This is a genomic window from Kitasatospora sp. NPDC093806 (genome assembly GCF_040683335.1).
GTDB lineage: Bacteria > Actinomycetota > Actinomycetes > Streptomycetales > Streptomycetaceae > Kitasatospora.
Window position 1 is genome coordinate 1 of record NZ_JBFBDO010000024.1, and the last position, 90,371, is coordinate 90,371.

Sequence of the window (90,371 nt, forward strand, 5' to 3'; positions counted from 1 at the left end):
GGCCCCGTGGGCCCCCGGAACGCCCAGCCCCGCCGGGCCCGCCGGGCCGTCAGAGCGCCGCCCGCACCACCGAGTCGACGTCCGGGTGCCGGAACCGGAAGCCCGCGTCCAGCAGCCGGCGCGGCACCACCCGGTGGCTGCCGACCACCTCGACCGCCAGCTCGCCCAGCACCGCGCCCAGCACGGCCTTCGGCACCGGGAACGGCGTCGGCCGGTGCAGCGCCCGCCCGAGCGCGGCCGTCAGCTCGGCGTTGGTCACCGGCTCGGGCGCGGTCAGGTTGACCGGTCCGCTGACGCCCTCCCGGTCGATCAGGAAGCGCAGCGCCGCGACCTCGTCGGCCAGCGAGATGTGGCTCCAGTACTGCCGGCCGTCGCCGAGCCGCCCGCCGAGGCCCAGCCGGAACAGCGGGAAGAGCCGCCCGCCCGCGCCGCCGGCGGCGGAGAGCACCAGGCCGGTGCGCGGGTGGACCACCCGGATCCCGGCCCGCTCGGCCGGCCGGGCGGCGGCCTCCCACTCGACGCACACCTCGGCCAGGAAGTCGTCCCCGGCCGGCGCTTCCTCGTCGATCACCCGGTCCCCGGTCTGGCCGTAGTAGCCGACGGCCGAGGCGCTGACCAGGACCCGCGGCGGCTCGGCCAGCCCGGCGAGGGCGGTGGCCAGGGTCTCGGTGCCGAGTACCCGGCTCTCCCGGATCTCCCGCTTGTAGGCGTCGGTCCACCGGTGGTCGCCGACCCCGGCGCCGGCCAGGTGCACCGCCGCCTCGACCCCGGCCAGTCCGGCCCGGTCGATCTCGCCCAGCAGCGGGTTCCAGCCGATGGCGGTGGTGCCGTCCGGCCGGGGACCGGTCTTCGAGCGGTGCCGGACCAGCCGCACCACCTCGTGGCCGTCCGCCAGCAGCGAGTCGACGAGCGCCGAGCCGATCAGTCCCGTGGATCCTGTGACCGCGATTCTCATGGGCCCATCCTCGCCCGTGGGACCGCGGATTCCGAACCGGGCCGAGCCCGAAATTCCGTGTACGCCCGGGCGGGGGATGGCTAGCATGCCGCGCATGCACCAAGCCGACGATCTGATCATCCGCCCCGCGCGGGCCGAGGACGAGCCGGAGCTCGCCGTCCTCAATCGCACCACCTGGACCCCGCTGGCCGACGTCGGCCCGCGTCCCGCCGAGGACGCCGGGGTGTTCGACGAGACCCACACCCCGGACCAGTTCCGCCTCGCCCTGCTCGACGGCCGGATCGTCGGCTACGTCCGGGTCGTCCCGGCCACCCCGCTCGCCAGCAACCGGCACGTGCGCCAGATCCAGGGCCTCGCCGTCGACACCTCGGTGCGCGGCCGGGGCCTCGGGGCCGCCCTGGTCGAGGCCGCCTGCGCGGCCGCCCGGGAGCAGGGCGCCCGCAAGCTGAGCCTGCGGGTGCTCGGCCACAACGCCCCGGCCCGCCGCCTCTACGAGCGCTGCGGCTTCGTCGTCGAGGGCTCGCTCGCCGAGGAGTTCCTGATCGACGGCCGGTACGTCGACGACATCTGGATGGCCCGGCCGCTCACCGACTGACCGCCCGGCACCCGGGCCCGGACCAGCTCCGGGCCCTCCCGGCACGCACCACCCGCGCACCGTCCACGCACCACCCACGGACCGTCCGCGAAGCATCCGCGGCCCGCCCGCCGAGCGTCCGCGAACCGTCCGCAGGTTACTGACGCGTCGTCAGATCCGGTGCACGGGTGGTGCAGAGTCGTGACAGACCCGCCCTGTCTGGACCATCACCCGGACGGGTACGGTACGGCCGTGAGCAACTCGACGCCTCCCGGGTGGTACCCGGTACCGGGTGCGGACGGCACGGCCGGCCATGAGCGCTGGTGGGACGGCACGGCCTGGACCAGCGACGTGCGGCCCGTCCAGGCCGGCGGCGGCCAGCTCGCCGACGCCCCGACGCAGGTCTCCTGGCAGAACCCGCCGCAGGCCGCCGCGCCCCCGCCACCGTCCTACGGCTACGGCGCCCCGCAGCAGGGGCAGCCCGGGTACGGCTACCCGGCGCCGGACCAGCCCGCCTACGGCTACCCGCCGGCCGCCTACCCGCCGCCGTCGCAGCCGAACCGGATCAAGACCGGCACCGCCGTCGGCATCGTGGTCGGGGTGCTGGCCGTGATCGGCGTGGCGGCCGCGATCGTGCTGAACAGCGGCGGCGACGGCCCGTCCGCCGACAAGACCCCGCCGGTGGCGACCGTGACGGTCACCGACACCCCGAGCCCCACCGCCACCACCCCGACCCCGACCCCGAGCAGGTCGACCCCGCCACCGCCGCCCACCACCCCCGCGCGCCCCAGCCCGGTGGTCAAGGACACCGTGGCCGACCCGCAGCACGCCATCACGGTGCCGGTCTTCGAGGGCTGGGAGGCGACCACCGGCGGCACCCGCTCCTCGGTCTTCCTCGGCAGCGGCCAGTACACCTGCTCCGGCGGCGGCAACTGCATCCGCGGCCAGTTCTCGGTCGAGAAGGAGACCATCTCGGGCACCACCGCCCGGGCGGCGGCCGAGGCGGCGATGCCGGGCTACGCGGCGGCGATCTTCACCAACATCACCTCGCACACCGACGCCGGCTCGTCCAGCACCACGGTCGCGGGCATCTCCGGCTACGCCGTGCGCTGGCACATCACCACCGGGGACGGCAGCAAGGGCTACATCCTGATGGTGGCCGTCCCGGCGAAGGGCGGCGGCTACGTGGCCTTCGAGGGCGGGGTGGACGACGCCGCGGGCGCGCCCGACCCCACCGTGCTGGACCAGATCCTCAAGGGCATCAAGCAGGACAACAGCTCGGGCTCCGGGACCGGCTCCACCACCTGAGCCCACGACCCGCCCACGACCCGCCCGGGGCCGTCCCGGGCGGGCGGGGGGTCAGTCCCCGTACCGCTCCCAGAGCTTGGGGAACCGTTTCGCCATGACGTCCGGGTCGTCGAAGTCGAAGGTCGCCCCGGCCGGCCGCGCGGGCTGCCGTCCGCCCACCTCGGGCAGCGGCAGCCCGGTCAGCTGCTCGTACGCCTCGTCGGCGGCGTAGCCGAGCTCCTCGGCCTCGCCGTCCTCCTCCTCGTCGAACCCGGGCAGCAGGTCCGCCAGGTCGTCCGGCTCGTGCAGCCCGCCCTCGAAGACGTCCCGGCCCTGGCCGATCAGCCAGCACCGGAAGTAGTCGAAGGAGTCCTCGGAGGCGCCGTCCAGCAGCAGGTACGCCGCCCCCCACAGGTCGTGGCGGTAGGCGCGCTGGAACCGGGCCTCGAAGAGCCGGGCGAAGTCGATGACATCGTCCGGGGCCAGTTGGACGAGCCGTTCCACCAGGCGGTCCGCCTGCTCGTCCGGGTCGCCGTCGGCGGCTTCCCGGGTCTCGTCGATGATCTGCCAGAAGTCGGTCTCGTCCATCACCGCTCCAGCATCCCTGTTCGGCCGCACCGGCGCATGCGAAGAGCACGTGAATCACCCGGAACGGGCGCGGAACGCGGAACCCCGCGCCGTCCGGGGACGACGCGGGGTTCCGGGTACTGCCGATGACCCTTGCAGCCTTACAGGCCGAGCTCGACCTCGAACTCGCCGGCCTCCAGGATCTCCTTGACGGCCACCAGGTAGCGGGCGGCGTCGGCGCCGTCCACCAGGCGGTGGTCGTAGGAGAGCGACAGGTAGGTCATGTCACGGATGCCGATGGCGGTGCCGCCGTCGGCCTCGATGACGACCGGGCGCTTGACCGTCGCGCCGATGCCCAGGATCGCGGCCTGGTTCGGCGGCACGATGACGGTGTCGAACAGCGCACCGCGCGAGCCGGTGTTGCTGATGGTGAAGGTGGCGCCGGACAGCTCGTCCGGGGTGATCTTGCTGTCGCGCACCTTGCCGGCCAGCTCCGCGGTCTTCTTCGAGATGCCGGCGATGTTGAGGTCGCCCGCACCCTTGATGACCGGGGTCATCAGACCCTTCTCGGAGTCCACCGCGATACCGATGTTCTCGGTGTCGAAGTAGGTGATGGTGCCCTCGGCGTCGTTGATCCGGGCGTTGACGACCGCGTGGGCCTTCAGCGCCTGGGCGGCGGCCTTGACGAAGAACGGCATCGGGGACAGCTTCACGCCCTCGCGGGCGAGGAAGGAGTCCTTGGCCTTGGCGCGCAGCGACATGATCTTGGTGACGTCCACCTCGACCACGCTGGTGAGCTGCGCCTGCTCGTGCAGGGCCTTCATCATGTTGTCGCCGATGACCTTGCGCATGCGGGTCATCTTGACCGTCTGGCCACGCAGCGCGGACGGCGCGGCGGCGGCCTTCGGGGCGGCGGCCGGGGCGGCAGCGGCGGCGACCGGAGCAGGCGCGGCCTTGGCGGCCTCGGCGGCGGCCAGGACGTCCTGCTTGCGGATGCGGCCACCGACACCGGTGCCGGTGACGGCGGACAGCGCGACACCGTGCTCGGCGGCGAGCTTGCGGACCAGCGGGGTGACGTAGGCGTCACCGGCGTCGGCGACCGGGGCGGCCGGAGCAGCCGGGGCGACCGGGGCCGGAGCGGCGACCGGGGCCGGGGCGGCAACGGGGGCGACCGGGGCAACGGGGGCCGGAGCGGCAACCGGAGCCGGGGCGGCCGGGGCCGGAGCGGCAACCGGGGCGGCGACCGGGGCAGCCGGGGCAACCGGAGCCGGAGCAGCCGGGGCGGCGACCGGGGCCGGGGCGGCCACGACGGCACCCGCGGCGCCGATCAGCGCGAGCTGGGCGCCGACCTCGGCGACCTCGTCCTCGCCGACCAGGATCTTCACCAGGGTGCCGGCGACCGGCGACGGGATCTCGGTGTCGACCTTGTCGGTGGAGACCTCGAGCAGCGGCTCGTCGACCTCGACGGTGTCACCCTCGGCCTTCAGCCAGCGGGTGACGGTGCCCTCGGCGACCGACTCGCCCAGCGCCGGCAGCAGCACCGGGGTGGCGTCGGCGGCGGGGGCGGCGGCGACCGGGGCGGCAACCGGAGCCGGCGCGGCGACCGGAGCGGCCGGAGCGGCGACCGGGGCCTCGACGACCGGGGCCGGAGCGGCAACCGGGGCCGGAGCGGCCTCGGCGACCGGCGCGGCGGCGGCGACCGGGGCGCCCGTGCCGTCGTCGATGATCGCCAGCTCGGCGCCGACCTCGACGGTCTCGTCCTCGGCGACCTTGATCGAGGCCAGGATGCCGGAGGCCGGGGCCGGGATCTCGGTGTCGACCTTGTCGGTCGAGACCTCGAGCAGCGGCTCGTCCATCTCTACCCGCTCACCCTCGGCCTTCAGCCAACGGGTGACGGTGCCCTCGGAAACGCTCTCGCCCAGCGCGGGCAGTGTTACTGAGACCGCCATGGTTTCAGCGACTCCTATCAAGTCTTGCGAACTGGAATTTGGGGTGTGGGGGCGCGATCAGTCGTGCGCGTGCAGCGGCTTGCCGGCCAGCGCCAGGTGCGCCTCGCCCAGGGCCTCGGACTGGGTCGGGTGCGCGTGGATGAGCTGCGCGACCTCGGCCGGCAGAGCCTCCCAGTTGTAGATCAGCTGGGCTTCGCCGACCTGCTCGCCCATGCGGGCGCCGACCATGTGGACGCCGACCACGGCGCCGTCCTTGACCTGGACGAGCTTGATCTCGCCGGCGGTCTTCAGGATCTTGCTCTTGCCGTTGCCGGCCAGGTTGTACTTGAGCGTGACGACCTTGTCCTTGCCGTACAGCTCGACGGCCTTGGCCTCGGAGATGCCGACGGAGGCCACCTCGGGGTTGGAGTACGTCACGCGCGGGACGCCGTCGTAGTCGATCGGCACCGGCTTGAGGCCGGCCAGGCGCTCGGCGACCAGGATGCCCTCGGCGAAGCCGACGTGGGCCAGCTGCAGGGTCGGGGCGAGGTCGCCGACGGCCGAGATGGTCGGCACGTTGGTGCGCATGTACTCGTCGACGAGGACGTAGCCGCGGTCCATCGCGACGCCGTTCTCCTCGTAGCCCAGGCCGGCCGAGACCGGGCCGCGGCCGATGGCGACGAGCAGCAGGTCGGCGTCGATCTGCTTGCCGTTCTCGGTGGAGACGCGCACACCGGTCTCGGTGTACTCGACGCCGGAGAAGCGGGCCTTCAGCTCGAACTTGATGCCGCGCTTGCGGAAGGCGCGCTCCAGCAGCTTGGAGGAGTTCTCGTCCTCCAGCGGGACCAGGTGCGGCAGGGCCTCGACGATGGTGACCTCGACGCCGAACGACTTCCACACCGAGGCGAACTCGACGCCGATCACGCCGCCGCCGAGGATGACGACCGACTTCGGGATCCGGTCGAGCTTCAGGGCGTGGTCGGAGGAGATGACGCGGTTGCCGTCGATCTCCAGGCCCGGGATCGAGCGCGGCACCGAACCGGTGGCGAGGACGATGTGGCGACCCTCGACGCGCTGGCCGTTGACGTCCACCGAGGTCTGCGAGGAGAGCTTGCCCTCGCCCTGGATGAAGGTGACCTTGCGGGACGCCACCAGGCCCTGGAGGCCCTTGTACAGGCCGGCGATGACGTCGTCCTTGTACTTGTGGACGCCGTTGATGTCGATGCCCTGGAAGGTGGCCAGCACGCCGAACTCGGCGGCCTCCTTCGTCTCGTCGGCGATCTCGGCGGCGTGCAGCAGCGCCTTGGTCGGGATGCAGCCGCGGTGCAGGCAGGTGCCGCCGAGCTCACCCTTCTCGATCAGGGCGACGCTCAGGCCCAGCTGGGCGGCGCGGAGCGCCGCGGCGTAACCGCCGCTTCCGCCTCCGAGAATGACTACGTCGAAAACGGTGCTGGCGTCGTTCGCCACGTCACGTCCTCCATGCATGGGGTGTGGATCGCCGGGCCGGTCACGGTCCGGTGGTTCGGAAGCCTTTGTGGGGCGCCCAGTCGTGCCGGAAATACATCTTCGCACTTGTTCGCGGCGACTGATGTCCGGGTCCGCCCCGGGGGCGTCCCCGGGGGTGGTCGCAGGGGTGGGAACACCCCGGACGGAGGGGCATCGGCGCAGTTCAGGGCGGGGTTGACAGGGCCCGGGCGGGGGTTTCCGGGGGCAGCGGAGCCCCGGGTTCCGCAGTGCGGAACAAAGTTTCGCCCGCAGCGAACAGGGGTGCGATCCGCGCCCGGCGCGCCCTACCCGCAGGTAACCCCGGCCCTGGTCCCGGCTCCCGTCCCGCCCGGGAAGCCGGACGGGGCCCGGCGCACCCGCGCCGGACCCCGTCCCGTCAGCCGTACCCGGCCGCTCAGGCCACTCAGGCCTTGCCGCCCGCCGCCTTCTGCTCGGCGAAGCGGACCAGGGTGCGCACCGCGCTCGCGGTGCCGCCCTTCGGGGTGTAGCCGAACGGCGCGCCCTCGTGGAACGCCGGACCGGCGATGTCCAGGTGCGCCCAGTCGATGCCCTCGGCCACGAACTCCTTCAGGAACAGGCCGGCCACCAGGCCGCCGCCCATCCGGTCGCCCATGTTCGCCAGGTCGGCGATGGTCGAGTCGGTCATGCCCTTGCGCAGGTCGGCCGGCAGCGGCATCGGCCAGGACTGCTCGCCCACCTCGCCGGCGGCCGCGTGCAGGGTGGCGCGCAGCTCGTCGTCGTTGGCCATCACGCCGAAGGTGCGGGCGCCCAGCGCCATCATCATCGCGCCGGTCAGGGTCGCGACGTCGATGATGACGTCCGGGTTCTCCTCGCCGGCCCGCACGATGGCGTCGGCCAGCACCAGCCGGCCCTCGGCGTCGGTGTTCAGCACCTCGACGGTCTTGCCGCCGTACATGCGCAGCACGTCACCCGGACGGGTGGCCGAGCCGGACGGCATGTTCTCGGCCAGCGCCAGCCAGGCGGTGACGTTGACCTGCAGGCCCAGGCGCTTGGCGGCGACCACGGCGGCGAACACGGCGGCGGCGCCGGCCATGTCGCACTTCATGGTCTCGTTGTGGCCGGCCGGCTTCAGCGAGATGCCGCCCGAGTCGTAGGTGATGCCCTTGCCGACGAACGCCAGGGTCGCCTTGGCCTTCGGGTGGGTGTAGGCCACCTTCACCAGGCGCGGCGGGTTGACCGAGCCGGTGCCGACGCCGAGCAGGCCGCCGAAGCCGCCCTTGACCAGCGCCTTCTCGTCCAGCACCTCGACCTTGAGGCCGTGCTCCTTGCCGGCCGCCTGGGCGATCGCGGCGAAGCCCTTCGGGTTCAGGTCGTTCGGCGCGGTGTTGACGAGGTCGCGGGCGCGGTTCATCTCCTCGCCGACGACGGCGGCGCGCTCGACGGCGGCCTTGACGTCCTTGCTGCCCTTGCGGGTCGCCAGCAGGATCAGCTCGCCGACCGGCTCCTTGCCGCCGTTGCCGTTGTTCTTGTAGGTGCCGAACGCGTAGGCGCCCAGCAGGCCGCCCAGCGCGACCGACTCGGCCTCGTCGGCCGACTCGGCCGGCAGCGCCAGCGCGACCTTCTTGGCACCCGCGAGGGTGCGGGCGGCGACACCGGCGGCGCGGCGCAGGGCCTCCAGCTCGTAGCCGCCCTCGGCGGCCTCGCCCAGGCCGACCGCGAGCACGAGCGCGGCCTTCAGACCGGCGGGGGAGGGCACCTTGACGGCCTCGCCCTCGGCGCCGGACGCGCCCAGCGTGCTGAGAACCTCGGCCAGCTTGCCCTCGAACGCCTCGGCCACGGCCTCGGCGCCCGGCGCCAGCACGATGCCCTTGGGGCCCTTCGCCACGCCGATCACCAGGGCGTCCGCGCGCAGCGAGGCGGCGGAGGAGGTGCTCACAGACAATGCAGTCACGTAATGCGTCCTGTTCTTTCGCGGTCCACGACCGGTCGCGGCGCGAGTGCCGCACCGGCGCAGCCCGGAACCGCCGGCCAGGCCGACCGGCCGGTGGACGCCGGACCCGGGGCCCCTGGCTGCGCGCGCCCACCGCCCGCGGCGGTCGCGCACACCAGAGGCCCCGGCGCCCCAACGTGCGCCGGCCGGGCAGGACCTGCGACGGTGCAGGGCTGCGGTGCTCCCCGCATGGTAGTCCGCATGGTGGGATCACGCTCCGCCTGGTGTACCGCCTTTCGGCGCACGGGCTTTGGCGCCGTCCTCAGCCCGCCAGCGCGAGCAGCAGCAGGGCGCCGGTCGCGGCGGTCTCCGCCATCGCGCCGAGCACGTCCCCGGTGATCCCGCCGAACCGCCGCACGCAGCGCCGCAGCAGCAGCCAGGCCGCGCCGACGCCGACCACAACTGCCGCGGGCAGAACCAGGGCTGAGTGGCCGTCAGGGAGTCCGGCGGCGGCCGTCAGCAGGGCCGCGCCGCCGGTCGACATGACCGCCGCGGCCGGGGACACGGTGCTCGCCACCATCGCGCCGAGCCCGCCCGGACGGGCCGCCGGCACCGACCGCAGGCATCCCCAGGAGAGCGCGCAGCGGGCGGCCACCGCCGCCGCGAGCACCGCCAGCGCACCGCGCAGCGGGGAGACGGCGAACTGCCCGGCGAGTGCGGCCACCTGGGCGAGCAGCACGAGGACGAGGGTGAGGACGCCGAACGGCCCGATGTCCGACTGCTTCATGATGCGCAGCGCGTCCTCGGCGGGCTTCCCGCTGCCCAGCCCGTCCGCGACGTCCGCGAGGCCGTCCAGGTGCAGGCCCCGGGTCAGCGCCGCGAGCACGCTGACCGCCGCCACCGCGCCGAGCAGTCCGCCCGCGCGCCACGCGACCAGCGCCCCGACCCCGGCCGCGAGCGCCCCCAGCACCACCCCGACCACCGGCGCGGCCACCATCGCCCGCCCCCCGGCGGCCCGGTCCCACCGCTCGACCCGCACCCGCAGCACCGACAACGTCCCGAACCCGAACCGCAGCCCGTCCCCCCACCCGGCGGACTCCCGCACCACAGCTCTCCCACTCCTCGAAACCAAGCCCCCGGCACACCCACCAGGGCCGCCGCGGTTGTGGGCCCACGCCCTCAGGCGCGCCGCAGTTGTGGGCCCACGCCCCTCAGGGGCGCGGGGAACTGCGCGCAGCGGAAGGCTCCGGACCCGTCACGACCCGACGCACCCCAGGCCCCGCACACCGCTGCCGTCCAGTACCCGCTCACCCTCAGGGGCGCGGGGAACTGCGCGCAGCGGAAGGCTCCGGGCCCGTCACGTTCCGACGCACCCCGGGCCCGGCACCCCGCTCTCGTCCAGTACCCGCTCACCCTCAGGGGCGCGGGGAACTGCGCGCGGCGGAAGGCTCCGGGCCCGTCACCATCCGACGCACCCTCCACCCTCCACCCACCGCGCAGCCGCTACAGCCGCCCGAGCAGCTCCGCCGCCGTCGGCAGCTTCGCCGGCTCCTTCGGCGCCGACGGCACGAACGCCACCGGCGCCTGCTCCGCCAGCGTGTCCGCCGCCGCCTGCAGCAGCGGCAGCGCCATCACCGCGCCGACGCCCTCGCCCATGGTGATCCCCTGCTCCGCCAGCGGCGTCAGCGTCAGCCGGTCGTACGCCTTGGCCTGCGCCGGCTCCCCGCTGGACTGCCCGGCCCGCCACCACTCCGGCGCCCGGAACGCGATCCGCTGCGCGACCAGCGCGCAGGCCGCCGAGACCACCCCGTCCAGCACGACCGGCAGCTTCCGCACCGCGGCCTGCAGCAGGAACCCGGTGATCGCCGCGAAGTCCGCCCCGCCGGTGGCGCCGAGCAGCGCCAGTTGGTCGCCCAGCACCGGCCGGGCCCGCCGCAGCGAGTCCCGAATGGTCGCGCACTTGACCATCCACACCCGGTCGTCGATGCCCGAGCCGCGCCCGGTGACGGCCGCCGCGTCGGTCCCGCAGAGCGCGCCGACCAGCACCGCCGCCACCGTGGTCGAGCCGACCCCGAGGTCGCCCAGCACCACCAGGTCGGTGCCGGCGTCGGCCTCCTCGTCGGCGACGGCCATCCCGGCCCGGAACGCCTTGACGGTCTCCTCGGCGCTGAGCGCGTCCTCGGTGTCGATCCGTCCGGAGCCGCGCCGCACCCGGTGGGCGGTCACCTCGTCCGGGAACTCGGAGACGTCGGCGTCCACCGCGACGTCCACCACCCGAACCGAGGCGCCGAAGCGGCGGGCGAGCAGCGCGACCGGCGCGGTGCCGTCGAGGACGGCCCGGACCCGTGCCGCGGTGCCGCCCTGGGCGGGGAGCCGGGAGACGCCGAGGCCGGCCACCCCGTGGTCGGCGGCGAACAGCACCACCTTGGGCGACGACAGCGGCCGCACCGGGGAGCGCCCCTGCACGGACGACAGCCAGGCGCCCAGCTCCTCCAGGTTGCCGAGGCCGTTGCGCGGCCGGTCCAGCTCCTGCCAGCGCTCCTCGGCGGCGCGCCGGGCGCTCTCGTCGGGGCGCTCGACGAGCGAGGAGAACGTATCGAGATCCACGGTGGTGTCCATCGTCCGGAAGGCTACACGCCGCAGGTGTTCAGCCAACGGCGGGCTTGACGGTGAGAACCTGCCCGGCGACCACCAGCAGCACACGCTCCGAGGCGTCCGCCACCGCCATGTTGAGCCGGCCCAGGGTGTCGCGGAACCGGCGGCCGGCCGCGGTGGCCGGGACGACGCCCATGCCGACCTCGTTGCTGACCGCCACGACCTGCCGCCGGGTGGCCGCCCAGGCCTCCGCCAGTGCCGTGCACCGCCGTTGGACCGCGGCCTCGCCGCCGTCCGCCCAGACCGCGTCGTCCCAGGCGCCGCACTCGTCCATCACCGCGGTGAGCCAGAGCGCCAGGCAGTCGATCAGCACCGGGGCCGGGTCGGCGGGGTCGGCGAGGACCTCCTCCAGCGCGCAGGTCTCGGCGGTGCGCCAGCTCGCCGGCCGGCGTTCCCGGTGCAGCGCGACCCGCTGGGCCCACTCGCCGTCGCCGTCCCGGGTGCCGCTGGTGGCCACGTACAGCACGTCCTCGTACCGGGCGAGCAGCTGCTCGGCCTTGGTGGACTTGCCGGACCGGGCGCCGCCGAGGACGAGGGTGCGGGGGAGCGGGGCGTGGGGTGTCATGCACCCATCCTCGCGCACCGCGCATACCGAAGATCGGGCCGGGCAACCTGAGGGCTTAGGGTGCGCAGCACAGCGCATCGTTGGTCGTCGGCGGGAGGAGCCGGGCATGGTCTGGACGTGGCGGTACGAGAAGGCGGACGGCGTCGTGGTGGCCCCGGGCAGCGGCCAGGCGGAGGAGTTCGCGGGCCAGGGCGACGCGGAGACCTGGATCGGGGAGAACTGGAAGCAGCTGGTCGAGGACGGCGTGGACCGCGCCGTGCTGCTGGACGACGACCGCGAGCACTACACGATGGGCCTGCACGAGGGCTGACCGGCCGCCGAGCCCCCGGGGTCCCCGGCAGTCGTCGGGGTCCCGGGGCTCACTTCATGCCGACGACGTGCAGCAGCGCGGCGACCTGCCGGTAGGGGTCGGTCCGGCCGGCCCGCTCCTCGGCCTCCAGCAGCTGGCCGAGCTGCCGGCCGTCCACCGGCGGCGCGGTGTCGTCGGGCGCGTTGTCGGTGAAGACCCGGACGCCGTACCAGTGCCGCAGCGGCACGGACACCTCGGAGAGGGTGACGGCGAGGTCGCCGATCCGGTCGGCGCGGGCCGCCAGCCCGAGCCGGTTGTAGTACCGGTCGCTCTCGAAGGCCTCCAGGGCGGCCCGCCAGTCGCCGGTGGCGGCGGGTCGCAGGGCGAGCGCGTCGCGGTTGCGGACCACCAGCGAGAGCAGTCCGCCGGGGGCGAGCAGCCGGGCCAGCGAGGCGATCATCGGATCGGGGTCGGGCAGGTACATCAGCACGCCGTGGCAGAGCACGACGTCGAAGCTGCGCGCCCCGAACCAGCGCCCGCACTGGTGGCCGTCGCCGATCAGCAGCTGGATCCGGTCGCGGACCTCCGCCGGCTCCTCGGCGAGGACCTCGTGGGCGGCGCCGAGCGCGACCGGGTCGGAGTCGATGCCGGTGACGTAGTGGCCGGCCCGGGCCAGCCGCAGCGCCTGGGTGCCCTGGCCGCAGCCGATGTCGAGGACGCGCTGCGCGGTCCGGCCGGTGAGCTGCTCGGCGAGCTGCCGGGCGATCATCTCCTGCCGGACGAGGTTGCGCAGGGTGCCGTGCCGCTCCAGCCAGTGGCCGGTGCCGGCGGCGTACGCGCCGCTGCGCGAGGGCAGTCGCCGCTCGTTCCCGGCCCGCTCGTGCCCGGTCCGGTCCGGGCCGATCCGGTCGTGGCCGCCTCCGCCCTGGCCGGGAAGCGCGTAGAGGCCGGGCCCGTCCCAGACGGGAGGGGCCCAGCCGGAGTCCGCCGGTTCGACGGTCAGGGCTTCTCCCCGCGCCGCACCTGCGGCTTGGGCAGACGCAGCCGGCGCATCTGCAGGATGCGCATCAGGCCGTAGGCGACCGCGCCGCGGGTGTTCTGCCCGGCGAACCGCTCGGCGAGCTGCTTGCGCAGACCGAAGCCGAGGCGGACGAAGTCCAGGATCACCAGGACGAAGAAGAGCAGGAACAGCACCGTGGAGAGCAGCTGGAGGGTCGGCACCTTGACGATGCTGAGCACCAGGATGAGCACCGCGGCGGGCAGGAAGAACTCGGCCAGCGACCAGCGGGCGTCCACGTAGTCGCGGGCGAACTTGCGGACCGGGCCCTTGTCGCGGGCCGGGAGGTGGCGCTCGTCGCCCTCGAGCAGCGCGGTGCGCTGCTTCTCGCGCTCGGAGCGCATCCGCTCGCGGGCCTGCCGGGCGGCCTCCTTGCGGTCCTTGGGCACGGTCACCCGGGTGCGCCGATTGGCCTCGGCGTCACTGCGCTTGGGCGTGGGGCGGCCCTTCTTCGCCTGCGGGTCGCGGGGCTGGGTCGTCTCGTCCTGCTTCTCCAGCACGGCGGCGGAGGCGGCGGCATCATCTGAACGGCGTCGGAACACACCACCAGCGTACGGGGTGCGGGACCGCTTGTTCCGGTGCCCTTGGACCCAAACCCGTATCGATCCGGCCGGTGGGGCCCAGGGCCCGGGTTTTTGGGGGTTTCCCGTAGGGGATCACTCCGCTGACCGGCGGGTGGAATGAGGGCGGGATCCACCCCGCGGATGAGGCCGCACGGACCCCACCTGTAGCAGTCTTGTTGCAGGCAGGTGCACTGCGGCGACGGGCTCGCTGCACATACACTCGTCGTGTCTGGTAACGAGATAGAGACCGCAGGCCGGAGAAGGGGGCACCCGAGGCCCATGAGCGACGGAATCATGAAGCGTATGGGGCTGATCTTCCGCTCCAAGGCGAACAAGGCCCTGGACCGGGCGGAAGACCCGCGCGAGACGCTGGATTATTCGTACCAGAAGCAGCTGGAGCTGCTGCAGAAGGTGCGTCGTGGCGTCGCGGACGTGGCCACCTCGCGCAAGCGCCTGGAGCTCCAGCTGACCCAGCTGCAGCAGCAGTCGGCGAAGTACGAGGACCAGGGCCGCAAGGCGCTCTCGCTCGGCCGGGAGGACCTCGCCCGCGAGGCGCTGACCCGCAAGGCGAACATGCAGTCCCAGATCAACGACCTGGAGGTGCAGTACCAGCAGCTCCAGGCCGAGGAGGAGAAGCTCACGCTCGCCTCCCAGCGGCTGCAGGCCAAGGTGGACGCCTTCCGCACCAAGAAGGAGACCATCAAGGCCACCTACACGGCCGCCCAGGCGCAGACCCGGATCGCCGAGTCCTTCTCCGGCATCTCGGAGGAGATGGGCGACGTCGGCCTGGCGATCCAGCGGGCCGAGGACAAGACCGCCCAGATGCAGGCCCGGGCCGGCGCGATCGACGAGCTGCTGGCCTCCGGCGCGCTCGACGACGCCAGCGGTCTCGGCCGCAAGGACGACATCGAGGCCGAGCTGGAGCGGGTGGCCGGCGGTTCCGACGTCGAGCTGGAGCTGGCCCGGATGAAGGCCGAGCTGACCGGTGGCCCCGCGGCCGCCCCGCAGGCGATCGAGCAGGGCCGTCCGCAGGACGTCACCCCGCAGCAGCAGGACACCCCGCGGATCAACTACAACAAGTGACCTGAGCTCCACCCCAGGAACAGGGAGACGCACGGCATGATCATGAGGGTCATGGGTGAGGGGCAGTTCGAGGTGGGCGAGACCCACCTGAACCGGCTCAACGAGCTCGACGAGGAGCTCCTCACCGCACTGGAGTCGGGGGACGAGGAACACTTCCGCCGGTCGCTCGGCGAACTGCTGGGCGCCGTGAAGGAGTACGGCACCCCCCTGCCGGACGACTCGCTGGAGCCGTCCGACCTGATCCTCCCGGATGCCGAGGCGACCATCGACCAGGTCCGGCAGCTGCTGCGGGCCGAGGGCGACGGCCTGATCCCGGGGATTCCCGAGTAGCCACCGTCAGTAGCCACGTCTCCGCGCCAGACACCAGAAGGGCGGGCCCCCTCCACCTCGGAGGGGGCCCGCCCTTCGGCTTGCCCCCGCTGCTCGCGGGGGCGGCGAATCGTTACGGCAGGGCCAGCATCCGGTCCAGCGCGGCCTTGGCGTACTTCTCGGTCTCCGGGTCGACCGTGATCACGTTCGGCACCCGGCCCTCGACCAGCGACTCCAGCGCCCAGACCAGGTGCGGCAGGTCGATCCGGTTCATGGTGGAGCAGAAGCAGACCGCCCGGTCCAGGAAGACGATCTCCTTGTCCGGGTGCGCCTTGGCGAGCCGGCGGACCAGGTTCAGCTCGGTGCCGATGGCCCACTTGGTGCCGGGCTCGGCGGCGTCCAGCGCCTTGATGATGTACTCGGTCGAGCCCACCATGTCGGCGGCCGCGACGACCTCGTGCTTGCACTCCGGGTGGACCAGGACGGTGACGCCCGGGATCCGCTCGCGCACGTCGTTCACCGAGTCCAGGCTGAACCGGCCGTGCACCGAGCAGTGGCCGCGCCAGAGGATCATCTTCGCCGCGCGCAGCTGCTCGGCGGTCAGCCCGCCGTTGGGCTTGTGCGGGTTGTAGACGACGCAGTCGTCCAGCGAGAAGCCCATGTCCCGGACGGCGGTGTTGCGGCCGAGGTGCTGGTCGGGCAGGAAGAGGACCTTCTCGCCCTGCTCGAAGGCCCACTCCAGGGCGCGCTTGGCGTTGGAGGAGGTGCAGATGGTGCCGCCGTGCCGGCCGGTGAAGGCCTTGATGTCGGCGGAGGAGTTCATGTACGAGACCGGGACGGTGACGTCGGCTATGCCGGCGTCGGTCAGCGCGTCCCAGCACTCGGCGACCTGCTCGGCGGTGGCCATGTCGGCCATCGAACAGCCGGCCGCGAGGTCCGGCAGGATGACCTGCTGGGCCGAGGTGGTCAGGATGTCCGCCGACTCGGCCATGAAGTGCACGCCGCAGAAGACGATGTACTCGGCCTCCGGGCGGGCGGCCGCGTCCCGGGCGAGCTTGAAGGAGTCGCCGGTGACGTCGGCGAACTCGATCACCTCGTCGCGCTGGTAGTGGTGGCCCAGGATGAAGACGCGGTCGCCGAGCGCGGCCTTGGCCGCGCGGGCGCGCTCGACGAGGTTCGGGTCGGAGGCCGGGGGGAGGTCGCCGGGGCACTCGACGCCGCGCTCGCTGTTCGGGTCGGCCTCGCGGCCGAGCAGCAGCAGAGCGAGCGGCGTCGGAGTGGGGTCGACGCCGTAGGTCTCGGTGATGGTGGTGGTCACGGGCGGGTGCCCTTCTGTGCGGCCGATCAAGCGGTGCAGCCTTTTCGTCTATCTGACGCAATCTATGATAACCGGTTAGCGTCAGAGTGACGATGGCCATCCTGTCGATGTGACGAGAACCGCTCTCCGGATTGGATGCTTCCCGCCCGGCCGGGTGTGGCCGAATCGCGTCCGGGGCCCGGCCGGGTTTGGCTGGGCGCATGAAGGCAATCGCGATCCGCCGCTACGGCGGCCCCGAGGTGGTCGAGTACACCGAGCTGCCGGACCCGAAGGTCGGCCCGGACTCGGTCCTGGTGGAGGTCAGGGCGGCCGGGGTGAACCCGGTCGACTGGAAGGTGCGGGAGGGCCACCTGGACGGGCTGCTCGACGCGCACTTCCCGCTGGTGATGGGCTGGGACGCGGCCGGGGTGGTCCGCGCGGTCGGCGGCGGCGTCACCGAGTTCGCCCCCGGTGACGAGGTCTACGGCTACGTCCGCAAGGACTGGGCCGAGCACGGCACCTACGCCGAGCTGGTCGCCGCCCCCGTCCGCACCCTGGCCCGCAAACCGGCCGCGCTGGACTGGGCGCAGGCCGGCGGCCTGCCGCTGGCCGGCCTGACCGCCCTCCAGGCGCTGCGGGCGGTGGGCGTGGCCGCCGGGGACACCGTCCTGGTGCACGCCGCGGCCGGCGGGGTCGGCCACCTCGCCGTCCAGCTCGCCCGGGCCTTCGGCGCCCGGGTGATCGGCACCGCCGGCGAGCGCAACCACGCCTATCTGCGCGGCCTCGGCGCCGAGCCGGTGCGCTACGGCGAGGGCCTGGCCGAGCGGGTCCGGGAGCTCGCCCCGGCGGGTGTGGACGCCGCGCTGGACCTGGTCGGCGGCGACGCCGTCGCGGTCTCGGCCGGACTGGTCGCCGACCCGGCGCGGATCGCCTCGGTCGCCGACTACGGGGTGAAGGCGCTCGGCGGCCGCTACGTCTGGGTCCGCCCGGACGCGGCCGGGCTGGCCGAGCTGGCCGCGCTCGCCGACGAGGGCCGGCTGACGGTGACCGTCGCCTCCGTGTTCCCGCTGGCCCAGGCCGCCTCCGCGCAGGCGCTCAGTGCCGAGGGCCGGACCAGGGGCAAGATCGTGCTGCTGGCCGACTGACGGCCGCCCCCGCCCGGACGCCCGCCCGTCCCCCCGCCCGTCCTCCCGCCGTCATCTGTCAGCGGTGGACTCGCACCTGTCATCCGCCAGAATGGGTGCCGAACCGTTTCGGCGGGCCACCGCCGCCCCGCCGCCCCCGTCCCCGAAGCCGCACGACCCGTGGAGCCCCGCACCGATGAGCAGCAGCCGAGCGCACGAGACGGTCGGGGCCTCCCTGGACGAGACCGACCGCCTCCTCCTCGCCCGGCTGGCCGGCGACGGCCGCGCCTCGTACGCGGAGATCGGGCTCCAGGTGAACCTCTCCGCCACCGCCGTCCGCCGCCGGATCGACCGGCTGCGGGCGCGCGGGGTGGTCCGCGGCTTCACGGTCGTGCTCGACCCCTCGGTGCTCGGCTGGCAGACCGAGGCCTTCGTCGAGGTCTACTGCCGCGAGCGGACGGCCCCCGAGGAGATCCTCGCCAGCCTGCGGCAGTTCCCCGAGGTGGTCGCCGCCTGGACGGTCACCGGCGACCCGGACGCGCTGGTCCACCTGCGGGCGGCCGACATGCGCCACCTGGAGGCGGTCATCGAGCGGATCCGCCGCGAGCCCGGCGTCCAGCGCAGCCGCTCCTCCGTGGTCCTCTCCCAGCTCATCGGCTAGACCCGGCCAGACCCCCTGGACGGCCGATTCCAGCGCCACGCAGGAATCCTGCGCGGGACCGGCCGAAGACGCTCGAAAGCTGCCTGACCAGCCGCGTTCCGACGCGCGGCGAGGGGCCGTCGCTGCCTACGCTGATCACGTCCGGCCGGCACGGCGCCAACCCCCCCTGTGCCGCCGGGCCCTCCCCGACACCCCACAGCCGAGAGGGACACCCGTGTCCGCAGCCCCCGACCGCATGCACCGGCCCGACAGCGACCTGGTCGACCTGGTTTTCGACTACATGCGCGACCGGCTGCAGTACGACCCCGTCCCGCTGGACCACCCCGGTGACGGCGAGCACCTGCGCGCCCAGCTGTCCGGCCTGCTCAACCAGCACGGCAACGACGCGGCCGACGTGCTCAAGCTCTACGACCACGAGCTGTCCCGCGCGGTGATCTCCGCCGACAGCCCGCGCTACCTGTCCTTCATCCCGTGCGCCCCCACCAAGGCCGCGCTGCTGTTCGACATGGTCGTCTCCTGCGCCTCGCTCCAGGGCATCTCCTGGCTGGAGGCGGCCGGCGCGATCGCCGCCGAGAACCAGGTGCTGCGCCTGATAGCGGACCGCGCGGGCCTGCCCGAGTCGGCCGGCGGCTGCTTCGTCTCCGGCGGCTCGGCCGGCAACCTCTCCGCCCTGGTGGTCGCCCGTGACACCGCCCGCCGCAAGCTCGGCGTCGGTCCGGAGGCCCGGCTGCGGATCGCCGTCGCCGACCAGGTCCACTCCTCGGTCAAGAACACCTTCAACATCATCGGTGTCGAGGCGTTCAAGGTGCCGACCGTGAACCGCCGCTTCACCGGCGAGGCGCTGCGCGCCGCGCTGGCCGCCGACCCCAACCCGGAGACGGTGATCGCCGTCGTCGGCACCGCCGGCACCACCAACGAGGGCATCGTCGACGACCTCCAGGGCCTGTCCGAGGTCGCCCGCGAGCGCGACCTGTGGTTCCACGTGGACGGCGCCTACGGCGGCGCGGGCCTGTTCGCCCCCTCCGTCCGCGAGCGCTACAACGGCATCGAGCACGCCGACTCCTTCGTCGTCGACCCGCACAAGTGGCTGTTCGCGCCGTTCGACTGCGCCGCGCTGATCTACCGCAACCCGCAGCTCGCCCGCGCCGTGCACACCCAGGACGCCTCCTACCTGGACGTCCTGCACACCGAGGGCGACGAGTGGAACCCCACCGACTACGCCTACCACCTGACCCGGCGCGCCCGCGGCCTGCCGCTCTGGTTCTCGATCGCCGTGCACGGCGTCCAGGCGTACACCGACGCCATCGAGACCGGCCTCACGCTGGCCCGGGACACCGCCCAGCTGATCCGCGACACCGAGCACCTGGAGCTGCTGTTCGACCCGCAGCTCTCCGCGGTCTGCTTCAAGCGCACCGGCTGGACCAACGACGACTACTACCGCTGGTCGCAGCAGCTGCTCGCGGACCAGATCGGCTTCGTCACCCCCACCGGCTGGGACGGCGAGACGGTCGCCCGCTTCGCCTTCCTGCACCCGGGCACCACCATGGAGATGGTCCGCGAGATCCTCGACACCATGGCGTGACGCGTCACGCGTGACCCCGCCACCCCCGTCGGCCCGGCCGACGGGGGCGGCGGCGTTCCCGGTCGGACCCGCCCTACAGCAGCCCCCCGTTCGGCACGTACGGCGCCGGCGGGCGCATCCCGCGCAGGCCCAGGTAGCCGCGGGTCTCCACGGTCAGACCCACCTCCAGCCCGACGTCCAGCGCCCACTCCTGCTCGGCGGTCAGGGCCTCCACCCGCGCCGTGACGCCCTCCGGCACCCGGGCCAGCGCCTCGCGCAGCAGCCGGACGGCGATCCGCTTCGAGGTGGCCGCCAGCAGCTTCACCTCGCCGCCGTCCCGGTAGCAGTAGCCGCTGCCCGCCAGCGCGTCCGCGACCAGCAGCTCCTCGCAGTGCGCCAGCAGCAGCCCGTGGTCCGGGCCGTGCGCCGCCCCGCGCAGCCGCCGGTCCACCGAGTCCAGCAGGTGCGCGTGGCCGGCGTTGCCCCGGTGCACCGGGATGTCGCCGGGATCGACCAGCCCGGCCCGGTCCACCCGCCCGGTCAGCTGCATCGCCGGGTACAGCGTGAACCCGGCCAGCCGGTACCGGCGGACGGCCGCCGGGGACGGCGAGGCGCACAGCATCCCGCGCAGACAGCCGCGCCCGTACGCGAGGGCCCGCTCCAGCAGCAGCCGGCCCACCCCCTTGCCCTGCGCCTGCGGGAGCACCACGAGCAGCGCCAGCACCCAGACCCCCTCGCGGCGCAGCGCGAGCACCGCGCCCACCGGCTCTCCGTCCAGCTCGGCCACCCAGCAGCCCTGCGGATCGGTGCGCGCCAGGTGCCTGGTCCGGGCCGCCTGGTAGACCGACGACGGCGGCGGCGGACCGGTGGGGGAGGGGGCGTCGGGGAGCGACGCGAACGCGGCGCGGGCGATGTGCTGGACGACCTCCGCGTCGGCGGCGGTGTCCTGGACCGGGCGCAGGATCATGCCGTCCATCCTGGCCGTCCGGGCCCCGCCGCGGGGCCGGTTCGCCCGGATCGGTCGGCTCGGGCGGTGACCGTGGTCCGCCGGTGTGCGAGCATGGGGAGCGTATGGGGAGCGGGTACACGCCCGGCCCACCGAAAGGCCGCCGCCACGAACCGCCGAAACACGCTCGCCGTCCGGGAAATGAAACCGGGCGGCCGTTGGTTGGCACTGGCGGCAGACCGTCGTCAAGACCGGGAGAAAGCAGATGACCGTCCAGGACGAGACCACCGTAGAGAGTGGCATCCTCCTCACCGATGCCGCTGCGGGCAAGGTCAAGGCCCTGCTGGAGCAGGAAGGCCGCGAGGACCTCGCGCTGCGCGTCGCCGTCCAGCCCGGTGGCTGCTCCGGCCTGCGTTACCAGCTGTTCTTCGACGAGCGCTCGCTCGACGGTGACGTGATCAAGGACTTCGACGGTGTGAAGGTCGTCACCGACCGGATGAGCGCCCCGTACCTGGGCGGCGCCACCGTCGACTTCGTCGACACCATCGAGAAGCAGGGCTTCACGATCGACAACCCGAACGCCACCGGCTCCTGCGCCTGCGGCGACTCGTTCAGCTAGTCGGTCCGACGCGAAGGCGGCCCCGGGAATCCCCGGGGCCGCCTTCGTCGTGTCCGGGCGCCGTCGGCCCGGCAGCCGTCACGGGGTGCCGGCGATCTCCGGGTCCGGGCCGACCTTCGGGTCCGCCTCCAGCGGCACCTGCTGGCCGGTCACCAGGTCGGTCACCGCCCGGCCGCCGAGCGCCTGCTTGAGGTCGGCCGTCACGGTCTGCCGCCGGGCCAGGTCGGCGCAGGCCTGACCGGCCGGGACCGGGGCCGCCACCGTCACCTTCACGTCCACCCGGCCCGGCTTCGACTCGTCCGCCTTCAGCGCGTACCGCTGGCAGACCCCGCCGTAGAACCAGACCGTCAACCGGTTGCCGTCCACCCGGTAGGTGATCGCCGGGTGCACCTGGGAGCCGTTGCCGGCCCCGGTCCCGGTCCCGTTCGGGGCCGGCTCGCCGACCGCGATCCCGTTGCCGCCCGAGCCCGGGGGAGTGGCCGCCGGAGTCGGCGTCTTCGCCGGCCCCGGCACGCTGGTGGCCGGCGCCGGGCTGGCCGGCCGGGGATCCGGGGTGGTCGCCGTCGGGTCCACCGGCGGGGTGGTCACCGGCGCCGGGACGGACGGGGAGGCCGGCGCCGCCGTGGCGGCCGACGGATCCGCCGCACCGGTCGGCGAACCGGGGGAGGCGGACGCGCTCGCCGGGGGCTGCCCCGTCCCGGAGGCCGCCGCGTCCGAACCGGCCGTGGTCCCGCCGCCGCACCCGGTCAGCACGGTCGCCGCCGCCAGCACCAGACCCGCCAGCGCCACCGCGCGCGCCCGGCCGGAACGCCGGGGCATCGTCTCCAGATCCATCTGAACATCCTCCCGAGGGCTCAGCGGCACGCCCGGGAGGCCGCACCGCGCGGATGTGACGTGGCCCGGACCAATCCGGTTCCGGCCAACTTTCCACCCCACCCCCGGGCGGCGCCTACGGGCCGTACTCGGGCATCGCCGCGACCAGCCGCTGCGCCCCGGAGGGCACCCGGAAACCGGGGCTGACCGGCGCGTTCTCCTGCGGCCCGGTGGCCAGCAGGGGCCAGAACCGCCGCAGCCGGCGCGAGGAGTCCACCAGCGCGTCCAGGGACTCGCCGTCCGCGTCGCCGCGCAGCGCGGGCGGGACCCGCAGCGGGTGGTGCGTGGGCATCATCGGCCATCACTCCGATCCACCGTGCCGTGGCAGCGGCGCCACGGGCCTGGGCGGGAGCCGGGAACGGCCCCCTCCCGGCCGACCCTAGGCGGGGGCGCCCGTACCCCACCAGAGCTACCCCGGGGTAGTACACGTTCGGGGACGACCGGTGTCAGCACCTGCGCTCTTGCTGGCTCCCCGGGCCCGCCGGGTACCGTTGCTGGGTTCCACCCTGCCGTTCCCCCATGGCCCCGCTGCCATCCTGAGGAGACCCCCGTGCGTATCGCCGTCGCCGGCTCGATCGCGACCGACCACCTGATGACCTTCCCGGGCCGGTTCGCCGACCAGCTCGTCGCCGAGCAGCTGCACACCGTGTCGCTGTCCTTCCTGGTCGACACCCTGGACATCCGCCGCGGCGGTGTCGCGCCGAACATCGCGTTCGGCATGGGCGTCCTCGGACTGCGCCCGATCCTGGTCGGCGCGGCCGGCGCGGACTTCTCCGAGTACCGCAGCTGGCTGGAGCGCAACAACGTGGACTGCCAGTCGGTCCACATCTCCGAGACCCGGCACACCGCGCGCTTCATGTGCACCACGGACGAGGACCACAACCAGATCGCCTCGTTCTACACCGGCGCGATGGCCGAGGCCCGCAACATCGAGCTCAAGCCGATCGCCGACCGCGTCGGCGGCCTGGACCTGGTGCTGATCGGCGCCGACGACCCGCAGGCGATGGTGCGGCACACCCAGGAGTGCCGCACCCGCGGCTTCGCCTTCGCCGCCGACCCGTCGCAGCAGCTGGCCCGCCTCGACGGCCACGACATCCGCCAGATCGTCGACGGCGCCGCGTACCTCTTCACCAACGAGTACGAGGCCGCGCTGATCGAGTCCAAGACCGGCTGGGACGCGGACGAGATCCTCACCCGGGTCGGCACCCGGGTCACCACCCTGGGCAGCAAGGGCGTCCGGATCGACCGCAAGGGCGAGGCCCCGATCGTGGTCGGCTGCGCCCCCGAGGCCACCAAGGCCGACCCGACCGGCGTCGGCGACGCCTTCCGCGCGGGCTTCCTGGCCGGCCTCTCCTGGGACCTGGAGCTGGAGCGCGCCGCCCAGCTCGGCTGCATGCTCGCCACCCTGGTGATCGAGACCGTCGGCACCCAGGAGTACGAGCTGCGCCCGCACGACTTCCTGCAGCGCTTCGTCGCCGCCTACGGCGCGGACGCCGGCGCCGACATCCGGGCCCGCCTGGTCAACTGACCGGCCCGCTCGGCGGTGCGCCCGGTCAGCCGACCCGGCGCACCAGGTAGGCCGCTCCCCGGTCGCCGCCGTACGCGGCGGCCGGGGCCTCGCCCAGGTACTCCTGCTCGCGCATCCCGCACCAGGCCGGCACGTCCAGCCGGGCCGCCTCGTCGTCGGCCAGCACCGCGATCGTCCCGCCCACCGGCACCTCACCGATCCGCTTCGCCAACTCGATCACCGGCAGCGGACACCGCTTGCCGAGCGCGTCGATGACGAGCGCTGTGACTCGCCCGCTCGCCTCCGGGCGCTCGGACCCGGCGCCTCGGGGCGGGGCCGCCCCCACCGGCTCCGGCGTCACCGCGAGGTCCAGCCCCAGCGGGGCGCGGACGCCGGCCACCAGGTCCGGGAGCACGGTCAGGAAGCGCTCGACGTCCGCCTCGGCGGTGCCGAACGGCAGCGAGACCCGGACGTTCCCCTCGGTGAGCACCCCCATCGCCGCCAGCACGTGGCTCGGGGTCAGCGTCGACGAGGTGCAGGAGGAGCCGGAGGAGACCGCGAAGCCGGCCCGGTCCAGCTCGGTCAGCAGCACCTCGCCGTCCACGTACAGGCAGGAGAAGGTGACGATGTGCGGCAGCCGCCGCACCGGGTCGCCGACCACCTCGACCTCCGGCACCAGCCGCGGCACCCGGGCCCGGATCCGTTCGACCAGCTCGTGCAGCCGGGCGTTCTCCCGCTCGGCCTCGGCCCGGACCGCCCGCAGCGAGGCGGCGGCCGCCACGATCGCCGGCACGTTGACGAAGCCCGGCACCCGGCCGCCCTCGCGCTCGTCGGCGGGCAGCGGCGAGGAGTACCGGACGCCCTTGCGGACCGCGAGCACCCCGACCCCGGCCGGCCCGCCCCACTTGTGCGCGCTCGCGGTCAGCAGCGACCAGCCGGCCGGCACGTCCACCCGGCCGGCGCTCTGCGCGGCGTCCACCAGCAGCGGCACGTCGGCGAGCGCGCCGGCCACCTCGGCGACCGGCTGCACCGTGCCCACCTCGTGGTTGGCGGACTGCAGGACGGCGAGCGCGGTGTCCGGCCGCAGCGCCGCCGCGAACGCCCCCGGGTCGACCCGGCCGTGCCGGTCCACCGGCACCGCGGTGACCTCCCCGCCGGCGGCCTCGTGCCGCTCGGCGGTGTGCAGCACGCTGGAGTGCTCGACGGCGGAGTGCACCAGGTGCCCCCCGCGCCGCCGGTTGCCGGCCAGCGCGCCCAGCACGCCGAGCTGGACGGCCTGGGTCCCGCTGGCGGTGAAGGCGATCTCGTCGGCCCGGCAGCCGAGCACGCCGGCGACGGTCTCGCGGGCGGCGTCGAGCAGCATCCGGGCCTGCCGGCCGGAGCGGTAGAGCCGGGCGGGGTCGGCCCAGCCCTCGTCGAGCGCGGCGGTCAGCGCCTGCCGCGCGACGGGGTGGAGCGGTGCGGTGGAGGCCACGTCGAAGTACACGGTCACATTTAACGACACTCCCGGGTGCTTTCCGGGGGATCCCCGGGGCTCACCACCCGTCAGTCGATCACCCCGAATGTCCGAATCGTCCACACCCGACGAGCCGTCACGTGCGTTGTTCGAGGTCATCCCCCGATCGGGCGTAAGGACCCCGAATGCCTAGGATGACCTGCGGCGCAGCCCCTGCCGGGCCTGATCGGGTGTCCGGGCGGCGCGTTACCGGGACCTGCCCGTCAGCAGCGCATAAGGCTGGAGTAGGGTTTGGCCCGCATAAGCATTCAAACCGTGCCCGTGGACGGGTCGCCGGGGAGGGAAAGCCTCCCCGGGGCGACGCGAAGGCGGGCGAGACTTCGGGAAGGCGCTACGTGAGTCCCAACGGCTCCGACCGCTCGCCGCGGCGCACGATGCGGCGGAAGCTGCCTCAGGCGCTGGCACTGGGCCTCGTCATCGCGACCGCCACCGGCTGCTCGGCCAACGACCTCCCCAGGCTTGGCCTCCCGAGCCCCGTCACCAAGGAAGGGCCCATGGTCCTCCAGATGTGGCAGGGCTCCTGGATCGCGGCGCTGGTGGTCGGCGTACTGATGTGGGGTCTGATCATCTGGAGCGTGATCTTCCACCGGCGCAGCCGCACCGGTGTGCAGGTCCCCCCGCAGACCCGGTACAACGTGCCCATCGAGGCGCTCTACACCGCGGTCCCGATCATCATCGTCTCGGTCCTCTTCTACTTCGTCGCCCGCGACGAGTCGAAGCTGATCGCCGTCTCCGAGAAGCCGCAGCACACCGTCAACGTGGTGGGCTTCCAGTGGAGCTGGGCGTTCAACTACGAGAACACTGAGAACCCGGACCCGGCCAACAAGGAGGCCGCGTACGAGGTCGGCACCCCCAAGGAGCTGCCGACGCTCTGGCTGCCGGTCAACGAGACGGTGCAGTTCCGCCTCACCTCTCGTGACGTCATCCACGACTTCTGGCCCATCAACTTCATGATGAAGATGGACGTCGTGCCGGGCGTGGTCAACAAGTTCGAGGTCACCCCGACCGTCAAGGGCGAGTACGACGGCAAGTGCGCCGAGCTCTGCGGCGTCGACCACTCGCGCATGCTGTTCAAGGTGAAGGTCGTCGACCGCGTCGACTACGACAAGCACCTGGCGGACCTGCGGGCCAAGGGCCAGACCGGCGCGGTGCCCTCCGGCATCACGACCATGGGAAGTGAAGAGAAGTGACCATCCTCAACGAGCCCGCCGCGGCCGGCGGGGGCGCCGGGGCCGTCACGGTCGGGGCGCAGCGGACCCGCAAGCCGGGTTCCACCATCATCAAGTGGCTGACCACCACTGACCACAAGACGATCGGCACGCTGTACCTGGGCACGTCGTTCGCGTTCTTCCTGATCGGCGGCATCCTGGCGCTGGTCATGCGCGCCGAGCTGGCTCGTCCCGGGACCCAGATCCTGTCGAACGAGCAGTTCAACCAGGCGTTCACGATGCACGGCACGATCATGCTGCTGATGTTCGCGACGCCACTGTTCGCCGGTTTCGCGAACTGGATCATGCCGCTGCAGATCGGCGCCCCGGACGTCGCGTTCCCGCGTCTGAACATGTTCGCCTACTGGCTGTACCTGTTCGGCTCGCTGATCGCGGTGGCCGGCTTCCTCACCCCGCAGGGCGCCGCCGACTTCGGCTGGTTCGCCTACGCGCCGCTGTCGGACGCGGTCCGCTCGCCGGGCATCGGCGCCGACATGTGGATCATGGGTCTGGCCTTCTCGGGCTTCGGCACCATCCTCGGTGCGGTCAACTTCATCACCACGATCATCTGCATGCGCGCGCCCGGCATGACGATGTTCCGGATGTCGATCTTCGTCTGGAACGTCCTGCTGACCGCCGTGCTGGTCCTGCTGGCCTTCCCGGTCCTGGCCGCCGCGCTGTTCGCCCTGGAGGCGGACCGCAAGTTCGGGGCGCACGTCTTCGACCCGGCCAACGGCGGGGCGCTGCTCTGGCAGCACCTGTTCTGGTTCTTCGGCCACCCCGAGGTGTACATCATCGCGCTGCCGTTCTTCGGCATCGTGTCGGAGATCATCCCGGTCTTCAGCCGCAAGCCGATGTTCGGCTACTCCGGCCTGATCGCGGCCACCATCGCGATCGCCGGTCTGTCCGTGACGGTGTGGGCGCACCACATGTACGTCACCGGACAAGTGCTGCTGCCGTTCTTCTCCTTCATGACCTTCCTGATCGCGGTCCCGACCGGTGTGAAGTTCTTCAACTGGGTCGGCACCATGTGGAAGGGCTCGCTGAGCTTCGAGACCCCGATGCTCTGGACCGTCGGCTTCCTGGTCACCTTCCTCTTCGGTGGTCTGACCGGTGTCCTGCTGGCCTCCCCGCCGATCGACTTCCACGTCTCGGACTCGTACTTCGTCGTCGCCCACTTCCACTACGTGGTCTTCGGCACCGTCGTCTTCGCGATGTTCGCCGGCTTCCACTTCTGGTGGCCGAAGATGACCGGCAAGATGCTGGACGAGCGCCTCGGCAAGATCACCTTCTGGACGCTGTTCATCGGCTTCCACGCGACCTTCCTGGTGCAGCACTGGCTCGGCGCGGAGGGCATGCCCCGCCGCTACGCCGACTACCTGGCCGCCGACGGTTTCACCACCCTGAACACCGTCTCGACCATCGGTTCGTTCCTGCTCGGCCTGTCGATCCTGCCGTTCCTCTACAACGTCTGGAAGACCGCCAAGTACGGGGAGAAGGTCGAGGTCGACGACCCGTGGGGCTACGGCCGTTCGCTGGAGTGGGCGACCTCCTGCCCGCCGCCGCGGCACAACTTCCTCACGCTGCCCCGGATCCGCTCCGAATCCCCGGCCTTCGACCTCCACTACCCGGAGATCGCCGCGCTGGACTACCTGGAGAACCACGGTGAGCCGGCCAAGCACCTCGCGGGTGTGACCCCGGCGAAGTACGACGCCCCGCAGCTCGGCAAGGGCAAGAAGGAAGGCGACGCCTGATGAAGGAACAGGGCAAGATCTTCCTGGGCCTTTCGGTCTTCGTGCTGGCCATGGCCATCACCTACGGCCTGTGGACCAACAGCTCCGAGCACGGCATCGAGGCCGCCGGTACCACCGCGCTGTTCCTCGCCTTCTCGCTGTGCGCCTTCATCGGGTACTACCTCGCCTTCACCGCCCGCCGGGTGGACAGCGGCGCGGGTGACAACCCCGAGGCCGAGGTCGCGGACGACTCCGGCGAGCTGGGCTTCTTCGCCCCGCACAGCTGGCAGCCGCTCTCGCTGGCGCTCGGTGGCGCGCTCGCGTTCCTGGGCGTGATCTTCGGCTGGTGGCTGATGTTCTGGTCGCTGCCGGTGATCCTGATCGGCCTCTTCGGCTGGGTCTTCGAGTTCTACCGGGGCGAGAACCAGAACCAGTAAGGGCTCTCTCCCACAGGGCCGGGCATCCCGCACGGGATGCCCGGCCCTGTTGCGTCCCCGGAGTGAGGCCCTCACCCCGGCGGCGCAACCGGGGCCCGTTCGGGTGTCGCCCCCGGCCGGCGGTTCCTACGATCTGAGCAATCGTGCGAAACCCTCGGAGGCGGTCATGGCCGACAGGCGCGGTATCGCGGGTCTCGGCGGCATCACGCTGGCCCTCGCAGTGCTGGCCCCGCTGGGCGGCTGCACGTCCGGGGCGGGGGAGGAGGTCGCCGAGGCCGTCCGGAAGGTCGACGCCGCGCGGCTGGTCCACCTCTCCGCCAGCGAACGGGTCGACCCCTCCCAGCCGGTCACGGTGACCGCCGAGCCGGGCAGCCTGCTCACCGACGTCACGGTGGTCGGCCCGGACGGGCGGGTGGTCGCCGGGAAGCTCGCCGACGACCAGCGCAGCTGGCAGACCACCGGGCGGCTCAAGGCCGCCACCGCGTACACCGTCCGGATCGCCGCCGACGACGGCAAGGGCGGCCGCGGCGAGACCACCGCGGGCTTCTCCACGCTCGCCGCCCAGCGGCTGCTGACCGCCAAGCTCGGCCCGGACTCCTCCGGCACCGGCCTCTACGGCGTGGGCCAGCCGCTCACCGTCCAGCTCTCCGAGGCGGTCAAGGACCCGCAGGCCCGCCAGGAGGTGGAGCGCGGACTGACCGTCACCTCGCAGCCCGCCGTGACCGGCGCCTGGTACTGGGTGGACGACAAGAACCTGCACTTCCGCCCGGAGGAGTACTGGCCCGCCGGGACCACCGTCGGCCTGGCCTTCGAGGCCACCGGCAGCCGGATCTCGGACGGCCTCTACGGCGGCGACCGGGCCGCCCTGGCGCTGCGGATCGGCGAGCGGGTCGAGACGGTGGTGGACGCCGCCGCGCACCAGCTGACCGTCAAGCGCGACGGCCGGGTGCTGCGGACCATCCCGGTCACCACCGGCCGGCCCGGCTTCGACACCCGCAACGGGGTCAAGGTGGTGCTGGGCCAGGAGCGCAAGGTCCGGATGAACGGCGAGACGATCGGCATAGCGGCCGGCACCGAGGACTCGTACGACCTGGACGTCGAGTGGGCCACCCGGGTCACCTGGAGCGGCGAGTACGTGCACGCCGCGCCCTGGTCGGTGGGCTCCCAGGGGATCGAGAACGTCAGCCACGGCTGTACCGGGATGAGCACCGAGAACGCCCACTGGTTCTACCAGAACACCAGGGTGGGGGACCTGGTGACGGTGGTGAACAGCCTCGGCAAGGGCATGGAGCCGTTCGGCAACGGCTTCGGGGACTGGAACGTCGGCTGGGGCGACTGGGTCAAGCACAGCGCCCTCGGACAGCCCGTCAGCACCACCGCCCCGGCCACCCGGGCCCCGGCCACCGGGATGATCGCCCCGCAGCTCTGACGGGCCCCCTGCGGCCCGCTCAGCCCTCCCGGCCGGGCTCCCGGTAGGCGACCCGCAGCGCGCCGTCCACGGCGGCCAGGGCGTCCGCGAGCGGCAGCCCGAGCCGACTGGCCCGCTCGGCGTACTCGGCGGCCGCCGCCGCGGCCAGCCGGTGGGCGGAGTCGCCGACCGCGGCGATCAGCGTGCCGCGCCGGCCGTGCGTCTCCACCACCCCGTCCGCCTCCAGCTCCCGGTAGGCGCGGGCGACGGTCCCGGCGGCCAGCCCGAGCTGCTCGGCCAGCGCCCGGACGGTGGGCAGCCGCAGGCCGGTGGCCAGCTCGCCGCTGCGGGCCCGGTCGGCGATCTGGGCGCGGATCTGCTCGTACGGGGGAGTGCTCGACGCCTGGTCGACGGACAGCTGCACGGCGGGCTCCTGCGGGTTCGGTGACGGGTGTTCGGTGCCGGGTGTTCGGTGCCGGGTGTTCGGTGGCGGGAAAGCCCGAGGGCCGCCGACCAGAAGAACTGGTCAGCGGCCCTCGGGTGGCGACGCGGGGGTCGTACGGGATCAGTGGTGGCCGTGGCCGCTGCTGATCTCGTGGTGCTCCTCGGAGGTCGGCTTGGGGATCTGGCTGCCCTCGCCGTAGAAGCCGCGGGAGAGCTTGGCCCGGGTGCGGGTGAGGACGCCGGCCTTGCGGGCCACGCCGTTCTCGTCCGTCTCGGCGGCCAGCTCGAACGGCTGGATCTGCTCGTGCGCGGTGAGCGTGTGCAGGTCCTTCTGCGGCAGCTGGGCGTGCACCTCGATGAACTCGCCGTGCGGCAGGCGCTTGATGACGCCGGTCTCGCGGCCGTGCAGCACCTTCTCCTTGTCACGGCGCTGGAGGCCGAGGCACCAGCGCTTGGTGATGATGAAGACGATGACCGGGACCACGAACATGCCCACGCGGACGAAGTAGGTGACCGCGTTCAGCGACAGGTGCAGGTGGGTGGCGAACAGGTCGTTGCCACCGGCCACCAGCAGGATCAGGTACAGGCTGATCCAGGCCGCGCCGAGCGCGGTGCGGACCGGGGCGTTGCGCGGGCGGTCCAGGATGTGGTGCTCGCGCTTGTCGCCGGTGATCCAGCCCTCGATGAAGGGGTAGAGGGCGATCGAGACCAGCACCAGCGGGAAGACGATCATCAGCGGGACGATCACACCCATGTTCAGGGTGTGGCCCCACATGCTGATCTCCCAGCCCGGCATGATGCGGACGAGCCCCTCGGAGAAGCCCATGTACCAGTCCGGCTGGGCGTCCGTGGACACCTGGTCGGGGCGGTACGGGCCGTACGCCCAGATCGGGTTGATGGTGGCGATCGCCGAGATGACGGCGATGAGGCCGAACACCAGGAAGAAGAAGCCACCGGCCTTGGCCATGTAGACCGGCATCAGCGGCATGCCGACGACGTTCTTCTCGGTCTTGCCCGGCCCGGCCCACTGGGTGTGCTTGTGGTAGAAGACCAGGATCAGGTGGGCGACCAGGAGGCCGACCATGATGCCCGGGATCAGCAGCACGTGGATGGTGAAGAACCGCGGCACGATCTCGTGGCCGGGGAACTCGCCGCCGAACAGGAACATCTGGACGTAGGTGCCGATCAGCGGGGCCGCCAGGATGGCGCCCTCCATGAACCGGATACCGGTGCCGGACAGCAGGTCGTCCGGCAGCGAGTAGCCGAAGAAGCCGTCGAACATGCCCAGGACCAGCAGCAGGAAGCCGAAGACCCAGTTGATCTCGCGCGGCTTGCGGAACGCGCCGGTGAAGAAGACGCGCAGCATGTGCACGAGCATCGCCGCGACGAAGACCAGGGCGGCCCAGTGGTGGATCTGGCGGACCAGCAGACCGCCGCGCACCTCGAAGCTGATGTCGACCGTCGACGCGTACGCCTCGGACATCGGGATGCCCTTGAGCGGGACGTACGACCCGTCGTAGATGACCTCGCCCATCGAGGGCTTGAAGAACAGCGTCAGGTAGACGCCGGTCAGGATGATGATGATGAAGGTGTAGAGGCAGATCTCACCGAGCATGAAGGACCAGTGGTCCGGGAAGATCTTGCGGAGGTTCGCCCGGGCGAGGGAGTAGATCCCCAGCCGGCCGTCCGTCCAGTCAGCTGCGGCTTCCCACTTGTTCGCGGGCTTGGCGCGCGTGCTGCTGGCGGGCTTGGCGGCACCGGAGGTGGTGCTGCTCGCGCTACTCATCGAGCACGCTCCCAGTAGCTCGGGCCGACGGGCTCGTCGAAGTCGCCGTGGGCGACCAGGAAGCCCTTCTCGTCAGTGGTGATCTTCAGCTGCGGCAGGGGGTGGCCGGCCGGGCCGAAGATGACGCGCGCGCCGTCCGCCAGGTCGAAGGTCGACTGGTGGCAGGGGCAGAGCGCGTGGTGGGTCTGCTGCTCGTAGAGGCTGATCGGGCAGCCGACGTGGGTGCAGATCTTGGAGTAGGCGAGGATGCCCTCGAAGCCCTTCTCCTTGGACCGCTCGTCCTTGATGTCCTCGGGCGCGATCCGCACGAGCATCAGGGCGTCCTTGGCGATCCGCTGCTGGAAGTCCTCGTCGTGCGTGTGCAGGCCCTCGGGCATCGCGAAGGTGAGCGAGCCCTGGATGATGTCCTCAGCCTTCATCGGCTGATTCGTGTTCATGTTGATCAGCTGCAGCGGCTTGGCGTCGGTGGCCTCGAGCCAGCCGGTGTGCTCCAGCTTGTCCTCGGGCAGCGGGCCCAGGTCGCGCAGCAGCACCACGCCGGAGAGCGGGACCAGCGCCATCGAACCGATGAGGGTGTTGCGGATCATCTTGCGACGGCCGAAGCCGGACTCCGCGGCACCGGTCTTGAACTGCTCGATGACGTCGTTGCGGACCTCGTCGTCGGCCTCGATCGGGTGACGCTCGGCCGGGATCTCGTGGTCCGACATCAGGGTGCGGGCCCAGTGGACCGCGCCCGCGCCGATCAGGAACAGCGCCACGCCGAGGGTCATGCCCAGGGCGAAGTTCAGCGCGCTGATGTGGCCCAGCGGGAAGACGTAGACGATCTTGTCCGGGTCGATGGCCACGTACGAGGCGATGAAGCCCACGGTGGCGATCATCGACACGACGAACATCAGCGACACCTGACGCTCGGCCCGCTTGGCGGCCTTCTCGTCGATGTCGGTGCGGCGCGGCTGGTGGGCCGGCAGGCCGGGGTCGGCGAAGGGGTCGTCGTGGACGGCCGCCTCGTGGTGCCCGGCGGAGCCGTGCGACTCCGGGAGCTTCTCTTCTGACATGTCCTGGCTCATGACTTCTTGGCCTTGGTGGTGTGGGCGGCGACCCAGATCGCGACCGCGATGAGCGCGCCGAGACCGAAGATCCAGCCGAACAGACCCTCGGTCACCGGACCGAGGCTGCCGAGCGTGAGACCACCGGGGTTCGGCTCATCGTTGGTGGTGTGGCGAACGAAGGCCACGATCTGCTTCTTCTGCTCCTCGGGCATGATGCTGTCCGGGAACGACGGCATGTTCTGCGGGCCGGTCTGCATGGCCTCGTAGATGTGCTTGGCGTCCACGCCCTCCAGCGACGGGGCGTACTTGCCCTGGGTCAGGGCACCGCCCTGGCCGGCGAAGTTGTGGCACTGGGCGCAGTTGGTGCGGAACAGCTCGCCACCCTTGGACAGGTCCTCGGGGTTGGTCGAGGTGTACTGCTCCTCGGTCGGCGTCACCGGACCGGGGCCGAGCGAGGCGACGAAGGCGGCGAGCTGGTCGATCTCCGCCTGCGAGTAGATGTTCTTCTTGCGCGGCACCTGGGCGCCGGGCTGCTGGGCCGGCATGCGGCCGGTGCCCACCTGGAAGTCCACCGCGGCGGCACCGACGCCGACGAGGCTCGGGCCGTCGCTGGAGCCCTGGCCGTTCAGGCCGTGGCAGGAGGAGCAGCCCACGGCGAAGAGCTTCTTGCCCTCATCGATCGCGAGCGACTGCGCGGCGACGTCGGCCTGCGCCTTGTCGGCGGGCGCGAACGCGGCGTACAGCCCCCCGGTTGCCGCCAGGGCGAGAAGTAGGACGACCAGCGCCGCCAGTGGGTGGCGCCGTCGTGCGGAGAGCTTTTTCACGGAATAACCCCGGTGTCAGGATCTGGTCGACTGGTGGGTGCACCCGGCGGCCGGTCTGGCCGGCACGAGGCTGCCTGTCTAGGGCTGCGCGCGCGGTCGGTCGGTGGGAGCGTCGCCACCGGCGAAATCGGGCCGTCGCCGGTGAGGGCGGGACCCGAGGCCGGTGGCCAGCGACCTGATCAGCTGGTTACTTGATCAGGTAGATGGTCGCGAACAGGCCGATCCACACGACATCGACGAAGTGCCAGTAGTACGACACCACGATCGCGGCGGTGGCCTGCTCGTGCGTGAAGCGCTTGGCTGCGTACGTCCGTCCGAGGACCAGCAGGAAGGCGATCAGACCACCCGTCACGTGCAGACCGTGGAAGCCGGTGGTCAGGTAGAACACCGTGCCGTACGGGTCGGAGGACAGCGAGAGGCCGTCCTTCTTGACCAGCTCGGTGTACTCGAAGATCTGGCCGCCGATGAAGATCGCGCCCATCACGAAGGTGATGACGAACCACGAGCGGAGCTTCTTCACGTCCCCGCGCTCGGCCGCGAACACGCCGAGCTGGCAGGTGAGCGAGGAGAGCACCAGGATCGTGGTGTTGACCGAGGAGAAGGGCACGTTCAGGGCGTGCGCCTTCTCGGTCCAGAACTCCGGCCCCTTGACGGAGCGGAGCGTGAAGTACATCGCGAAGAGGGCCGCGAAGAACATCAACTCGGAACTGAGCCAGACGATCGTTCCGACGCTGACCATGTTCGGCCGGTTGACCGATCCGTGCGCGTGCCCGGTTTCTACTGCTGTTGCTGTCGCCACGACGGACATTATGTCGGTCCCTTATTCCGTCTTCACGTCGGGGGGTCTCCCTCGGAGTGTCCGGTGCGTGCGGTATGCCCCCCTGACGGCCGACGAGCCGTCCGGACCGGTGCTGAGCAGCGGCGTGTCCCTTTTCTGACGGTTCCTCGAAGGCCCGTTCAGGGCCCTTTCCGGCGTGTCCTGTCACCCCTGCGGGGGCCGTCGGTAGTAAGGGGACGGGCCGTCCGTCCGCCGTACGGGTGGACCGTGCGGGCGGGGGTGACGCGCTGTCCTCCGCCCGGACCAGTCGCGGGCGCGGCGGCTTGAGAAGGATCACGCGGGATGGGGCTCGGCGGTGGGTGATCGGGAGTAGCATCCGGAGACAGGCGAACGTGGTCCGGATCACAGTTGAGGGAGCAGGGCCCATGGCGTACACGACCGACGAGACGCTGACCGTTCTCGTCTACAGCCACGACCGCACCACCCGGGAACAGGTGCTGACCGGGCTCGGGCGGCGGCCCGCGGAGGATCTGCCGGAGCTGACCTACCTGGAGTGCGCGACCACCCCCGCGGTGCTCAAGGCGCTGGAGAAGGGCGGCGTCGACCTCTGCGTGCTGGACGGCGAGGCGGTGCCGGCCGGCGGGCTCGGGCTCGCCCGGCAACTGAAGGACGAGATCTACGGCTGCCCGCCGGTGCTGGTGCTGATCGGCCGGCCGCAGGACTCCTGGCTGGCCGCCTGGAGCCGGGCCGACGCGGCGATCTCCCAGCCGGTGGACCCGGTGGCGCTGGCCGAGGCCGGTGCCACGCTGCTGCGGGGCCGGCTGGCCAAGCGGGCGCCGGTCGCCCGGTAGCCGGCCTACCGCAGCTGTCTCACCACAAGAGAAGAAGGACGAACGGCCGAGCCCCGGGGCCCCGCCGCTCGATAGGCTGACTCCGTCCCTACGGTCCATCCCCGCGCGCCGGGGAACGAGAGCTGGAGTCAGCCATGGTGAACGTGCACCCTGCGAACGGCGGTAGCGACCCCGCGCAGGTGGTCCGCACCTGGCCGGACATCCTGTCGGCGCTGCTGCGGGGGGAGGACCTGGACCGTTCGGCCACCGCCTGGGCGATGGACCGGATCATGAGCGGCGAGGCCTCCCCGGTGCAGGTGGCCGGCTTCATGGTGGCGCTGCGGGCCAAGGGCGAGACGGTCGACGAGATCTCCGGCCTGGTCGACTCGATGTACGCGCACGCCGAGCCGCTGGACATCCCCGGCCCGGCGGTGGACATCGTCGGCACCGGCGGCGACCGGGCCAAGACCGTCAACATCTCCACCATGTCGGCGATCGTCGCGGCGGCGGCCGGCGCCAAGGTGGTCAAGCACGGGAACCGGGCCGCCTCCTCGGCCAGCGGCTCCTCGGACGTGCTGGAGCGGCTGGGCATCCGGCTGGACCTCCGGCCGCGCCGGGTCGCCGAGGTCGCCGAGGAGGTCGGGCTCACCTTCTGCTTCGCGGCCACCTTCCACCCGTCGATGCGGCACGCCGCGCCGGCCCGGCGCGACCTCGGCGTGCCCACCGCGTTCAACATCCTCGGGCCGCTCACCAACCCGGCCCGGGTGACGGCGCACGCGATCGGCTGCTTCGACACCCGGCTCGCCGGGCTGATCGCCGGCGTGCTGGCCCGGCGCGGCGCCTCCGCGCTGGTCTTCCGGGGCGACGACGGGCTGGACGAGCTCACCATCACCACCACCTCGCGGGTGTGGATCGTCCGGGACGGCGCCGTCACCGAGGCCTCCTTCGACCCGCGCGAGGTCGGCATCGAGCCGGTCGGCATCGAGGCGCTGCGCGGCGGCGACCCGTCGTACAACGCGGAGGTCGCCCGCCGGGTGCTGGCCGGCGAGCAGGGGCCGGTCCGGGACGCGGTGCTGCTGAACTCGGCGGCGGCGCTGGTGGCGCTCGACCTGACCGACGCGCCGCTCGCCGAGCAGCTCGGATCGGCCATGCGGCGGACCGCCGCGGCGATCGACTCGGGCGCCGCGCGCGATCTGCTGAAGCACTGGTCGGAGGCCACCGCCCGGTAGCCGGGCGGCAGTTGGGGCCGGTACGGGAGGACTCCCGGCCGGCCCCTCGGCATGTCCCACGGGTGTCCGGGATGTGGACGGCTGTTTGACCACGGGGCGGACCCGACCTAGAGTCTTGGCCAGGTCATGAGTGACAGCGTCAAGCCCCAGCTTGCTGTCCGGCAACCCTCCGTCCGTGGCGGGGTGCCCTGGGTGAGGACCGGGTCATGCGGCAAACCGTCCGCGTGACAAGCGCGGACGCCGGACGACTACGCACTCCCGGGGTCCTGACCCGTAGAAGGAGTGCATCCTCATGTCTTCCGTCGCCACCGATCTCTGCACCCCGCTCCCCGTCCTCGGCCACGACGTGCAGGTCCCGCTCGCCAACGGCGACAAGGTCGGCTACGCGGCGCTCGACTACGCCGCCAGTTCCCCGGCGCTCCAGCGGGTCTGGGACGACGTCGCCGCCTACGCCCCCTACTACGGCAGCGTGCACCGCGGCGCCGGCTACCTGTCGCAGCTCTCCACCGACCTCTTCGAGCAGAGCCGCCGCACCGTCACCGACTTCCTCGACCTGCGCGAGGGCGACCAGGTGGTCTTCACCCGCGCCACCACCGACTCGCTGAACCTGCTGGCCGCCGCCGTCCCGGCCGGGACCCGGGTGTTCGCCTTCGAGACCGAGCACCACGCCTCGCTGCTGCCCTGGGCGCACGCCGGTCTCACCGTCAGCTACCTGCGCGCCCCCCGCTCGCACGCCGAGGCCGTCGCCGCCTTCGACGCCGCCCTCGCCGAGGCCCCCGAGGGCCCGAAGCTGCTCTGCGTCACCGGCGCCTCGAACGTCACCGGCGAGCTCTGGCCGGTCGCCGAGCTGACCCGGACCGCCCACCGGCACGGCGCCCGGGTGGTGCTGGACGCCGCGCAGCTGGCCCCGCACCACCGGGTCTCGGTGCGCGAGCTGGACGTGGACTGGATCGCCTTCTCCGGGCACAAGCTGTACGCGCCGTTCGGCGCCGGGGTGCTGGCCGGCCGGGCCGACTGGCTGGACGAGGCCGAGCCGTACCTGGCCGGCGGCGGCGCCACCCGCACGGTGGCCCGGGAGGCGGACGGCTCGGTGGCCGTGCAGTGGCACACCGGCCCGGCCCGGCACGAGGCCGGTTCGCCGAACGTCATCGGCGCGTACGCGATCGCCTCGGCCTGCCGGGCGCTGACCGAGGCCGGCTTCGACGCGCTGGAGGCGCGCGAGCGGGTGCTGGTCGACCGGCTGAAGACCGGTCTGGCGGAGATCCCGGAGGTCCGGGTGCTGAACCTGTTCGGCGACGACTCCGCCCGGGTGGGCGTGCTCTCCTTCGTCGTCCGCGGCTGGAACAGCTCGCACTTCTCGGCCGCGCTCTCCGCCGAGTACGGCATCGGGGTGCGCGACGGCCTGTTCTGCGCCCACCCGCTGGTGCGCACCCTGCTCGGCGACGAGGAGGCCGCGCCGTCCGAGTGCGGTGCGCCCGAGCCGTCGCTGCCGGGCGAGCGCAGCCTCAACGCGATCCGGGTGAGCTTCGGCGCGGGCACCCCGGACGAGCACGTGGACCGGTTCCTGACCGCCGTCCGCGAGCTGGTCACGGACGGCGCGGCCTGGAACTACCGGAACGAGGGCGGCCGCTGCGTCGCCGACACTCGCCGGGAGGGCTGAGGGCCCGGCGGTCCTACTCGTCGAGGCCGATCGCGAAGGCGGCCTCCAGGTCGTGCTGGGAGTAGGTGCGGAAGGCGATCTGGGTCTCGGTGTGGGCCACGCCCGGGACCTTGTTGAGCCGGCCGGGGATCACCTCGGCGAGGTCGTCGTGTCGGCGCACCCGCACCATCGCGACCAGGTCGTACCCGCCGGTCACCGAGTAGACCTCGCTGACGCCCTCGATGGCGGCGATCGCCTCGGCGATCTCCGGGATGCGGTCGACGCTGGTCTTGATCAGGACGATGGCGGTGATCACGGTGGGAGCTCCTTTGTGAGGTGCCGCCAGGGTATCGGGCGTCAGCCGGGCCGTCGCGGGGGGCGGGCGGCCCTCGGCCGGCGCTCGGCCAGTGTGCAGGCGTAGAGGAAACCGGCCGCGAAACCGATCACGTGCACCAGGTACGCCACCCCGGGACCGGCCGAGTGGACCGACCACCACTGGAGGGCGAACCAGAGCCCGAGCACCAGCCAGGCCGGGAACCGCAGCGGCAGGAAGAGCAGCAGCGGGACGAGGGTGGTCACCCGGGCGCGCGGGTGGAGGCGCAGATAGGCGCCGAGGATGCCGGAGATCGCCCCCGAGGCGCCGATCAGCACCCGGGTCGCGTCCGGCGAGTGGGCCTCGGCCAGCGCGAAGCCGTAGGTCGCCAGCGCGCCGGCCGCCAGATAGAAGAGGAGGAAGCGGGCGCGGCCGAGCCGGCGTTCCACGGTGGGGCCGAAGACGTGCAGGAAGAGCAGGTTGCCGAGCAGGTGCAGCCAGCCGCCGTGCAGGAAGAGCCCGGAGAGCGCGGAGAGCGTGGGGTGCTTGCCGGGGGTGGGCGCGGCCGGGCAGCCGGGCACCGGGTCGGGGGCCTCGGTCAGTTGGTCGGCGGTCAGCGGGCGGCCGGTCAGCAGCTCGGCGGGCACCGCGCCCCAGCGCTGCTCGTAGCGCTGCTCGGCGCAGACCCGGGGCTGGCCGCGCCCGTACAGCGGGTTGAGCCCGGCGGCCGGTCCGAGCAGGAAGACCGCGGTGTTGAGCGCGATCAGGGCGTAGCAGACCGCCGGGGCGGCGGGGTCCGTCCGACCGCCGCGCGCACCGGCGCGGTCGAGGACCGGGATCGCCATGGGGCCAGCATCGCCCGCCGCAGGGCCGGGCACCGGTGCGGTTACGGCAGGTGGACTACCGCCGGACCACCGCTCGGAGATGGCAAACCGGTGGCCCCGACAGTTGCCCCAGGCAATAGGCTTGGGGCGGGCAATCCCGCCTCCCGCCGCCGACGCCGGGGCTCCGGGGGGAGCGCCTGAGCCCACCAGGGACCACCCGAGAGGACCCCCGATGACCGTCCCCGCCCTGACCGCCGAGACGCGCTGGCGCTGCACGCTCTGCGGCAACCTGACCCGCTTCGACGTGACCCGCACCGCGCGGGTCACCGAGTTCCTCCACTTCGACCTGGCCGGCGAATCCAAGGTCGAGGAGACCCAGGTGCTCAGCGAGACCGTCGAGTCGGTGCGCTGCCGCTGGTGCAACGCCGTGGACCAGGTCGAGCTGGTGGCCCGCCCCGGCGCGGCGGACGCCGAGGCCGAGGCCGCCGAGCAGGGCTGAGCCCGGAGCCGGGAACCGTGTGGTGGGTGGTGTGCGGCGTGGCCGCCCACCGCACGGGACAATACGGAGAGAACGCGCGGAGTGTGACGGGGGTGGCGGCCGACGGCCGCGCCCCACTGGACCAGGATCGGAGCCGAGGACGTGGTGGACGCAGCGAAGGAGCCCGCCGGGCCGCAGGGGCGGCAGCCCGCTGTGGACGTGCGGGCGCCGGACGCGGCCGGGGCCGCCCCCTTCGGCACCGAGACCCCGGCCGGGGCGCCGGTCGGCGAGGAGTCCGGTGGCGGTGACGAGCCGGCGGCAGTCCGCGGGGCGGGGGAGCCGGCCGGGTCGGAACCCGTCGAGGAGTCGGCGGGCGAAGGTACGGCGGGCGGGCCGGGGAAGGCCGCCGAGAAGCTGGACCGGCCGCTGCCCGAGGGCGTGCGCCGGCGCGTGGTCGGCCTGGCCGCCGACGCGCTCGGCGGCCTGCCGCTCGCCGAACTGCCCCAGTCGCTGCGCCAGTACGCCAAGTTCACCCCGGCCCGGCGGGCCAAGTACGCGGCCACCGCGCTGGCGGCCGCGCTGGAGGCCGAGCCGGCCTTCCGGGCCCGGATAGCGGAGCGGCTGCGCCTCGGCCAGCCGGACCTGGTCCGGGCCCTGGAGTCGGGCACGGTGCCGGGCGCCGCCGATCCGATGGACGTGGCCGCGGCCGCCTACCTGGTGCGCTCGGCCGGGTGGAGCCGGCTGGTGGCCGAGGTCGGCGAGGAGGCCGAGCGGGCCGGCGCCGAGGGCGCGGCGGCCGAGGCGGCCCGGCTGGTGGAGAAGCTCCAAGCCGAGCTGGCCGAGCTGCGGACGACGGCCCGGTCCGACCTGGACCGGCAGCGGGCCGAGTCGGAGGACGTCCGCAAGGAGGCCGAGTCGCTGCGCCGGAAGCTGCGTTCGCTGGAGAGCGACACCCGCCGGGCGCAGGCGGAGACCCGGAAGGTGACCGCCGAGCTGGAGGCGGTCAAGGCGCAGGCGGCGGCCGAGCGGAGCGCCGCGGAGAACGAGGCGCGGCGGCTGAAGCACCGGGTGACGGAGCTGGAGACCGCCGCCGAGCAGGGCCGCCGGTCGGCCCGCGAGGGACGCAGCGTCGAGGACATGCGGCTGCGGCTGCTGCTGGACACGGTGCTCCAGTCGGCGCAGGGCCTGCAGCGCGAGCTGGCGCTGCCGGTCTCGCAGATCCGCCCGGCGGACCTGGTGGAGGCGGTGGTGCCGGGCGCGGCCTCGCCGCACGACGTGGCGCGGCGCGGTCTGGCGGAGGACGATCCGGCGCTGCTGGACCAGCTGCTGGCGATCCCGCAGGTCCATCTGGTGGTGGACGGCTACAACGTGACCAAGACCGGCTATCCGACGCTGCCGCTGGAGCAGCAGCGGATCCGGCTGCTGGGCGGTCTGGCGATGCTGGCGCAGCGCACCCAGGCGGAGGTCACCTGTGTGTTCGACGGCCAGGACCTGGACGTGCCGGTGATCATGGCGCCGCCGCGCGGGGTGCGGGTGCGGTTCAGCCGGACCGGGGAGACGGCGGACGAGCTGATCCGCCGGCTGGTCAGGGCCGAGCCGCAGGGGCGCCCGGTGGTGGTGGTCTCGGCGGACCGGGAGGTCGCGGAGGGCGTGCGGAAGGCGGGCGCGCGCCCCGTCGCCTCGGTGCTGCTGCTCAACCGGCTGGCCCGGCCGTAGTCCGGCCGGGGGACCGGGCCGATCGGAATGACGCCTGCTCAGCGCCTGGATGGCCGGGTTGTGCGGATCTCGTGAAGTCAGGGCGTGGGGGCCGCGTTCACGCGATCGTGGGAGTGGCGCAAAGCGTGGATCTTCACTAGGGTCTTGCGTCAAACCTATTTTCCGGATTCTCACCCGATTGGGTGAGGCCATAGGAAGAAGGAGCCGGTCTTTTGGCCTCCCACCGCCGTCCCAAGCAGCCGAGCCGCGCGCGGGTCTCCGTGCTCACGGCTGCCGCGGCGACCGCGGTCGCCCTCTCCGCCCAGGTCGCCGCGCACGCCGCGCCCACGCCGTCGCCCAAGAAGGAAGACGTCAAGGCGCAGATCGACCAGCTGCAGGAGGAGGCCGAGCAGGCCACCGAGAAGTACAACGGCGCCAAGGAGCGGGCCGACCAGCTGCGCAAGCAGGCCGACCAGGTCCAGGACCAGGTCGCCCGCGGCCAGGAGCAGATGACCCAGCTTCAGTCCGGGCTGGCCGAGGTGGCGGGCGAGCAGTACCGCACCGGCGGCATCGACCCGTCGGTCCAGCTGATGCTCTCCTCCGACCCGTCCGGCTACCTGGACAAGGCCTCCAGCGTCCAGCAGGCCAGCTCCAGCCAGGCCGAGGCGCTCAAGGGCCTGCAGGACCAGCAGCGTCGGCTCGACCAGCAGAAGGCCGAGGCGGCCGCCATCCTGGCCTCGCTGGACACCACGACCAAGGACCTGAACCAGTCCAAGGCCGAGGTCAACAAGAAGCTGAAGGAGGCCCAGGACCTGCTGAACTCGCTCAGCGCCGCCGACCGCGCGGCACTGAAGGCGCAGCAGCAGCAGGCCGACCGGGCCTCGCGCGGCACCGACCGCCCCGACCTCGGCACCCTGCCGCAGGCCAGCGGCATGGCGGGCGCGGCCGTCTCCAACGCGATGGGCAAGCAGGGCTCGCCGTACGTGTGGGGCGCCACCGGCCCGAGCACCTTCGACTGCTCCGGCCTGATGGTCTGGGCCTACGGGAAGGCCGGCATCTCGCTGCCGCGCACCTCGCAGGCGCAGGGCAACGTCGGGGCCAAGGTGTCCTCGCTCGCCGAGGCCCAGCCGGGCGACCTGATCATCTACCGCCCCGACCGCAGCCACGTCGGGATGTACATCGGCAACGGCATGGTGGTGCACGCGCCGCACACCGGTGACGTGGTGAAGGTGATGAAGGCCGACGCCATGCCGATCAACACCATCCGCCGGGTCTGACCGCCCGTCACGACACGCCCGCCGGACGTCCGGCGGGCCTGTGATCCGCGCCACCTCCGTCTCGGGGGTGGCGTCGGCGTTTCGGCAGCGGGTTCGACCGCATCGTGAGAAACGATCAGCTCCGCGTGGGAACGTGATCACACCCGGTCATATTCACAAGGGAACTTGGGTATTCTTCCGACTTTTTTCTGACAAGGATTTGAACGGATCACGGAACTGTTACTAGGGTCGTGACTCGAACCACCGCACAGTCGATCACCCAGCCCGGGTGGCGGCGGAGGTTTACCGTCGAGTTCGCGAAGCAGCGGGACGGGCCGGACGGCTCGTTCGCGTGAGGGCCCAGCACCACCGGGCGCTGTGGAACGGAGCCGGGGAACCACGTTCCTCCGGGGTGAATCGGCGCCAGGTCGGCCGCGCGAGCGGACGGTGAGGCGTCGTAGGGCACGCTTCCAGCCCGAACCCGTCAGCTCACCCGGTAGGCGGATGAGGAAGAAGGAGTCCGCCTTCGTGGCGTCCCATCGTCGTCCCAAGCCCGCCGGCCGCACCCGCGTCTCGATCATGACCGGTCTGGCCGCCGCAGCCGTCGCCCTCTCCGCGCAGTCCGGCGCGCACGCCGACCCGGCGCCGACCAAGGACCAGGTCAAGGAGCAGGTCGACCAGCTCAACGAGCAGGCCGAGGTCGCCACCGAGAAGTACAACGGCGCCCAGGCCAAGCAGCAGGAGCTGCAGAAGCAGGTCGCCGAGCTGCAGGACAAGGTGGCCCGTCAGCAGGCCACGGTCACCGAGGCCCAGGGCGGCCTCGCCGAGATCGCCGGCGAGCAGTACCGCACCGGCGGCATATCGCAGACCGTCCAGCTGATGCTCTCCTCCAGCCCGGACAACTTCCTCAGCCAGGCCGACGCCATCAACCAGGCCGGTTCGACCCAGTCCGGCGCGCTGAAGGAGCTCCAGGAGCAGCAGCGCAGGCTCGACCAGGACCGCACCGAGACCCAGAACAAGCTCGCCGAGCTGGAGTCCACCACCCAGCAGCTGAAGTCCTCCAAGGAGGACGTCCAGGGCAAGCTGGCGAAGGCCCAGGCGCTGCTCAACACGCTCACCGAGCAGGAGCGGCAGGCGATCCGCGCCGCCGAGGAGAAGGCCGCCGCCGAGGCCAAGGCGAAGGCGGACGCCGCCAAGGCCGAGGCCGCCAAGGCCGCCAAGGCGAAGGCCGACGCCGAGCGCGCCTCCCGCGACAACGCCCCCCGCACCGACCTGAGCGCCCCGGCTCCGGCGGCCTCGGCTCCGGCCCCGGCCGCCGCCGCCCCCAAGCCGGCCGCGCCCGCCGCCAACAGCTCGCGCGGCGCCGCCGCGATCGCCGCCGCGGAGAGCAAGCTCGGTGCCCCGTACGTCTACGGCGCCACCGGCCCGAACTCCTTCGACTGCTCCGGCCTGACCGGCTGGGCCTACGCCCAGGCGGGCGTGTCGCTGCCGCGCACCTCGCAGGAGCAGGCCAACGCCGGTACCCGGATCGGCTCGGACATCTCCCAGGCCCAGCCCGGCGACCTGGTCATCTTCTACGGCGACCGGCACCACGTGGGCATCTACGTCGGTGGCGGCCAGGTGATCCACGCCCCCAAGCCGGGTGCGTCGGTCCGCTACGAGTCGGCCTCCAACATGCCGGTCAACACCATCGTGCGCCTCTGATCCACGATCGGTCGGCCTCCGTCAGGCCCGGTCCCCCTCCACGGGGAGACCGGGCCTGCGGCTTTTCCCGGAGCTCGGTCTGATGTCCGATTAGTGGCCGAATATTCGGCTTCGGAGGGGTTTGGAATCGGTTGCCCGGACTCGCTAACGTCTGCCACCGGACGCCCGCTTCCAGAGCCGCCTGACCCGAGGCGGCGGCGGGTCCGGGCCGCAGGATCGGAGCCGACGTCGCATGGCCGTGCACCGCCGTTCCCCGCTGTCAGGTGCGCACACGCTCGCCCGGGCGCTCGTGCTCACCGCGGCGGCCACCACCGCGCTCGGCGTGGCGTCCGGCGGCACCGCCCAGGCCGCGCCCGGCGCACCGGACGCGCCGACCAGCCGCAAGGACGTCAAGGCGCAGGTGGAGCAGCTCTACGACGAGGCCGAGCAGGCCTCCGAGCGGTTCAACGCCGCCCAGGAGGCGCAGCAGCGGCTCCAGCACGAGACCGGCACGCTCCAGCAGCAGATCGCCGTCTCCCAGGACGAGCTCAACCAGCTGCGCGGCGACCTCGCCACGGTGGCCGGCGCCGAGTACCGGGGCGGCGGCATGGCGCAGACGGTCCAGCTGATGCTCTCCACCGACCCGGAGGGCTACCTGTCCCGGGCCCGCAGCATCGACCAGGCCGCCGAGCGGCAGAACGAGACGCTGCACGAGGTGCTCGCCCGTCAGCGGGTGCTCGACCAGCGCCGCTCGGAGACCTCCGGCAAGCTCGCCGAGCTGGAGGAGACCCGCAAGGCGCTGGCCGACGGCAAGCAGCAGATCCAGCAGCGGCTGGCGAAGGCGCAGAAGCTGCTCAACAGCCTCGGCGCGGCCGAGCGGGCCCGGCTGGCCGCCCAGGACGCCCGGGAGGCCGAGCAGCGCGCCACCCGCGGCACCGACCGGCTGGACCTCGGCACCACCCCGCCCGCCTCCGAGCGCGGCGCCGCCGCGCTGGCCGCCGCGGTGCGGATGATCGGCTCGCCCTACGTCTACGGATCCACCGGGCCCAAGGCCTTCGACTGTTCCGGTCTGATGTACTACAGCTGGCGGCAGGCCGGAGTGACCCTGCCGCGCACCTCGCAGGCCCAGGCGTACGCCGGCCAGCGGGTGGGCCTCTCCGAAGCACGGCCGGGAGACCTGGTGATCTTCTACCGCGACATGCACCACGTCGGGATGTACGCCGGCGGCGGGGTGATCGTGCACGCCCCCTACCCGGGCGCCAGGGTCCGCTACGAGAGCGTCACCGCGATGCCGGTCGCGGGGGTGATCCGGCTCTGAGCCGCCCCGATCCGTCGTCGGCCGCCGGTCCCGCCGGCGGCCGTCCGCCGTCCCGGCGCACCGCCCTGCTGCTCGCGGCCGGCGGCCTCGCCCAGCTGTCGCTGCCCGGGGCCGGTCCGGCCGGTCCCGCCGCCGCGGCCACCGACGAGCACGCCGAGGTCCTGGCGCTGCTGGCCGAGCGGGCCCGCGCACTGACCGCCGGGCCGCCCGCGCTGCCGGTCCGGGCCGGCTACCGGAACCTGCTGCTCGGCCCGGTGGACGCGGCCGGCCGGTGCACCGCCACCGCCGAACTGACCGTCACCGTGACCGGCTACGACGAGCAGCCGGTGGTGCACCCGCGCCGGCTGGCGCTGGCCCGTTCGGCCGCCGGCTGGCGGGTCGAGCGGGAGGAGGGGGCGGACGGCTCCCCGCCTCTGTGGGACCTCGGCCCGGTCCGGGCCGCCGCCGGCGCCCGCTGCCTGGTGCTCGCGGTGGACGGCGCGCCCGAGGCGGCCGAGCTGGCCGCCGTCGGCGACCGGGCGGTGCCCGCCGTGGAGGCCCTCTGGGGCACCGGCTGGGCCGGCCGGCTGCTGCTCGAACTGCCCGCCACCGGGGAGCAGTTCACCCGGCTGCTGGCGGACGGTTCGCCGGGCTGGTCCGGGATGGCGGCGGTCACCGTCGCGGCGCCCGGCGCGCCCCGGCAGGCCCCGGCGGACCGGGTGCTGGTCAATCCGGAGGCGTACGGGCGGCTGAGCGCCTTCGGCCGGCAGGTGGTCGTCACCCATGAGGCGGTGCACGTGGCGACCCGCGCCGACACCCGGTCCTGGACGCCGCTCTGGCTCTCCGAGGGGGCCGCCGACTGGACCGGCTACCGGGACTCCGGCCGGTCGGCCCGGCAGATCGCCCCCGAGCTGGCCCGGGACGTCGCCGCGGGCCGGCTGCCCGCCGCGCTGCCCGCGGACCGGGACTTCACGGCCGGCGCGGACGGCCTGGCGCAGGCCTACGAGCTGTCCTGGCTGGCCTGCGACCTGATCGCCCGCCGGTTCGGGACGCAGCGGCTGGTGGCGTTCTACCGCGCGGTCGGCGAGAGCGGCCCGGGGGCCGACCGGGAGGCCTGGCTGGACGGGCTGTTCCACGACCGGCTGGGGCTCGGCCTGGCCGAGTTCACCCGGCTCTGGCTCACCGAGGTCCGGGCGCTGGCCTGAGCCGCCGGAAGCGGCTCCGGCGGCGGCCTCAGCGCCGCTCGCCCGGCGCGGCGGCGGGGCGGTCGATGCCGTCCAGCAGATCCTGCTCGTAGGCGATGCCGGGCCGCACCGAGTACGCGGCGGCCGGCACCGGCTCCGCGCGGGGCAGCACCACGGTGGCCGGGAGCGGCTCGACCTTGCGGGTGGAGCGCCAGAGCCGGACGCAGGACAGCACCGTCGCGGCCAGCAGCAGCAGGTTGCGCGCGGTGAGGACGGCGATCGCGGTCGGCTTGCTGGCGACCACGTCGCCGAAGATCAGCGGGAACTCCACCAGGGTCAGCGGGGTCGCGGCCAGGATCAGCACCGCCACCGGCCGCTGGCTGGTGCCGCGCACGGTCAGGCAGACCGCCGCCACGCCGACCAGCCAGACCAGGTACTGCGGGCTGATCACCCGGCTGGTCACGGTGAAGATCAGCAGCGCGGCCAGCGCCGCGTCGTACATGGTGGCCGCGTTGCGCCGGCGGGCGGTGTACCGCCAGACCAGCAGCCAGGCGAAGCCGATCACCGAGCCGGCCAGCATCACCTTCGAAACCACCGGCACCCACGGCCCGAGCATCTCGACCGAGCCGTAGTTCATCATCACCTTGCCGTCCCAGGCCCCGGCGATCCGGGCGAAGTGGATCGGCAGCGCGCCGACCGACTCCACCTCGATGCCGCGGTCCTTCTGGAACGTGAGGAACTCGAACGCGCCGTTCATCCCGGCGGCCAGCAGGAAGCCGATCGAGGCGGTCGCCGCGGCGGCAGCCGTCCAGGAGCGGTGGGTGCGGCGGCCGGACGGGGTGCCGATCAGGCCGAGCAGCGGCCAGATCTTGACGATCCCGCCGAGGCCGAGCAGCAGCCCGCCGATCGCCGGGCGGCGGATCAGCGCCAGCAGGCCGGCCACCGCGATGGCGGTGACGATCACGTCGTAGCGGTTGTAGATCATCGGGCCGAGCAGCGGGACGCCGGCCACCCAGACCCAGGCGCCGGTCAGCGCCCGGCCCTTGCGCAGGCCGGTGCGGACCAGCAGGGCCATCGCGGCCGCGTCGGCGATGCCGCAGATCACCCAGAACGAGACCAGGTACGACCAGGGCAGCAGCCCCGGCAGCAGGATCACCAGGGCGGCGCCGGGCGGGTACTGCCAGGTGACGTCGTCCAGCGGGAAGGTGCCGGTCTGCAGCACGCCGTACCAGGCGTGGTAGATGATCCAGACGTCGGCGGTGATGTCCCCGCCGGGCATCCGCAGCACGCCGGTCGCCAGCAGCACCAGCAGCGCCCGGGTGGCCACCCAGCTCGCGCCGAGCGCGAGGAGCGCCCCGGAGCGGCCCGAGGGGCGCTCGGTGCGCTGCGCGGGCTCGCGGCGGACGGCGAGCGCCGTGCCGGGGCCGTCGGCGCCGCTGGACGTACCGGACTCGGTGGCCGGGGCCAACTCCACTGCGCTCCCTCGTTCGTCTCGGACGTCCCACCGGAGGCGCCGCGCGACGGACGCCCGGGCCTCGGTGCCGGGCCCTGGCCCCCGCGGGCCGGGCCGGTCGCACCGGCTGCCCAGGTACTAGGACAGACCCTGGGGTGGAACGGTTGCCGTACGAGGTTCCGTTCCCGGCGGGCCATGGTGTTGACCTATCGTACGGATCACCCAGCGGTACACCGCGCACCCCCCGACCGAGCGAGCCGTGGCCTGATGCACAAGACCTTGATCGTCACCAACGACTTCCCGCCGAGGCCCGGTGGCATCCAGGCCTTCGTGCACAACATGGCCGTCCGTCAGCCCGCAGGGAGCGTCGTGGTGTACGCCTCCACGTGGCGGGACGGCAGCGAGGTGGCGCGCTTCGACGCCGAGCAGCCGTTCCCGGTGATCCGCGACCGGACGAAGGTGATGGTTCCCACACCCCGGGTCACCCGGCGGGCCGCCGAGATCCTGAAGGCGGAGGGCTGCGACTCGGTCTGGTTCGGCGCCGCCGCCCCGCTCGGCCTGATGGCCCCCACCCTGCGTCGGGCCGGCGCCGGCCGGCTGCTCGGCATGACCCACGGGCACGAGGCCGCCTGGGCCCAGCTGCCGGTGGCCCGGCAGCTGCTGCGCCGGATCGGCGACGGCACCGACGTCCTCACCTACCTCGGCGAGTACACCCGTTCGCGGATCGCCGACGCGGTCGGGCCGGCCGCCGCCGCGCGGATGGTGCAGCTGCCGCCCGGCGTGGACGAGCGGAGCTTCCACCCGGACTCCGGCGGCGCCGCGGTGCGCGAGCGGCTCGGGCTGGCCGACCGGCCGGTGGTGGTCTGCGTCTCCCGGCTGGTGCCGCGCAAGGGCCAGGACACCCTGATCGAGGCGATGCCGCAGATCCTCGCCGAGGTGCCGGACGCCGTGCTGCTGATCGTCGGCGGCGGCCCGTACCGGGCGGAGCTGGAGAAGCTGGTGGACGCCCGGGGCGTGCGCCCGGCGGTCCGGTTCACCGGCTCGGTGCCGTGGGAGGAGCTGCCGGCCCACTACGGCGCCGGGGACGTCTTCGCCATGCCCTGCCGCACCCGGCGCGGCGGGCTGGACGTCGAGGGGCTCGGCATCGTCTACCTGGAGGCCTCGGCGACCGGCCTGCCGGTGGTGGCCGGGGACTCCGGCGGCGCGCCGGACGCGGTGCTGGAGGGGGAGACCGGCTACGTGGTGCCCGGCGGCACGCCCGCGGCGGCGGCCGAGCGGATCGTCCGGCTGCTCCGGGACGAGGAGCTGCGCCGGCGGATGGGCGAGGCCGGGCGGCGCTGGGTGGACCGCTCCTGGCGCTGGGACCTGCTGGCCGGGCGGCTGACCTCGCTGCTGGCCGGCTGATCGGGAAAGGCGGCAACGGCAAAGGCCGGTGCGGCCCGCCCCACCGTTCAGGGGGCGGGCCGCACCGGCGGCTCCAGGGGGCGGCTGCCGGGCGTCAGCGCTGGTAGATCGCCTCGACGTCGGCCGCGAAGTCCTTCAGCACGACGTTGCGCTTGAGCTTGAGCGAGGGCGTCAGGTGGCCGCTCTCCTCGGAGAAGACGGTGTCCAGCAGGCGGAACTTCTTCACCGCCTCGGCGTGCGAGACGGCCGCGTTGCCGTCGTCCACCGCGGACTGCAGGGCGGCCAGCAGGTCCGGGTCCTCGCGCAGGTCGGCGACCGTGGCGTCGGCCGGCTTGCCGTTCAGCTTCTTCCAGTTGACGAAGAAGTCCTCGTCCACGGTGATCAGGCAGCCGATGAACGGCTTGCGGTCGCCGACCACCATGACCTCGCCGACCAGGGCGTGCGCCCGGATCCGGTCCTCGATCACCGCCGGGGCGACGTTCTTGCCGCCCGCCGTGACGATGATCTCCTTCTTGCGGCCGGTGATGGTGAGGTAGCCCTCGCTGTCCAGCGTGCCGAGGTCGCCGGTGGCGATCCAGCCGTCCTTCAGCGTGTCGGCGGTGGCCTTCGGGTTGTTCCAGTAGCCGGTGAACACGTGCGGGCCCTTGAAGAAGACCTCGCCGTCCTCGGCGACCCGGACGGCGGAGCCGGGGACCGGCTGGCCGACCGTACCGATCTTCGGCTTGTCCCACGGGTTGAAGGTGGTGGCCGCGCAGGTCTCGGTCAGGCCGTAGCCCTCCAGCACGGTGAAGCCGATGCCCCGGTAGAAGTGGCCGAGCCGCTCGCCGAGCGGGGCGCCGCCGGAGATCGCGTGGGTGGCCCGGCCGCCGAGCGCCGCCCGCAGCTTGCTGTAGACCAGCTTGTCGAAGACCGCGTGCTTCAGCTTGAGCAGCAGCCCCGCGCCGCCCGCGTCCAGCGCCCGGCTGTAGGCGATCGCGGTGTCGGTGGCCTTGTCGAAGATCTTGCCCTTGCCGTCGGCCTGCGCCTTGGCCCGGGCGGTGTTGTACACCTTCTCGAAGACCCGCGGCACGCCCAGGATGAGGGTCGGCCGGAACGAGGCCAGCTCGGCGGTGACGTCCCGGATGTCGGAGACGTGGCCCAGCTTGATCGGGGCCATCGCCGGGGCGATCTCGGCGATCCGGGCGAGCACGTGGGCCAGCGGCAGGAAGAGCAGGACGGAGCTCTCGCCGGTGCGGAACAGCGGCGCCAGCCGCTCCACCACGTTGCCGCACTCGGCCAGGAAGTTGCCGTGGGTCAGCTGACAGCCCTTCGGGCGGCCGGTGGTGCCCGAGGTGTAGACGATGGTGGCGATCGAGTCGGCGGTCGCCACCGAACGGCGCTCGGTGACCGTGGTGTCGGCCACCTTCCGGCCGGACTCGGCCAGCGCGGCCAGCGCCGGGCCCTCGATCTGCCAGACGTGCGCCAGCCCCGGCAGCCGGTCGCGGACCTCCTCGACCACCGCGGTGTGGGTCGCGGTCTCGGTGAACACCGCGACCGCCCCGGAGTCACCGAGGATCCACTCGACCTGCTCGGCGGACGAGGTCTCGTACACCGGCACGGTGATCGCGCCGGCGGTCCAGATCGCGAAGTCCAGCAGCGTCCACTCGTACCGGGTGCGGGACATGACGCCCACCCGGTCGCCCGGCTCGACCCCGGCCGCGATCAGGCCCTTGGCGGCGGCCTGCACCTCCACCAGGAACTGGGCGGCGGTCAACTCCTGCCACCGGCCGTCCACCTTGCGGCTGAGCACGGCGACCTCGGGGTGCAGCTCGGCGTTGCGGTGCACGACATCGGCGAGGTTGCCGCCACTCGGTACCTGGTAGAGGGCCGGAAGGCTGAAGTCGAGCAAGACTGCTCCTCGTTCGCGACGCTGCGGGACGGCAGGACGTTACTGCCCGGTAGGCAGCTTCGACCAGGGGGGTCGGCTCCGGTGTTCGAAGTGTCACACCTTGACCCGTCCGACCAGGTCGGGGCCGGGTCGTTCGAATGGCACCCTACGGCAGCCCCGGGGTGACCGGCCGGTAGCCACCGGACGGGCGCCGCTCCGGCGGGCTCCGACCGCGTCCCGACCGCGTCCCGGCGGCGTCCCGTCGGCGTTCCGGCGCCGGCCGTACGGCGTCCGGGGCACACCGCGGGACGGAGCCGATCGCAGGTCGCGATAGCCTGCTCCGGGCGCACCCGGCCGAGCAGGAACTCGGCCGGACCGGCAGCACAGGGACGACGCGGAGGGCCATGCCATGGCGGAGCACACCAGGTCGAGCATCACCATCGACGCGACCCCGGCGGCGGTCATGGCCGTGATCGCCGACTTCGCCGCCTACCCGGCCTGGACCGGCGAGGTCCAGGAGGTCGAGGTCCTGGAGACCGGCGAGAACGGCCGCGCCGCCGAGGTCCGGCTGCTGCTCGACGCCGGCGCCATCCGCGACGAGCACGTCCTCGCCTACACCTGGGACGGCGACCGCGAGGTCGGCTGGACCCTGGTGCGCAGCCAGATGCTCCGCTCGCTGGAGGGCTCCTACACCCTGGCCCCGCTCGGCGCCGACCGCACCGAGGTCACCTACCAGCTGGCCGTCGACGTCAAGATCCCGATGCTCGGCATGATCAAGCGCAAGGCCGAGAAGGTCATCATCGACCGGGCCCTGGCCGGCCTGAAGAAGCGGGTCGAGGAGCTCGGCACCGCCAAGGCCCAGGGCTGACGGCGGAACCCGCGGCGGACGAACGGGGCGGCACGGCATGACGGCGACACGCACCATCCTGGTCAGCGGCGACCACGCGGCGCCCACGGTGGCCGCCGCCACCGCCCTGCACGCCGCCCGGCAGGGCGCGCGCACCCTGCTGCTCGCGGCCGACGACCCGCACCGCACCCTGGACGCCGCCCTCGACGTCCGGCTGGAAGCCGAACCGGCCGGGTACGCGCCCGGTCTGGCCGTCGCCCGGACCGACGAGCAGGCCGCCTTCCGGCACGCCCTCGGCGAGATCGGCGGCCGGCTCAAGCCCGCCCTCGACCTGCTCGGCGCCGACCCGCTCGACCCCGAGGAGCTCACCGCGCTCCCCGGCACCGCCCGGCTCGCCCTGCTCCGCGCGCTGCCCGCGATCGAGGCGGACGTCCTCGTGGTGCTCGCCCCGCCGCCCGCCGACCTCATCGCCACCCTCGCGCTGCCCGAACAGCTGGAGCGCTACCTGGCCCGGCTGGTCCCCGAGCAGCGCCAGGCCGCCCGGGCGCTGCGCCCGCTGCTGGCCGGCTTGGCCGGGGTGCCGATGCCCGCCGACTGGCTGTACGAGGCGCGCGGCAAGGCGGCCGGCGCACTCGCCGAGGCGCGCGCCGCGATCACCGCGCCCGGCACCAGCGTCCGCCTGGTCACCGCCGCCGACGCCCACCCCTTCGCCGAGCTGCGCCGGATCCGGGCCGGGCTGGCCCTGCACGGCCACCGCCCGGACGCCGTCGTGGTGCACGGCGCGCTGCCGGACGCCGCCCTCGACTCGCCCGACCCGTGGCTGGCCGAGCTGGCCCGCCGCCGCCGGGCGGAACTGGCCGGGCTGGCCGCCGCCGACGACGTCCCGGTGCTGGCCACCGGGCCCGCCGAGGCCACCCTGGAGGCCGTCGCCGACCGCCTCTACGGCGCGGGCCCCGGCCCGGAGCCGCGCCCGGCCGGGCCGTGGACCGTCGAGGACCGGCTGGCCGCCGAGGGACTGCTGCTCTGGCACCTGGCCCTGCCCGGCGCCGAGCGCGCCGACCTGGACCTGGTCCGGCGGGGCGACGAACTGGTGGTCGGCCTCGGCGCCCACCGCCGGGTGCTGGCCCTGCCGTCGGCGCTGCGCCGCTGCACCGTGGCCGGCGCGGGCCTCCAGGACGGCGTCCTCACCGTCCGCTTCACCCCGGACCCGGCCCTCTGGCCTGTTACTCGCCCGCTCGCCTCCGGGCCCTCCTGACCCGGCGCCGACGGTCGTCGCTCCCTCGCTCCTTCGTCGCTCCCTCGCCTCTCCCTTTCGGCACCGGCGGGCCCTTCGGCTCGGGGCGGGGGACTCGCCCGCTCGCCCGTGTGAGGCCCGGATGAGTGCCGCCGGGGCGCTCGGCCCGGTCCGGTAGCGTCGGGGCGGGTGGCCGCGGGTGCGGTCGCCGCTGCTGAGGAGGCGCCCGCGATGACCACCACCGACGACCGGACCGAGCCCACCGCCGAGCAGGACGGCGGGCCCGCGCACCCGTTCGGGCCGGAGCTGGGCCCGCTGGTGGACGAGGTGCGCCGGTTCGCCTCCGTCGTCGGCGAGAAGGCCCAGGAGGCGAGCGCCGAGACGCTGATCTCGCTGGCCGGGCTGGCCGACCGGCTGCGCGACAAGCAGCCCGAGGTGTACGGCCACCTCGCCGCCGCCGGTACCGGGCTCGCCGCCGCCGGGGCCGAGCTGCTGGCCGCCTACCGGGCCGCCGTGACCGGCCACGAGCGCCGCTGGACCGCCGGCGAGCCCGCCCGCACCGAGCGGGTCGACCTCGACGCCGACGCCACGGACGGCCCTGAGCGCCCTGAGGGGCCGTCCGTCAAGCAGTGAAGCCCTGATCTCGTTCGGGTCACGTCCTGGCTTCACCCTGTGACAGCACCGGTGAAAATGTACGACTTTTGAAGGAGCTCGGCCGGGTTGGGCCGGGAATGTCTTCGGTTAATGTAGGCGCGGGTGTGTACGGGGGCTGGGTTGGGCGGTACGGTTCCGTCCAGCGGGAACGAGTGAATAGCTGAGGGACACATGGCTCTGACCATCGGCGTCGACGTCGGCGGGACCAAGATCGCGGCAGGCGTGGTCGACGAGGCCGGCGAGATCCTGGCCCGGACCAGGGTGCCCACCCCGGCCGACCCGCAGTGGGCGGTCGACGCGATCGCGCAGGCCGTGCGCGAACTCAAGGAGCAGTACCCCGACGTGACCGCGGCCGGCATCGGCGCCCCCGGCTTCGTCGACCGCGACCGCTCGACGGTGATCTTCGCCCCCAACATCGACTGGGAGGACGAGCCGCTGCGCGGCCGGATCGAGGAGCTCACCGGCCTGCCCGCGGTCGTCGAGAACGACGCCAACTGCGCCGCCTGGGCCGAGTACCGCTACGGCGCGGCCGCCGGCCAGGCCGACATGGTCCTGATCACCGTCGGCACCGGCATCGGCGGCGGCCTCGTCCTGGACGGCCGGCTGCACCGCGGCCGGTTCGGCGTGGCCGGCGAGATCGGCCACCTCAACATGGTCCCGGACGGCCTGCCCTGCGGCTGCGGCGGCAAGGGCTGCTGGGAGCAGTACGGCTCCGGCCGGGCGCTGCGCCGCTACGGCCGGGAGAAGGCGGCCGCCGACCAGGTCGCCGGCAAGCGGATGCTGGAGCTCAACGACGGCGTCGCCGAGACCATCCGCGGCATCCACATCACCCAGGCGGCGGAGGAGGGCGACCCGCTCGCCCTGGAGTGCTACGCCGAGCTGGCCGACTGGCTGGGCCGGGGGATGGCGGACCTCGCCGCGCTCTTCGACCCGGGCGTCTTCGTGCTCGGCGGCGGCGTCTCCGACTCCGGGCTGCTGCTGCTCGACCCGGTCGCCAAGGCCTTCGAGCACTACCTGACCGGCGGGGTGCACCGCCCGCGCGCCGAGGTGGTGCTCGCCTCGATGGGTTCGGCGGCCGGCATCGCCGGCGCGGCCGACCTGGCCCGCACCGTCTGAGACCACACCCTCGGGGGATCACGGCGGCCGGCTCCGAGCAGTGGAGCCGGCCGCCGCCGCCGTTTCTCCCTCCCGGTGCCGGCCTCCTGCCGTACGGTCGTGGGCGACGACCAGGGGAGGACCGACATGACCACCGGACCGGCCGAACTGCCGCCGCCCGGGCCGCGCCGACTGCGGCTGCTCAGCTACAACGTCCGCTCGCTGCGCGACGACCGGCGCGCCCTGGTCCGGGTGATCCGGGCCTGCGCGCCGGACCTGGTCTGCGTCCAGGAGTCGCCGCGCTACTGGCGGCCGACCGGGCAGGCCGCCTGGCTGGCCCGGCGCACCGGCACCGTGATCCTCAGCGGCGGCGGCCGGATCGCGGCCGGCCCGCTGCTGCTCGGCCGCCCCGGCGTCCGGGTGCTGTCCGTCCACGACCGGCTGCTGCCGAAGACCCGCGGCCTGCACGCGCGCGGCTTCGCGACCGCGGTGGTCCGGGCGGCCGGGACGGCGCCGTTCACGGTCACCAGCTGCCACCTCAGCCTGGACGCGGACGAGCGGCTGCGGCAGTTCGAGCTGCTCGACGGGCAGCTGCGGCACGCCGAACTCGGCGTCATCGCCGGGGACTTCAACGAGCACCCGGACGGGCCGGGCTGGCGCGCGCTGGCCGGGCGGCTCCGGGACGGGCACGTGGTCGCGCCCTGGGGCGGCGAGATGACCTCCATCCCGGCCAACCCCTACCAGCGGCTCGACGCCGTCTTCGCGATGCCCGGCGTCGAGGTGCTCGCCTGCGGCGTCCCGCACGGACTGCCCGGGGTCGACGCGGCCGACCTGCTGGCCGCCACCGACCACCTGCCGGTGCTGGCCGTGCTGGAGCTCCCGGCAGGCTGAGGGCCAGGGCGCCCCCGGGCGCCCGTCAGACGACCGCGCCGCCGTGCGGGTCCTCGGGTTCGTCCTCGTCGCGGTCCTTCATCCGGACCACCAGCGTGGCGAAGCCGCCGAGGAAGGCGGCCACCCCGATCCAGGCCGGCCAGCCGGAGACCTCGCGCCAGACCACCGCGTCGAAGAGCAGCAGCGCGGGGCCGCCGAGCACGGCGAGCCAGGCGAACTTGGCGGTGGTGTCGGCCTCCGGCAGCGGCGGCGGCTCCGGCGGGACGAAGTGGCCCTCGTCCGGGTCCTCGGTGAGTTCGAAGTCGCGCGGGCCGGAGTCGGCGGCCGGCATCACCGGCCGGCCGGAGCGGGGGCGCGGCTGGGGCGCGAGGTCGGCGAGGTCGCCGGGCTCGCCGGGGCCGCGGTCGGTGCCGTCCTTGAAGCCGCCCTTGAGCTCGCCGCGCGCCCGGAGGTTCTCGATCTCCGGCCAGTTCGGGTTGTTGAGGTCGACCGGGTCGTCGAACTGGGCGACCAGCGCGGCGAAGATCTCGTCCTGCTCGGCCTGGCTGCGTTCGGGCGCGCGCCGACCCCGGGGCGGTTCGGCGGCCCCGCCGTCGCCCTTCTCCGGGACGTCGGCCTGCGCGCCGTCGGCCGTCGCGTCGCTCTTCGGGGTGTCGGTCTTCGGGGTGTCGGTCTTCGAGACGTCGGGCCTGGAGACGTCCGTCTTCGAGACGTCGGCCTTCGGGGCGTCCGCCCGCGCCGCGCCGCCCGCCGCCGCGCCACCCGCCGTGTTGCCGTCCTCGCGGGGCGCCTCGTCCTCGCCGCCCGCCCTGCTGATCTCGTGCACTTCCGGCCCTTCAGCCTTGGTGATCGTCGGATTCCACCCGGGTGACGCCCGCCGCGTGTGCGGGAGCCAGCCGTCGGATGAAGTCCTGGCTGGCCGCGAATATTTCCGCCGCGTCGTGGTCCAGCGTCGCGACGTGGTAGCTGCGCTGGCACAGCCGCTCCGTCACATCGGTCGAGGATATCCGGGCCAGCACCAGCTCGGAGTTGGCCGCGGAGACGACGTGGTCCTGCGGGCTGTGGAAGAGCAGGACCGGCTGGGTCACCTGCGGCAGCCGTTCCTGCACGTCCTTCCAGAGCCGGCTCAGCGACCAGGCGGCGTGCAGCGGCGTCCGGTCGTAGGCCAGCTCGACGCTGCCGGGCCGGGCGATGTCGCTGGCCACCCCGGGCAGGCTCGGCAGCAGGTGGCGCAGCACCGGCAGAAGCACACTCGCGGGGTTGTCCGAGCGCACCGACGGGTTGACCAGCACCAGCCCGGCGACCGCCGGCCCGTGCACCGCGGCCAGCCGCAGTGCCAGCCCGCCGCCCATCGACAGGCCGAGGACGAAGACCCGCTCGCACTCCGCGGCCAGCGCCAGCAGCTCCCGCTCGACCTCGGCGTACCAGTCCTCCCAGCGGGTCAGCTGCATGTCCTCCCAGCGGGTGCCGTGCCCGGGCAGCAGCGGCAGCGCGACGGTGTACCCGGCGGCGGCCAGCTCCTCGGCCCACGGGCGCAGCGACTGCGGCGAGCCGGTGAACCCGTGGCAGAGCAGGACGCCCACCGGCCCGCCCCGGTGGTGGTACGGTTCGGCGCCGGGCAGCAGCGGCATGGCGGGCTCCTTCGCGAGCGAGGACGCTGGAGGGGTGACGCCGGTGCGGGAGGCAGCGGAATCCGCATCGTCCCACGGGCCCGCCCGCCCCGTACACCCCCGCCCGGCGCCGGTCCCGGACACCCCGTCGGGGCGGGGCGCGGCACGGGCGGGCGCCGGGGGGCATTAGGATCGACCGGTCCGCAATACAGGAGGCCCGGGTTGTTCTACCGACTGATGAAGATGATCGTCGCGCCACTGCTTCGGATCTTCTTCCGGCCGTGGATCGAGGGTGAGGAGAACATCCCCGCCGAAGGTGCCGCGATCATCGCGAGCAACCACCTCTCCTTCTCGGACTCCTTCTTCTTCCCCGCGCTGATCAAGCGCCGGGTGACCTTCATCGCGAAGGCGGAGTACTTCACCACGCCGGGCATCAAGGGCCGGCTGACCGCGGCCTTCTTCAAGGGCGTCGGCCAGCTCCCGGTGGACCGCTCGGGCGTGCGCGGCGCCGGCGAGGCGGCGATCCGCTCGGCGATCGCCGTGCTGGACCAGGGCGAGCTGTTCGGCGTCTACCCCGAGGGCACCCGGTCGCCCGACGGCAAGCTCTACCGGGGCAAGGTCGGCGGCCTGGCCCGGGTCGCGCTGGCCACCGGCGCGCCGGTCATCCCGGTCGCGATGATCGACACCGAGAAGGTGCAGCCGCCCGGCCAGGTGATCCCGAACTTCGGCATCCGCCCCGGCATCCGGATCGGCCGTCCGCTGGACTTCTCCCGCTACCACGGCATGGAGAACGACCGCTTCATCCTCCGTTCGGTGACGGACGAGGTGATGTACGAGATCATGCGGCTCTCCGGCCAGGAGTACGTGGACATCTACGCGACCGCCGCCAAGCGGCAGATCGCCGACGACAAGAAGAAGGCCGACGCCGAGCGCAAGGCCGTGCAGAAGGCCGAGCAGGCCGCCGCCAAGGCCGAGAAGGCCGAGGCCGAGAAGCTGGAGAAGGCGGAGAAGGCCGAGGCCGAGAAGGCCGCCGAGCAGGGCGACGAGCAGCAGAAGTGACCGGGCCGGCCTGAACCGGGGCCGGCCGGGCACCGGGGGAGGGGCGGCACGGATGACGGACGGCGGCAGAGCCGGGGTGGTACCCGGCGCGGTGGCGGCGGGCGGCATGTCCGTCGAACTGCCGCTCTGGCGGGCGATATCCGCGTTCCGGGTGCTGGCGCTCTGCTACGCGCTGCTCCGGTACTTCGACTCCTACCTGGAGTTCCGCCACCCGGTCGCCGGCTGGATCTACTTCGGCGCGCTGATCCTCTGGACGCTCGCCTCCACCCGGGCCTTCTCCGGCCCGGACCGCTGCACCTGGTACGTGCTCGGCACCGACCTCACGCTGGTCGTCACCGGCATCGTGATGAGCGGGATGATCGACGACCCGGCCCGGGTGGGCCACGGCGCGCCGACCCTGCCGACCATCTGGGCGGCCGGCACCGTGCTCGGCTTCGCCGGCCGGGGCGGCTGGCGCTGGGCGGCGGCCGCCGGTTCGGTGATCGGGGTGGCCAACATCCTCGGCCACGGCGGCCCGACCGGCGACAACATCCACAACATCGTGCTGCTGATGGTGGCCGGCTGCGCGATCGGCTACGTCATCGAACTGGCCCGGGCCAGCGAGGCGACGCTCACCCGGGCGCTCCAGGTCGAGGCAGCCACCCGGGAGCGCGAGCGGCTCTCCCGGGACATCCACGACGGCGTGCTCCAGGTGCTCGCCCTGGTCCAGCGCCGGGGCGCCGAGGCGCCGGCCGGCGGCGCGGACTTCGCCGAGCTGGGCCGGCTGGCCGGTGAGCAGGAGCGCGCCCTGCGCGCGCTGATGAGCGGCGGCCCGCTGCCCGGCCAGCGCGAGCCGGAGCAGCCGCAGGACCTGCGCGCGCTGCTCGCCCCGTACGCGGACGAGCGGATCACCGTCTCCGCGCCCGGGACCCCGGTGCCGCTGCCCGGCCGGGCGGCCGGTGAGCTGGCCGCCGCGGTCGGCGCCGCGGTTGACAATGTCCGCCGGCACGCCGGGCCCGCCGCGCACGCCTGGATCCTGGTCGAGGACGAGCCGGACGCCGTCACCGTCTCGATCCGCGACGACGGCCCGGGCTTCGCGCCGGGGCGGCTCGGCGAGGCGGAACGGGCCGGGCGGCTCGGCGTCTCCCAGTCGATCCGCGGCCGGCTGCTGGACCTCGGCGGCACGGCCGAGCTGTACTCGGCGCCCGGGGAGGGCGTCGAGGTGGAGCTCCGGGTCCCGCGCGGCGGCCCGGACCCGACCTTCCCCCACGACCTCCCGCGAAAGGGTGCCGACCATGACTGACCAGCCGACCGCCCCGCCCGTGCGGGTGATGGTGGTGGACGACCACCCGATGTGGCGCGACGCCGTCTCCCGCGACCTCGCCGAGGCCGGCCTGGACGTGGTGGCCACCGCCGGGGACGGCGAGGAGGCCGTCCGCCGGGCCCGCGCCTGCTCCCCGCAGGTCGTGGTGCTCGACCTCAACCTGCCCGGCCTGTCCGGCGCCGAGGTGTGCCGCGAGGTGGTCGCCCAGGACCCGTCGGTGCGGGTGCTGGTGCTCTCCGCGAGCGGCGAGCACGCGGACGTGCTGGAGGCGGTGAAGTCCGGGGCGACCGGCTACCTGGTCAAGTCGGCCGGGCGGGAGGAGCTGCTGGACGCGGTGCGCCGCACCGCCGTCGGCGACGCGGTCTTCACCCCGGGCCTGGCCGGGCTGGTGCTGGGCGAGTTCCGCCGGCTGGCCGCCGAGCCGCCCGCCCCGGCCGCGCCCGCCGTCCCGCAGCTGACCGCCCGGGAGACCGAGGTGCTGCGGATGGTGGCCAAGGGCCTGTCGTACCGGCAGATCGCCGACCGGCTGGTGCTCTCCCACCGCACCGTGCAGAACCACGTCCAGAACACCCTGGGCAAGCTCCAGCTGCACAACCGGGTCGAGCTGGTCCGGTACGCGATCGAGCAGGGGCTGGACGACGAGATCTGAGCGCCGGGGGCGGGCGGCGTCCGCCCCCGGCGCCCGCCCTCCGGCGTCCGTCCTCAGCGCCGGGCGGCGGCCGTCTCGCGGAGCAGCCCGGCGACGATCTCCACGCCCTCCCGGGTGAGCACCGACTCCGGGTGGAACTGGAGCCCGGCGAAGCCCGGCCCGCGCAGCGCGTGCACGTCGCCGGTCAGCGGGTCGCGGGCCACCTCGACGCCCTCGGCGGCCAGCCGGGCGGCGTCCCGGTCCGAGCAGCGGGCGGTGAAGGCGTTGTAGAAGCCGACCGTCCGCCTGGTCCCGAACAGGTCGACGGCCTCCTGCGCGCCCTGGTAGGGGACGGCCTTGCGGGCCAGCGGCAGGCCGAGCGCGGTGGACAGCAGCTGGTGGCCGAGGCAGACGGCGAGCAGCGGGGCGGTCCGCCGGCCGGCGCGGACGTCGGCCAGCGCGTCGGCGGCGATCGGGCGCAGCACCGCCATCTTGGGGTCGTCGGCGGCGGCCGGGTCGCCCGGGCCGGGGCCGAGCACCAGCGGGCCGCGGTGGGCGGCGACCCGCGCGCGCAGGCCCGGCTCGTCGTAGCGGAGCACGGTGACCCGGTGGCCGAGCGAGGTCAGCAGGTGGGCGAGCATCGAGGTGAAGGTGTCCTCGCCGTCGACCACCAGGGTCTCCAGCCCCTCGACGGGCGTGGCCGGTTGCTGCATCCGCAGCCAGAACGGGGCCAGGCCGGTGCGCCGGGCGTCCAGCGCGGCCTGCACCCGGTGGTCGTCGGCGAGCCGGGGGCCGGTCGGGCCGGAGAGCCGGGCCGGGGCGGGGCGGGCGCCGATCGCGGTGAGCACCCCGGCCGCCTTGGCGTGCGTCTCGGCGACCTCGGAGTCCGGGTCGGAGTGCCGGACGAGGGTGGCGCCGACCCGGACGGCGAGCCGGCCGGTGGCCGGGTCGATGTCGGCGGTGCGGATGCAGATGGGGGAGTCGAGCAGCTGGCCGCCGCTGGCGGCGCGGCCGATCAGGGCGAGCGCGCCGGAGTAGTAGCCGCGGCCGCTCCGCTCGTACCGCTTGATCACCCGGGTGGCGTTCTGCACCGGGCTGCCGGTGACGGTGGCGGCGAACATGGTCTCCTTGAGCACCTCGCGGACGTCCAGCGAGGTGCGGCCGCGCAGCTCGTACTCGGTGTGCGCGAGGTGGGACATCTCCTTGAGCCGGGGGCCGAGCACCTGGCCGCCGAGGTCGCCGACGGTGCACATCATCTTGAGCTCCTCGTCGACCACCATGGTCAGCTCCTCCAGCTCCTTGGGGTCGTGGAGGAAGGAGAGCAGCGAGTCGAGGTCGGCGCCGGCGGCCGGATAGCGGTAGGTGCCGGAGATCGGGTTCATCACGACGGTGCCGCCGCTCTGCCGCACGTGCACCTCGGGGGAGGCGCCGACCAGGACGCGGTCCCCGGTGTGGACCAGGAAGGTCCAGTAGGCGCCGCGCTCCTGCTCCAGCAGCCGGCGGAACAGGGTCAGCGCCAGGGCGGGCGAGAAGTCCTCCAGGGTGGCGGTGAAGTCGCGGCGGATGACGAAGTTGGCGCCCTCGCCGCGGCCGATCTCGTCCTCGATCACCCGGCGGACGATCCCGGCGTACTCGGCGTCGTCGATGTCGAAGCCGCCGCCGGTCAGCGCGACCGGGACCCGCGGGAGCGCGGCGGTGAGCTCGGCCAGCGGCAGGGCGTACTGCTCGGTGACCGAGAGGGCCCGCAGCGGGGTGGCGTCGTCGTGCGCCTCGAAGCCGCGCTCGCGGATCTGCCGGTAGGGGACGAGCGCGAGCAGGTCGTGCCGGGGGCCGTCGGCGGGGACGCCGTGCCGGACCGGCAGGTCGGCCAGCCGGTCGTAGTCGTCGACGGTGCCGAGCAGGACCTCGACGGTGTCCGGGGCGGTGCGCGGGGTGCGGCGGTGCAGCAGGGCGAAGGCCGGGGCGTCGGCGGCGGTGAGGCGGGCGAGCAGGTCGGCGGCGCGGGTCACGGTAACGGCGTCCTTCCGGGTGGCTGGGCGGGGCTGGGTTCCGCTCCCGGGAGGGCCTCGTCCGGCTGGAGAACGCCGACGGCCGCCCCGAGGGGCGGCCGTCGTGTGCGTCTTAGGAACGCGCGGGCTGTGGGCCACCCGAGGGGTCGGCCCACCACCAGGAGAAGGTGTGCGGCGTGTTCACGGGGTCGAGCGTAGCGGATCCCCGGGGCGGGGCGAGGTGCGTCACCCGAATGTCCGCAAGGTGTCTCACCCATCGGGCGGTGGTCACAAAACGGTTGCCGCACCCCGTAGCCTTGACTGCGTGACCGTGACGAATCTCCACACCTGGCAGTCCCTGCCCGCGGCGCAGCAGCCTGAATGGCCGGACCAAGAGGCTCTGCGCAAGACCCTTGCCGAGCTCGCCTCGTATCCGCCGCTCGTCTTCGCCGGCGAGTGTGACCAGCTGCGCGCCCGGCTCGGTGCCGTGGCCCGTGGTGAGGCGTTCCTGCTGCAGGGCGGTGACTGTGCCGAGGCCTTCGACGGCGTCTCCGCCGACCACATCCGCAACAAGCTGAAGACCCTGCTCCAGATGGCGGCCGTGCTGACCTACGCGGCCTCCGTGCCGGTGGTGAAGGTCGGCCGGATCGCCGGCCAGTACTCCAAGCCGCGCTCGAAGTCGACCGAGACCCGGGACGGCGTGACCCTGCCGGTCTACCGCGGCGACTCGGTGAACGGCTTCGATTTCACCCCCGAGTCCCGGATCCCGGACCCGGAGCGCCTGAAGCGGATGTACAACGCGTCCGCCGCGACGCTCAACCTGGTGCGCGCCTTCACCACCGGTGGTTACGCGGACCTGCGCCAGGTGCACGCCTGGAACCAGGACTTCGTGCGCAACTCGCCGGCCGGTCAGCGCTACGAGCAGCTGGCCCGCGAGATCGACAACGCGCTGGCCTTCATGAACGCCTGCGGCGTGGCGCCGGAGGAGTTCAAGACGGTCGAGTTCTTCAGCTCCCACGAAGCGCTGGTGCTCGACTACGAGACCGCGCTGACCCGCGTGGACTCGCGCACCGGCGAGCTGTACGACGTCTCCGGCCACATGGTGTGGATCGGCGAGCGCACCCGTCAGCTGGACCACGCGCACATCGAGTTCGCCTCGAAGATCCGCAACCCGATCGGGGTCAAGCTCGGCCCGACCACCACGGTCGACGAGGCGCTCACCCTGATCGAGAAGCTCGACCCGGAGCGCGAGCCCGGCCGGCTCACCTTCATCACCCGGATGGGCGCGGGCAAGGTCCGCGACCACCTGCCCACCCTGGTGGAGAAGGTCACCGCCTCCGGCGCCCAGCCGGTCTGGATCTGCGACCCGATGCACGGCAACACCTTCGAGGCGTCCAGCGGGCACAAGACCCGCCGCTTCGACGACGTGCTCGACGAGGTCAAGGGCTTCTTCGAGGTGCACCGCGCGCTCGGCACCCACCCGGGCGGCATCCACGTGGAGCTGACCGGCGACGACGTCACCGAGTGCGTCGGCGGCGGCGACGAGGTGCTGGTCGACGACCTGCACCAGCGCTACGAGACGGCCTGCGACCCGCGCCTCAACCGCAGCCAGTCGCTGGACCTGGCGTTCCTGGTGGCGGAGATGTACCGCGGCACCAACTGAGGATCGTCGCGGATGTGACGAAGGCCCCTCCGGATTCGGGATTCCCGAGCCCGGAGGGGCTTTTTGGTACCCGGAACGCCGGGTAAGGTGAGGCTTAGTGAACTAAGGCATGCCTTAGTCAAGATCCACTTTCGCTCCACCCCGGGAGAGACCGCGATGTACGTGTGCATGTGCCATGCGGTCACCGAGGCCCAGGTGAAGAAGGCGATCGACGCGGGCGCCAACACGCCGCGCCAGATAGCCAAGGGCTGCAAGGCCGGCACCGACTGCGGGTCCTGCGTCCGCCGGATCCAGGCCCTGCTCGGTGAGCACGGCGCCCGCCCCTGCCCGACCGCCCGGCTCGCCGCCAAGCTGGGCCTGGCCGACCCGGAGGACCCTTCGGTCCAGGCGCCCGCCGCGGCCGCCGCCCCGGTGACCCCGCTGCGCGCCGCCTGAACCCCGGGCCGCCTGAACCCGCCGAACCCCGCCGGGTGAGGGCTCAGGACTCCGGCTGCTCGATCAGCTGCGCGAGGTAGAGCGCCTCCCCGAGCTTCTCCAGCAGTTCGAGCTGGGTGTCGAGGTAGTCGATGTGGTGCTCCTCGTCCGCCAGGATCGATTCGAAGATGTTGGCCGAGGTGACGTCGTTCTTGGCCCGCATCACCACGATCCCGCGCTTCAGCCGGTCGATCGCCTCGACCTCGACCTGCCGGTCGGCCTCGAACATCTCCTTGACCGTCTGCCCGATCCGGACGTGGAAGAGTCGCTGGTAGTTGGGCAGCCCGTCCAGGAAGAGGATCCGGTCGGTGAGCGTCTCGGCGTGCTTCATCTCGTCGAACGACTCGTGCCGGGTGTACTTGGCGAGCTTCGTCCAGCCGAAGTTCTCCTGCATCTTGGCGTGCAGGAAGTACTGGTTGATTGCGGTCAGCTCGGCGGTGAGCTGCTCGTTGAGGAATTCGATGACCTCTGCGTCGCCCTTCATGGCGCTGCCTTCCTGCTGTGCGTCCGGGAATCTCGGCCGTACCCCCCGGCTGCACGCATCCTGGCACCGCTATGGGAGGAAATTCCAGTAAGTTCACACTCACTAGGACATGTGTCGGAATATCCGATTTGCCGGTCCGATGGGTGGATCGTTGACCCGTACGAGCGGGGCGTGCGAGGTGGGAAAGGGGCGCGCGCCGGGCGCCGTCCGCCGTCTGTCACCATGGATCCATGGGTCAGTCCGAACAAGAACCACCGCCGCCGTCTGACCCGAGGCTCCCGCCGGGCCAGCGCGTGCAACGCGGCTGGCCCGCGCTGCACTACGGGCCGGTGCCCCGCTTCAAGCCGCTGAGCTGGGACCTCCAGGTGTTCGGGGCGACCGCCTCGGCGGAGAAGGCCAGCTGGGACTTCGCCGCCTTCAACGCCCTGCCCCGCACCACCGTCCGGGCCGACCTGCACTGCGTCACCAAGTTCTCGGTGCTCGACAGCGACTGGACGGGCGTGTCGACCGCCGTCCTGCTCGACCTGGTGCCGCCCGCCGAGGACGTCACCCATGTGATGGTCTGGGCGGAGTACGGCTACAGCGCCAATCTGGGGCTCGCCGAGTTCGCCGACCCGACCACGCTGCTCGCCACCCACCGCAACGGCGAGACGCTCACCGCCGAGCACGGCTTCCCGGTCCGGCTGGTCGTCCCGAAGCTGTACGCCTGGAAGGGCCCCAAGTGGGTCCGCGCGGTCGAGTACATGCGGGCCGACCGGCGCGGCTTCTGGGAGGAGCGCGGCTACCACAACCTCGCCGACCCCTGGCGCGAGCAGCGCTACTCCCACCAGGAGGAGCCCGGCGACGGCCCGCTCCGGTAGGGCCCGGGCGGCCCAGGGCCTGTCTCTTGGATCCTTGCCGGGGTCGCGACGCCAGGGCACGCACCTCGCCGCGTTGTCGTCGGTCACCAATGCTCCGCAGTGGCTTCCTCCTCCGCCTTGCGATGCACGCACCCTGACGCCGCGACCTGATCCGACAAAATCCAAGAGACAGGCCCTAGAGGAACGGGAAGCTGACCGTCACCACGGTGCGCTGCGGGCGGCGCTCGCCGGCCGCGGGGGACTGGCTGGTCACCTTCCCGGTGCCGAACAGGTTGATCCCGCTGCTCTGCATGGAGAACCCGGCCGCCTGGAGCGCCTTCTCGGCCGCCTCCTTGGTCATCCCGGTGACGTCCGGGACCGCCACCATGCCCTTGCTGACCACCAGCGTGACCGGGGTGTTCTCCGGCACCTGCTGCCCGGCCGCCGGCGAACTGCTGATCACCGACCCCTCCGGGACGGTGTCGCTGAAGGTCTCGGTCACCGTGCCGGCCGCCAGCTGCGCCCCGGCCAGGGTCGAGGCGGCCTGCGCGGACGGGCGGCCGACCAGGTCCGGCACGGCGATCCGCTTCGGCCCGCGCGAGACGGTCAGCGTGACCGGGTCGCTCTTCCTGGTCCGGGCGCCCACCCCCGGGTCGGCCGCGATCACCTGGCCGGCCGGGACGGACTCGCTGTACACCTCGGCGACCCGCCCGTGCAGGCCCGCGCCGTCCAGGATCCGCTGCGCCTCCACCCGGTCCTTGCCGAGCACGCCCGGCACCGTGCCGTACAGCGCGCCGGAGAGCGCGTACGTCGCGCCGCCGACCAGCAGCACCAGGGCGGCCAGCACGGCCGCCCAGACCAGCGGCTTGCGCGGCAGCCGGCGGGCGAGGGCGGACCGCTCGCGGCGGCGGGTTCGCTCGGGCGGCGGCTCGTCGTACGGGCGCGGCTCGGTGAGCAGCTGCTCCATGAGGTCCGGCGGCACGTCCAGCACGCTGGTCCGCTCGACCCCCGGCGCGGGGGTGATCACCGAGGTGGGCTCGCTGGTCGGGTACCGCGGGCTGGTCCGGGTGGAGGCGGGCGGTTCGGCGTCCAGCTGGGCCGGGGTGAGCAGCCGGCGGACCCGCTGGAGCGCGGCGAGCAGCTCGACCGCGTCGTAGGGGCGGGCGGCGCGGTCGCGGGCACAGGCGGCCGCCACTATCGCGTCCAGCTCGGCGACGACGCCGGGGACGGCGGCGGACGGGGCCGGGACGTCCTCGTGCAGGTGGCGGTACATCACCTGGACCGGGTTCTCGCCGGTGTGCGGACGGGAGCCGGTGAGCATCTCGTACAGCAGGATGCCGGCCGCGTAGACGTCCACCCGCTGGTCGGTCTCGTCGCCCGGGCGGATCTGCTCCGGGGCCAGGTAGGAGACGGTGCCGAGCACGGTGTCGGTGGTCGAGGTGGTGGAGGTGGCCGCGCCGTCGGCCGCGTTCAGCACCCGGACCAGGCCGAAGTCGGCGACCTTGACCAGGCCGTCGTCGGTGATCAGCACGTTCTCGGGCTTGACGTCGCGGTGGACCAGGCCGGCCCGGTGGGCGGCGCCGAGCGCGGCGAGCACCGGTTCCAGGATGTCCAGCGCGGCCCGCACGGACAGCGCGCCCCGGTCGCGCAGCAGGTCGCGCAGGGTGCGGCCGGGTACGTACTCCATGGCGAGGAAAACGTTTCCGCCGTCCGCGCCCTGGTCGAAGACGTTGACCACGTTCGGGTGGGCGAGCCGGGCGACGGCCTTGGCCTCGCGGATGAAGCGGGTGGTGAACGCGGTGTCGCCGGCCAGCGAGGGGTGCATCACCTTGAGCGCCACCACCCGGTCGAGCCGGGTGTCGGTGCCCTGGTAGACGGTGGACATCCCACCGGCGGCGATCCGCCGCTCGACCCGGTACCGGCCGTCGAGCAGGGTACCGATCAGGGGGTCGCGCAGGGTCATGTCCACCCCGCGATTTTAGGGGGCGGCGGGCGGGCGGCCCCGGGGGACACCGCCCCCGGGGCCGCTCTGTGCCCGGTTTGTGACACCGGGCCGATGATCGGCCCGCCCCGAGCCAAAGGGCCGCGCCGGTGCCGTGCCCGCCGACCGTCGGCGCCGGGTCGGAGCGGTCCGGAGGCGAGTGGGCGAGTCTCAGAAGGCGGGGCGCTCGCGGGTGTCCAGTTCGGCGCGGCCGGCCATCGCCGAGGAGGCCTCGGCGTGGAAGCGGCGCGGTATCCGGCCCGCCCGGTGGGCCAGCCGGCCCGCCTCGGCGGCGTGCCGCATCGCCTCCGCCATCAGCACCGGGTCCTGCGCCCTGGTCACCGCGGAGGCCAGCATCACCGCGGCGCAGCCCAGCTCCATCGCCAGCGCGACGTCCGAGGCGGTGCCCGCGCCGGCGTCCAGGATCACCGGGACGTTCGCGGCCTCCACGATCAGCTGGAAGTTGTGCGGGTTGCGGATGCCGAGACCGGAGCCGATCGGCGAGCCCAGCGGCATGATCGCCGCGCAGCCGACGTCCTCCAGCTTGCGGGCCAGCACCGGGTCGTCGTTGGTGTAGGGCAGCACGGTGAAGCCGTCGTCCACCAGCGTCTCGGCGGCGTCCAGCAGCTCGATCGGGTCCGGCAGCAGGGTCCGCTCGTCGGCGATCACCTCCAGCTTCACCCAGTCGGTGCCGAGCGCCTCGCGGGCCAGCCGGGCGGTCAGCACGGCCTCCCCGGCGGTGAAGCAGCCCGCCGTGTTGGGCAGCACCCGGATGCCGTTGCGGGTCAGCACGTCGAGCACCGAGCCCTGGGTGCTGGCGTTCACCCGGCGCATCGCCACCGTGGTCAGCTCGGTGCCGGAGACCCGCAGCGCCTGCTCCAGGACGTCCAGGCTGGGGGCGCCGCCGGTGCCCATGATCAGCCGCGAGCCGAAGGCGGTGCCGGCGATGGTCAGAAGGTCGTCGGCCATCGGTCAGCCTCCCTGGACAGCGGTGAGGATCTCGATCCGGTCGCCCGCGGCCAGCGGCGTGCGCGACCACGCGGTGCGCGGCACCACGGCCTCGTTCAGCGCGGCGGCGACGCCGGAGTGGGCCTGGCTGAGGGTGGCCACCACCTCGGCGAGGGTGGTCGTGGCGGGCACCGCGCGGGGCTCGCCGTTGACGCTCAGGGTGATGTCGCTCATACGGGGACCTTCGTGAAGCGGGTGGGGGAGAACGGCTCGGCGAGCTCCGGCAGGGTGCCGGTGGCCAGGTACTCGGCGAGCAGGTCGCCGGTGACCGGGGTGAGCAGGACGCCGTTGCGGTAGTGGCCGGTGGCGGCGACCAGGCCGGGCAGGGCGGTCGGGCCGAGCAGCGGCGCGTTGTCCGGCGAGCCCGGGCGCAGCCCGGCGGCGGTCTCCACCAGCGGCAGCTCGGTGATGCCGGGCACCAGCTCGTGCGCGTCGCGCAGCAGCTCGTAGACGCCGCCGGCGGTGACCGTGGTGTCGTGGCCCTGCTCCTCGGTGGTGGCGCCGATCACCAGCTCGCCGTCGGCGCGCGGCACCAGGTAGAGGTGGCCGCCGCGGACCACGGCGCGCACGTTCCGGGACAGGAACGGCCGGTACGCCGCGGGCACCCGCAGCCGCAGGATCTGGCCCTTGACCGGGCGGATCGGGGGCAGCACGCCCGGCGGCAGGCCGGGCAGCAGGTGGCTGCGGGAGCCGGCCGCGAGCACCACCCGGTCGGCGTCGACGCGCTCGCCGGTGGTGGTGCGGGCGCCGGTCGCGCGGTCGCCCTCGACCAGCAGCTCGGCGGCCTCGGCGCGGTGCAGCACGACGCCCGCCCGCTCGCAGGCCAGGACCAGCGCGCGGGACAGCCGGCGGCCGTCCACCTGGTGGTCGTCGGTGACGTGCAGGCCGCCCCGGACGCCCGGGGCGAGCATCGGCTCCAGCCGGCGGGCCTCGCGGCCGGTGAGCCACCGCGAGTCCAGGCCGAGCCGGAGGTGGAAGGCGTGCAGCTCGCGCAGCTCTTCGCGGTCGTCCGCGTCCAGGGCGACGGCGATCGTGCCGCACTGCCGGTAGCCGGTGTCCTGGCCGCCCGCGGCCTCGGCGAGTTCGGCGGCGAAGGCCGCGTACCGCTCGTTGGAGGCCATCCCGAGCCGCAGCAACGGCTCCTCGCCGTACTGGAGTTCGGTGACCGGGGCGAGCATGCCGGCCGCGACCTGCGCGGCGCCGCCGCCGGGGGCCGGGTCGAGCACGGTGACGCGCAGTCCGCGCTGGGCCGCCCGCCAGGCGACCACCAGTCCGATGACGCCGCCGCCGACCACCAGCACGTCGGCGTGGGCGCCGCCCGGTGCCAAGCGTGTCAAAGTCGCTGCTCTCCCTTCGCCGGTATGACCCGGATCAGGTTCGGACGGTCGCAGGCCGTGTCAGCCCGCCTCTCAGCCCGGTACGCCGGGCTCCCGTGATGGTGCCCCCACCTTAACTCCGGGGAGCGGGGCCGCTGAAGGCACCTGTTACGGAGGTCCCGGCCTAGGCCGGAGGGCCCGGGACCTGGCTGAGTACAGTGGCGGGCGTGGCAGAGCTGAGCGGAACAGAGCAGGTCGGACGGACGGACCGGGTGGTCGTGGTGGGCGCCGGACTGGCCGGGGCGCACTGCGCCGCGGCGCTGCGGCGGGACGGCTGGCAGGGGCCGGTCACCCTGCTCGGCGAGGAGCCGCACGCGCCGTACGACCGGCCGCCGCTCTCCAAGGACGTCCTGCTCGGCAAGGCCGACGCCACCCCCCTCGACCTCGACCTCGGAGCGCTCGGCGTCGAGCTGCTCACCGGCCGCCGGGCCACCGGCCTCACCCCGGCAACGGCCGGCACCCCCGGCGTGCTGCACACCGACGCCGGGGACCTCCCGTACGGCGCGCTGGTGATCGCCACCGGCGCCGAGCCGCGCGCCCTGCCCGGCGCCGAGCGGGCCCACCTGCTGCACACCCTGGACGACGCGCTCGCGCTGCGCGCCCTGCTCCGCCCCGGCCTGCGCCTGGTGCTGGTCGGCGCGGGCTGGATCGGCGCCGAGGTGGCCACCGCCGCCCGGGCGGCCGGCTGCGAGGTCACCGTGGTCGAGGCCGGCCCGGCGCCCGTCCCCGGCGCGCTGCCCGCCGAGGTCGGCCGGGCGATGGCCGCCTGGTACGCCGCCGCCGGGGTCGACCTGCGCTGCGGCACCGGCGTCACCGCCGTCGAACCGGGGGCGGTGCTGCTCGCGGACGGCTCGCACCTGCCGGCCGACGAGGTGCTGGTCGGCGTCGGCGCCCGCCCGGCCACCGGCTGGCTGGCCGGCTCCGGGGTCGGGCTGGACGCGGCCGGCGCCGTCCTGGTGGACGAGCGGCTGCGCACCACGCTGCCGGGCGTGTACGCGGCCGGCGACTGCGTCAGCTACCTCTCGGCGCGCTCCGGCGCCCGGCTGACCGTCCAGCACTGGGACCACGCGCTGCAGTCCGGCGCGGCCGCCGCCGCCTCGGTGCTGGGCGCGGACGCGCCGCCGTACGACCCGGTGCAGTACTTCTGGTCCGAGCAGTTCGGGCGGATGGTGCAGTACGCCGGGCGGCACGGCGCGGACGACGAGCTGCTGTGGCGCGGCTCGCCGGACGACCCGGACTGGTCGGTGCTCTGGCTGCGCGACGGCGTCCTGCGCGCCCTGCTCACGGTGGACCGCCCGCGCGACCTCACCCAGGGCCGGCGGCTGATCGAGCGCGGCACCGCCCTGGACCCGGCCCGCGCGGCCGACCCGGCGGTGCCGCTGAAGTCGGCCGCCGCCTAGCGCGTGGTGCGCGGCGGGCCGCGGAAGTGGCAGGCTGGTGCCGTGAGTGAGAACGAAAGCAAGATCGAAGCCCTGATCACCGAGTGGACGTACCTCCCCGACATCTCGGAGAAGTGGGGTGTGGTGGTCACCGAGGTCCGCGACATGGTCAGGAAGCGTGACCTGATCGCCATCCGCCGCGGCCCCAACAAGTCGCTGCAGGTCCCGGCGGCGTTCATCGACGAGGACGGCCCGGTCAAGCACCTGATCGGCACCCTGACCGTGCTGCGCGACTGCGGGTACAACGACGTGGAGATCCTGGAGTGGCTCTTCACCGAGGACCCGTCGCTGCCCGGCAGCCCGATCCAGGCGCTGCGGGAGAACCGCGGCACCGAGGTCAAGCGCCGCGCCCAGGCGATGCTGATCTGATGGCGGCGGACTCGCCGCGCCGCGCGCTCGCCGACGCCCGGCTCTACCTGTGCACCGACGCCCGGCGCGAGCAGGGCGACCTCGCCGAGTTCCTGGACGCCGCGCTGGCCGGCGGCGTGGACATCGTCCAGCTCCGGGACAAGGGGCTGGAGGCGAAGCAGGAGCTCGCCGCGCTGGAGGTGTTCGCCGACGCCTGCCGGCGGCACGGCCGGCTGCTGGCCGTCAACGACCGCGCCGACGTCGCCCACGCGGCCGGTCCGGACGTGCTGCACCTCGGGCAGGACGACCTGCCGGTGCCGGCCGCCCGCGCGATCCTCGGCGACGAGGTGCTGATCGGGCGGTCCTGCCACGCGGAGTCCGAGGTGGACGCGGCGATCGCCGAGCCCGGCGTCGACTACTTCTGCACCGGGCCGGTCTGGCCGACCCCGACCAAGCCGGGCCGCCACGCGCCGGGCCTCGGCCTGGTCGAGTACGCGGCGAAGCAGTCCACCGACCGGCCGTGGTTCGCCATCGGCGGCATCGACCTCGGCAACCTGGACGAGGTGCTGGCGGCCGGCGCCCGCCGGGTCGTGGTGGTCCGGGCGATCACCGGCGCGGACGACCCGGGGGCCGCGGCCGCCGAGTTCGCCCGGCGGCTGCGCGCGCTCTGACGCGACGGCCGCCGCCGTCCGCGTGCTGCTCTCAGTACTTGCGGACGGTGGCGGCCTCGGCCAGCGCCAGCAGCGTCTCGCGGGCCCGCTCGTCCGCCAGCGGCGCCGCCGCCAGCGCGGCCAGCGACTGCCGCATCAGCTCCTCGATCCGCCGCTCGACCAGCTCCGGCGCGCCGCTGCGGGCCACCAGCCCGCGCAGCTCGGCGACCTCGGCCGCGGTCAGGTCCGGCGCGCCCAGCCGCTCGTCCAGGTGCCGGGCGTCGGCGGCCGGCAGCCCGCGCATCGCGTGCGCGACCAGCAGGGTCCGCTTGCCCTCGCGCAGGTCGTCGCCGGCCGGCTTGCCGGTGACCGCCGGGTCGCCGAAGACGCCGAGCAGGTCGTCCCGCAGCTGGAACGCCTCGCCCAGCGGCAGGCCGAACGCCCCGTACGCCGCCACCAGGGCCGGCTCGGCGCCCGCGAGCAGCGCGCCGACCTGGAGGGGTCGCTCGATCGTGTACTTGGCGGACTTGTAGTGCAGTACGGTCTGCGCCCGCTCCAGCGCCCCGGGGTCGGTGGAGTCCCCGGCCACCGGCTCCAGCACGTCCAGGTACTGGCCGACCATGACCTCGGTGCGCATCAGGTCGAACATCGGCTTGGCGGCCTGCACCGCCGCCGGGTCCAGGCCGCAGCGCTGGAACAGCTCGTCGCACCAGATCAGCAGCAGGTCGCCGAGCAGCACCGCCGCCGAGGCGCCGTACTGCTCGCGGTCCCCGCGCCAGCCGTGGGTGCGGTGCAGCGCCTCGAACCGGCGGTGCACCGACGGCAGGCCGCGCCGGGTGTCGCTGCGGTCCATCAGGTCGTCGTGGACCAGCGCGCTGGCCTGCAGCAGTTCCAGGGCGGCCGCCGCGCGGGCGATCCCGTCCCCGTCCGCCGAGCCGCCGGCGCCGCGCCAGCCCCAGTAGCAGAACGCCGGCCGGAGCCGCTTGCCGCCGTCCAGCAGGAAGTCGCGCAGCGCCTCGGAGACCGGCTCCAGCTGCGGGGAGACCTTGCCGAGCAGGGCCGACTGGCCGTCCATGAAGCCGGTGAGGGCGGCGTTGACGCGCTCGCGCACGTCCTCCACGTCAATGGGATTGGCCGGCCGCTGGCTGGACGAGGTCACGATGGGGCTCCGGAGGTAGCTGGGGTGCAGCAAGGGTATCCGGGGCGGAGGGGAACATCCGTACGGGCGAGTTTCGGTCGAGTTGCCGGACGGCGACCGCGCGGATGACGTGCTCGGCCCGCGACGGCGTCCAACCGCTGTCTCAAAAGCTGGGACCGAGTTGTCCGAGCCCTTCGTCCGGCGGCTAATCTGCCAGCATGGCACTCGGTATCGCTTCGACCAGACCGGACCGCGCACAGACGGTTCGTGAACTGCTGGCAGCCGGAAAGCGGTCCTTCTCCTTCGAGTTCATGCCGCCGCGCACCGAGGTCGGCGAGCAGAAGCTCTGGGACGCCATCCGGCGGCTCGAACCGCTCGACCCCAACTTCGTCTGCATGACCTACGGGGCCGGCGGCTCCTCGCGCGAGCGCACCGTCAACATGGTCGGGCGGATCGCCACCGAGACCACGCTCACCCCGGTCGCCCACCTGACCGCCGTCGACCACTCGATCGCCGAGCTGCGCAACATCATCGGCCAGTACGCCGACCAGGGCGTACGGAACGTCCTCGCGGTGCGCGGCGACCCGCCCGGCGACCCGCTGGGCGAGTGGGTCCGCCACCCGCAGGGCGTCACCTACGCGTACGAGCTGGTCGAGCTGATCAAGGGCATCGGGGACTTCTGCGTCGGCGTGGCCGCCTCTCCGAACATGCACCCGAGGTCGACGAACTGGGACGACGACATCCGGCACTTCGTCGCGAAGATCCGCTCCGGCGCCGACTACGCCATCACCCAGATGTTCTTCGAGGTCGACGACTACCTGCGGCTGCGCGACCGGGTGACCGCCGCCGGCTGCGACGCGCCGATCATCCCGGAGATCATGCCGGTCACCAACGCCAAGCAGCTGGAGCGGTTCCCGCAGCTGAGCGGTTCGGCCTTCCCGCCGGACCTGGAGGCCCGGCTGCGCGCGGTCACCGACGATCCGGCGGCGCTGCGCGAGATCGGCATGGAGCACGCCACCGCGATGTCCGAGCGGCTGCTCGCGGAGGGCGCCCCCGGCCTGCACTTCATCACGCTGAACCACTCGACGGCGACCCTGGAGATCTACCAGAACCTCGGTCTGCACCGCCGCTGAGCTGCGGCGCGTCCCCGTCCGCCGACACCGCTCGGATCCTGCCCGGCGGACGGGAACGCGATGCGGTACCCGGGCCGTTGAACCGGTACAGTCGCGGCACACGCGCGGCGGGCGCGGGCACGCGACTGGAGGTAGCGGGCGGGATGGGCATCGGATACCTGCTGCTGTACGTCGCGTTGGCGGTGGTGGCGCTCTGGCTGGTCGCCGAGCTGCTGCTGCAGAACCGGGCCCCGCTGCACTGGCGCGGACTCGCCCTGGTCGGCTTCCTCGCGGTGGCCGGCGGCATGGCGATCGGCTCGGTCCCGGTGATCGGGGTCGGCGCGGCGATGTTCGCGGTCGGCCAGACCTTCGTCACCCTCTCCGTGAAGCGCGGCTACGCGGGCGGCTGGTCGCTGCGCAAGGCCGACGGCGGTCTGCCCGGACCGCTCGCCAAGGTGCCGCTGCTCGGCGCGCTCACCGGCGGCGGCGCGGTGGCCGTGGCGACCGCGGTCGCGGTGGAGCGGGTCGGCGAGGTCGGCGCCGTCGAGGAGGCCCCGGAGCCGGTCCCGGCGGTGGAGGACACCCCGGCCGTCGAGCAGACCGCGGCCTTCGAGATGCAGGAACTGGCCGCCGACGGCGTCTACGCGCCCGCCTACTACGAGCAGCAGCAGACCGAGCTGCTCCAGGCCGTCCCGCAGCAGGACGCCTACCCGGAGGCCTACCAGGCCGGCTACGACCCCGCGCAGCAGCAGGGCCAGTACGGCTACGAGCAGCAGCAGTGGCAGTCCCCGCAGCAGCCGGCCTTCGCCTACGACCAGGGCTACGGCGGCTACCAGCAGCAGCCCGACCCGTACGGCGGCTACCAGCAGCAGCCGGACCCCTACGGCTACCAGCAGCAGGCCCAGCCGCAGTCCCCGGACCAGCTCCAGGGCCAGCAGGGCCAGTACGGCTACGAGCAGCAGCAGTGGCAGACCCCGCAGCAGCCCGACCCGCACACCGGCATCCCCCAGCAGCCCCAGTACGACCAGTACGGCTACCAGCAGCAGCACCCCACCTGGCAGCAGCAGGCCTGACCCCGGACGGCGGCCCGGCTCAGGCGGGGCCGATGAGGTTGGCGACGATGCAGGCGGACATGCCGACCCGGGCCAGTCCGCCGCCGGGGTGGGCGGCGCCGCCTGTGAGGTAGAGGCCGGGGAAGTCCTCGTTCGGGGCCTGGAGCAGGCCGCCGCCGACGCCGGCCAGGGCGGGCGGCGGGACGGAACCGAAGAAGGAACCGGCCTCGCGCTCGGTGTGCTCCGGGGTGCGGACCACCCGCCAGAGCAGGCGGTCGCGCAGTCCGAGACCGGCCGCGTCGACGTGGTCGAGCATCCGGTCGGCGAAGGCGTCGGCCACCCCGGGCGCGCCCCAGTCCAGGTCCAGCGAGGGGGTGGTCGCGGTGAGGACGACGCTCTCGTGGCCCTCGGGGTGCAGCGACGGGTCGTCCGGGCGCAGCACCTGGACGGTGGGGGTGTACGGCGGCCGGGGACCGGGGCCGAAGATCCCGGACAGTTCGGCCGCCGGGTCGGGGGCGTGCACCACCGTGCGGTGCGCCGTGCCGTCCGGACGCGCGCCGCGCAGGGCGAGCAGCACGCTGACCCGCCCCGGCACGCCGTGCAGCCGGTCGGCCGAGGCCGGCCAGTCGTCCGAGGACTCGGCCGGGCCCATCCACTGGGTGTGCAGCACCCGGGCGTCGATCGAGGAGACCACCAGGTCGGCGTCGATCCGGTCGCCCTTGGTCTGCACCCCGCACACCCGGCCGTCCTCGACCACCACCTTGGCGACCGGGGTCTCGAAGCGGAACTCCACCTTGCGCTGCTCGCAGCGCCGGTAGACCGCGTCGGCCAGCGCGCGCAGGCCGCCCCGCACGTACCAGACGCCGAAGGACTGCTCCATGTACGGCAGCACGGTGGCCCCGGCGGGGGCGGTGCGCGGGTCGAGGCCGAACCGCAGCGCGTGCTCGTGCAGCAGGGCGGTCAGGCCCGGGTGCCCGCCGAGCTGCTCGGCGGCGACCTCGGCGAGCGTCCACTGGCGCGGGCCGCGCAGCCAGCCGAAGAGGCCGCGCCGCTCCGGCCCGGGCACCGGGTACGGGTCGGTGTGCAGCGGCTTGGGGTCGGCGGGCAGCGGCTCCTCCAGCAGCGGGCGGCGGGTCGCCTCCCAGACCGTGCGGCCGTGGTTGAGCACGGTGGCCCAGCGCTCGCCCGCGCCCGGGCCGAAGGCCTGGTCGAGGGCCTGGACGACGCCGCCCCGGGAGGCGTTGGGCAGGGCCAGGGCGGTGCCGTCGGCGAACAGGTGCCGGCTCTCCGGGTCGACCGGGCCGAGCTCGACCAGCTGCTCCAGCGGCTCCCGGCCGGTCTTCAGCGCGAGGTCGCGGTAGACGGCGGGCAGGGTGAGTAGGCCGGGGCCGGTGTCGAAGGCGAAGCCGTCCCGCTCGTAGCGGCCGACCATGCCGCCGTACGTGCCGCGCGCCTCGCAGACCGTCACCCGGTGCCCGAGGGTCGCCAGCCGGGAGGCCGCCGCGAGCCCACTCATTCCTGCGCCGATGATGACGATCCGTGCCATGGTCCTGATCCTAGGACCGTCGGAGCGGCACTTCCTCCACGGGTCGGCCGGCGGCGCGGGCGGCCTTGCGTTCGCGGCGGCGGGCGCGGAAGGCGCGGATCCGGTTGACCGCGAACCAGACCAGCAGCAGGCCGATCACCAGCAGCACGGCCGCGATCGAGGCGGCCAGCCAGGGGTGGAAGATCGCCAGGGTGACCAGGCCGGCCACCGAGACGTCCTCGGTCAGCGAGACCGCGATGTTGCTGGCGGGCTCCGGCGAGGTGTTGACCGCCATCCGCAGCGAGGCCTTCACCAGATGGCTGACCAGCGCCGTCGTGCCGCCCATCGCGCCGGCCGCGACCTCGCTCAGCGAGCCCGGGTCGGTGGAGGCGATCAGCGCGCCCACGGTGGCGCCGGCGATCGGCCGGATCACCGTGTGGGCGACGTCCCAGACGCTGTCCACGTACGGGATCTTGTCGGCCACCGCCTCCAGCAGGAACAGCACGCCGGCCGCGATCAGCACATCGGTGCGCTCCAGCGCCGGCGGCACCGAGTCGGCTCCGGCGAACCGGCCCAGCAGGCCGAGCAGCAGTACCACCGCGTACGCGTTGATCCCGCTCGCCAGCCCGCTGGTGAAGATCAGCGGGATGATCGTCATCGTTCCTCCTCGGAGTGCCCGCCGGGATCCGCCCGGCTCGCCGTACCGTACCGGGACGCGGCCGGCGCGACCCGTGGTTCCCGTCCCGACCGTCTGAGTACGGATACTCAGACGACGGATTGAGTAGCTGTGCGGATGGCCCGCGACCTGCGGAGACGTCAAAGTGGTGGCACCGGGACGGCGGCGCGTCGGGCGCCTCGGACCGGTGTTGCGGACGGGTGGTGTCCGCCGGCCACGGGGGTCCGGCGGAAACACCCCCGGGGGAGTCCGCAGCGGAGCCGGCGGGAGGCCGCGCACCGCCGACACGGGGCGGCGGAGCGGGCCAGGGGGGCCGGCACCACCGGGGGGAAGCCGGGGGGAAGCCGGGGGACCGGGGGAGCACCGGGAGGTTCCGAAGCGCCGTCCGTGGGGGGACGGCGCTTCGGTGCCCGGCCGGATTGTCAGTGGTGCCGGTCACGATGGAGGGGCACGGGCCACCCGGCCCGCGCGCTGCCTCGGACCGGGGGAGACCATGACCATCAGCCAGCCTGAGCACGTCACCGCCCGCCTCCACTCCGCCGCCTACCGACCGGGCGCCGCGCCGCGCCCCGCCGTCCACCGGCCGACCGCCGGTGCCGACGTCCACCCGGTGTCGCGCCGGGCCGGCGCCCCGCCCGCCGCGCTCGACCTGCTCACCGAGGCCCATCGCACGCTCGACCGGGCCCGCGCCCTGGCCGACCCGCTGGAGCGCTACGCCGACGCGCACCTCGCCGCGCTGCGCACCGTCGCCGCGGTGCTCGCCGTGCGGGGGCGTCCGGAGAAGAGCGAGCGGCGCCGCCGGGCGATCCGCAGCGCCTGGGAGGTGCTGCCCGAGGTGGCGCCCGAGCTCGCCGAGTGGGCGCCGTACTTCGCGGCGGGCGCGCAGCGCCGGGCGGCCGCCGTGGCGGGCATCCGGGGCGCGGCCTCGGACCGCGACGCCGACGACCTGATCCGCAACTCGGCGCTGTTCCTCCGGCTGGTCGAGCGGCTGCTGGGCCTGCACGCCGCCCCGCCCGCCCCGCGCCTGCCGCTGGACGGCGCCGCGGACGCGGGGGAGGCCGGATGACGGGGTGAGGAGCCGGCGGGGGCGGCCGGACGGGGGCCGGGCCGGACAGGGCCTAAGGTGGAGACAACCTGATCGACACTGCACGTCCAAGGAGCCTCGCCTTGTACCCGACGCGTCCCCGCAGCGCCCTGCGTACCGCCGTGGTGTGGGAGGTGGTGCGCGCCGCCCTGGAGAAGCGGGTGGCCGAACTGGACCAGCCGGTGCTCGACGTGCTGGACACCGGCGGCGGCACCGGCAACTTCGCCGTGCCGGTGGCCCGGCTGGGCCACCGCGTCACGGTGGTCGACCCGAGCCCGGACGCGCTGTTCGCGCTGGAGCGGCGGGCCGCCGAGGCCGGTGTGACCGACCTGGTCCGCGCCGTGCAGGGCGACACCCAGACGCTGCCCGAGCTGGTCACGCCCGGCACCGTCGACGCGGTGCTCTGCCACGGCGTGCTGGAGGTCGTCGACGACCCGGCCGAGGCGCTCGGCAGCCTGGCCGGCGCGCTGCGCCGGGGCGGCTTCGTCAGCCTGCTCGCCGCCAACCGCAACGGCGCGGTGCTCGCCCGGGCGCTCGGCGGCCACTTCGCCGAGGCCCGCGCGGTGCTGGGCGCCGTGGACGGCCGCTGGGGCGACAGCGACCCGATGCCGCGCCGCTTCACCGGCGAGGAGCTGGACCGGCTGGCGGTCGGCGCCGGCCTGCGGGTGGAGTCGGTGCACGGGGTCCGGGTCTTCGCCGACCTGGTGCCGGGCGTCCTGGTGGACACCGAGCCGGGTGCGCTGGAGGCGCTGCTCAAGCTGGAGGAGGCCGCCGCCGGGCAGCCCGCCTTCCACGCCGTGGCCACCCAGCTCCACCTGCTGGCCACCCTGGCCTGACCGGGCCGTCCGCCGCCCGCCGCCTCCCGTTCACCCCTCGTCCACCCGGCGTCCGCTCCCCGCCGCCTGCCCGTCCACCCGGCTTCTCCTCGCCGTCTCCTCGGGATCTCCCCAGGTCCGGGCCGATTCCATCGGATCGGGCACTTGTCCGAACCTTGCCGCGTTGAGCACAGTGCGGCGAGGAGCCGCCGAAGTGGCCGGGCCCACGCGTGGTCGACCACTCCGCCGAGGGCGCGTGGACCGTATGATCTGGGTAAAGCCGGAAAGCATGACCGCCGGATGCTCGGGGCATATGGACGACACGGGCCCGGGCCCCCGCACAGGCGTCCGACCGCGTGTTCTGAAGGCTGATTGGACTTTGCCACCCCGACCGGGGCGGCGGACCGGTCGCACCCGCGACCGACGAGTAGGAGGACTCCGTGCCGCTCTCGGAGCACGAGCAGCGACTGCTCGACCAGATGGAGCGAGCGCTGTATGCCGAAGATCCCAAATTCGCGTCGGCGCTTGAGGGAACCGGTCTGCGCACCCACACCCGCCGCCGGGTCTACCTGGCCGTGGGCGGCTTCGTGGTGGGCATCGGCCTGCTGATGGGCGGCATGGTCGTACCCGACCAGATCTGGGTCAGCGTGGTCGGGTTCCTGGTGATGCTGGGGTGCGCCGTCTTCGCGGTGACGGGCTGGCGCCGCGGGCCCGCGGGTCAGGCGCAGGGCGCCCGGCCGGCGGCCGCGCCGCGTCGCAAGGCCGGGATGATGGACCGGGTGGAGCAGCGGTGGCAGCGCCGGCGGGACGAGCAGACCGGCGGCGGGTTCTGAGCCCGGCGGGCTCCGGGACCGGGCGGTAGCGCGGTAGCCACCACACGGATGTGACGAGGGCGGGCAGTCGGACCGACTGCCCGCCCTCGGCGTGTGTCAGGACCGCCCGTCGCCGTCCGGGCGGCGCCGGGTCAGCAGCCGGCGGACCGGTCCGGTGACCGCCCCGGCCACCCGGGCCACCCGGCCGCGGACCGCCAGCCGGGCGGTCAGCAGCCCGTCCGAGATCCGCCAGCGCAGCTGGGCGGAGGACGCCGGGAGCAGCAGCGCCCGGATCCGGCCCCGGCGGCCGGCGACGGCCCGCAGGCCCGCGCGGGCGGTCCGGACGTCCGCCGCGAGCGGCTCGGTGACGTGCGCGGCCCGGGCGTAGAGCACCCGTTCGGTGGCCAGCGCCACCCGGCCGGCGGCGGCCGCCGCGACCTCGTCCAGTTCGGCGGCCTCGGTGATCCGCCGGGCGGCGGCCCGCGGGGTGCGGGACTCGTCCGGCGGGATGCCGAGGTCCCAGGCGGAGTCGATCAGCTCGTCCCAGGCGGCCAGCACCTGGGCGTCGGTGAGCTCGATCGGACCGCCCGGTCCGCCGGGCCGCCGCCGTCCGCCGGGGCCGAGCCGGCGGCGGCGCAGCAGGGACCGCCAGATCATCGGGGTGAGCAGCAGCGCGAGCAGCAGCACGACCACGCCGACGGTGCTCAGGGTCTGCCCGGAGAGCAGCCAGGACTGCCCGCCGCCGTCCGCGGTGTGCTGCTTCTGGTCCCCGCACTCGCCCATCCGGCGCAGCTTGGGGTCGCAGTCGGGATTGGCGGACGGCAGCTTGACCGCCGCGCTGGGCTCCGGCAGGGCGGTCGGCCCGGTGGTCGGCTGGGTGGCCGGGGTGCTGACCGGGTCGGCGTAGGAGGGCTGCACGCCGCGGGTCGGGGTGGGCTCGAAGCGCAGCCAGCCGTAGCCCTCGAAGTACAGCTCGGGCCAGGCGTGGTACATCGCGTCGGTCACCGAGTAGACGTTGCCGCTCTTGCTGTTGCCGGGGGTGAAGCCGAGCGCGACCCGGGCCGGGATGTTCAGGTAGCGGGCCATCGCCGCCATGGTGGAGGCGAAGTGGATGCAGTAGCCGCGGCGCCTGGCCAGGAAGTCGGCCATGGCGTCGCCGCCGGTGCCGGACCGGTTGGTGATGTCGTAGGTGAAGTCGGGGCCGGTGAACCACTCCTGCAGGGCGACGGCCTTGTCGTACGCGGTCCTGGACCGGCCGGTGACGGCGTCGGCCTTCTGCTTGACCAGGTCCGGCAGGTCCCGGGGCAGGGAGAGGTACTGCTCGCGGATCCGGTTGGGCGCCGGGGGCACGTTGCGCAGTTGGCCGGCGGTGGCGGGGACGTCCAGCCCGGTGGCCGAGTAGCTCAGCCCCTTGATCGCCTTCTCCTTGACCGGCAGCAGGCTGGCGGTGACCGGGTCGAGCTGCCAGGCGTCGTTGTCGCGCAGGCCGACGCTCTTGGGCGGGTAGGGCATCGGCAGCAGGGCGTCCTCCAGCTGGTTGCCGATCCGGACGTCGACCTTGACCTCGGCGAGGTCCGCGTTGCTCAGGCCCTCGGGCGGGGGGAAGGTGCCCTTGAAGGGGACGGTGTCGCCCGAGCCGCGCTTCCAGGTGGTGCCGTCGAAGGCGTCCAGCGAGCCGGTGCGCAGGTAGGTGCGGTCGGCGACCGGGCTCTCCGAGCGGTAGGTGAACAGCTCGACGCCGCGCGGGTTGGGGAGCGCGGAGGTCAGGCTGACCAGCGGGTCGAGGCTGCTGATCCCGCCGGGGCCGTGCTTGCCGGCGGCCGTGCCGGAGCCGCTGTGCACCAGGCCGGAGCTCCAGCGCGGCAGGAAGGCGGGCAGCAGCAGGGCGAGCGCGAGCGCGATCACGCCGACCTGGCGGCCGCTCTGGCCGAGTCCGCCGAGGCCGCCGCCCTCGCCACCGCCGCGCGAGGTGCCGCGGAAGACCCGGCCCCAGCGGGAGACCCGGTCCTGGCCCTCGGCGAAGAGCAGCACCAGGTAGCCGGCCGCGGCGGCGGCGAACCAGAGCCAGCTGCCCTTGTCGCCGGCCAGGCCGTTGCCGATCGAGTAGAGCGCGAGCAGCGGCAGCCCGGCCAGCGCCGAGCGCCGGTAGGTGACCGCGACGGTGTCCACCGCGATGGCGATCAGCCCGACCGAGCCGACCAGGATCAGCCGCAGGCCGGCGCTGGGCGGGGCGGGGATGGCGTAGTCCCGGACGTCGTCCAGCCCGTGCGAGAGGACCCGGCCGAGCAGCCGGACCGACTCGGGGCCGGGCAGCACGCCGCCCCAGGAGGCGGCGGCGGAGGCGAAGCCGAGCAGCAGCAGGACGGCCAGCACCAGCAGCTGGCCGACCGGGACGGTCCAGCGGTAGAACGGCGTGCGCCGCAGGCCGGCGCCGACCGCCGCGACGACGGCCAGCACCAGATAGGCGTGGGTGATCCAGCCCTTGGTGGTCAGCAGCGGGGTCAGGCAGAGCGCGGCCAGGGCGGTGGCCAGCGCCGAGTACACGGTCAGTTTGGCCCGGGTGGTCACGCGCCGGCCTCTTCTCGGTAGGGGGAGGGCGACTCGGCCCGGTCGGCGGCCCGCCACAGGTCGGGGACGGAGTCGCCGGAGCGGACGGGCAGGACCGTCCAGCCGGCCTCGCGCAGCCGGCGCACCCGGTCGCGGAACTCCTCGCCGCCGGTCTCGGGGGCGAGCAGCCGCAGTCCGGCCCAGGTGCCGGTGTCGAGCAGGAAGACGACGGCGCCGCCGGTGCGGCTGCGCAGCCGGGCCAGCCGGGCGGTCTGCGCCTCGTCGAGCTCGCCGAGGACGGCCACCAGCAGGCCCTCGCCGCCGGACCGCAGCGGCTCCTCGGCGCGGGAGAGACCGGCGCCGTCGGAGAGGTCGACGACCGCGAGGGCGTCCAGGATCAGTCCGGAGGCGTCGGCGGCGGCGTGGCCGCCGCCGCTGTCGGGGCCGGGGACGGCGTGGCCGGTGTCGGTGAGCAGTCGGGTCTGGTAGCCGAGCTCCAGCAGGTGGGCGCTGACCGAGGCGGCGCAGACGACGGCCCACTCGAAGGAGGAGGCCGGGCCGCCGCCCCGGTGGCCGACCTCGCGGGTGTCCAGCAGGACGGTGGCGCGGGCCTTGCGGGGCTGCTCCTCGCGGCGGACCATCAGCTCGCCGTAGCGGGCGGTGGACTTCCAGTGCACCCGGCGCAGGTCGTCGCCGGGCCGGTACTCGCGCAGGATGACGTCGTCGTCGCCGGCCAGCGCGAGCGAGCGGGTGTGGCTGTCGCCCTGCCCGGCCCACTCGCCGCTCAGCCGGACCTGCGGCAGCGGCAGGACCTGCGGGACGACGGTGAGCACGTCGGAGGCGGAGAACGAGCGGTTCAGCTCGCACATCCCGAACGGGTCGGAGAGCCGCAGCTGGAGCGGGCCGAGCGGGTAGCGGCCGCGCAGGTCGGAGCGGACCCGGTAGGAGACCTCGCGGTGGCCGCGCGGCTCGACCCGGTCCAGCACGAACCGCGGGCGCGGCCCGAGCACGTACGGGACCTTGTCCTCCAGCAGCAGCAGGCCGGTGGGGACCCGGGAGACGTTGTCGACCCGCAGGTGCACCCGGGCCTCCTGGCCGGCCACCGCGCGGCGCGGGGTGAGCCGGCGGCCGCTGGCGACCCGGTAGCGGGTGTTGGCCAGCAGCAGCGCGGCGGCCAGCGGCAGGGCGGCGAGCAGCACGCCGACGCGCAGCAGCGCGTCCTGGTCGAGCAGGTACGCGCAGACCACCGCGGTCACCCCGGCGGCGAGGAAGGAGCGGCCGCGGGTGGTGAGGCCGCGCAGGCCGGCGCGCAGGCCCGACGGTTCGTCGGACGGACCCACCTCAGCCCCTCCGGCCGGCCGGGCCGCCCTGCGGGCGCGGCAGCGGCAGCCGGGCGACCAGGTCGGTGACGATCTGCTCGGCGGTGCGGCGGTTGAGCTGGGTCTCGGCGGTCGGCATCAGGCGGTGGGCGAGCACCGGGACGGCGAGCCGCTGCAGGTCGTCCGGGGTGACGTAGTCGCGGCCGTCCAGGGCGGCGGCGGCGCGGGCGGCCCGGACCAGGTGCAGGGTGGCGCGCGGGGAGGCGCCCAGGCGCAGCTCGGGGCTGGTGCGGGTGGCGGCGACCAGGTCGACGGCGTAGCGGCGGACCGGGTCGGCGACGTGCACGGTGCGGACCAGTTCGACCAGCTTGAGGATGTCGGCGGCGTGCGCGACCGGCTGCAGGTCGTCCAGCGGGCTGGCGCCGGCGTGCACGTCGAGCATCGCGAACTCGGCCTCGGGGCTGGGGTAGCCCATCGAGATCCGGGCCATGAAGCGGTCCCGCTGGGCCTCCGGGAGGGGGTAGGTGCCCTCCATCTCGACCGGGTTCTGGGTGGCGACCACCATGAACGGCGAGGGCAGCTCGTAGCTGGTGCCGTCGATGGTGACCTGGCGCTCCTCCATCGACTCCAGCAGCGCGGACTGGGTCTTCGGCGAGGCGCGGTTGATCTCGTCGCCGACCACGATCTGGGCGAAGATCGCGCCGGGGCGGAACTCGAAGTCGCGCCGCTGCTGGTCGTAGATGTTGGTGCCGGTGACGTCCGAGGGCAGCAGGTCCGGGGTGAACTGGATGCGCCGCACGGTGCAGTCGACGGACCGGGCGAGGGCCTTGGCCAGCATGGTCTTGCCGACGCCGGGGACGTCCTCCAGCAGCAGGTGGCCCTCGGCGAGCAGGACGGTCAGGGCGATCCGGACGGCCTCCGGCTTGCCCTCGATCACGCTCTCGATGTTGGCCCGGACCCGGTCGACGACGGCGGCGAGTTCCGGCAGGCCGATGGGGTGGTAGTCCGCCCCCTGGCCGCCCCCCGCACGACCGTTGAGACCGGCCTGATCGCTGTAGCTCGTCACCCGTTCGCTCCCTGGCACACCACGACCGGCCCCCGACCGAGGCCGGCCCCCACCCCATGCTGGACGCGGCCGCTCCGGACGCGGTTCCGTGTGGGGGAGCCGGTGCCGGGTACGGCCTGCGGCTGGCCGCCCCAGGTGGTTCGAGGTCAGACCGGCAGGCGCATTCTCCCCCGCCCGGCGGCCAGAAGTCACGGGCCGGTCGTCCGCCCGCCTCCGGGGGCACGGGAGACTGCCCGGCGGGGCCCGGACGACGCTGGCCGGGCCGGCCGGACGGGCGGGAGGGGTGTCAGTCGATCTCGCGCAGCAGACCGGTGTGGACGTCGAACACGAAGCCGCGCACGTCGTCGGTGTGCAGCAGGAACGGCGAGGTGCGGACCCGCTGCATGGACTGGCGGACGTCGCCGTCCAGGTCGACGAAGGCCTCGACCGCCCACTGCGGGCGCTGGCCGACCTCGAGCTCCAGCTCGCGCCGGAAGTCCTCGGTGAGGCCGAGCAGGCCGCAGCCGGTGTGGTGGATCAGCGCGATCGAGCGGGTGCCGAGGGCGCGCTGGCTGATGGTGAGGGAGCGGATGGTGTCGTCGGTGACCACGCCGCCCGCGTTGCGGATGACGTGGGCGTCGCCGAGTTCGAGGCCGAGCGCGGCGAACAGGTCGAGGCGGGCGTCCATGCAGGCGACCACGGCGATCTTCTGCACCGGACGGGCGTCCATCCCGCCGTCGCGGAAGGTGACCGCGTACTCGCGGTTGGACGCGACGAAGCGGTCGATGATGGCGGGGTTGGCGGAATCGGCAGCGGCGGTCGGCGTGGGCCGGTCGGGGGTCACTGTCATGACGAAGACGTTAGTGCGATTCGTCCGGTCATGGTGGGGTCGATGGCTACAGAGCGGGCGCTTGTGACCGAGTGCATATCCACAACACGCGGGTGTTTCGGGTGGTCCGCTCCCGGTATGTCCGCCCGCGTCCCGGTCCGGGGCCGGGCCCGGACCGGGGGCGCTCCCGGGGTGCTCCGGGGGTGACCGGGGGGCGGCCGGGTACGGGGCGCGAGCGGTGGCCGTCCGCCGTCCTCGCGCCCCCGGCCGGCCGCCGGCACATGCCATCAGCACCGTCTCCACCTGCGGTGATCCGTACCGCCGCCCGGGTGGTGCGCCGGAGCGGGCCATTGACTGACGGGGCGTGCGCGATAGAGTTGCCGCGCAGTGGAGCACACCCGTCGGGGCCCGTCAACCGGGCCTTTCCGGCCGGTGCGGCGGTGCCGACGCGGCCCGTGGCCTCCACCCGCTCCCCGTGCCACCTGGCGCACCTTCCCCGGCGCCGGGCGGTCACGACCTTCCCCCGGAGCGGGCGGGGACCACGGGCCGCGGCCCGGCCCGTGCGACGGCTCCGCCGCGGGGTGGGAGAGAATGGGCGCGGCTCCCCGGACCTCGGGCGGCTTCGCACCGAGGAAGGGCGCCACAGCGCATGACCACCAACGATCCGGCTCCCAAGCACGTCCCGGTGATGCTGCAGCGGTGCATGGACGCGCTGGCTCCGGCGATCTCCCGGCCCGGCGCGGTGGTGGTGGACGCCACCCTCGGCCTCGGCGGGCACAGCGAGGCGCTGCTCACCCAGTTCCCGGAGGTCCGGCTGGTCGCGGTGGACCGCGACCCGTCCGCGCTCAAGCTCTCCGGCGAGCGGCTGGCCCGCTTCGGCGACCGGGCGACCCTGGTGCACGCCGTCTACGACGAGATCCCCGAGGTGCTGGAGCGCCTGGACATCCCGAAGGTCGACGGCGTCCTCTTCGACCTCGGCGTCTCCTCGATGCAGCTGGACGAGGCCGAGCGCGGTTTCGCGTACGCCCAGGACGCCCCGCTGGACATGCGGATGGACCAGACCCGGGGGATCAGCGCGGCCGAGGTGCTGAACACCTACAGCCACGGCGACCTGGCCCGGATCCTCAAGGTGTACGGCGAGGAGCGGTTCGCCGGGAAGATCGCCTCGGTGATCCTGCGCGAGCGCGAGAAGGAACCGTTCACCAACAGCGCGCGTCTGGTCGAACTGGTACGCAACGCCATCCCGGCCGCCACCCGCCGCACCGGCGGCAACCCGGCCAAGCGCACCTTCCAGGCGCTGCGGATCGAGGTCAACGGCGAGCTGGAGGTCCTGGACCGGGCGATCCCCGGGGCGCTGGACGCCCTGGCACTCGGCGGCCGGATCGTCGTGATGTCGTACCAGTCGCTGGAGGACCGCCTGGTCAAGCAGTACTTCGCGGCCGGGGCGACCACCACCGCCCCGCCGGGGCTGCCGTTCATCCCGGAGGAGCACCAGCCCTGGCTCAAGCTGATCACCCGCGGTGCCGAGCTGGCCACCGAGGAGGAGATCGAGGAGAACCGGCGCGCCGCACCCGTACGGCTGCGGGTGGCGGAGAGGATCAGGGACCGAAGCACCCGGGGCTGACCGGCGTCGGGGCGGTCCGAAGGGCGGAGGAAAGACACGTGGGGCCGGTGGCCGGAGGCGGGGCGGGGAGCCGGGTGCTCCCCGGGCAGAGCGGCAGGGCGCGGATCACCGTGCGCCCGGGGCGGCCGGTACGGGGGCGGACACCCTTCGCGGTGCTGGTGGTGCTGCTGCTCGGGGCCGGGCTGCTCGGGCTGCTGGCGCTGAACACCGCGCTCAACGAGGGCTCCTTCGAGCTGTCCCGGCTCCAGCGGCAGACCACCGTGCTGACCGACGAGCAGCAGGGGCTGCAGCACCAGATCGACCAGAACTCCGCGCCGGACGCGCTGGCCCGCCGGGCCGCCGAGCTGGGCATGGTGCCGGGCGGCGGGATGGCCTTCCTCGACCTGCCGAACGGCGGCGCCGTGGTCGGCACGCCCAAGCCGGCCCAGGACAGCCCGCCGGTGAAACGGTCCACCGTGGAACCGTGGCCCGGGAAGCAGCCCTCGCCGGGCGCCCAGCCACCCGTTCAGCCCCCGGCCGGCGCGCCGTCCCCGGCCGCTGGAACCCCGGCCGCCGCGACTCCGGCCGCCGCGTCCCCGGTCGCGCCGGCCACCGGTGCGCCGTCCCCGGCCGCGCCGACCACCGCCGCGCCGAGCGTCCCGGCCTCCGGCGGCGACGTCACCGTCCAGGTCAACCCGGGTGCGCCGCAGCCGGCGCCGAGCACGAACGGAGCGACCGGCCGATGAGCACGCCCCGCCAGCCCTCCGGCGGCTCCGACGGACGGCGGCCCGTCAAGGGCGCCGCGCCGCGTCCGGCCGCCGCGCGCGGACAGTCCGGCAAGCCTCCGGCCGCCGGGCGGATCCAGCCCGCCAAGCCGCAGGCCGCCCGCTCCCAGCAGCCGCCCAGGCCGTCGGCCGCGAAGGGCCAGCCGGTCAAGGGCCAGCCCGTGAAGGGACAGTCGGCCCGGGGGCAGTCCGCCAAGCCGGCCGCCGCCAAGGCGCAGGGCGCCCGGCCCGCGGCGGCGAAGGTGCAGCCCGCCAGGGCGTCGGCCGCCAAGGGGCAGCCCGCCCGGCGGCGGGCCGGCGGGCGGG

The 90,371-nt window shown here is 73.8% G+C and carries 83 protein-coding genes, 2 pseudogenes and 3 riboswitches; of the genes and pseudogenes, 46 read left to right on the plus strand and 39 right to left on the minus strand.

Annotated elements, in window-relative coordinates:
* Positions 1-49: 49 nt before the first annotated feature.
* On the minus strand, positions 50-955 hold the full coding sequence (locus tag AB0N76_RS14830) for a TIGR01777 family oxidoreductase (protein WP_363556969.1): 906 nt from the start codon (positions 953-955) through the stop codon (positions 50-52).
* A gap of 94 nt (positions 956-1,049) precedes the next feature.
* Between AB0N76_RS14830 and AB0N76_RS14835 the strand changes: the two genes are divergently transcribed.
* Positions 1,050-1,550: a GNAT family N-acetyltransferase gene (locus tag AB0N76_RS14835; RefSeq protein WP_363556971.1), complete on the plus strand. Its 501-nt coding sequence runs from the start codon at positions 1,050-1,052 to the stop codon at positions 1,548-1,550.
* 231 nt (positions 1,551-1,781) lie between these two features.
* Positions 1,782-2,837 (plus strand): DUF2510 domain-containing protein, encoded by a 1,056-nt coding sequence (locus AB0N76_RS14840; RefSeq protein WP_363556973.1) that lies wholly within the window; start codon positions 1,782-1,784, stop codon positions 2,835-2,837.
* 51 nt (positions 2,838-2,888) lie between these two features.
* Here AB0N76_RS14840 and AB0N76_RS14845 read toward each other — a convergent pair whose 3' ends face one another.
* The 7 genes and pseudogenes from AB0N76_RS14845 to cobU all read right to left on the minus strand — a co-directional run.
* Positions 2,889-3,404 (minus strand): DUF4240 domain-containing protein, encoded by a 516-nt coding sequence (locus tag AB0N76_RS14845; RefSeq protein ID WP_363556975.1) that lies wholly within the window; start codon positions 3,402-3,404, stop codon positions 2,889-2,891.
* 140 nt (positions 3,405-3,544) lie between these two features.
* The gene (sucB, locus tag AB0N76_RS14850) at positions 3,545-5,332 is read right to left on the minus strand and encodes a 2-oxoglutarate dehydrogenase, E2 component, dihydrolipoamide succinyltransferase (RefSeq protein WP_363556977.1); all 1,788 of its coding nucleotides are present in this window, start codon (positions 5,330-5,332) and stop codon (positions 3,545-3,547) included.
* A 57-nt stretch (positions 5,333-5,389) separates the two neighbouring features.
* Positions 5,390-6,796 carry a dihydrolipoyl dehydrogenase gene (gene lpdA, locus AB0N76_RS14855; RefSeq protein ID WP_363556979.1) on the minus strand — a complete coding sequence of 469 codons (1,407 nt, stop codon included), beginning with the start codon at positions 6,794-6,796 and terminating at the stop codon, positions 5,390-5,392.
* 424 nt (positions 6,797-7,220) lie between these two features.
* Complete coding sequence (locus tag AB0N76_RS14860; RefSeq protein ID WP_363556981.1) at positions 7,221-8,729, minus strand: leucyl aminopeptidase; 1,509 nt, start codon at positions 8,727-8,729, stop codon at positions 7,221-7,223.
* Positions 8,730-9,030: 301 nt separating this feature from the next.
* Positions 9,031-9,816: an adenosylcobinamide-GDP ribazoletransferase gene (locus tag AB0N76_RS14865; protein WP_363556983.1), complete on the minus strand. Its 786-nt coding sequence runs from the start codon at positions 9,814-9,816 to the stop codon at positions 9,031-9,033.
* Between the two features lie 395 nt (positions 9,817-10,211).
* Positions 10,212-11,327, minus strand: coding sequence for a nicotinate-nucleotide--dimethylbenzimidazole phosphoribosyltransferase (locus tag AB0N76_RS14870; RefSeq protein WP_363556985.1), 1,116 nt, complete (start codon positions 11,325-11,327; stop codon positions 10,212-10,214).
* A gap of 28 nt (positions 11,328-11,355) precedes the next feature.
* Positions 11,356-11,904 (minus strand): annotated as a pseudogene (gene cobU / locus AB0N76_RS14875) (bifunctional adenosylcobinamide kinase/adenosylcobinamide-phosphate guanylyltransferase); the annotation flags it as partial.
* A gap of 130 nt (positions 11,905-12,034) precedes the next feature.
* Here cobU and AB0N76_RS14880 point away from each other — a divergent pair.
* Positions 12,035-12,238 carry a hypothetical protein gene (locus AB0N76_RS14880; protein ID WP_363556987.1) on the plus strand — a complete coding sequence of 68 codons (204 nt, stop codon included), beginning with the start codon at positions 12,035-12,037 and terminating at the stop codon, positions 12,236-12,238.
* Between the two features lie 49 nt (positions 12,239-12,287).
* Here the strand turns inward: AB0N76_RS14880 and AB0N76_RS14885 are convergent, their stop codons facing one another.
* On the minus strand, positions 12,288-12,986 hold the full coding sequence (locus tag AB0N76_RS14885) for a methyltransferase domain-containing protein (RefSeq protein WP_363556989.1): 699 nt from the start codon (positions 12,984-12,986) through the stop codon (positions 12,288-12,290).
* A gap of 230 nt (positions 12,987-13,216) precedes the next feature.
* The gene (locus AB0N76_RS14890; protein ID WP_363556991.1) at positions 13,217-13,816 is read right to left on the minus strand and encodes a DUF3043 domain-containing protein; all 600 of its coding nucleotides are present in this window, start codon (positions 13,814-13,816) and stop codon (positions 13,217-13,219) included.
* Between the two features lie 300 nt (positions 13,817-14,116).
* On the opposite strand from AB0N76_RS14890, the gene AB0N76_RS14895 reads away from it, so the two are divergent.
* Together AB0N76_RS14895 and AB0N76_RS14900 are read left to right on the plus strand one after the other, a co-directional pair.
* Positions 14,117-14,920 carry a PspA/IM30 family protein gene (locus AB0N76_RS14895; RefSeq protein WP_363556992.1) on the plus strand — a complete coding sequence of 268 codons (804 nt, stop codon included), beginning with the start codon at positions 14,117-14,119 and terminating at the stop codon, positions 14,918-14,920.
* A gap of 36 nt (positions 14,921-14,956) precedes the next feature.
* Positions 14,957-15,250: a hypothetical protein gene (locus tag AB0N76_RS14900; protein WP_363556994.1), complete on the plus strand. Its 294-nt coding sequence runs from the start codon at positions 14,957-14,959 to the stop codon at positions 15,248-15,250.
* A 112-nt stretch (positions 15,251-15,362) separates the two neighbouring features.
* On the opposite strand, the gene nadA is transcribed toward AB0N76_RS14900, so the two are convergent.
* Entirely contained in the window at positions 15,363-16,547 is a 1,185-nt protein-coding gene (nadA, locus tag AB0N76_RS14905; RefSeq protein ID WP_363556996.1) for a quinolinate synthase NadA, read from the minus strand.
* A 200-nt stretch (positions 16,548-16,747) separates the two neighbouring features.
* On the opposite strand from nadA, the gene AB0N76_RS14910 reads away from it, so the two are divergent.
* From AB0N76_RS14910 to AB0N76_RS14920, 3 genes are all read left to right on the plus strand, one after another.
* Positions 16,748-17,671: an NADP-dependent oxidoreductase gene (locus AB0N76_RS14910; protein WP_363556998.1), complete on the plus strand. Its 924-nt coding sequence runs from the start codon at positions 16,748-16,750 to the stop codon at positions 17,669-17,671.
* 175 nt (positions 17,672-17,846) lie between these two features.
* Positions 17,847-18,311: an Lrp/AsnC family transcriptional regulator gene (locus tag AB0N76_RS14915; RefSeq protein WP_344345500.1), complete on the plus strand. Its 465-nt coding sequence runs from the start codon at positions 17,847-17,849 to the stop codon at positions 18,309-18,311.
* Between the two features lie 214 nt (positions 18,312-18,525).
* Positions 18,526-19,893 carry a pyridoxal-dependent decarboxylase gene (locus tag AB0N76_RS14920; RefSeq protein ID WP_363557000.1) on the plus strand — a complete coding sequence of 456 codons (1,368 nt, stop codon included), beginning with the start codon at positions 18,526-18,528 and terminating at the stop codon, positions 19,891-19,893.
* A gap of 73 nt (positions 19,894-19,966) precedes the next feature.
* Here the strand turns inward: AB0N76_RS14920 and AB0N76_RS14925 are convergent, their stop codons facing one another.
* Positions 19,967-20,839 (minus strand): GNAT family N-acetyltransferase, encoded by an 873-nt coding sequence (locus AB0N76_RS14925; RefSeq protein ID WP_363557002.1) that lies wholly within the window; start codon positions 20,837-20,839, stop codon positions 19,967-19,969.
* 244 nt (positions 20,840-21,083) lie between these two features.
* Between AB0N76_RS14925 and erpA the strand changes: the two genes are divergently transcribed.
* Positions 21,084-21,437: an iron-sulfur cluster insertion protein ErpA gene (gene erpA, locus AB0N76_RS14930; RefSeq protein WP_359897039.1), complete on the plus strand. Its 354-nt coding sequence runs from the start codon at positions 21,084-21,086 to the stop codon at positions 21,435-21,437.
* Between the two features lie 78 nt (positions 21,438-21,515).
* On the opposite strand, the gene AB0N76_RS14935 is transcribed toward erpA, so the two are convergent.
* Both AB0N76_RS14935 and AB0N76_RS14940 read right to left on the minus strand, forming a co-directional pair.
* The gene (locus tag AB0N76_RS14935) at positions 21,516-22,271 is read right to left on the minus strand and encodes a hypothetical protein (protein WP_363557005.1); all 756 of its coding nucleotides are present in this window, start codon (positions 22,269-22,271) and stop codon (positions 21,516-21,518) included.
* Positions 22,272-22,386: 115 nt separating this feature from the next.
* Positions 22,387-22,605, minus strand: coding sequence for a hypothetical protein (locus AB0N76_RS14940; RefSeq protein WP_363557007.1), 219 nt, complete (start codon positions 22,603-22,605; stop codon positions 22,387-22,389).
* A gap of 255 nt (positions 22,606-22,860) precedes the next feature.
* On the opposite strand from AB0N76_RS14940, the gene AB0N76_RS14945 reads away from it, so the two are divergent.
* Complete coding sequence (locus AB0N76_RS14945; RefSeq protein ID WP_363557009.1) at positions 22,861-23,838, plus strand: carbohydrate kinase family protein; 978 nt, start codon at positions 22,861-22,863, stop codon at positions 23,836-23,838.
* A gap of 25 nt (positions 23,839-23,863) precedes the next feature.
* Here the strand turns inward: AB0N76_RS14945 and AB0N76_RS14950 are convergent, their stop codons facing one another.
* On the minus strand, positions 23,864-25,303 hold the full coding sequence (locus AB0N76_RS14950; RefSeq protein WP_363557011.1) for an aminotransferase class V-fold PLP-dependent enzyme: 1,440 nt from the start codon (positions 25,301-25,303) through the stop codon (positions 23,864-23,866).
* 365 nt (positions 25,304-25,668) lie between these two features.
* Between AB0N76_RS14950 and coxB the strand changes: the two genes are divergently transcribed.
* The 4 genes from coxB (at position 25,669) to AB0N76_RS14970 (ending at position 30,140) form a co-directional block, all read left to right on the plus strand.
* A complete protein-coding gene (gene coxB / locus AB0N76_RS14955) occupies positions 25,669-26,523 on the plus strand; it encodes a cytochrome c oxidase subunit II (RefSeq protein WP_363557013.1) in 855 nt (284 codons plus the stop codon).
* Between the two features lie 86 nt (positions 26,524-26,609).
* Complete coding sequence (ctaD, locus tag AB0N76_RS14960) at positions 26,610-28,295, plus strand: cytochrome c oxidase subunit I (RefSeq protein ID WP_363557114.1); 1,686 nt, start codon at positions 26,610-26,612, stop codon at positions 28,293-28,295.
* Positions 28,295-28,711: a cytochrome c oxidase subunit 4 gene (locus AB0N76_RS14965; protein WP_363557015.1), complete on the plus strand. Its 417-nt coding sequence runs from the start codon at positions 28,295-28,297 to the stop codon at positions 28,709-28,711. Before ctaD ends, AB0N76_RS14965 begins: the two co-directional genes overlap by 1 nt.
* A 166-nt stretch (positions 28,712-28,877) precedes the next feature.
* Positions 28,878-30,140, plus strand: coding sequence for an Ig-like domain-containing protein (locus tag AB0N76_RS14970; protein ID WP_363557017.1), 1,263 nt, complete (start codon positions 28,878-28,880; stop codon positions 30,138-30,140).
* Positions 30,141-30,159: 19 nt separating this feature from the next.
* On the opposite strand, the gene AB0N76_RS14975 is transcribed toward AB0N76_RS14970, so the two are convergent.
* The 5 genes from AB0N76_RS14975 to AB0N76_RS14995 form a co-directional block, all read right to left on the minus strand.
* Positions 30,160-30,543: a GntR family transcriptional regulator gene (locus AB0N76_RS14975; protein ID WP_363557019.1), complete on the minus strand. Its 384-nt coding sequence runs from the start codon at positions 30,541-30,543 to the stop codon at positions 30,160-30,162.
* A 141-nt stretch (positions 30,544-30,684) separates the two neighbouring features.
* On the minus strand, positions 30,685-32,349 hold the full coding sequence (locus AB0N76_RS14980; RefSeq protein WP_363557021.1) for a ubiquinol-cytochrome c reductase cytochrome b subunit: 1,665 nt from the start codon (positions 32,347-32,349) through the stop codon (positions 30,685-30,687).
* A complete protein-coding gene (locus tag AB0N76_RS14985; protein WP_363557023.1) occupies positions 32,346-33,404 on the minus strand; it encodes a Rieske 2Fe-2S domain-containing protein in 1,059 nt (352 codons plus the stop codon). The genes AB0N76_RS14980 and AB0N76_RS14985 overlap by 4 nt, the downstream gene beginning before the upstream one ends.
* 8 nt (positions 33,405-33,412) lie before the next feature.
* Positions 33,413-34,222 (minus strand): c-type cytochrome, encoded by an 810-nt coding sequence (locus AB0N76_RS14990; RefSeq protein WP_363557025.1) that lies wholly within the window; start codon positions 34,220-34,222, stop codon positions 33,413-33,415.
* Between the two features lie 187 nt (positions 34,223-34,409).
* The gene (locus AB0N76_RS14995; protein WP_030301107.1) at positions 34,410-35,030 is read right to left on the minus strand and encodes a heme-copper oxidase subunit III; all 621 of its coding nucleotides are present in this window, start codon (positions 35,028-35,030) and stop codon (positions 34,410-34,412) included.
* A 395-nt stretch (positions 35,031-35,425) separates the two neighbouring features.
* On the opposite strand from AB0N76_RS14995, the gene AB0N76_RS15000 reads away from it, so the two are divergent.
* The 3 genes from AB0N76_RS15000 to AB0N76_RS15010 all read left to right on the plus strand — a co-directional run bounded on the left by AB0N76_RS15000 (position 35,426) and on the right by AB0N76_RS15010 (position 38,719).
* Positions 35,426-35,851 carry a hypothetical protein gene (locus tag AB0N76_RS15000; protein ID WP_363557027.1) on the plus strand — a complete coding sequence of 142 codons (426 nt, stop codon included), beginning with the start codon at positions 35,426-35,428 and terminating at the stop codon, positions 35,849-35,851.
* 134 nt (positions 35,852-35,985) lie between these two features.
* Entirely contained in the window at positions 35,986-37,059 is a 1,074-nt protein-coding gene (trpD, locus tag AB0N76_RS15005; RefSeq protein ID WP_363557029.1) for an anthranilate phosphoribosyltransferase, read from the plus strand.
* A gap of 122 nt (positions 37,060-37,181) precedes the next feature.
* A riboswitch (SAM riboswitch) is annotated at positions 37,182-37,299 on the plus strand.
* 52 nt (positions 37,300-37,351) lie between these two features.
* On the plus strand, positions 37,352-38,719 hold the full coding sequence (locus tag AB0N76_RS15010) for an aminotransferase class V-fold PLP-dependent enzyme (protein WP_363557031.1): 1,368 nt from the start codon (positions 37,352-37,354) through the stop codon (positions 38,717-38,719).
* A 13-nt stretch (positions 38,720-38,732) separates the two neighbouring features.
* On the opposite strand, the gene AB0N76_RS15015 is transcribed toward AB0N76_RS15010, so the two are convergent.
* On the minus strand, positions 38,733-39,014 hold the full coding sequence (locus AB0N76_RS15015) for an Lrp/AsnC ligand binding domain-containing protein (protein WP_030301113.1): 282 nt from the start codon (positions 39,012-39,014) through the stop codon (positions 38,733-38,735).
* 41 nt (positions 39,015-39,055) lie between these two features.
* Positions 39,056-39,856, minus strand: coding sequence for a rhomboid family intramembrane serine protease (locus AB0N76_RS15020; protein ID WP_363557033.1), 801 nt, complete (start codon positions 39,854-39,856; stop codon positions 39,056-39,058).
* Positions 39,857-40,067: 211 nt separating this feature from the next.
* Between AB0N76_RS15020 and AB0N76_RS15025 the strand changes: the two genes are divergently transcribed.
* The 6 genes from AB0N76_RS15025 (at position 40,068) to AB0N76_RS15050 (ending at position 47,449) form a co-directional block, all read left to right on the plus strand.
* Positions 40,068-40,334: a hypothetical protein gene (locus tag AB0N76_RS15025; RefSeq protein ID WP_363557035.1), complete on the plus strand. Its 267-nt coding sequence runs from the start codon at positions 40,068-40,070 to the stop codon at positions 40,332-40,334.
* 393 nt (positions 40,335-40,727) lie between these two features.
* Complete coding sequence (locus tag AB0N76_RS15030; protein WP_363557116.1) at positions 40,728-42,029, plus strand: NYN domain-containing protein; 1,302 nt, start codon at positions 40,728-40,730, stop codon at positions 42,027-42,029.
* Positions 42,030-42,241: 212 nt separating this feature from the next.
* Positions 42,242-43,285, plus strand: a complete 1,044-nt coding sequence (locus tag AB0N76_RS15035; protein ID WP_363557037.1) for an NlpC/P60 family protein — start codon at positions 42,242-42,244, stop codon at positions 43,283-43,285.
* 343 nt (positions 43,286-43,628) lie between these two features.
* Positions 43,629-43,782: riboswitch (cyclic di-AMP (ydaO/yuaA leader) on the plus strand.
* A 10-nt stretch (positions 43,783-43,792) separates the two neighbouring features.
* Entirely contained in the window at positions 43,793-44,968 is a 1,176-nt protein-coding gene (locus AB0N76_RS15040; RefSeq protein ID WP_363557039.1) for an NlpC/P60 family protein, read from the plus strand.
* Positions 44,969-45,200: 232 nt separating this feature from the next.
* Positions 45,201-46,265, plus strand: a complete 1,065-nt coding sequence (locus tag AB0N76_RS15045) for an NlpC/P60 family protein (RefSeq protein ID WP_363557041.1) — start codon at positions 45,201-45,203, stop codon at positions 46,263-46,265.
* A 254-nt stretch (positions 46,266-46,519) separates the two neighbouring features.
* Entirely contained in the window at positions 46,520-47,449 is a 930-nt protein-coding gene (locus tag AB0N76_RS15050) for a hypothetical protein (RefSeq protein ID WP_363557043.1), read from the plus strand.
* A gap of 28 nt (positions 47,450-47,477) precedes the next feature.
* On the opposite strand, the gene AB0N76_RS15055 is transcribed toward AB0N76_RS15050, so the two are convergent.
* Positions 47,478-48,902, minus strand: a complete 1,425-nt coding sequence (locus AB0N76_RS15055; RefSeq protein WP_363557045.1) for a glycosyltransferase family 87 protein — start codon at positions 48,900-48,902, stop codon at positions 47,478-47,480.
* Between the two features lie 246 nt (positions 48,903-49,148).
* Here AB0N76_RS15055 and AB0N76_RS15060 point away from each other — a divergent pair, with 246 nt between their 5' ends.
* Entirely contained in the window at positions 49,149-50,285 is a 1,137-nt protein-coding gene (locus tag AB0N76_RS15060; RefSeq protein ID WP_363557047.1) for a glycosyltransferase family 4 protein, read from the plus strand.
* A gap of 94 nt (positions 50,286-50,379) precedes the next feature.
* Here AB0N76_RS15060 and AB0N76_RS15065 read toward each other — a convergent pair whose 3' ends face one another.
* Positions 50,380-52,173 carry an AMP-dependent synthetase/ligase gene (locus AB0N76_RS15065; RefSeq protein WP_363557049.1) on the minus strand — a complete coding sequence of 598 codons (1,794 nt, stop codon included), beginning with the start codon at positions 52,171-52,173 and terminating at the stop codon, positions 50,380-50,382.
* A gap of 388 nt (positions 52,174-52,561) precedes the next feature.
* On the opposite strand from AB0N76_RS15065, the gene AB0N76_RS15070 reads away from it, so the two are divergent.
* From AB0N76_RS15070 to AB0N76_RS15090, 5 genes are all read left to right on the plus strand, one after another.
* A complete protein-coding gene (locus AB0N76_RS15070; protein WP_363557051.1) occupies positions 52,562-53,020 on the plus strand; it encodes an SRPBCC family protein in 459 nt (152 codons plus the stop codon).
* A gap of 37 nt (positions 53,021-53,057) precedes the next feature.
* The gene (locus AB0N76_RS15075) at positions 53,058-54,254 is read left to right on the plus strand and encodes an ArsA-related P-loop ATPase (RefSeq protein ID WP_363557053.1); all 1,197 of its coding nucleotides are present in this window, start codon (positions 53,058-53,060) and stop codon (positions 54,252-54,254) included.
* A 210-nt stretch (positions 54,255-54,464) separates the two neighbouring features.
* Positions 54,465-54,866 (plus strand): DUF5304 family protein, encoded by a 402-nt coding sequence (locus AB0N76_RS15080; protein ID WP_363557055.1) that lies wholly within the window; start codon positions 54,465-54,467, stop codon positions 54,864-54,866.
* Between the two features lie 192 nt (positions 54,867-55,058).
* Positions 55,059-56,003: an ROK family glucokinase gene (locus AB0N76_RS15085; RefSeq protein WP_363557057.1), complete on the plus strand. Its 945-nt coding sequence runs from the start codon at positions 55,059-55,061 to the stop codon at positions 56,001-56,003.
* A 126-nt stretch (positions 56,004-56,129) separates the two neighbouring features.
* The gene (locus AB0N76_RS15090) at positions 56,130-56,873 is read left to right on the plus strand and encodes an endonuclease/exonuclease/phosphatase family protein (RefSeq protein ID WP_363557059.1); all 744 of its coding nucleotides are present in this window, start codon (positions 56,130-56,132) and stop codon (positions 56,871-56,873) included.
* Positions 56,874-56,898: 25 nt separating this feature from the next.
* Here the strand turns inward: AB0N76_RS15090 and AB0N76_RS15095 are convergent, their stop codons facing one another.
* Both AB0N76_RS15095 and AB0N76_RS15100 read right to left on the minus strand, forming a co-directional pair.
* Positions 56,899-57,699 (minus strand): hypothetical protein, encoded by an 801-nt coding sequence (locus AB0N76_RS15095; protein WP_363557061.1) that lies wholly within the window; start codon positions 57,697-57,699, stop codon positions 56,899-56,901.
* Positions 57,700-57,709: 10 nt separating this feature from the next.
* Positions 57,710-58,504: an alpha/beta fold hydrolase gene (locus AB0N76_RS15100; protein WP_363557063.1), complete on the minus strand. Its 795-nt coding sequence runs from the start codon at positions 58,502-58,504 to the stop codon at positions 57,710-57,712.
* 216 nt (positions 58,505-58,720) lie between these two features.
* Here AB0N76_RS15100 and AB0N76_RS15105 point away from each other — a divergent pair, with 216 nt between their 5' ends.
* Genes AB0N76_RS15105 through AB0N76_RS15115 form a run of 3 tightly spaced genes read left to right on the plus strand, consistent with a single transcriptional unit; the run spans position 58,721 to position 61,494 of the window.
* Positions 58,721-59,542: a lysophospholipid acyltransferase family protein gene (locus tag AB0N76_RS15105; protein WP_363557118.1), complete on the plus strand. Its 822-nt coding sequence runs from the start codon at positions 58,721-58,723 to the stop codon at positions 59,540-59,542.
* 52 nt (positions 59,543-59,594) lie between these two features.
* The gene (locus AB0N76_RS15110) at positions 59,595-60,824 is read left to right on the plus strand and encodes a DUF5931 domain-containing protein (protein WP_363557065.1); all 1,230 of its coding nucleotides are present in this window, start codon (positions 59,595-59,597) and stop codon (positions 60,822-60,824) included.
* Positions 60,817-61,494 carry a response regulator transcription factor gene (locus AB0N76_RS15115; protein WP_363557067.1) on the plus strand — a complete coding sequence of 226 codons (678 nt, stop codon included), beginning with the start codon at positions 60,817-60,819 and terminating at the stop codon, positions 61,492-61,494. Before AB0N76_RS15110 ends, AB0N76_RS15115 begins: the two co-directional genes overlap by 8 nt.
* A gap of 53 nt (positions 61,495-61,547) precedes the next feature.
* Here the strand turns inward: AB0N76_RS15115 and AB0N76_RS15120 are convergent, their stop codons facing one another.
* A complete protein-coding gene (locus AB0N76_RS15120) occupies positions 61,548-63,482 on the minus strand; it encodes an anthranilate synthase family protein (protein WP_363557069.1) in 1,935 nt (644 codons plus the stop codon).
* 304 nt (positions 63,483-63,786) lie between these two features.
* Here AB0N76_RS15120 and AB0N76_RS15125 point away from each other — a divergent pair, with 304 nt between their 5' ends.
* Positions 63,787-65,124: a class II 3-deoxy-7-phosphoheptulonate synthase gene (locus AB0N76_RS15125; RefSeq protein WP_363557071.1), complete on the plus strand. Its 1,338-nt coding sequence runs from the start codon at positions 63,787-63,789 to the stop codon at positions 65,122-65,124.
* 156 nt (positions 65,125-65,280) lie between these two features.
* Positions 65,281-65,559, plus strand: coding sequence for a (2Fe-2S)-binding protein (locus tag AB0N76_RS15130; protein WP_363557073.1), 279 nt, complete (start codon positions 65,281-65,283; stop codon positions 65,557-65,559).
* A gap of 43 nt (positions 65,560-65,602) precedes the next feature.
* On the opposite strand, the gene bfr is transcribed toward AB0N76_RS15130, so the two are convergent.
* On the minus strand, positions 65,603-66,082 hold the full coding sequence (bfr, locus tag AB0N76_RS15135; protein ID WP_363557075.1) for a bacterioferritin: 480 nt from the start codon (positions 66,080-66,082) through the stop codon (positions 65,603-65,605).
* Positions 66,083-66,312: 230 nt separating this feature from the next.
* Here bfr and AB0N76_RS15140 point away from each other — a divergent pair, with 230 nt between their 5' ends.
* Entirely contained in the window at positions 66,313-66,942 is a 630-nt protein-coding gene (locus AB0N76_RS15140) for a molybdopterin-dependent oxidoreductase (RefSeq protein ID WP_363557077.1), read from the plus strand.
* Positions 66,943-67,117: 175 nt separating this feature from the next.
* Here the strand turns inward: AB0N76_RS15140 and pknB are convergent, their stop codons facing one another.
* The 4 genes from pknB to thiO all read right to left on the minus strand — a co-directional run bounded on the left by pknB (position 67,118) and on the right by thiO (position 71,247).
* On the minus strand, positions 67,118-68,884 hold the full coding sequence (gene pknB / locus AB0N76_RS15145; protein WP_363557119.1) for a Stk1 family PASTA domain-containing Ser/Thr kinase: 1,767 nt from the start codon (positions 68,882-68,884) through the stop codon (positions 67,118-67,120).
* Positions 68,885-69,073: 189 nt separating this feature from the next.
* A complete protein-coding gene (locus AB0N76_RS15150; protein ID WP_363557079.1) occupies positions 69,074-69,871 on the minus strand; it encodes a thiazole synthase in 798 nt (265 codons plus the stop codon).
* 3 nt (positions 69,872-69,874) lie between these two features.
* Positions 69,875-70,084 (minus strand): sulfur carrier protein ThiS, encoded by a 210-nt coding sequence (thiS, locus tag AB0N76_RS15155; RefSeq protein ID WP_363557081.1) that lies wholly within the window; start codon positions 70,082-70,084, stop codon positions 69,875-69,877.
* Entirely contained in the window at positions 70,081-71,247 is a 1,167-nt protein-coding gene (gene thiO, locus AB0N76_RS15160; RefSeq protein ID WP_363557083.1) for a glycine oxidase ThiO, read from the minus strand. The genes thiS and thiO overlap by 4 nt, the downstream gene beginning before the upstream one ends.
* A riboswitch (TPP riboswitch) is annotated at positions 71,242-71,354 on the minus strand. (Overlaps the previous gene by 6 nt.)
* 108 nt (positions 71,355-71,462) lie before the next feature.
* Between thiO and AB0N76_RS15165 the strand changes: the two genes are divergently transcribed.
* Genes AB0N76_RS15165 through thiE form a run of 3 tightly spaced genes read left to right on the plus strand, consistent with a single transcriptional unit; the run spans position 71,463 to position 73,744 of the window.
* Positions 71,463-72,686: an FAD-dependent oxidoreductase gene (locus tag AB0N76_RS15165; RefSeq protein WP_363557121.1), complete on the plus strand. Its 1,224-nt coding sequence runs from the start codon at positions 71,463-71,465 to the stop codon at positions 72,684-72,686.
* A 42-nt stretch (positions 72,687-72,728) separates the two neighbouring features.
* Entirely contained in the window at positions 72,729-73,094 is a 366-nt protein-coding gene (locus AB0N76_RS15170; RefSeq protein ID WP_363557085.1) for an Rv2175c family DNA-binding protein, read from the plus strand.
* Positions 73,094-73,744: a thiamine phosphate synthase gene (gene thiE / locus AB0N76_RS15175; protein WP_363557087.1), complete on the plus strand. Its 651-nt coding sequence runs from the start codon at positions 73,094-73,096 to the stop codon at positions 73,742-73,744. Before AB0N76_RS15170 ends, thiE begins: the two co-directional genes overlap by 1 nt.
* Before the next feature lie 31 nt (positions 73,745-73,775).
* On the opposite strand, the gene AB0N76_RS15180 is transcribed toward thiE, so the two are convergent.
* The gene (locus tag AB0N76_RS15180; protein ID WP_363557089.1) at positions 73,776-74,882 is read right to left on the minus strand and encodes a polyprenyl synthetase family protein; all 1,107 of its coding nucleotides are present in this window, start codon (positions 74,880-74,882) and stop codon (positions 73,776-73,778) included.
* 197 nt (positions 74,883-75,079) lie between these two features.
* On the opposite strand from AB0N76_RS15180, the gene metF reads away from it, so the two are divergent.
* Together metF and AB0N76_RS15190 are read left to right on the plus strand one after the other, a co-directional pair.
* A complete protein-coding gene (metF, locus tag AB0N76_RS15185; protein ID WP_363557091.1) occupies positions 75,080-75,994 on the plus strand; it encodes a methylenetetrahydrofolate reductase [NAD(P)H] in 915 nt (304 codons plus the stop codon).
* Positions 75,995-76,137: 143 nt separating this feature from the next.
* Positions 76,138-77,046: a hypothetical protein gene (locus AB0N76_RS15190; protein WP_363557093.1), complete on the plus strand. Its 909-nt coding sequence runs from the start codon at positions 76,138-76,140 to the stop codon at positions 77,044-77,046.
* A 19-nt stretch (positions 77,047-77,065) separates the two neighbouring features.
* Here AB0N76_RS15190 and AB0N76_RS15195 read toward each other — a convergent pair whose 3' ends face one another.
* Positions 77,066-78,571, minus strand: a complete 1,506-nt coding sequence (locus AB0N76_RS15195) for an NAD(P)/FAD-dependent oxidoreductase (protein WP_363557094.1) — start codon at positions 78,569-78,571, stop codon at positions 77,066-77,068.
* Positions 78,572-78,581: 10 nt separating this feature from the next.
* Positions 78,582-79,208, minus strand: coding sequence for a DUF4126 domain-containing protein (locus AB0N76_RS15200; RefSeq protein WP_363557096.1), 627 nt, complete (start codon positions 79,206-79,208; stop codon positions 78,582-78,584).
* A 511-nt stretch (positions 79,209-79,719) separates the two neighbouring features.
* Between AB0N76_RS15200 and AB0N76_RS15205 the strand changes: the two genes are divergently transcribed.
* The 3 genes from AB0N76_RS15205 to AB0N76_RS15215 all read left to right on the plus strand — a co-directional run bounded on the left by AB0N76_RS15205 (position 79,720) and on the right by AB0N76_RS15215 (position 81,958).
* A complete protein-coding gene (locus AB0N76_RS15205; protein ID WP_363557098.1) occupies positions 79,720-80,292 on the plus strand; it encodes an SAV_6107 family HEPN domain-containing protein in 573 nt (190 codons plus the stop codon).
* Between the two features lie 101 nt (positions 80,293-80,393).
* Positions 80,394-81,146, plus strand: coding sequence for a methyltransferase domain-containing protein (locus AB0N76_RS15210; RefSeq protein WP_363557100.1), 753 nt, complete (start codon positions 80,394-80,396; stop codon positions 81,144-81,146).
* Positions 81,147-81,565: 419 nt separating this feature from the next.
* On the plus strand, positions 81,566-81,958 hold the full coding sequence (locus AB0N76_RS15215; RefSeq protein WP_363557102.1) for a DUF3040 domain-containing protein: 393 nt from the start codon (positions 81,566-81,568) through the stop codon (positions 81,956-81,958).
* A gap of 96 nt (positions 81,959-82,054) precedes the next feature.
* On the opposite strand, the gene AB0N76_RS15220 is transcribed toward AB0N76_RS15215, so the two are convergent.
* The 4 genes from AB0N76_RS15220 to AB0N76_RS15235 all read right to left on the minus strand — a co-directional run bounded on the left by AB0N76_RS15220 (position 82,055) and on the right by AB0N76_RS15235 (position 87,698).
* Positions 82,055-84,505, minus strand: coding sequence for a DUF3488 and transglutaminase-like domain-containing protein (locus AB0N76_RS15220; protein WP_363557104.1), 2,451 nt, complete (start codon positions 84,503-84,505; stop codon positions 82,055-82,057).
* On the minus strand, positions 84,502-85,824 hold the full coding sequence (locus AB0N76_RS15225) for a DUF58 domain-containing protein (protein ID WP_363557106.1): 1,323 nt from the start codon (positions 85,822-85,824) through the stop codon (positions 84,502-84,504). The genes AB0N76_RS15220 and AB0N76_RS15225 overlap by 4 nt, the downstream gene beginning before the upstream one ends.
* Before the next feature lies 1 nt (position 85,825).
* The gene (locus tag AB0N76_RS15230) at positions 85,826-86,797 is read right to left on the minus strand and encodes a MoxR family ATPase (RefSeq protein WP_363557123.1); all 972 of its coding nucleotides are present in this window, start codon (positions 86,795-86,797) and stop codon (positions 85,826-85,828) included.
* Positions 86,798-87,155: 358 nt separating this feature from the next.
* Complete coding sequence (locus AB0N76_RS15235; protein WP_363557108.1) at positions 87,156-87,698, minus strand: carbonic anhydrase; 543 nt, start codon at positions 87,696-87,698, stop codon at positions 87,156-87,158.
* Between the two features lie 628 nt (positions 87,699-88,326).
* On the opposite strand from AB0N76_RS15235, the gene rsmH reads away from it, so the two are divergent.
* The 3 genes and pseudogenes from rsmH to AB0N76_RS15250 form a co-directional block, all read left to right on the plus strand.
* Positions 88,327-89,301: a 16S rRNA (cytosine(1402)-N(4))-methyltransferase RsmH gene (gene rsmH / locus AB0N76_RS15240; RefSeq protein ID WP_363557110.1), complete on the plus strand. Its 975-nt coding sequence runs from the start codon at positions 88,327-88,329 to the stop codon at positions 89,299-89,301.
* A 152-nt stretch (positions 89,302-89,453) separates the two neighbouring features.
* Complete coding sequence (locus tag AB0N76_RS15245) at positions 89,454-90,026, plus strand: hypothetical protein (protein WP_363557112.1); 573 nt, start codon at positions 89,454-89,456, stop codon at positions 90,024-90,026.
* Positions 90,023-90,371: pseudogene (locus AB0N76_RS15250) on the plus strand (hypothetical protein); the annotation flags it as partial. The gene AB0N76_RS15245 and the pseudogene AB0N76_RS15250, both read left to right, overlap by 4 nt.

Excerpts from the sequence above, each read along its gene's own strand:
- AB0N76_RS14830 (WP_363556969.1), bottom strand. The coding sequence starts at position 955 with ATGAGAATCGCGGTCACAGGATCCACGGGACTGATCGGCTCGGCGCTC.
- AB0N76_RS14835 (WP_363556971.1), top strand. The coding sequence starts at position 1,050 with ATGCACCAAGCCGACGATCTGATCATCCGCCCCGCGCGGGCCGAGGAC.
- AB0N76_RS14845 (WP_363556975.1), bottom strand. The coding sequence starts at position 3,404 with ATGGACGAGACCGACTTCTGGCAGATCATCGACGAGACCCGGGAAGCC.
- sucB (WP_363556977.1), bottom strand. The coding sequence starts at position 5,332 with ATGGCGGTCTCAGTAACACTGCCCGCGCTGGGCGAGAGCGTTTCCGAG.
- lpdA (WP_363556979.1), bottom strand. The coding sequence starts at position 6,796 with ATGCATGGAGGACGTGACGTGGCGAACGACGCCAGCACCGTTTTCGAC.
- AB0N76_RS14870 (WP_363556985.1), bottom strand. The coding sequence starts at position 11,327 with ATGGACACCACCGTGGATCTCGATACGTTCTCCTCGCTCGTCGAGCGC.
- AB0N76_RS14880 (WP_363556987.1), top strand. The coding sequence starts at position 12,035 with ATGGTCTGGACGTGGCGGTACGAGAAGGCGGACGGCGTCGTGGTGGCC.
- AB0N76_RS14885 (WP_363556989.1), bottom strand. The coding sequence starts at position 12,986 with ATGATCGCCCGGCAGCTCGCCGAGCAGCTCACCGGCCGGACCGCGCAG.
- AB0N76_RS14895 (WP_363556992.1), top strand. The coding sequence starts at position 14,117 with ATGAGCGACGGAATCATGAAGCGTATGGGGCTGATCTTCCGCTCCAAG.
- AB0N76_RS14900 (WP_363556994.1), top strand. The coding sequence starts at position 14,957 with ATGATCATGAGGGTCATGGGTGAGGGGCAGTTCGAGGTGGGCGAGACC.
- AB0N76_RS14910 (WP_363556998.1), top strand. The coding sequence starts at position 16,748 with ATGAAGGCAATCGCGATCCGCCGCTACGGCGGCCCCGAGGTGGTCGAG.
- AB0N76_RS14915 (WP_344345500.1), top strand. The coding sequence starts at position 17,847 with ATGAGCAGCAGCCGAGCGCACGAGACGGTCGGGGCCTCCCTGGACGAG.
- AB0N76_RS14925 (WP_363557002.1), bottom strand. The coding sequence starts at position 20,839 with ATGATCCTGCGCCCGGTCCAGGACACCGCCGCCGACGCGGAGGTCGTC.
- erpA (WP_359897039.1), top strand. The coding sequence starts at position 21,084 with ATGACCGTCCAGGACGAGACCACCGTAGAGAGTGGCATCCTCCTCACC.
- AB0N76_RS14935 (WP_363557005.1), bottom strand. The coding sequence starts at position 22,271 with ATGGATCTGGAGACGATGCCCCGGCGTTCCGGCCGGGCGCGCGCGGTG.
- AB0N76_RS14940 (WP_363557007.1), bottom strand. The coding sequence starts at position 22,605 with ATGATGCCCACGCACCACCCGCTGCGGGTCCCGCCCGCGCTGCGCGGC.
- AB0N76_RS14965 (WP_363557015.1), top strand. The coding sequence starts at position 28,295 with ATGAAGGAACAGGGCAAGATCTTCCTGGGCCTTTCGGTCTTCGTGCTG.
- AB0N76_RS14970 (WP_363557017.1), top strand. The coding sequence starts at position 28,878 with ATGGCCGACAGGCGCGGTATCGCGGGTCTCGGCGGCATCACGCTGGCC.
- AB0N76_RS14980 (WP_363557021.1), bottom strand. The coding sequence starts at position 32,349 with ATGAGTAGCGCGAGCAGCACCACCTCCGGTGCCGCCAAGCCCGCCAGC.
- AB0N76_RS14985 (WP_363557023.1), bottom strand. The coding sequence starts at position 33,404 with ATGTCAGAAGAGAAGCTCCCGGAGTCGCACGGCTCCGCCGGGCACCAC.
- AB0N76_RS14995 (WP_030301107.1), bottom strand. The coding sequence starts at position 35,030 with ATGTCCGTCGTGGCGACAGCAACAGCAGTAGAAACCGGGCACGCGCAC.
- AB0N76_RS15000 (WP_363557027.1), top strand. The coding sequence starts at position 35,426 with ATGGCGTACACGACCGACGAGACGCTGACCGTTCTCGTCTACAGCCAC.
- trpD (WP_363557029.1), top strand. The coding sequence starts at position 35,986 with ATGGTGAACGTGCACCCTGCGAACGGCGGTAGCGACCCCGCGCAGGTG.
- AB0N76_RS15010 (WP_363557031.1), top strand. The coding sequence starts at position 37,352 with ATGTCTTCCGTCGCCACCGATCTCTGCACCCCGCTCCCCGTCCTCGGC.
- AB0N76_RS15020 (WP_363557033.1), bottom strand. The coding sequence starts at position 39,856 with ATGGCGATCCCGGTCCTCGACCGCGCCGGTGCGCGCGGCGGTCGGACG.
- AB0N76_RS15025 (WP_363557035.1), top strand. The coding sequence starts at position 40,068 with ATGACCGTCCCCGCCCTGACCGCCGAGACGCGCTGGCGCTGCACGCTC.
- AB0N76_RS15045 (WP_363557041.1), top strand. The coding sequence starts at position 45,201 with ATGGCCGTGCACCGCCGTTCCCCGCTGTCAGGTGCGCACACGCTCGCC.
- AB0N76_RS15060 (WP_363557047.1), top strand. The coding sequence starts at position 49,149 with ATGCACAAGACCTTGATCGTCACCAACGACTTCCCGCCGAGGCCCGGT.
- AB0N76_RS15070 (WP_363557051.1), top strand. The coding sequence starts at position 52,562 with ATGGCGGAGCACACCAGGTCGAGCATCACCATCGACGCGACCCCGGCG.
- AB0N76_RS15075 (WP_363557053.1), top strand. The coding sequence starts at position 53,058 with ATGACGGCGACACGCACCATCCTGGTCAGCGGCGACCACGCGGCGCCC.
- AB0N76_RS15080 (WP_363557055.1), top strand. The coding sequence starts at position 54,465 with ATGACCACCACCGACGACCGGACCGAGCCCACCGCCGAGCAGGACGGC.
- AB0N76_RS15085 (WP_363557057.1), top strand. The coding sequence starts at position 55,059 with ATGGCTCTGACCATCGGCGTCGACGTCGGCGGGACCAAGATCGCGGCA.
- AB0N76_RS15090 (WP_363557059.1), top strand. The coding sequence starts at position 56,130 with ATGACCACCGGACCGGCCGAACTGCCGCCGCCCGGGCCGCGCCGACTG.
- AB0N76_RS15100 (WP_363557063.1), bottom strand. The coding sequence starts at position 58,504 with ATGCCGCTGCTGCCCGGCGCCGAACCGTACCACCACCGGGGCGGGCCG.
- AB0N76_RS15105 (WP_363557118.1), top strand. The coding sequence starts at position 58,721 with ATGAAGATGATCGTCGCGCCACTGCTTCGGATCTTCTTCCGGCCGTGG.
- AB0N76_RS15110 (WP_363557065.1), top strand. The coding sequence starts at position 59,595 with ATGACGGACGGCGGCAGAGCCGGGGTGGTACCCGGCGCGGTGGCGGCG.
- AB0N76_RS15115 (WP_363557067.1), top strand. The coding sequence starts at position 60,817 with ATGACTGACCAGCCGACCGCCCCGCCCGTGCGGGTGATGGTGGTGGAC.
- AB0N76_RS15130 (WP_363557073.1), top strand. The coding sequence starts at position 65,281 with ATGTACGTGTGCATGTGCCATGCGGTCACCGAGGCCCAGGTGAAGAAG.
- bfr (WP_363557075.1), bottom strand. The coding sequence starts at position 66,082 with ATGAAGGGCGACGCAGAGGTCATCGAATTCCTCAACGAGCAGCTCACC.
- AB0N76_RS15140 (WP_363557077.1), top strand. The coding sequence starts at position 66,313 with ATGGGTCAGTCCGAACAAGAACCACCGCCGCCGTCTGACCCGAGGCTC.
- pknB (WP_363557119.1), bottom strand. The coding sequence starts at position 68,884 with ATGACCCTGCGCGACCCCCTGATCGGTACCCTGCTCGACGGCCGGTAC.
- AB0N76_RS15150 (WP_363557079.1), bottom strand. The coding sequence starts at position 69,871 with ATGGCCGACGACCTTCTGACCATCGCCGGCACCGCCTTCGGCTCGCGG.
- thiS (WP_363557081.1), bottom strand. The coding sequence starts at position 70,084 with ATGAGCGACATCACCCTGAGCGTCAACGGCGAGCCCCGCGCGGTGCCC.
- thiE (WP_363557087.1), top strand. The coding sequence starts at position 73,094 with ATGGCGGCGGACTCGCCGCGCCGCGCGCTCGCCGACGCCCGGCTCTAC.
- metF (WP_363557091.1), top strand. The coding sequence starts at position 75,080 with ATGGCACTCGGTATCGCTTCGACCAGACCGGACCGCGCACAGACGGTT.
- AB0N76_RS15190 (WP_363557093.1), top strand. The coding sequence starts at position 76,138 with ATGGGCATCGGATACCTGCTGCTGTACGTCGCGTTGGCGGTGGTGGCG.
- AB0N76_RS15195 (WP_363557094.1), bottom strand. The coding sequence starts at position 78,571 with ATGGCACGGATCGTCATCATCGGCGCAGGAATGAGTGGGCTCGCGGCG.
- AB0N76_RS15200 (WP_363557096.1), bottom strand. The coding sequence starts at position 79,208 with ATGACGATCATCCCGCTGATCTTCACCAGCGGGCTGGCGAGCGGGATC.
- AB0N76_RS15205 (WP_363557098.1), top strand. The coding sequence starts at position 79,720 with ATGACCATCAGCCAGCCTGAGCACGTCACCGCCCGCCTCCACTCCGCC.
- AB0N76_RS15235 (WP_363557108.1), bottom strand. The coding sequence starts at position 87,698 with ATGACAGTGACCCCCGACCGGCCCACGCCGACCGCCGCTGCCGATTCC.
- rsmH (WP_363557110.1), top strand. The coding sequence starts at position 88,327 with ATGACCACCAACGATCCGGCTCCCAAGCACGTCCCGGTGATGCTGCAG.